Raw genomic sequence first — 115,343 nt, 5'->3', positions numbered from 1 at the left:
ATCGACATCCAGGGCTATGGCGAAGCGCACCCGCTGGTCCCGACCGGACCCGACACGCGTGAGCCCCAGAACCGTCGCGTCGAAATCATCCTGCACTGATATCGCGACGATTATTGATAAAGGGGGAAAGGGGCGCTTCGGCGCCCCTTTTTCATGGCGATACCGATTCCTGCCGCCGCAATAGATAACCGGCGGTAAAATAAGGCAGAAACATCACATACTGTTCCTCATACATTCCCATCCAGGATCAGGATGAAATTTATAAGATTTCAGAGACATTTCGCGATATCTCCTTTTTAACAAAAGAAAAAATAAAATCATACCTCACAGTATCTTTAGGATTTTGTGCTTTTTTTGCCACACTCATCCCGATACGGTGAAACGTCCCTTCTCATCCCCCCCGAGAAAGGCTATCTCACACTCAGAAAAGATTAACGGATGATGTGTCTGTGCATCCTGCTCAGTTGGGACGCGCCTCATCCCTTTGAGACTCCATGAAGTTCTGACACTTCATTTTTTAAGGACGAGAATATGCGTCTTCGCACGGCGTTACTGGCAACGACCCTGATGGCTGCTGCTCCGGCGGCTTCGATGGCCACGACGATCACCGGTCCGTATGTTGATATCGGGGGTGGCTACAACCTCACCCAGACCCAGCACGGCCACTTTGCCGATACTGATGGCGGCACGGAACCGGGCCGTGAAAAGGTCGGGCACCGTCACGGCTGGACCGGCTTCGGCGCGGTTGGCTGGGGCTTCGGTAACGGCCTGCGCGCCGAGGTCGAGGGCGATTACAACTGGTCCGAAATCTACAGCAAGAGCCGTGGCGACAAGGGCTCCGACCGCTCCTATGGCGGTTTCGTCAACGTGCTGTATGACATCGACCTGAAGCGTCTGTTCAGCATCGACGTCCCCGTCACGCCGTTCGTCGGTGTCGGCGCGGGCTATCTGTGGCAGGGCGTGCATGACGCCACCATCGGCGGCAACAACCCCGGCGGCGCACGCAGCATGAGCGGCACCAAGGGCGGCTTCGCCTACCAGGGTATCGTCGGTGCGGCCTATGACATCCCCGGCGTCCCGGGCCTGCAGATGACCACCGAATACCGCATGATCGGTCAGCCGCAGTCCTTCACCATGGGCAACTTCACGGCGGGTGACGGTCACGCAAGCTTCGACCATCGCTTCAACCACCAGTTCATCGTCGGTGTCCGCTACGCGTTCAACAACGCGCCGCCGCCGCCGCCGCCGGCCCCCACCGTGGCCCCGCCCGCACCGACCGCGGCACGCACCTACCTCGTCTTCTTTGACTGGGATGGCGCAGCCCTTACCGGTCGTGCGCGTGAAATCGTGGCCGAAGCCGCACAGGCATCCACCCACGTCCAGACCACCCGCATCGAGGTCAATGGCTATACCGATAACTCGGCAGCCCATCCCGGCCCGCGCGGCGAGAAGTACAACATGGGCCTGTCCATGCGTCGCGCAGACAGCGTGAAGGCTGAACTGATCCGTGACGGCGTGCCCGCAAACGCCATCGACATCCACGGCTATGGCGAAGCGCACCCGCTGGTCCCGACCGGACCCGACACGCGTGAGCCCCAGAACCGTCGCGTCGAAATCATCCTGCACTGATCCTCAGATCAGACAGACTGATTCCATGCGAAAGGGAGTGCCTCGGCACTCCCTTTTTGCTTGTACAGGCATCATGATGACCCACCAAGTTGCGTAGGCATGCGGAAAAGAACGGATTGCGCTGCGACACATGAGAGCGGTCGCGCGCCCATTTTTCAATTCCTGCGTTTCGGGATTGTCGGGGCGCTGGGCCTTGGATGGGATACAGCCGCCGTCTACGCGCTGCGTCCGCTTGTGGGGCTGGGCTGTGCCGCCATCATTGCGTATTTTGTCGCTGCATCGTCAAACTGGTGGTGTAACCGGCTGTGGACTTTTCGCAACCGGGGTAACAGGCACCATTTCCTGCATCAGTGGGCACGATTCATGGCGGGAAACACGGTGGGGTTCTGCCTGAACCGGGGCTGTGTCTTCGTGCTGTTCCACCTGTCGGCAACCTGTCGACTCTATCCCGTGCTTGCGCTGGCCGCAGGGGCGCTCAGCGGCATGACCGCCAATTTTCACATCAGCCGCAAACATGTCTTCCAACATGCCCGCCCAGACATGACGCCACCTGTGGCAAGCGGGACATCATCGGGTGACAGGCCCGCCACCATGGAGCCAAATGGAGTCCCTCATCTCCTTGGTGAAAAAGACAAGTCGCCATAGAATCCGGTGCCAGCCATTGTGTTATTATGGCCACGCACGAAGAAAACCCATCCGTCATCCCGTGCAACATTCGGGAAACAAAGCAAAAATTCTTTAAATTATCCTTTATTATCAATTCATTATAATATAGTATGTATACACATTATAAGTGTAATATCAGCCCTGCCAAACTGATGGGTTTCTAAAACGAAACCGATAGCGGTATAGGATGTTACGCAAGAAGCTGATTAGCGACCGCACGCATCCCGGCGGCACGATTATAAAGAACGAGTCTTAAGGAAGGACGAAAATATGCGTCTTCGCACGGCGTTACTGGCAACGACCCTGATGGCTGCTGCTCCGGCGGCTTCGATGGCCACGACGATCACCGGTCCGTATGTTGATATCGGGGGTGGCTACAACCTCACCCAGACCCAGCACGGCCACTTTGCCGATACTGATGGCGGCACGGAACCGGGCCGTGAAAAGGTCGGGCACCGTCACGGCTGGACCGGCTTCGGCGCGGTTGGCTGGGGCTTCGGTAACGGCCTGCGCGCCGAGGTCGAGGGCGATTACAACTGGTCCGAAATCTACAGCAAGAGCCGTGGCGACAAGGGCTCCGACCGCTCCTATGGCGGTTTCGTCAACGTGCTGTATGACATCGACCTGAAGCGTCTGTTCAGCATCGACGTCCCCGTCACGCCGTTCGTCGGTGTCGGCGCGGGCTATCTGTGGCAGGGCGTGCATGACGCCACCATCGGCGGCAACAACCCCGGCGGCGCACGCAGCATGAGCGGCACCAAGGGCGGCTTCGCCTACCAGGGTATCGTCGGTGCGGCCTATGACATCCCCGGCGTCCCGGGCCTGCAGATGACCACCGAATACCGCATGATCGGTCAGCCGCAGTCCTTCACCATGGGCAACTTCACGGCGGGTGACGGTCACGCAAGCTTCGACCATCGCTTCAACCACCAGTTCATCGTCGGTGTCCGCTACGCGTTCAACAACGCGCCGCCGCCGCCGCCGCCGGCCCCCACCGTGGCCCCGCCCGCACCGACCGCGGCACGCACCTACCTCGTCTTCTTTGACTGGGATGGCGCAGCCCTTACCGGTCGTGCGCGTGAAATCGTGGCCGAAGCCGCACAGGCATCCACCCACGTCCAGACCACCCGCATCGAGGTCAATGGCTATACCGATAACTCGGCAGCCCATCCCGGCCCGCGCGGCGAGAAGTACAACATGGGCCTGTCCATGCGTCGCGCAGACAGCGTGAAGGCTGAACTGATCCGTGACGGCGTGCCCGCAAACGCCATCGACATCCACGGCTATGGCGAAGCGCACCCGCTGGTCCCGACCGGACCCGACACGCGTGAGCCCCAGAACCGCCGCGTCGAAATCATCCTGCACTGATCCTCAGATCAGACAGACTGATTCCATGCGAAAGGGAGTGCCTCGGCACTCCCTTTTTGCTTGTACAAGGACCTGGCAAAGATCAAAAAGCAAAGAATACGAAGCCATCTGGGTCCTTTAGAAAACTTAATTCCAAACAGGCCCTGAAAAGCTTCGAAAGACGCTGCCTTTTTAAAAAAAAGGCAGCACCCAAAAAACTTTTCTTGTTTTTTATCAACGTCTTGTTTTCAGGCAGTCTCTCAGATGCCTCACAACCGCAGGATGGATCAGACAAGATCGCGCAGCAGCGGGACCAGCGGCTTGTCCGCATCGGGCATGGCATATTCATGCAGGCGGTTGGCCGCAACCCATTCCAGGGTCTGCCCCTCCCGCGGGGTAGGGGTGTTTTTCCACCGGTGACAGACATAAAGCGGCATCAGAAGGTGGAAATGCCCGTAATCGTGGGAAACAAAGGTAAATGGCGCCAGGCAGGAGCGGGCGACATCGATGCCCAGCTCCTCGTCAAGTTCGCGGATCAACGCGACCTCTGGTGTTTCACCCGGCTCTACCTTGCCGCCGGGAAATTCCCACAGGCCAGCCATGGATTTCCCCTCTGGCCGTCGCGCCAGCAGGATACGCCCGTCCGTATCGACCAGGGCGACAGCCGCGACCAGTACGCTTTTCTTCCGTCGCGTCTGGTTGTCCTCCCCGGTGTCGGGCGACGTGCCGGTGCCCGACAGGTCGGCATGGCGTGCCTCAAAGCACAGGACGGGATATTCCCCCCCGCGGGAGACGAATTCCTGATGGCCTGTCCCGATTTCGCGAAAGCCGATGCGACGCAGCACGGCGATGGAGGGATGGTTGTCATATGCCACCGCCGCCGTCAGCCGTTCAACCGGCAGGTTGGCCATGGCCCACCGTGCCAGCCGTCCTGCCGTGGTGGACGCCACCTTGCGGTTCCAGTGCGTGCGCGCCACCCAATAGCCCAGGGTGCCCGAACGGTTGGCATGGTCGATCCTGAGCCCGAGACAGCCGATCAGTTCGTCCGGGTTTGCCGCCTGCGGGCAGGTGATGGCGAAGTGATAGGCCGTGCCGTCGCGTGACTGTGCGATAGTGGAGGCGATCCATTCATCCGTCAGTTCCCGTGAATAGGGAAACGGCACGCGGCTGAGCATGCGCACCACGCTCCAGTCATTGATCAGGCGATGCATGACCGGTGCATCGGCGGCCCTGACCTCACGCAGCAGGTAGTCCCCCGCCTCCAGCGCCGTGCCTGCAAATCGTGACTGTTCGCCGGCTGTCATCTGCTGGCCTGTGGCGCGGCGGGCGCGGGGGTGTCATCCTCGGCCGGCAGCCCGCATTCAGCCAGAAGCGCGCGCAGGTTGCAGATCACGGGAAAGATTTCCTGATTGCGATCGCCGCCCTGTTCGTTCCATGCCTCCTGCTCCATCTCCACGATTTCGCGGTCCTCGCGGAAGATCCGTTCGGTAAAGGCGGTCAGGAACGGCCATGCAAGGTCAAGCAGCCCCGGTATGCCCGGACGCTTGATCGACAACAGGCCAAAGACGCGGTTGGTCAACTGTTGCGCATCCTGCGGGACATAGGAAATCCACAGGTCCATGACCGGGTCGTTGTCGCCCGTGCGAATCGACAGCGTCTGGTGGGGATAGACGGTGCGGATCGTCATGACGTCGCGATGTGCGTACTTGTCGCTGTTGTCACGCTTCTGCCCGAAAATCAGTGCCTCGCCAATCGGCTGCTTGCCGCCCGTGCGCGCAAAGCTGTAACGCGCCTCCACCATGTTCGCGGTGCGTTCCTGCCCAAGGAAGCGGGGCTTCATCTCGCCCATCTGCTTCATGTGCATGAACTGGTGGTTCATATCCATCAGGTTTTCATGCATGAAGCTGTAGTGGCATTTGATGGTACGGCCAAAGCGGCGTGTCTTGTAGGCCGGGTTCGCGACCTGCGCCAGTTGCGGCAGGGCCTGGTCCTGCGCTTTTTCCGGGTCGCCGGGGAAGATGAAGATCAGCCCGTCCTGTTCACGGCACGGATAGGTGCGCACCCCGTTCGGCAGCTTGCCCTTGCCGAGATAGGGAACGTCGATGCAGCGTCCCGACCGGCCATAGGCCCAGCCGTGATAGCAGCATTGCACCGAGTCTCCCTTGACGGTGCCCTTGCTCAGGGGCACCTGACGGTGGGCGCAGCGATCCTCCAGCGCAAAGACGCTCCCCCCCTCGCGTGGGCGCACCAGCGCGATGGGCAGGCCCGCGTAACGTGTTCCGATTGTCTTGCCCGGACGCAGTTCGCGTGACCATGCAACGGGGTACCAGTTGTCAGGATGCGCATGGATGCGACGCAGGTCGCGTCGGCCTGTGGTCAGGGGCGGCATGCTGTCTGACGATAGCAATTTGTCCATTGTCTCTCTTGATTTTGAAGATGGCCGTGGCAATCGGACATGCCAGGAATCCCAGGTGGCGTTGCTCTGTCAACCGATACGGTCAGGTATATCCATCACGGTATATAAGGATGTTTTTCACGGGAAGCATAAATGGTTCCGCACACTCATACTTTGTCACATATCCTCCTGTCCCGTGATGGGGGTGCGGCCTTGTGTTGGTATGGGGCGGTGGGGACCGTCCCGGCGCACCATCATGGCGCGTGGTCGCGGGGCGGTCCATGTGCTGGATCATTCTTGGGCGGAAAGTTCCGCCGTCAGGTCCTCGATGAACTGGAACGCGACACGGCCCGACCGGCCACCGCGCGACAGTGACCATGCATTGGCGCGACGCACCAGATCGGCATCGTCGATCGGCAGGTGACGTTCGCGCGCATATCCACGCACCATGTCCATGAACGTGTCCTGCGCGCAGTTGTGAAAACCGATCCACAGCCCGAACCGGTCGGAAAGGGAGACCTTCTCCTCTGTCGCTTCAGCGGTGTTGATGGCGGTTGAACTTTCGTTCTCGATCATCTCGCGCGGCATCAGGTGGCGGCGGTTCGATGTGGCATAGAACAGGACGTTGGCCGGACGTCCCGCGATACCACCGTCCAGCACGGATTTCAGCGCCTTGTAATCCGCATCCTCGCGTTCGAATGACAGGTCATCGCAAAAGACGATGAACCGCCGCGAACTCTCCCGCAGCAGGGCAAGCAGTTCGGGCAGGGTGGACAGGTCCTCGCGCTGGATTTCCACCAGCGCCACGCGACCCGCGCCCCGGGCGGCGGGTTTTCCATCCACCATGTTGGCCTGTGCGTGCGCCGCCTTGACCAGTGATGATTTGCCCATGCCGCGCGCGCCCCACAGCATGGCGTTGTTGGCGGGCAGTCCCTGCGCGAAATGCCGCGTATTTTCCAGCAGCATGTTGCGCTGGCGTTCCACCCCGCGCAGCAGGCCGATATCGACATGCGCCACATGCGCCACGGGAGACAGGCGCCCCAGCGCGGGATGCCAGATGAAAGCATCGGCAGTTTCGAGGCCGCCAAGGCTGGGCGCCGGTGGCGAGAGGCGCTCCAGCGCGGAGGCGATCCGTTCAAGGAGGGGAAGCAGGTTGGAATCCATCGTCGATCCTGGGTCTTGGACAAGGGGCGACAGCATATGCTGACTGGTATCCGGAGCGCGTCGGACCATATGCAATGGCGAAGTGACGCCTTGACGGGAAACAGGCGAAAACTATGGTCCGCATCGCAACCCTGCAACCCGTTCCAACCTGTATCATGCCGGAAAGCTGCCCATGCGCTCTCTTTTTGACAATTTCCTGACGACCCCAGCCTATGCCCAATCGGCCGGAGGCGGTGGATTCAGCGCCGAAGGGCTGATGTCCATCCTGCCTTATGTCGCGATGTTCGGTATTTTCTATTTTCTGCTGATCCGCCCGCAGCAGGTCAAGCAGAAGCAGTTGCGCAGCCAGCTTTCCGCCCTGCGTCGGGGCGACCGGGTGCTGACGGCAGGCGGGATCATCGCCGTTGTCCAGAAAGTGAGCGAGGGTTCGAACGAGGTCGAGGTCGAACTTGCCCCCAACGTGCGTGTGACGGTCCTGCGCGATACCATCAGCACCGTCATCACCAGTGTCGCAACCCCAGCCAACGACGCGACCCCGGCCAAGAAGGATTGAGGGGAGGAGTAAGACCCCCCCTTGATGCACTGTAAAAAGTTCTGATGTTGCCGTTTGCGGAAAGGCAACATCCTGGTGAGGACTGGTCTGAAACAGATCCTCACCAGAAAAATGTCATTCCAGCCGATCATGCTGTGTGCAGCAGGCCTGTTGCGGTCAATCTCGCTGTGGGCCGACCGGGAGCAATCAGGCGCGGGCGCGCAGCAGGATCGCGCCAAAACCGATGAAAATGCCCCCGGTGATCCGGTTGAATGCCCGCTTCAGTGTCGGGCGCTCCAGATAGGCCGCCATCTTGCGGCCCCCCAGTGCATAGATCATGTACCATGCCGTCTCGATCGTGGCGAATGTCGCGACAAGGATGGAAAACTGGCCCAGGCGCGGGGCGGCGGGATTGATGAACTGTGGGAAGAATGCAGCCGCGAACAGCAACAGCTTGGGATTGCTGATCGCCACAAGGAACCCGCCGCGAAACAGGGCGAACGTGGTTGTGCCCGCAGGGTCGGGTGTTGCGGCGGATATGGCGTCCGATGTCATGTCCGCCATGGCCTGCCCGTCTCCTTGCCCGTCCCCTTGTGGCGGCGGTGTGCCCGCATCCGCCCGCCATGCCTTGAGCCCGAGGAAAACAAGGTAACATGCCCCGGCCACACGCAGGACGCCAAACAGCTTGGGCGATGCGGCGAGTGCCGCGCTGAGGCCCGCGGCGGAGGCGCCAAGTGCCACAAGCAGCGCAAGCAGGCACCCCGCCATGGCGGCAGTGGTGCGCCGAACCCCGAAATGGACGCTGCGTGTCAGCACATGCAGCATGTTGGGGCCGGGAATGGCGCACAGGAGGAAGACGGCGACGGAAAACAGCCACCATGAATGAAGGGTCATCTCGCGGTCCTGCGGCTCGTGCCATGGAGAAGGCACGTCAGTGGGTCAAAGGTCGTCGGAAAACAAGCCATTGCTAAAAAACAGAAGGTTCCGGCCATCACTTTTTTCAAAAGGTGATGTCTTCTGTAAAGCCCTTTGGCAATGTCTTGGCATAAACCTTTATGGAAGCGGCGGGATGGCGGGCCATAGGGGGCACATGCCATCTGGCAAGACGAAAAAACCCGGCCGCATGCACGACCGGGTTTCCTGGGGATGGCCCGGGGGCCATCCCGGCAATTGGCGTGATGCCTTACGCGGCCTTGAGCTGCGCTTCGGCGAATTCATAATTCGCCAGCTTGTCGAGGTAGTTGACGATATAGTCAGGGCGACGGTTGCGGAAGTCGAGGTAGTAGGAGTGTTCCCACACGTCGAGGCCAAGCAGCACCTTGCCCTGGCCTTCGGCCAGCGGGTTGGAGCCATTGGCCGTCTTCGTCACCGCAAGCTTGCCGTCGGGGCCAAGCACCAGCCAGGCCCAGCCCGACCCGAACTGTGACGCGGCGGCGGCCTTGAAATCGGCCTTGAACTTTTCGATGCTGCCGAAATCCTCAACCAGCTTCTTGGATACGGAATCGGGAATCGCGCCACCCGTGGGCGACAGGTTCTGCCAGAACAGGATGTGGTTCCAATGCTGTCCCGCATTGTTGAACACGGGGGCCTGTGCCGGATCATCCTTTACCGCCAAGATGATTTCCTCCAGCGACTTGCCCTGCAGCGCGGGCTTGGATTCGACAAAGCCGTTCAGCGCCGTCACATAGGCCTGATGATGCTTGTCATGGTGCAGTTCAAGCGTTTCCTGGCACATGCCGCGCGCGGCAAGGGCATTGTAAGCGAAGGGGAGGGAGGGCAATTCGAAAGCCATGAACATTCTCCTGGCGATTGCAAAAGGCGGTATCGCACCGCTACCCCTAAACAGCTATGGGCGCGCGGCGGGTGCGTCAAGTCACACGCCTCGGCGCGGGCGTATCGTAACGCATGGACCCCTAACGTCATGACCCCGACCCGGGATGCAGAACATTCCACCGATGGCCTGTCTGAATGTGGCGCGATTGCGCGACGTTTCGACCCGGACCGTTTCCTGTGCGCGCTGTTTGTGCCCGCCCCCGCGCGGGAGGCGGCGATGACGCTGGTTGCCTTTAATCACGAGTGTGTTCGCGCGCTTTCGACTCCTGCCTCCTGGGCGGTGGCGGGGCCGATCGCGGGGATGATCCGCCTGCAATGGTGGCGTGACGTCATTGACGGGGGCGACCCGCAACGCCACCCGGTGGCCATTGCCCTGGTGGACCTGCTGGCATGTGGCGCGGTGCGGGCGGATACCGTGCGTGGCATTGTCGATGCGCGTGAATGTGAACTCGACGGGTTGCCTGACTGGCCCGCGTGGCGCGCCAATATGCGCGCGGGGGCCGGTGGGGTGCAGCGTGCAATGGCGGAGGTGCTGGACCCTCGCGACGATGTGGCGTGCGATGCGGTGGCGGAACTGGGTGCGGTTTATGGCGCGGGCGCACTGGCGCGGCATCTGGGGGCGGTGCTGCGTTCGGGACGGTGCCCGCTGCCGGATGTGGCGCTTGACGCCGTGGGGCTGGAACGTGATGGCCTGCGCGATGGGGCGGCCACCGCCGGACAGAGGGCGGCGCTGCATGCCCTGCTGCGTGCCGAAGGGGCGGCATTCCATGCCCGCGCCATGACGATTACGCCATGCCTGCCGCGCACGGTCCTGCCTGCCGCCCTGCCGGCCGTGCTGGGGCGGCGTGACCTGCGGGCGGATGGAGGAGATGACGGTGGTGCGCGCGGCATTGGCGACCGGCTGGCGGTCATGGTCGCGATGGCGCGCGGGCGGGTGTGAGCGTGCAGAAGGTTTGGGGTGGACGCTGCATAAGGGGCCACCTCATTTTAGTTTGAAAACACATCCTTGATAGAAAACGGGAACAGTTTTCGGACGCCGCCTTTCTTCAGAAAGGCGGCGTCTTCTGAAGCTTTTTGGAAAAAGCTTCACCAAAAACCTTTATGGTTTCAGGATGTTATCAAGCCTGACTTTTAAAGCAGCTTCTGGCTGGTGCTAAAGATGTTTACGGTGTTGCGTCGTTGGCGACCATGGTTTCCATGATGGCGAACAGGGCGGAATAATCCTTGTCCGCATACCGGCGCCGCGTCAGGCTCAGCGATTGTGTCGCCGCCGCCGTCGCGGGCATCGGGGCCATCTGACGCGCCGCATCCGTCAGCAGCAGGCGCATGTCCTTCTGCATCAGGCGCGTGGGAAACTGCGGGCTGAAATCCCCCGCTTTCGCGGCTTTCAGCTTGCGCTTGTGATGTGGGGAGATGACCGGCACGGCATCAAGCGCGTCAAACAGCATGTCGCGTTCCAGGCCGCTGGCCAGCCCATAGGCCACGCCTTCGGCCACGACTGACAGGGTCGCCCCCATGATGCCGTTGATGACCAGTTTCAGCTTTGACCCGCTGCCTGATGGCCCGGCATGGATCGTCAGCCGCCCGATGGCGTCAAAGATGGGCTGCGCCCGCGCGACGTCAGCCGCATCCCCCCCGACAAGGATGACAAGGTTGGCGGATTCGGCCTCTGGCGTACTGCCTGCCACGGGCGCGTCGAGTACGGTAATCCCGCCTGCCGCCGCCTGCGCTGCCAGCGCGATGGAGGTTTCTGGGGCGACCGAACTGGTATTGATCAGCAGGCCGCCAGCCTTCATGCCCGCAAGCACGCCGTCGGGGCCGGACATGGATTGTTCCAGCGCTTCGTCATCGGGAACGCAGGCGATGACGATGTCGGCATCGGCGGCCAGTGCGCGTGGGGTGGGCAGGAATGTCACGTCGCCATCGCCGCCCCTGCCCGAGGGGGTATAGGCCACGATGCGGTATCCCGCCTTGCGCAGGTTCGCGCCCATGCGGCTGGCCATGGCGCCAAAGCCGATAAAGCCGATCAGAAGGGACATGGAAAGAACTCCTGACTTGTTCATCCAGGATAGGGAAGCCCGCGATGCGGGCCGTGTTGGCGGCAGCTTGCCCAATGGGCGCGGGGATGTCACGCGGCGGGCGATGACCTGGCCCCCGCGGTCGCGCAAAGATGATGCGCAGGCCCCCCCTGTGTCTGTGGCAAGGAGGGGAGGTTACTGAAGTGTCCGACCTGCTGGGAAAATCCATGACGACGTCCGCCACGACGCCTGCCCCCATATCTGCCGCCATATCTGCTTCTGTGCCAGCATCCTCTGGGTCTGCATCCGCGTCCGGCCTGCATTTCTTTGACCGCCTGGCCGCCACGTTGCGCGGTGTGGCGCCAATGCCGGTGGGAATTGTCTATCCCTGCAGTGCCATCGCGCTGCGTGCCGCGTGCGAACTGTTGCGGCGTGATCTTGCGAAACCTGTCCTGATCGGGCCTGTCGGGCGGATTCGCGCCATCGCACGCGAAGAATCCCTCGATATTTCGGCCTGCCGCCTTGTCGATGCCGCCGATGATACGCAGGCCGCGCAGGCTGGCGTCCGCATGGCCCGTGAGGGGGAGGTTGCGATCCTGATGAAGGGGGCGCTGCATTCACGTGTTTACCTGCATGAAATCGGTCACCATGATAGCGGCCTGCGTACCGAACGGTGGATGAGCCATGCCTACATCCTCGACCTGCCGGGTGTGGGGCGGCCGCTGTTCGTCAGCGATGGCGCGGTCAACATTGCGCCTGACCTCGACGTGCGGCGCGATATCGTGCGCAATGCGATCGACCTTGCGCACATACTGGGCATTGCCTGCCCGCGCGTGGCGCTGCTGTCGGCGGTGGAGACGGTCAATCCCGGCCTGCAATCCACGCTGGATGCGGCCATCATCTGTAAAATGGCGGACAGGGGACAGATCACCGGCGGCATCGTGGACGGGCCGCTTGCACTCGATAACGCCCTGAGTGCCGAGGCCGCGCGGTGCAAGGGCGTGCGTTCGCCCATCGGGGGGCAGGCCGACATCCTGATCGTGCCGGATCTGGAGGCAGGCAATATCCTTGCAAAGCAGATGACCTTCCTCGGTGGTGCGCAGGCGGCGGGTATCGTGATCGGCGCGCGTGTGCCCGTGGTCCTGACCAGCCGGGCGGATTCCCTGTCCACGCGCCTGCTGTCATGCATGGTGGCCGTGGCGATGGTGCGCGCGGGGTACCGCATTGCACGCCCCGGTGCGGACGGTGCATGAATGCGATGGGTGGAATGCAGATATGCGCCGCGATCCTTTTCCCTCGCACAAAGATGATGCGCCACAATGACGTCGCCAATGGCATGAGGAATGACAGTCGCTGTCAGGCCTGCCCCTGCCCGGCGCGCCTGTCCCATGTCATCATGGGGCGGGGGCGGATATGGGTGGGGCGGGACGGACGGTATTTTCCGCGCGCCGGACATGGCGGGACGCGGGAACACGAAATCCGGCGTGGCATGGCCGTCAGGGATGCCCCCTGCGGGCCGGTCCCACGCCCCCGGTCGGCTGCCCGGGGCGCACGATCGCAGCCACGACACCACTGTCCGACGCCGAAGCGGAGAATATCATGACCTCTCAGCCTACTCCTGCCGATTCCACCTATGATGTCGTCCTTGTCGGCGGCGGTATCATGAGCGCGACGCTCGGCGTGATGCTCAAGCAACTGGAACCAAACCTGTCGATCGCTCTGTTCGGGCGCCTTGATGATGTCGCGCTGGAAAGCTCCAACGGCTGGAACAATGCCGGCACCGGCCATTCCGCGCTGTGCGAACTCAACTACACCCCGATGGGTGCGGGGGGTGAGGTCGATATTTCCAAGGCCGTCAACGTCAACGAGGCCTTTCAGGTTTCACGGCAATTCTGGTCCTATCTGGCCGAATCCGGGCTGATCGCCTCGCCACGCGACTTTCTCAACCCCATTGCGCATATGAGCTTCGTCTGGGGGGCGGAAAATGTTGATTTCCTCCAGCGGCGTTATAACGCGCTGAAGGATCATCCGCTGTTCGCCGGCATGTCCTATTCCACCGACACGGCACAACTGTCGCAGTGGATGCCGCTGGTCATGGACGGGCGGGCAGGGGGCACGCCGCTTGCGGCCACGCATCACCCGGCGGGAACGGATGTCAATTTCGGGGCGCTGACGCACCGGCTGGTGGATATCCTGTCAGGTGGCCCGGGCTTTGACCTCAATCTGGGGCATGAGGTCACGGGCCTGCGTCAGTCCGGGTCGGGATGGACCGTTTCCGTGCGGGGCATGCATGATGGTACGTCACGCGATGTCGCCGCGCGGTTCGTGTTCGTCGGTGCGGGCGGTGGCGCGCTGCCGCTGTTGCAGAAAAGCGGCATCCCCGAGGCGCGTGGCATCGGTGGCTTCCCGGTCAGCGGACAGTTCCTGCGTTGCACCAACCCCGAAATCATCGCCCGTCACCATGCCAAGGTCTATGGCAAGGCATCGGTCGGCGCGCCGCCGATGTCGGTCCCCCACCTCGATACCCGCGTGATCGACGGGCAGGAAGGGCTGCTGTTCGGTCCGTATGCCGGATTCTCCACCAAGTTCCTCAAGCAGGGGTCATGGCTGGATCTGCCGCGTTCGATCCGTATGGATAATATCGGTGCGATGATGGCGGTGGCCCGCGACAACATGCCGCTGACGAAATACCTGATCCAGCAGGTGATGCAGTCGAACGAGGACCGGATGAAGGCCCTGCGTGATTTCGTGCCTGGCGCACGCAGCAGCGACTGGGAACTGATTACCGCAGGCCAGCGCGTGCAGGTCATCAAGAAGGACGCGGCCAAGGGCGGCGTGCTGCAGTTCGGGACAGAGGTTGTGACCGGGGCGAATGGCACGATTGCGGGGCTGCTTGGTGCATCACCGGGGGCATCGACGGCGGCACCGATCATGCTGGCGGTTATCCAGCGCTGCTTTGCCGATCGCCTGCCGCAGTGGGAAGAGCGCCTGCGCAAGATGATCCCATCCTATGGCAGGCGCCTGTCCGATGATGCCGCGCTGTGTGCGCGCACACGTGACTGGACACGCCAGACGCTGCAACTCGACGGCTGACCATATGGGATGGCATTTCCTGTGCCCGTCTGGCACCAGCGGGCGGGCGCAAGGATGTGTCAGGCAGGCGTGACACGCATGGGCGTGATATACGGGGGGCAGGAAAGGCGGGGCACGAAAGGCCGCCGGTAAAAAAATCTGGCACAGCTTTTCACACCGCGCCCAAGGACGCCACCGCTGTGAAAGCGGGGCGTCCTGATTAATGTCATCGCTTTTATCGGACCATTTCAGGTGGTCCCTCATTCGTCTTCAGGCAGGTCGCTCAGATGATCGGCCGGATGACGCACCGGTGGCACCGGGTTCGGACGGCTGGTGCGGTTTTCGATCTGCCGGCGGGTGAAGTGCGATGCGATATCGGCCAGTTCGATGAACTGGTCCGCCTGGCGGCGCAGTTCATCGCCAATCAGCGGCGGCGACGTCTTTATGGATGCGATGACGGTCGTGCGTACGCCCTGACGCTGCACCGCTTCGAGCAGGCGGCGGAAATCGGCATCCCCGCTGAACAGGACGGCATGGTCGATCCTGGGCGCCATTTCGAGCATGTCCACCGCAAGTTCGATGTCCATGTTGCCCTTTACGCGGCGGCGGCCCGTATGGTCGGTATATTCGCGCGCCGTCTTCGTTACCAGGAAATAGCCGTTATAGACAAGCCAGTCAGTCAGCGGCTTGAGCGGGGAATATTCCTCCGTCTCCAGGACGGCGGAATAGTAGTACGCCCGCAAGACGTTGGATTTCGACCGGAAAAATGACAGCAGCTTGCGGTAATCCACCTCAAAGCCGAGATTGCGTGACGCTGAATACAGGCTGGTTCCATCAATAAAAAGACAAAGCCGTTCCTGAGGCTGAAAGAACATTAGTGAGTGTCCCTGAAAGAGGTAGCTTCATATGCCCGGCTGACGATTGAAATACCATTGGCTGTGCGCGTGGTGTGTCCGTCAGGAGGGAAGGGTAGGTTGCGGGTAATGCCCGGCATGACATTGTCCATACCGATGTAGTCATAAAGTTTGAGATAACAAATCATCCACTCATGTTATTATTCATGCATGGATACGCACGATACGGTGCCGGGTTCCGGCGGGCATTCAGCAGACATCCTCGTGGCGGTAGGGGCGAACCTGCCCCGCCACACGGGGGAAGGGCCATTACAGACATGCCACTGGGCTGTGGCGGAAATAGGGCGCATTGATACAATTCGTGTCGAGGCGGTTTCCCATTGGTATGAAAGCGCGCCGGTCCCGCCATCGGGGCAGCCCCCCTATTTCAACGGAATGGTGCGACTGGGTGGCGATATCACGCCCCAGGCCCTCTTGTCTGCCCTGCAGGCGATCGAGGCGCGGGCGGGACGGGTGCGCACCATCGCCAACGCCGCGCGGCCGCTTGACCTTGACATCATCGCGATGGGGGATCTTGTGCGTGCCGCCCCCGATCCCATCGTGCCGCATCCGCGTGCCTGCCTGCGCGCCTTTGTGCTGCGCCCCCTGCGTGATGTGGCCCCCCACTGGCGCGATCCCGTCAGCGGGGAAGGGATAGAGGCCCTGCTGGCCCGCGTGGCGGACCAGGCGATCACCCGCCTGCCGGGCTGAGTGCGCAACGGCGTACTTGCGTTGTGGGGCGGGGGGGAGTATTCCATCTTGTTCCACCGATATATTTTTCATAGAGAAACCGGAGTCTGGCCTGATGGCACGCGTCACTGTCGAGGACTGCGTTGAGCGGGTTCCCAACCGTTTTGAACTGGTGTTGCTGGCGGCCCAACGTGCCCGCGCCCTGTCCCGCGGCGAAGAACTGACGATTGATCGCGACAACGACAAGAATCCCGTCGTCGCCCTGCGCGAGATTGCGGACCAGACAATCAGTCTGGACCAGGTCAAGAGCGACCTGCTGCGTTCGCTGGCCCGCGCGCCCGAGCCCGAGCCCGCAGATGAGGAAGTCGTCGATCTGATCCCGACCGAACAGAACATCTTCGGCCTGCAGGATGTCTCTGCGGAGGAAGAATCACGCCATACGGCTGGCATGACGGCAGAAGAGCTCGAAGCCACCATCGAGGCCGAACTTGGCGGCCGGGGTTCGCGATAGCATTTTTGACGAGAGGGGACGGATGTGACGGATCGGGTCGGCTCTGAAACGACAGCTTCCCTCACGTCCCCTGCCGTGCCCACCTTGCCGCAGGCCCCGGCCATCGGGGATGGTGGGCATGTTCCCGCCAGCGTGGCGGATGCCGACATCGCCGCCGCAACGCCGCGGGTCCCGGCGCGGGTCATTTCCTGCGACGGGCTGATCCGGCGCATCCAGTCCTATGATCCCGGTGCCGACCTCGACCTGATCCGCCGCGCCTTCGACGTGGCATACAAGGCGCATGAGGGGCAGGACCGCGATAACGGCGATCCCTATATCACCCATCCGCTTGCGGTGGCGAACATCCTTGCCGGGTTCCGCCTTGATACGGCATCCATCGCAACCGCGCTGTTGCATGACACCATCGAGGATACGGGCGTCACCCAGGCGCAGTTGCGCACGCAGTTCGGTGCGACCATCGCGGAACTTGTCGATGGCGTGACCAAGCTGACGCGGCTGGAGCTTCAGTCCGACCGTACCAAGCAGGCTGAGAATTTCCGCAAGCTGGTCCTTGCGATGTCCAAGGACATCCGCGTCCTGATCGTCAAGCTTGCGGACCGTCTGCACAATATGCGCACGTTGCATTACGTGCAGCGCCTTGACCGTCGCCAGCGCATCGCGCGTGAAACGATGGAGATCTATGCACCGCTTGCCGATCGTATCGGCATGGAAAAGGTGAAGGTCGAACTGCAGAACCTTTCCTTTGCGGAGCTTGAGCCAGAGGCGATGGCCACGATCCGCGCGCGCCTGAACTATCTGCGCGGGCAGGGTGCGGACGTGATCGAGGAAATCCGCCACGAACTCCAGAACCTGTGCGCCGAGGCCGGGTTGAAGGGGGTGGAGGTCACGGGGCGTGAAAAGACGCCCTATTCCATCTGGGAAAAGATGCAGCGCCGCAACGTCGCGTTCGAGCAGCTGTCGGACATCATGGCGTTTCGCATCATCGTCCCCTCGCGTGAGGGGTGCTACGTCACGCTTGGCGCGGTGCATGCGGCCTATCCCGTCATTTCGGGGCGGTTCAAGGATTACATCTCCACCCCCAAGGTCAACGGTTATCAGAGCCTGCATACCGGGGTGACGCTGCGCCATCCGCGCAACCAGAAGATCGAGGTGCAGATCCGTACGGCCGAAATGCACGACGTCGCCGAAAATGGTGTCGCCTCGCACTGGCTGTACAAGCAGGGGGGCGACGGGAAGGTCGATGACGCAGCGCACGTTGTCTCCGGCCTGCGCTGGGTGCAGGATCTGCTTGATATCCTTGAGGATTCGGCCGCGCCGGATGAATTCCTCGAAAATACCAAGCTCGAACTCTATCAGGATCAGGTCTTCTGCTTCACGCCGAAGGGACGGCTGATTTCCCTGCCGCGTGGCGCAACCCCGATCGACTTCGCCTATGCCGTGCACAGCCAGGTGGGGGACAGTTGTGTCGGCGCGCGCATCAATGGCCGCCTGATGCCCCTGCGCCATGAATTGCAAAATGGCGATCAGGTGGAAATCATGACAGCGCGCGGCGGTACGCCCTCGCCGTCGTGGGAACGCTTTGTCGTCACGGGCAAGGCCCGCGCGCGCATCCGCCGCCATGTCGCGCTGCAACAGCGCGAATCGCACCTCGACAGCGGGCGGGTGGCGCTGGCGAAATCCTTCCGGCAGGAAGGGGTGGACGGGTCCGAAAAAGTATTGGAATCACTGCTCAAGGATCTGCGCCTGTCTTCTGTGGCGGACCTGTTCGTGGCGGTGGGAAATGGCAACCTTTCCGCGCGTGAGGTCGTGCAGGCGGCGTATCCCGACCTGCGTCGCGCACCGCGCGCGCCGCGTATGGTGCCCGGCCTGTCGATGCGCGCCGCCGAAAGCACGACCGCATTTTCGGCGGCCCGGCGCAAGAATGCGGCCGGCATGGCGCTGGCGGGCGTGGGGGCAGGGATGGCGGTGCATTTCGCCGGCTGCTGCCATCCGCTGCCGGGTGATCGCATCGTGGGCATCGTTTCCACCGGCAAGGGGATCACGGTCCATGCACAGGGATGCCAGACGCTGGAGACGTTCGCGGCCACGCCCGAACGCTTCATGGACCTGAACTGGGATTATGACCTGATCGCGCGCAACGCGGCGGGCACGCATGTCGGGCGGCTCAGCGTGGTAACGGCCAATGAACCTTCGGTCCTGGCGACGCTGACGAATATCGCAACCAAGCATGATGGCGTGATGGTCAACCTGCGCATCGTCAACCGGCAGCTTGAATTCATGGAAATCCTTGCGGATATCGAGGTACGCGACCTGCGGCACCTGTCTGCCATCATGGCGGCCCTGCGGGCGGAAACCGGCGTGGTTCAGGTGGAACGCGCCAAGGGATGAGGCGCATGACGCCATGATGATCGGGATCGGGTCGGACCTGTGTGACATCCGCCGCATTGAAAATGTGCTGGCGCGCCATGGCGCACGGTTCGAGGAACGGGTTTTTACCCCCCGTGAACGTGCGGCGGCGAACCGCCGTTCGGGGGCGGCCCGGCTTGGCACCTTTGCCAAGCGTTGGGCGGCGAAGGAAGCATGCGCCAAGGCGCTGGGTACCGGATTCGCCCGTGGCGTGTTCCATCGTGACCTGGGTGTCGAAAACCTGGTCGGCGGGCAGCCGGTCATGGTGCTGTCGGGTGGGGCGTGTGTGCGACTTGATGAAATTGTGCCGGCCGGGTGTACGCCACGCATCATGGTGACGATGACGGATGAATACCCCTATGCCTTTGCCCAGGTCATCATCGTGGCGGATGGCGTGGCGCATCCCTGATCGGTTCACGCATGGCCGCCCGTGCTTGACACGGCATGGCCCCGTGGGCTTGATCGCCAGAATTATGCGACCGTGCCTTTCGCCCGGCCGGTCGCGCACGAAGCCGGATTTATGAAGATCATGTCGAGCGATGACCCCCAGACGCCAACTGTCCTGACGACCTCCCCTTCCACGGGGGCGCGCGGCATGCTGGAACTCCTGCGTACTGTCGTGGTCGCGGGTGCGATTGCGATTTTTGTCCGCACCGCACTGTTCGAACCCTTCAACATTCCGTCCGGTTCGATGATCCCGACATTGCAGGTGGGGGATTATGTGTGGGTCGCCAAATACAGCTATGGCTATTCGCACTTCTCCCTGCCGCTGTCGCCCAACCTGTTCAGCGGACGCATATTCGGCAGCGAACCGCATCGCGGGGATGTGGCGGTCTTCCGCTTCACCAAGGATACGTCCATCGACTATATCAAGCGTGTGGTCGGTCTGCCTGGCGATCGCATCCAGATGCGCGAGGGACAGCTTTACCTGAACGGTGAACTCGTGCCCCGTACGTCGGAAGGCGAGTATGTCGCGGTGGACGAACATCACACCCGTATGGAGGGCGAACGCTATCGCGAGGACCTGCCCGGCAGCGGTGGCCGTCCCGCCGTGTCGCATGACATCCTCAAGCTGACGGATGAGGGGGACAAGAACGACACCCCGGAATATGTCGTGCCGCCGGGTTATTTCTTTGTCATGGGTGACAACCGCGACGACAGCGCCGACAGCCGTTTCATGGGGGACGCGCCGCAGGATCTTGGCTTTGTGCCGATGGAAAACCTGGTGGGGCAGGCCAAGTGGATATTCCTGTCGGTGGATGCGCAGTACCCGACATGGGAATTCTGGAAATGGCCCACGGAAATTCGTTGGGGACGCCTGTTTTCGGGGGTTCACTGATCATGGATGCGCCCGCGACCCCCACGGCCGAGTTCGAACGGATCGAGGCGTATGTCGGTTATTGCTTTCGCAACGCCGCCCTTCTGCATGAGGCGCTGACCCATCGGTCCGCAGCACATCAGCGCAGCAGCGCGATCGGGCGACGCACACGCCAGTCGGTGGCGCGGCGCGGCGCAGGGTCCAATGAACGGCTGGAATTCATTGGCGACCGCGTGCTTGGCCTATTGATGGCGGAATGGCTGCTGGAGCGTTTTCCAGATGAGCAGGAAGGCGCGCTTGGCCCCCGGCATGCGCACCTTGTCTCGCGCGCGGTGCTGGCGCATATCGCAGAGGACATGGCCCTGCCATCCGCCCTTGACGTGGCGGAGCACGAGGCCCGCGCCGGGGTGCGTCAGATGGCCAACGTGCTCGCCGATGCGGTGGAGGCGATTCTGGGCGCGATCTATCTTGATGGTGGGCTGGAACCTGCCCGCGCCTTTGTGCGTCGGGCATGGAACAATGCCATCGTGGCGCAGGCCCGCCCCCCCAAGGACCCCAAGACCGCATTGCAGGAATGGGTGCTGGCGCGGGGATTGCCGCTGCCGGTGTATAAGGTGGTGTCCACCGATGGTCCGTCGCATGCGCCCCGGTTCGTGATTTCGGTGGAGGCATCGGGACGGCGGGGCGAAGGTATCGCAGGCAGCAAGCGTGCCGCCGAAAGCGAGGCCGCGGCCCGGCTGCTCAGTCAGTTTGACTGACGCGGGCGCGTGCCCTGCGCGGGGCGGACACGAATATGGAACACTCGGGACGGCTGTTACAGCCGTGGGAATGATAAATGCCGGAACATGAAGACATGACGACCCGCTGTGGTTTCGTCGCCATCGTGGGCGCGCCCAATGCGGGCAAGTCCACGTTGCTGAACCGCATGGCGGGGACCAAGCTGTCGATCGTCAGCCCAAAGGCGCAGACGACGCGTTTCCGGGTTCTGGGTATCCTGATGCGCAACCATGCGCAGATGCTGCTGGTGGATACGCCGGGTATTTTCCGTCCGCGCCGCATGCTGGACCGTGCGATGGTCGCCGCCGCCTGGACCGGGGCGGAGGATGCGGACATCACGCTGCTGATCATTGATGCGCGTGCCGGCCTGACGGAGGCGGTGCGCGAAATCGTCAGCCAACTGGCGCAGCGCAACCGCCGGGTGTGGCTGGTGCTGAACAAGACCGACCTGATGCGGCGTGATGCGCTGCTGCCGCTGACGGCGGAGCTGTCGGGCCTGCTGACGGTGGAACATGTGTTCATGATCAGCGCGCGTTCGGGGCAGGGGGTCGATGACCTGATGGACCGGATGGCGGCCGAGCTGCCGGTGGGGCCATACCTGTATCCGGAAGATGACCTGACCGATCTGCCCGACCGCCTGCTGGCCGCCGAGCTGGTGCGCGAGCAGATCTTCTTGCAAACGCATGAGGAGGTTCCCTATGCCGCCACGGCGGAGACGGAAAGCTTTCAGGAGCGCCCGGACGGTTCGGTGCGGATCGAGGTGACGATCTATGTGGCCCGCGCCTCGCACAAGGCGATCCTGATCGGGGAGGGCGGGTCGCGGATTCGCAATATCGGCGAACGTGCGCGCAAGGAGCTTTCGCGCCTGCTGGAACGGCCGTGCCATTTGTTCCTGAACGTGAAAGAACGTTCAGGATGGGATGAGGAGCGCGCCCGCCTGCGCGCCATCGGTCTGGACGACGCCTGACATCTGATATCTGACATCTGACCCCTGCGGGTGCCGTGGGCCGGTCCACCATCGCAGGTTGGTGATGGGGGGCACACGAAACGCAGGGCGCGCGCCCTGATTGGCGCATTATCGGCATCGTGTGCTTGTGAGGGGGGCGAACCCCCTATATGACATGTGCGGCGTGGGCGCTGCCGTCACTGGCGGGCGGTTGCCTGCGGCCTGTGTCTTATTTTCTGTTGTGTTCGAGGGCCAATGACCAATCCGCTAACAGATCATGCCCCAGACAATGCCCCCGGTTACAGCCGGGTCCTGCTGAAGGTTTCGGGCGAGGCCCTGATGGGTAACGGATCCTATGGGATCGACCCCGCAACCGTTGATGGTATCGCCGCCGATATCGCGGCAGTCGCGCGCACTGGCGTGGAGGTGTGTCTGGTTATCGGGGGTGGCAACATCTTTCGCGGCGTCGCCGCCGCCGCGCGGGGCATGGACCGCGCGCAGGGCGATTACGCGGGTATGCTGGCCACCGTCATCAATGCGCTGCTGATGCAGAATTCGCTGGAACGCCAGGGGATCGCAACCCGCGTCATGAGTGCGATCCAGATGTCCTCCATCGCGGAACCCTATATTCGGCGTCGCGCGGTGCGCCATATGGAAAAGGGGCGCGTGGTGATCTTTGCCGCCGGGACGGGCAACCCGTTCTTCACCACCGATACGGGGGCTGCCCTGCGTGCGGCGGAAATGGAATGCAGTGCGCTGTTCAAGGGCACGCAGGTCGATGGCGTATATTCCGCCGACCCGCGCAAGGTGGCCGATGCGCGGCGTTATGATACGCTGACCTATCGCGATGTGCTGGCCAATGACCTCAATGTCATGGATGCTGCCGCCATCAGCCTTGCGCGTGAAAACAAGCTGCCGATCGTGGTGTTCAATATCCATGAAAAGGATGCGTTTTCGCGCGTTATGCGGGGCGAGGGACGCTTTACCACGATCGTGGCCTCGGACTGAGGCGCACACCCCGCACAAGAGAAGTCGCATGGCGGTCGAACGCGACCGTTAGAGGAATGTTGGGAGGGCCAAGGTGTCTGTCGATCAGAAAAGTTTGCTGGCGGATGTAACCCGCCGCATGGATGGGGCGATTGAAAGCCTGCGTCGCGATTTTGCCGGTCTGCGTTCAGGCCGTGCAAGTCCGGCGCTGCTGGAGCCCGTGCGTGTGGAAGCCTATGGCGGCGAAGTGCCGCTGACGCAGGTTGGCTCCATCGCCGTGCCCGAAGCGCGGATGCTGACGGTGCAGGTTTGGGACCGTTCGCTTGTCGGTGCGGTGGAACGGGCGATCCGTGACAGCGGGCTGGGCCTGAACCCCGCCGCCGATGGGCAGACCGTGCGTGTGCCCATTCCCCAGTTGACCGAGGAACGGCGCAACGAACTGGCGCGCGCGGCAGGCAAATATGCCGAAAACGCAAAGATCGCGGTGCGTGGTGTGCGTCGTGATGGCATGGAACAGACGCGCGGACAGGAAAAGAAGGGCGAAATCAGCCAGGATGACGTCAAGGTCTGGTCCGATGCGATCCAGAAGCTGACGGACCAGTATGTGAAGCGTGTTGACGAACTGCTCGCGGAAAAAGAACGCGAGATCAAGCAGGTCTGACTTCCGTATGTACCCAGTTGCCGGGGAACGGCGCGCAGGAAGTGTGCCTGTCCATGTGGCGATCATCATGGATGGCAACGGGCGGTGGGCGGCCTCGCGCGGGTTGCCGCTGCTTGCCGGCCACCGGGCCGGGGCGGAGGCGGTGCAGCGTTGTATCCGCGCCGCCGTCGCGTCTGGCGTGAAATGGCTGACGCTTTATGCATTTTCCTCGGAAAACTGGCGGCGCACCCCGCAGGAGGTGGCCGACCTGACCAGCCTCTTGCGGTATTACCTGCGTTACAAGGTGGCGGAGCTTGCGGCGAAGGGTGTGCGCATCCGCATTATCGGCGACCTGTCGCGCTTTGCCCCCGATGTGCGGGCCGAGGCAAGGCGCGCCGAACTGGAAACCGCCTCCAACACGGTCCTGACGGTCGTGCTTGCGCTGTCCTATGGCGGGCGTGCCGACATCATGCAGGCTGCGCTGCGGATGGCAAAGGCCGTGCAGGACGGCACGCTGGCGCCGGGACAGATTGACGAGGATGTCTTTGGCGGCTTCCTGATGACGGCGGACATGCCCGATCCCGACATCGTGGTGCGCACCAGTGGTGAAAGCCGCCTGTCCAATTTCCTGTTATGGCAGTCGGCCTATGCCGAACTGATATTCATAGAGACGCTGTGGCCAGATTTTGATGCCGGGCATTTTGATGCCGTGCTCCAGATCTATTCCCGGCGCGAAAGGCGCTTCGGTGCAAGACCGGTCTGATCCCCCCAATCCCACCGTGATCCCGTTTCCTTCGGCCCCGACGCCGCCGGGTGGTGGGTCCGGGCGCGGGTGGAAGGATCTGCGCGCGCGCGTCCTGTCCGCGCTGGTGATCGTGCCGCTTGCCGCGCTGTGTGTGTGGGCGGGGGGTGTCGCCTATGCCGTGATGATCGTGCTTGCGATGGTGGGCATGGCGTCGGAATGGGGGCGGATGTTCGTCCTGTCCGCACGCAGTTGGCGTGGCGTGCTCTATCTCATCTGGCCTCTGGCCTGCGCTGCGGCGGCGCTGGGGGGGCAGTGGGGGGGGGCGTTCATGGTCATGGGCGCGGCCTTTGTCTTTGGCCCGGCCCTGTGGGCGGGGCAGGTGGCGATTGGCTGCGCGGGGGCGTCCCTTTTGTGGCTGCGTTTCATGACCCATCCGGGCGCGGGTGTCGTCCTGTTCGTCGTTGCCTGCGTCGCGCTGAGTGATACGGGGGCTTACCTGACGGGACGGGCCATTGGCGGGCCGAAGCTCGCGCCGCGTATTTCCCCGGCCAAGACATGGTCGGGGTCGTGTGGCGGGCTGCTGGCCGCGGTTGCCGGCGGGGCCGTGATTGCCTCCGTGCTGCCTGATGCGCTGGCGGGGGCGGGTGTGCGTGGCGCCATGATGGGGGCTGTCATGGCGGTTGCGGCACAGGCGGGCGACCTTGGGGAAAGCGCGCTTAAGCGTGCGCGCGGCGTCAAGGATTCCGGGGCGATCATCCCGGGGCATGGCGGGTTGCTGGATCGTTTTGATGGATTGCTGGTGGCCGCACCACTGGCTGCATTGATTTCGCTGGGGGCAGCGGCAGGCGCTGCTTTCTGGTATGTCGGCCTGCGCTGAGGGCGCGCGGTCACGATGAAAAAAATTGGGGAAATCGGTAGGATGAAGACAGTTTCCGTTCTGGGCAGTACCGGCAGCATTGGCTGCTCCACTGTGGATCTGCTGTTGCAGGCGCCGGAGCGGTTCCGCGTCGTGGCCCTTGTCGGGGGGCGCAATGTCACGTTGCTGGCTGAACAGGCGCGTGCGCTTGGTGCCGAATATGCCGTGATCGCCGATGAAACCCTGGTTGGGGAACTGGAAACCCTGCTGTCGGGGACGTCCACACAGGTATCGGGTGGGCGCGAGGCGGTGATCCGTGCGGCAGGCGTGCCGGTGGACTGGACCATGGCGGCGATCACCGGTGCCATTGGGCTGGAACCCGCGCTGGCGGCGGTGCGCAATGGCGGATGTGTCGCGCTGGCGAACAAGGAAGCGCTGGTCTGCGCGGGCGACGTCATGCTGCGTGCGGTGCATCAGGCGGGGGCGACGCTGCTTCCGGTCGATTCGGAGCATAATGCGATTTTCCAGTCCATGGCCGACCGGCAGGTGGATCAGGTGGAAAAGATCGTGCTGACGGCATCGGGCGGCCCGTTCCGCCGCGCCAGTATCGAGGAGATGGAGAAGGCCCCGCTGGAAGCCGCGCTGAAGCATCCGACATGGAGCATGGGGGCCAAGATCACCATCGATTCCGCGACGATGTTCAACAAGGGGCTTGAACTGATCGAGGCGGCGCGCCTGTTCGACATGACGGAGGACCGGATCGGCGTTATCGTCCACCCGCAATCCGTGGTTCACAGCATGGTCCAGTACACCGATGGCAGTATCATCGCGCAGCTTGGTTCCGCCGACATGCGCATCCCCATTGCGCATACGCTGGCCTGGCCAAAGCGTATGGCGACGAATTCGCCGCGCCTTGACCTTGCCGCGATGTCACGTCTGGATTTCGAGGAACCTGACGAAGTGCGTTTTCCCGCATTGCGTCTGGCGCGGGAATCGCTCCGGGCGGGGGGGGCGGCCTCTGCGATCCTGTCTGGCGCCAATGAAATTGCCGTGGAGGCCTTTCTTAATCGTAAAATCGGCTTCCGGGATATTGCGCGGGTTGTCGAGGATGTGATGCAATCACTTGGGAACCAGAGCGCGGACACGCTGGAGCAGGTCCTGCACTGGGATGAAGAGGCGCGACGCCTCGCCCGCGCCCGCATAACGGCACGGGCCGCATAAGACGACAGGGTTAAGGGGGACGGCCGCGCGTGATCATCAGGGGAACTCATAATCATCATGCATGATCTGTTGCGGACCGTCCTTGCATTCGCCCTGGTTCTGGGTGTGCTGGTTTTCATCCACGAACTTGGCCATTACCTTGCCGCGCGCTGGCGTGGGGTGCATGTGGAGGTTTTCTCCATCGGTTTTGGCAAGCCGCTGCTGCGCTGGCACGACAGTGTCGGCACGGAATGGCGGCTGTGTCCCGTCCCGCTGGGCGGATATGTCAAGCCGCACGGGTTCGAGGGACCGGAAGACGCCACCCCTGAACAGATCGCGGCATGGCAGCCGGGCCGTACGTTCCATGACAAGCCCGTGCTGTCGCGGGCGATTGTCATCATTGCGGGGCCTGTTTTCAATTTCCTGCTGGCGATCATTCTCTTTACCGGCCTGTTCGCCTTTGCAGGGCAGCCGCATATCCGCAATGTCGTTGCCGATGTGATGCCCGGCAGTGCTGCGGCAAGCGCGGGGATCGCGCCGCATGATGTCATTGTGCGGCTGGGGGATCACCCGATTTCCGACGTGGCCGACCTGCAGGCCCGCGTCGCGGCCGAACCGGGCGCACAGACCGATGTGGTCGTGCAGCGCGACGGGCATGACGTGACGATCCCGCTGACGGTGGGCAGTGTTGCCGATGCAAAGGGGCAGCCCCCCCACGGGCAGCTTGGTGTTTCCTTTCTGGCGGAAGTGGGCGCGCCGCAGTCCTTGCCGCGCGCCTTCGTCTCCGCCGTGAAGGAGACGTGGAATGTGTCTGTCCAGACCCTTGCCGGGCTGTGGCAGATGTTGACGGGACAGCACAGCACCAAGGATCTGGGCGGACCGTTACGGATTGCGCAGATGTCGGGGCAGGTGGCGCAGTACGGACTGTCAAGCCTTGTGTCATTCATGGCGCTGCTGTCGATCAATCTTGGCCTGATCAATCTGTTCCCCATACCGATTCTCGATGGTGGGCGGCTGATGTTCTATATTCTTGAGGGGATAATGGGCCGTCCCGTTTCGCGCCGGGTGCAGCAGATCAGTTTCCAGGCGGGGTTCGCCCTGATCGCCAGCCTGTTTTTATTTTCTACATTTAACGATCTTTCGCATTTCGGCTTGTTTCAATGGCTGGCATCGCATGTCGGATAACGTAAGAATGACGGCATGAGACAAGTGCTTGCGCGAGAGGGGCTATATCGGATACGTCCGCCCATGCGGATAATGCATGACAGCACGGAGATGACATCTCCGCATGGCTGGCAGTGTGGTCAATCCGCCTACCGAATGGTGAGGAATGCCGATTTTGTCGAGTAAACGTTCAGCGCTGCTTGCATCCGTTTGTGTTGTGCCGCTGTTCTGGACGGCAGGCGCCCACGCGCAGGACGCTGGACAGGAAGGCGGTGCGCCGTCCGATGCCCCCCCGTCAGGTGGCATGGCCCCGACGCCGGGCATGACCCCGGAACAGCCGCAGGTGGAGGCCATCAAGCCGCCGCCCCTGGCCGATCCGATCGAGGCCGTGGACATCAAGGGCAATGACCGGATCGAAACGAACACCATCCTGTCCTATATGGTGGTGCAGCCCGGCGACCGGTTTGATCAGGATCTGCTCGACCGTTCGCTCAAGACGCTTTATGCCACCGGCCTGTTCAAGGACGTGACCATGCAGCGTTCGGGCAACATGCTGGTGGTGCATGTCGTTGAAAACCCGATCGTCAACCGCATCATTTTCGAAGGCAACCACAGCGCCAAGGACGAAGACCTGACAAAGGTCATCTCCCTGCGGCCGCGCGCGGTGTTTTCCACCAAGACGATCGCTGCCGACCGGCAGAAGATCCTTGGTGTCTATGCGGAAAAGGCGCGCTATGCCGCGACCGTCACGCCACAGGTCATCCGCCTTGCACATAACCGCGTCGATGTGATCTTTCGCATCAACGAGGCGCAGAAGACACTTATCCGCAAGGTGACGTTCGTGGGGAACCGTACCTTCAGCAGCACGCGCCTTGCCGGTGTCGTGTCGTCGAAGGAAACGGCGTGGTATCGCTTTTTCTCATCAAGTGACCAGTACAATCCCGAACGTATCAAGTATGACGCGGAACTGCTGCACCGGTTTTATCTGAAAAACGGGTTTGTCGATTTTCAGATCAAGAACGCGACGGGCGAACTCTCCCCCGATCACAAGGCGTTCTATATCACCTATACGATGGAAGAAGGGCCGCGTTACCGCCTGAACAAGATGGATATCCGCTCTTCCCTGCGTCATGTCAGTGCGGAGTCCCTGCATAAATACATCTCCCTGTTCCACAACCAGTGGTATGACGGCAGCGCCATCCAGCATAATGCGACATCCATGCAGGAAATCCTGCAGGCGAAGGGATATCCCTTTGCGATGGTGCATCCCGAAATTGCGCGTAACCCGGAAAAACGCACGGTCAACCTGCTGTTCGATGTGAGCGAGGGGCCACGTATGTATGTCGAGCGCATCGACATCAACGGCAACACCATCACGCAGGACAAGGTTATCCGCCGCCAGCTGCCGATGTCCGAAGGCGATCCGTACACCCCCATGGACCGCAAATATTCCAAGGCGGTGCTGGAGGATCTTGGCTTCTTCAAGACCGTGTCGATCGACCAGACGCCCGGGTCTTCACCTGACAAGGTCAATATCTCGGCCGATGTGGTGGAAAAGCCGACGGGCGAATTCTCGCTCGGTGGCGGGTATTCGTCGGATGCGGGCGTGCTGGGTAATCTCGGCCTGAAGCAGCATAACCTGCTTGGCACAGGTATCGACGCCGGTTTCTCCGGCACGGCGGCCTATTACGAAGATCAGGCCGACATTTCTGTGACGGACCCGTATTTCCTCAATCGCAACCTGGTGGCCGGTATCGACATCTTCGGTATCCAGAACCGTTACATGACGTACCAGAACTACTCCGAAGGCCGGTACGGCATGACGCTGCGTATGGGGTATTCCTATAATAACCACCTGTCGCAGTCGTGGAGCTATACGCTTACCGATCGAAATGTTGGCGATACATGGTCGGATTCGTCTTGGTACGTGCTGGATCAGTCCGGCTGGTCGCTCCTGTCACAGTTGAGCACCACGCTGACCTATGACACCCGTGACCGCCGTTCGCAGCCCCATAGCGGCTATGTCATCCGTGTTGGTGGCGATTTCGCGGGTATTGGCGGCAATGAACGCTATGTCCGTGGCAAGATCGACGCCGCCTATTATATTCCCCTCGACAGCCTGATGGGGAACCATGACTGGACGGTGGACCTGCGCGCTGGCGCGGGCGACATCGCCAACTGGGGTGGCGGACGCAGTGATATCATCGATAACTTCTATCTTGGTGGTAACACGCTGCGCGGCTTCCTTGACGGTGGTGCGGGGCCGCGTTCGATGGGGATTTCGGCGCGGACCATCGACGGTGTGAAATACCCGATGCATTCGCAAGAAGATTTCCTTGGCGGGCGTTTCATGTACACCGCTTCGGCCACGATCCATTTCCCTATGCCATTTGCGGCGGATATGGGGATCAAGGGACGGTATTTCGTCGATGCCGGTGGGCTTGATGGCCTGCGTGTGCGTGAACGCTATACCTCGCCCAGTGATGGTTACAAATATACCCCGGTATATGGCGATACATTGACGCCGCGCGTCAGTACCGGCGTGGGCTTTTCATGGAAAAGTCCGTTTGGTCTGATTAACATTGATCTTGGTGTGCCGATCATCAAGCAGAAGCATGACCGAACACAGTTGCTCCGCTTTGGCTTCGGCCAACAATTCTGAGGTGATAATGTTGCGTAATTCCGGCGTTCGTTTATTTGCCGCGGCTGTCGCACTGGGATGTGGCAGCCTGGTCGGATCTGTTGCCCATGCGCAGAACAATTCCGGCTGGTTCGTCCCCAAGGCATCCCAGCAGCAGCCGGAGCATGCCGCAGCGCATGCGGCCCAGCCCGCGCCGCAGCCCGTCCCCCTGCCGGCCCCCCCGGCCGATAGCGAGGAAGCCCAGTCCCAGACGCCGCCGGTCCTGCCGTTGCCGCAGATCCCCAACTCGCCGGACCTGCCCAAGGGGGCGCCGCCGCCCGCACCGATCATCGGTGTCATCAGCGTGCCTGACGTGATGCGCCTGTCCACTGCGGCGCAGCAGGCGGAACGCGTATTGGGCGCGCGGCGTGACGAACTTGCCCGTGATGCGCAAAAGGAACAGGCGTCGTGGCGTGATGAGCAGCAGAAGCTGCAGGGTCAGGCGCGGACCATGTCATCCGACCAGATCCAGGCGAGCGAACGCAAGTTGCAGGAGCGCGTGATCGCGGCGCAGAAGAACTTCCGCAACCGCAACCGCATCATCCAGGAAGCCGCCCAGGTCTCCCTTGGGCAGATTGAACGCGAATTGGTGCAGATCATCCGCCAGGTTGCCGCCAGCCGCAGCATGAACCTTGTCCTGCACCGTGAACAGGTGGCGTTGAGTCAGGATAACCTTGACATCACCCAGCAGGTCGCGACGCAGTTGAACTCGATCCTGCCGAGCGTCTTTATCCCGGCGGCGAATGTCGATCCTGAAGTGCTGGCGAAATCGGGCACGATGCCGACAACCGCCGATGCGGAACAGGGTGGCGCCTCCGCCCCGGCAGCAGCGGCAACCGCCGTCGCACCCAAGGCGAAGCACTAAGGGCTTGGTCGGGTCCATGTACGTGCGGGAGGAAAGCGGGCCGGGCGATACGCGGTTTTTTGTATCGGATGGCCCGTTTGACGCCACGGAACTTGCGCGCTGCGCCGGTGCGGAGCTTCAGGGGGCGGGGGCAGCGATTGCCGACGCACCACACTTCACCGGCATAGCCCCCCTGCAGTCGGCAGGGCCGACGCAGGTCAGCTTTCTGGACAACCGGCGCTATCTCCCCCTGCTGGAGCAGACGGGCGCGGGTGCGGTGATCGTGGCGCCTGCCTTTGTTGACAAGGTGCCGTCCCATGCCGTGGCGCTGGTGTCGCGTACGCCCTATCTTGCATGGGCGCGTGTGGCCTCGCGTTTCTATCCCGCGCCACCGGTTGATCCGGGGATTCATCCCACCGCGGTCATCGGCGAGGGCGCGCAGGTCGATCCATCAGCGTCGATCGGGGCATTTTCAGTCATCGGTGCGCGCGCACGTATTGGCGCGGGTGTGACGCTTGGCACGCATGTCATGGTCGGCGATGGCGTGGAAATCGGTGCACGCAGCCGCATCGGCAGCCATGTTTGCCTGTCGCATGCGCTGCTTGGGGAACGTGTCACCTTGCTGCCGGGTGTCCGCATCGGTCAGGAAGGCTTCGGCTTTGCCACCGGTCCTGACGGGTTTGAGACCGTGCCCCAGCTTGGTCGGGTGATCCTTGAGGACGGGGTCGAGGTCGGTGCGAACTCCACCATCGACCGTGGGTCGATTCGCGATACCCTGATCGGGGCGGGGTCGCGCCTCGACAATCTGGTGCAGATCGGCCATAATGCGCGTCTGGGACGGTGCTGTATCGTTGTGTCCCAGGCCGGTATTTCGGGTTCGACGGAACTTGGCGATTTTGTCACGGTCGCGGCGCAGGCCGGGCTGATCGGGCATATCAAGATTGGCACGAAGGCACGGATCGGCGCACAATGTGGCGTCATGTCCGATGTCGAGGCCGGGGCCGATGTCATCGGAAGCCCGGCGATGCCGTTCAGGGAGTTTTTCCGAAACGTGGCGTTCCTGCGTCGTCTGGCGAAAAAACCGACGCAGGATGGGGGCAGCGACAAGGCCGGCTAGGCGACGGTGCCGAAGGCTGTAAAAACATTCAACCGGCATGGGGCGGCCTGTCCAGTCAGATCGCAGGCGTTCCCGTACCGCAGAGATGGTTGGACGACGTGGATAAAGAAGTAGAGGCATTACCGACAGAGCAGGCGCCGCAGAGTGTCGAGGCAATCGACATCATGCGCATCATGGAGGCGATTCCCCATCGTTATCCTTTCCTGCTGATTGACAGGATGGTTGATATCGTCCGCGGTCAGTCGGCGGTCGGCATCAAGAACGTGTCCGTGAACGAACCGCATTTCCAGGGGCATTTCCCTGCGCGGCCGGTCATGCCGGGCGTCCTCATCATCGAGGCGATGGCGCAGACGGCGGCGACGCTTGTCGTGCTGACGCTGGGTGAGGCGTTCGAGGGGAAGCTGGTCTATTTCATGACCATAGACGGCGCGAAATTCCGTCGCCCCGTTGGCCCTGGCGATCAGTTGCGGATTTCCGTTGAAAAAGAGCGCAGCCGCGCGAATGTCTGGAAATTCAAGGGGATTGCGCGCGTAGACGGTGTCTCGGTGGCCGAGGCGACGTTCAGCGCGATGATCATGGGCTAGGCCAGGCCCGGCGAACGGAAAACGATCGGCCCGTAACGGCAGGCACCGTAACCGGGAACCGGTATCTGGATCATGGCTTTTTTTTCCGGTGGCTGAGCGCCGGAAAGCCGTCGAAATGGAGGCTGTTCTGGCACACAGCGCATCTACCGGCACGACAACGGATGTGGAACCTCTGGGGGCTGCTGTTATCCATCCCTCATCCATCGTTGCCGCTGGCGCCCGAATTGGTCGCGGCGTGTCAATTGGCCCATGGTGCACGGTCGGTCCCGATGTGGTGATTGATGACGGTGCCCGGCTGATTTCCCATGTGGTGATTGACGGCCATACGCATATCGGCGCGAATGTCGTCTGCTATCCCTTCACCACAGTGGGTATGGAACCGCAGGACCTGAAATATCGCGGTGAACCCACACGCTGTGTCGTGGGGGCGGGCACCATCATCCGTGAAAATGTCACCATTCACCGGGGGACGGCCACGGGTGTGGGTGTCACCACCATCGGGGGAGGGTGCCTTATCATGGCGAACTCCCACGTGGCGCATGACTGCACGTTGGGACGGGGTGTCATTATCGTCAATAACGTGGTGATGGGGGGGCATGTCGTCATTGGCGACAATGCCCGCATCATGGGGTCGGCCGCCCTGCATCAGTTCGTGCGTATCGGGCACGCCGCCCTTGTCGGTGGTGTGTGCGGGGTGGAGGCGGACGTCATTCCGTATGGCAGCGTGCTGGGCAACCGGGCGCGGCTTGTGGGGCTGCACTGGATATGGCTGCGGCGCAATGGTGTCGCGCCCGATGATATCCGGCGTATGCGTCAGGCGTTCCGCGCGCTGTATCCCAAGGCCGCACATGCCAGTGGCGCTGTGTTCCAGACGCGTCTGGAACAGGTGCGTGGACAGTATGGCGATGATGCCCGCGTGTCCGAAATTCTGGATTTCATTGCGGCCCCCAGCCATCGCGGACTGGTGCGCGTGCAGAGAAGTCCGGGCGAAATGATCGAGACCGATGGCGCCTGATCCCCTGATGGATCAGGTTACGTCTGCTTCTGCGTCTTCCCCCGCCTGTGTCGGCATCCTTGCCGGGGGCGGCCCACTGCCGGCGCAGGTTGCGCGTTCTGTTGTTGCGGCGGGCGGCAGCGTCTTTATCATCGGGTTCGAGGGGTTTGCCGACCCCGATGTCATCGCCCCATGGCCGCACCGGTTCATCCGGCTTGCCGCGGCGGGCGAAATCCTTTCCACCCTGCGTCTGCATGGATGTCGTGAACTGGTCCTGATCGGGCCGGTGCGGCGTCCTTCCTTTGCGACATTGCGTCCTGATGCGGTGGGCGCACGTATACTGGCGCGGATCGGTCGTGCCCTGTTTTCTGGTGATGACGGGTTGCTTGGCGCGATTGTCCGGGTGCTGGGGGAGGAAGGATTCGTTATCCGGGGCGCGCATGAATATCTGCATGCATCCATCGGGCGGCGTGGCGTGATGGGGATGGTGCGCCCCGATCACGTCGCAATGTCCGATATCGGGCGTGGGCGGCGCGTGGTGCAGGCCATGGGCGCGCTGGATATTGGACAGGGCTGTGTGGTGCAGGACGGGCTTGTCCTTGCGGTCGAGGCGATCGAGGGTACGGACGAGATGCTTGAACGTGTCGGACGATACCATCAGGATGGTCGTCCCGGCGGGGTGTTGATCAAGATGGTCAAACCAGGACAGGAACGGCGTGCCGACCTGCCCACCATCGGCCCCGAAACGGTGCGCCGCGCGGCAGGTGCGGGATTGCGTGGCATCGCGTTCGAGGCCGGGGCCACACTGCTGACGGACCCGCTTGAATGTGTGACGCGGGCGGATGCGGCTGGTCTTTTCCTTGTCGGAATTACGGCCGAGGGGACGATGGAATCCGTTTTGTAAAAGACCGCCCTGAACATGACATCCTGATAAGAACTTTTATAATTTCAGTATGTTGTTGGGTGCGGTTTGTTAGCGGTCGATAAAATAAGGAGTGCAAACATCATGGGCAGTTACCTGCATACAATGGTTCGCGTCCGTAATCTGGAGGCCAGCCTTGATTTCTACGGGTTGCTTGGGATGCGTGAATTGCGTCGGCGTGAGGTGCCCGAAGGGAAATACACGCTTGTTTTCATCGGGTATGCTGACAATGCGGCAGGGCAGGCGGAAATCGAACTGACCTATAACTGGGGTCAGGACGATGGATATGACGTCGGCACCGGATTCGGCCATTTCGCCGTGGGTGTGGCGGATGTCGCCGCCATGGTTGAAAAAGTCCGCGCAGGTGGTGGCAAGGTCACGCGTGAGGCGGGGCCGGTGAAATTCGGCACCACCGTCATCGCCTTTGTCGAAGACCCTGATGGCTATAAGATCGAGCTGATCCAGCGCCCTTGATCCTTCACCCGGGGGGATGTGCATCCCTTCGGCCTTTTTATCATCAGCCCGTACCATCGGTCATTCCCGGGCGGGCAGGCAGGTGCGCCGCATGAGGTCGAGCCTGCCGACCGTGGCTTCTATCGCCTGTATGATGACCTCAGCGCCCGCGCGCACCTGTGCGTCGGGATGGGCCGACAGCAGGTCAGCCTTGATCAGGGCAGGCGACAGGATGCCCCTGATGTCATGCAGGTGCGTGCATATGCCGGCCACGTCCGTAACGTCGGGAGAAGGGGCGGGAGTATGGGGCATGGGGGCTCCGTAATTCTGGGGCGGTGGTCGGGGTGTCTCATGCGCGGCATGTAACGCGGGTTGCGCATTGACGCTGGGAATAACGGGCAGTATAAGGCCCGCCTTGGGGATGTGCAGGAAAATTGCCTGCGCCCCGATATTCATCCGTAACCTGTTACAGTCAATCTGGGAGTGCTGTCGTGAAGCGCACGTATCAACCCTCGAAGCTGGTCCGCAAGCGCCGTCACGGCTTTCGTTCCCGCATGGAAACCGTCGGTGGCCGCAAGGTGATTGCGAACCGTCGCACCAAGGGCCGTAAGCGTCTTTCCGCTTAATTGCCCTGGTTTTACGTTCCGGGACACTTTGTCCCGGAATGACACTTTGCATTAACAGGGGCTGCTGAACGTGGCCGACCGGTCGATCCGTCTCAAGAAACGTGCTGAATTCCTGAAGGTCGCGGCAAAAGGCCGCAAGGCCCCGGTGTCTGGCATGGTTTTGCAGGCGTTGCATCGCGATGATGCCGATTCGGCCCGTCATGGGTTCACCGTGACGAAAAAGGTCGGGAATTCGGTGGTCCGCAGTCGTGTGCGCAGGCGCCTGCGCGAGGTTGTCCGCCAGGTCGGGCGGGAACTGCCGCTTTGTGGCGTGGATCTTGTGGTTATTGGCCGTAGCGCCACAATCAATCGTAAATTTTCCTCGCTGCTGGCTGATTATCGCAAGGCATTGAAGAAAGCCGGGGTCATGGGGGACGCGTGAACATTCCTTCCCCCGTCCCGGTTTCACGGGGGCCGGTCGTGACGGTAATGCGCGCGATGATCCGTGCCTACCAACTGGTGATCCGGCCCGTGATCGGCGCGAACTGCCGCTTTACCCCATCATGCAGCCATTATGCCCGTGATGCCCTTGCACGCCATGGTGCGTGGCGTGGTGGTCTCATGTCGCTGTGGCGTATCATGCGCTGCAATCCCTGGAATGCGGGGGGATATGACCCGGTGCCCACCACGCACCATGATGGTCGCTCCTGCTGCTGCATCCATAAACCTGAATAACGAGAGTCTGGCTGGTCGCTGATGGATATCAAGCGTTTAATGGTTGCAGTGGCGATGTCTGCCATGGTTCTGCTCGGTTTCCAGTATCTGGTGCCGCACCCGGATCATAAGGCGGCCACGCAGCCTGCACTTGGTGCCGGGCAGGATACACCTGCCGCGGCGCCGGGGGCGGATGCGGGCAATGGCGCGACGGATGCAAAAGATGATCCGCGCCTTGCGATCAATACCGGTCGTGTCGGTGGGTCGATCAACCTGCGGGGCGCGCGCCTGGATGACCTCGTGCTCAAGGATTATCACGAGACCGTCAAACCCGGCAGCCCGCTGGTGCGTATCCTTGATCCCCGCCAGGACCCGCAGTCGAACCTTGTGGAGGTCGGCTGGCTCAATATCGCAGGTGGGCAGGTGCGCGTGCCCGACGCCACCACGGTATGGAGCGCGGATCAGGCCAGCCTGACGCAGGACCAGCCTGTTACCCTGCGCTGGGACAATGGGCAGGGACAGGTGTTCGAACTCGTGGTCGCGATTGACCAGAACTACATGTTCTCCGTCACGCAGAAGGTCCACAATCAGGCGGCAGGGCCTGTGTCGCTATATCCCTATTCGCGTGTTGATCGTGCCTATACCCCGGTGGAGACCGGCGGATACCTGGTGCATGAAGGCCCGATTTCCGTCATTGACGGGCGTCTGGACGAAAGCTCCTATAAATCGGTGCGTAATGGCACGATACCGCCGGGCAATACGTCGTGGAACAAGCCGGGTACGGGCGGCTGGAGCGGGATTACCGACAAATACTGGCTGACCGCCGTCATTCCGCAGCAGGATTCGTTAGTGACCGGCAGCTATGGCTATGTGCCGGAAGCCGGGCATGAAGGTGTCTATCAGGTCGGCTTTACCGCCCGGACGCCCGAAGTCATTGCGCCGGGTGGCGATGGTGTGACCGAAACCCATGTCTTTGCCGGTGCCAAGGAAGTGCCGCTACTGGAGAAGTATGAAGCCAGCCTGCATATTCCGTCCTTCTGGAAGGCCGTGGATTTTGGCTGGTTCGCGTTCCTGACGCATCCGATCTTCACTGTGCTGGACTGGTTGAATACGCTGCTGGGCAATTTCGGCCTTGCGCTGATGGCCTTCACGCTGGTGGTCAAGGGACTGTTCTTCCCGCTGGCGACCAAGCAGTTCCGGTCGATGGGCAAGATGCGCCAGCTCCAGCCCAAGATCAAAGCCCTGCGGGAGCGGTATAAAGACGACCAGATGGCGCTTAATCAGCATATGATTGCGCTGTATAAGGAAGAAAAGGTCAATCCCGCCAGCGGCTGCCTGCCGATGCTGTTGCAGATCCCGGTGTTCTGGTGCCTGTACAAGGTGCTGTTTGTCACGATCGAGATGCGGCATGCCCCGTTCTTTGGCTGGATCCATGACCTTTCGGCGGCGGACCCGACCAATATCTTCACCCTGTTCGGGCTGATCCCATGGGATCCGACGCATATATCCACCTTCTTCCAGCTTGGGCTGTGGCCGATTGCCTTTGGCCTGACCATGTTCGCGCAACAGAAGATCAATCCCGCACCCGCGGCTGATCCGGCGCAGCAGAAGATGTTCCAACTGATGCCGATCCTGTTCACCTTCTTCATGGCGCGGCAGCCGTCGGGACTTGTGATCTATTACTGCTGGAACAACCTGCTGACGATGGCGCAGCAGGCCGTGATCCAGCGTCGTGTGAATGCAGAGGCCAAGGCCCCTGTGGTGATCCGGCCGGAGAAGGAGAAGCCTTCGCTGTTCGCAAAGCTTCTGCAGTCGATCCTTGAGCGTCAGGCCAAGGCGGTGGACAGCGCGGGCAAGGCCAGCCCGGCCAAAGCCGGCAATGCGAAGACCGCGACCGCCAAGAGCCAGTCCGGTGGCAAGGGCCAGCAGATTGAGGGCACCGTGATCCGGGAGGTCCCGAATACGTCCGATGCAGGTGCCGATGCGCCCACAAAGGGACCGGGGCAGGACACGCCGCACGATGACGCCGACGTGCCGGGCCAGGGGGAAGACACGGCTGGCAGGGCCAAGGGCCGGCGCGGGAACAAAAACCATAACAGCAAGAAGCGCCGCGACGAGCAGAAGGCTGCCCGGCGTAATCCTTCGCCGAATGCATCCGGTGGGAATGACAAAAGCGGGGGCGATACAGGCGGCAATGGTTGATTTCACCCCCAAGACCCCCACCCCAGAGGAAATCGAGCGCGCCCGCGAGGCCGGGCGTCTGCTGTTCGCAGGCGAATGCCAGTTCGTGTTTGGTGCGCAAAAGCTTGGGCAACTGCCCGACCCGTTATTGCCGGAAATCGCGTTTGCCGGGCGTTCCAATGTTGGAAAGTCCAGTCTGGTCAACGCCCTGACGGGGCGGCGGACACTGGCCCGTGCCTCGTCAGAGCCGGGGCGGACCAAGCAGCTCAATTTCTTCGAACTTGCCGGGCGGCTGACGCTGGTGGACATGCCCGGTTATGGTTTTGCCAAGGCGGCGAAGGCGGTCAAGGAAGACTGGCAGGGGATGATGTTCTCGTTCCTGCGCGGGCGCCCGACCCTCAAGCGTGTTGTGCTGCTGCTGGATTCGCGGGTGGAGATCAAGGAAAGTGACCGCGAGATCATGAAGCTGCTGGATCGTGCGGCGGTCACGTTCCAGATCGTGCTGACCAAGTGCGACATTCCCAAGCCCCCCGTACTGGCGGCGAAGCTGCGTGAGACGCGCGAAATCGCAGCCAGCCATGCCGCAGCCTATCCGCTTGTCCTTGTGACGAGCAGCGCGAATGGCGAGGGTATCGTGGAACTGCGCGCGGAACTTGCACAGCTTGCATACCCGCCCCCCGCGCGGGCATGAAGGGCTTGGCTGTGATAAGGGTCATGGCCACACAGTGTTTGATGGATTGAGGCACGATCGGATGACGTTAACAGGACCGGGCAGTCAGGATGCCCGCGAACGGGCAGATGTTCTGGCGCGGGCGTTGCCGTACCTGCGACGCTATGCCGGGGATACGCTTGTCGTGAAATATGGCGGCAGCGCGATGGTCGATACCTCGTTGTCGGACGCGTTCGGTCATGATGTCGCCCTGCTCAAGCAGGTGGGGATCAATCCGGTCATTGTCCATGGCGGTGGTCCGCAGATCAGTGCAATGCTCAAGCGGTTGCAGATTGAATCGACCTTCATCGACGGGCTGCGCGTGACCGACGCCGCGATGATCGACGTGATCGAAATGGTGCTGGCGGGCAAGGTGAACAAGCAGGTCGCCGGCCTGATCAACCGTGCCGGTGCGCTGGCGGTCGGGATTTCGGGCATGGATGGCGGGTTGATTTCCGCGCGTCGCCTGGAACGTCGCGCGCGTGAAAACGGGGTGGAGACGGATCGCCTGCTCGATCTTGGCTTTGTGGGGGAACCCACACGCATTGACTCGCGTGTCATCTATGCCCTGTCCGGCTCTGGCCTGATACCCGTCATCGCCCCTGTGGGCAGTGGCGAGAACGGGGAGACCTATAACATCAACGCCGACACGGCCGCAGGCGCCATTGCGGGCGCGGTCAATGCCAGCCGCCTGCTGATGTTGACGGATGTGCCGGGTGTGCTTGATGAAAATGGCAACCTCATCCCCGAACTGACGGCAGAAGATGCGCGTCGCGGTATCGCCAGCGGCATGATTTCAGGCGGAATGATCCCGAAGGTCGAAACCTGCCTTGCCGCTGTGAAGGCCGGGGCAAAGGCTGCCGTGATCCTTGATGGTCGCGTGCCGCATGCCTGCCTGCTCGAACTGTTTACCGAAGCGGGACTGGGGACGCTGATACGCGGTGAATAAGGCGGCGGGCGTGCCGTCCTGATGGTGTGGGGGATGCGTTGACGGGGATGCGTTGACATGGGCGTCCATCCCCCGCATGGTCCGCGATCACCTCATTTCATGCCGTCGCCCCCAGATAAAACCGCGATGGCGATGTTGTCCGGAACAGGATTTGGAATTCATGACTGATACGACCCTCCAGAGCCAGATCGAGGCCCTGTGGGAACGGCGCGATACGCTGTCCCCGCGTTCCGGCGAGGCGGATCGCGCGCCCGTCGAGGCCGCGTTGTCCGAACTTGATGCCGGTCGCCTGCGGGTCGCGACACCGGGTGCTGAGGGGTGGGTGGTCAATGAATGGCTGAAGAAGGCGGTCCTGCTGTCTTTCCGCCTTAATGACAATCGCCTTGCCCCCAATGGCTGTGCCGGTGCGCCTGCCTTCGACAAGGTGCCGCTGAAGTTCGCGGGCTGGGACGAGGGGGCCTTCACGCAGGCCGGGTTCCGCGCCGTGCCGGGTGCGATCGTGCGTCGTTCGGCCTTTGTCGCGCCGGGCGTGGTCCTGATGCCCAGCTTCGTCAATGCAGGCGCCTATGTAGACAGCGGCACGATGGTCGATACGTGGGTCACGATCGGCAGTTGCGCGCAGATTGGCAAGAACTGCCACATCAGCGGCGGCGTGGGGATCGGTGGCGTGCTTGAACCGTTGCAGGCCGCACCGGTCATCATCGAGGACGGCTGCTTCATCGGTGCGCGTTCCGAGGTGGCCGAAGGCGTGGTGGTCGAACGTGGCAGCGTGCTGTCGATGGGTGTCTTCCTTGGCGCCTCCACCAAGATCGTGGACCGCACGACGGGTGAGGTCTTCATGGGCCGTGTCCCGGCCTATTCCGTTGTGGTGCCCGGCACACTGCCGCCGCGTCAGGCGACTACGGCCGATGGAAAGCCGCTGCCGTCGCTTGATTGCGCCGTGATCGTCAAGCGGGTGGATGAACGCACCCGTTCGAAGACATCCATCAACGACCTGCTGCGCGGCTGAGGGCATGACCGGGGCACCCAGCGGCAGGGCAACCCAAGGGACGCAGGATCGTCATGGGGCGCAGGAGGATGTCGGGGGTGTCGTCACGCTTGCACGCGCACTGCTCCGCTGTCCGTCGGTTACGCCTGATGACGGGTGTGCGATCGATGTCCTGGCCACGGTATTGCGGGATATGGGCTTTGCGGTTACGTCGCTGCCGTTCGGGGAAGGGGATGCATATACCCCCAACCTGTTCGCCCGGTTGGGCACGGGGCATCCGCATGTCTGTTTCGCGGGGCATACCGATGTCGTCCCGGTGGGCGATGCGGCATGGCGCAGCGACCCGTTCGGTGCGCAGATTCATGACGGCCTTCTGTATGGGCGTGGGGCATGTGACATGAAGGGCGGGATCGCCGCCTTTGTCGCCGCCATACGCTGCTACCTTGCACGGCATGGTGGCACGATACCCGGTTCAGTCAGCCTGCTGATTACGGGGGACGAGGAAGGCCCCGCCACCAATGGCACCGTGCGTGTGCTGGAATGGATGGCGGCGAACGGACAGATCCCCGATTTCTGTCTGGTGGGGGAACCGACGAACCCGCAGCAGATGGGCGAGGTGATCAAGATCGGGCGTCGTGGCAGCCTGAACGCCACGATTACGGTTACGGGTGTACAGGGGCATGTCGCCTATCCCCACCGTGCGGACAATCCGGTTCACCGGCTGCTGGCGCTGCTGCATGAACTGACTGTGGCGCCGCTGGATACCGGCAGCGAATGGTTCGAGCCCTCCAGCCTGCAGGTCACCAGTGTCGATGTGGGCAATACCGCAACGAACGTCATTCCCGCGACGGCGTGTGCGCGGTTCAATATCCGTTTCAACGACCTTCATACGGGGGCGGACCTGTCGGGATGGATACGTACCGTGTGCGCGCGCCATGCGCCGGGGGCGGATGTGCAGATACGCATCAGTGGCGAATCGTTCCTGACGCAGCCGACAGCCGGGGTGGATGCCCTGCGTGATGCGGTGACGGCAGTGACAGGTCAGATGCCCCGCCTGGATACCGGGGGCGGCACGTCCGATGCCCGGTTCATCAGCCAATATTGCCCGGTTGCGGAATTCGGCCTGGTGGGGGCCAGCATGCACAAGGTGGACGAACATGTGCCGGTCGCGGACCTGACGCAACTGGCACGGATTTATGACAGGTTTGTGGAAAGGCTGATGGCCTGATGGCGGATGACGGCATGACCCCCAGGTCCGGGCCGACCGGGTTTGGCAATATCCTGCGTGGGATGCTGCTGCTGGGACGCGGGCGGGTCGCAGGGCTCGCATATTTTGGCAATACGCGTGATGCGGTCCTGACGGCGCTTGCACCACGTATTGCATTGTGGCTGGTGGGGGGGCTGTTGACGATGCTGCATGCCCCCGACGCCACGAGTGTCACGCGCTGGCTGTTTTCATTGTGCATGATCCTGTTGCCTGCGGTGCTGACCCATGCGCTGGCGCAACGTTGGCAACGCGGCGGGCTGTGGTACCGCTATATTGCGGCGGCATGGTGGACCGACTGGTTGTCACCGTTTGTCATGCTTGCGGTGGCGTTGCTGATTGCGCTTGGTTCCCCGGCATTGCTGGAGACGTTTTATGGGGGCCTGATTATCAATGGTGTCGGGTTTGCCTACAGCCTGTGGATGACCTGGTTCATCGCACGCATCGGGCTGGGACTGGGGGGGGGACGTGCGATGCTGCTGCTCGGCGCTGTCCTGCTCAGCCTGGCGGTGATGGCGGAAATCACGGCATTGCTGCCCCCGCATTACGTGCCCTGGCATGATTTCATGGCGCTTCCCGGTGCCACCTCCACCGCCAAACACTGATTAAGGTATAAGGCGACGCCCTTTGGGGAAATGCGTCGCCCAAAACTTTCATGCATTCTGGAGGCTTACAGCGTGGCGTCAGTTATCTGCTCCTACTGGTCGTCACGTAAGCCACAGCGCCGCATCGATTGTTCTCCTCCAAAGCCGGAAAAACAGTCAGTACAGAGTGACCGAAATTACAGCTCCTGGCTCAGAGACTGTTTAAAAAGTCAGGCGCGATAACCTACTGGAATGATAAAGGTTTTTGGTGAAGCTTTTTCCAAAAAGCTTCGAAAGACGCCGCCTTTTTTCAAAAAGGCGGCACCCAAAAACTTTTCTTTTTTATCAATGATTTGTTTTTAAACGGTCTCTCAGGGCTTAACTGACGACACGCTGTCGCCCTCTGGGGCCTTGTCATCGGGTGTGCGGCGTTATTTCGCGAACGGGTCCTCGGGGTAGGCCACGCCGGTCAGGTACAGCCCTTCCGCCGGGGCCGTTGGGCCACCGGCGCGGCGATCACACGCCGCTAGCGCCTGTCCCACCCGTTCGACCGACCAGCTTCCTTCGCCCACCATCTTGAGGGTTCCGGTCATGTTGCGCACCTGATGATGCAGGAAGGCGCGGGCTTCTGTCACAATGATGATCTCCTCCCCCTCCCGATGGATATCCAGCCTGTCGAGTGTGCGGACCGGGCTTTTCGCCTGACAGGCAGAGGCACGGAACGTGGTGAAATCATGCCGTCCAATCAGGAATTGCGCGGCCTGGCGCATCAGGTCCACATCCAGCGGCTGGCGTACGTGCCACACACGTCCTTCGTCCAGTGTGGGGCGGGCGCTGCGGTTGATGATGCGATAGCGGTAGGATCGCAGGATGGCGGAGAAACGGGCGCTCCAGTTCGGCAGGACGGGACGCGCGATCAGGATGGCCACACGGTGCGGCTTCATGTGGTAATTCAGTGCGTCGCGCACTGCGGTGCTGCTTAATGGAATGTCATCGGGGAAATCCAGATGCGCGACCTGCCCGGTGGCATGTACGCCGGAATCGGTGCGTCCGGCGGTGATGCTGATGACGGGACGGCCACCGGTCAGGCGCGTGGCGGCTGCCTCCAGCACGCCCTGGACCGAGGTCAGGCCCGACGCCTGGCGTTGCCAGCCAACAAAGTCACGCCCGTCATATTCGATCCTGACCGCCCAGCGACGTATGTTTTTCGGTGCTTTGGCACGGGGGGGGACAAATCCGGGTGGCAGTGCCCCCCATGCGGGGGGTGTGGTTTCATCGTTCATGGCTGGGGCGGGTCGAAACGGGTGCCTGCAGGCACAGCCTGTCCACGCAGGAAGGCATCGGCCTCCATCATGCCGCGTCCGGGGCGTTGCAGGCGTGTGATCCGCAGGGTCGTGCCATTCCCGCAGGCAACCAGCAGGCGGTCGTCCACGATCGTGCCCGGCGCCGCTGTGGTGGGGGTGGGGTCCATCGCAACGGCCCCGACCTTGATCGTCTCCCCCGCCAGCAGGGTGAAGGTACCGGGCCATGGCGTCATGGCGCGCACCTGCCGGTCCAGCATATCAGCAGGTCTGTCCCACCGCAGGCGCCCGTCCTCGCGCGTCAGGCGCGCGGCATAGGTCACGCCATCTTCCGGCTGCGGACGGGGGGGCGGGATAGTACGCAGGGTCTCGACCACAAGGCGTGCGCCCATGGCGGCAAGGTCGTCATGCAGGCTGGTTGCCGTGGTGCGCGGGGTAAGGGCGACGCGGCCTTCGCACAGCATCGCACCGGTATCCAGCCCCGCATCCATCTGCATGATGGTCACGCCACTTTCACGGTCTCCCGCCAGGATCGCCGCCTGTATCGGGGCCGCCCCGCGCCAGCGTGGCAGCAGGCTGGCATGGATGTTGAGGCATCCATGCACGGGCGCATCAAGCATGGCGACCGGCAGGATCAGCCCATAGGCCGCGACCACTGCCGCATCGAGTCGCAGTGCGGTGAAATGATCGTGTTCCGCCGTATCGCGACGCAGCGACAGGGGCGTGCGCACTGCGATCCCCAATTCCTGCGCCGCGACATGCACGGGCGACGGGCGTTCCTTCTTGCCCCGGCCGGCGGGGCGGGGGGGCTGTGTATAGACCACGACAATTTCATGTCCGGCGGCGTGCAGGGCCTGCAGGGCCGGTACGGCAAAGTCGGGGGTTCCCATGAAGGCAAGGCGCATGATGTCGTTCCATCGGGGGAAAGCGCGCCGGGTGATGCCGCGGGGGCAGGCCCATGGGCGCGGGAAGGTCGCACGGCGGGCGCGCCACGCGCCACGTCACCGGGCGTGTGGCCGTCGCAGGGGCAAGTCGCAGGGGCAATCAGTGCCTGAGCCGCTGTTCCTTGGCCAGGCGGCGCATGATCATGTTGCGTTTGAGCGCGGAGAGGTGATCGACGAACAGGATCCCCTCCAGATGGTCGATCTCGTGCTGGATGCAGGTGGCAAGCAGGCCGTCCACCTCGATCTCGTGGCGTTTGCCCTCCAGATCCTGATACCGCACGCGCACGCTTTCGGGGCGGGCCACCTCGGCATACTGGTTGGGAAGCGACAGGCACCCCTCTTCACGCACGGACATGGTTTCGGTTTCGGCGATGATGTCGGGATTAATCAGCACCATCGGGTTGCGTGCCTCGTCCTTGTCGGCAACATCCACAAGGGCAAAGCGCAGGCCAAGGCCAACCTGCGGCGCGGCAAGGCCGATGCCGGGGGCCTTGTACATCGCGGCGAACATGCGCGGTATGGCTTCGCGCAGTTGTGCGGTGTCCTCAGGACGGACAAGGCGCGTTTTCTGACGGAGGATCGCCTGCGGGGCGACAAGGATCGGCATCGGCGTGGCCGCTGCAATGACATCTTGATCTATCATGTTCGCGATTTAGCGATCCTGCGCCCCGGATGCCAGAGGTTCCATGCGCCATGGGGCGTGTTTTTACCATGTATGCCCATTTTCATGCCCGTGCTTTTGTTCCCGGCTGTGGCGCCCGGGGGACAGTTCCCTTGCACGCCGGCGCGGATGTCCCATATCGTGGGACAGGGTGGATGCCGTGACGGGTCCATCCCTTGTTATCGTCTCGCTCTGGAATTGAGGAGGCCTGAGTGTCGGGAAGAGTGTTCGGATCCCCCATGTTTCTTGGTTTTGATCATCTGGAACAGATGCTGGAACGTGCATCCAAGAATGCGTCGGACGGGTATCCGCCATACAACATAGAACAGGTCAGCCCCACGACCCTGCGTATTACGCTGGCGGTGGCGGGGTTCATGATGGATGATCTGCATATCACCCAGGAAGACAACCAGCTGGTGATCCGCGGACGCCAGGGGGATGACGGGCAGGGGCGCGTGTTCCTGCACCGTGGCATTGCCGCACGGCAGTTCCAGAAGGCCTTTGTCATGGCCGAGGGGATCGAGATCGGCGGCGCATGGATGGATAATGGCCTGTTGCACATAGAACTGCACCGGCCCCAACCCGAAGTGCGGGTGCGCAAGATCGAGATCGCGAAAGGTCCGTCAATCCGTGATCGCGGTGCGCCGGTCGTTGATGTCCCCGGCATGCGCAAGCAGCATGTCGTGCGGGTGATTGATGATGAATGAGGGGGGAAGGCCGTCCACCCATGTTATCATGTAAATGCGAATGGCGTCCCCAGGGGCGTTTTCGCGGCTGCTGGAGGGCATGCAATTGAGGACAACACTCCGTAACGGTCGGATCGTGCCATGCGAAACGGGCAACAGCCTGCCGATGGATGTGCATACGCTGAGCGATAGCCAGATGCGTGCGCTGGGAATGGAATATGTGGCGTACATAAAGGAAGTCGTCGTGGATGGGGAGGAAGCGTTCGCCATCCATGCCGCGGACGGTACGCCCATGGCCCTGACGCCGGATCGCGACATGGCGATTACCGCCGTGCTGGAACATGAAATGGTGCCCGCACTGGTTCACTGAACCTGTCGCCCGCATCGCCTGATGGCCGCCCCGTTTTTCGATGGGGCGGCCTTTTTCATGGCTATGCGCGGCCCGAAGGGTCAAGCCAGCCGATATTGCCGTCGTCGCGGCGGTAAATGATATTGATCTCGTCGCTGCTGCTATTGCGGAACATCATCAGTTTCACATCCGCAAGGTCGAGTCGCATGACCGCTTCACTGACACTCAGCGTTGCGATGTCGGTCGGGCGCTCGGCGATGATGGTGGCATACGGACCTGCCCCACCCAACGCAGGGTCCGTATCCTCGTCCACGCCATCGGTGGATGCTGCCTGACGCCCATCCTCACGCGCGGGGATGTCCCCCCCCGGACGCAGGACATAGCTGCGCCCCATTTCCGTCGGGACGGTGCGCGACCGCAGGTGCCCGTGGTTGGTTGCCTTGCGGTGATAGCGGCGCAGGCGCTTGGCGATATGTTCGGCGGCGTCATCAAACGCGCCATGGGCGTCCGCGGCCTCGCCCTCGCCACGCAGTGTCAGTCCACGCGATGCATGGAGGTTGATGTCGCAGGTAAAGAATGAACGCGCACGGCTGAAGGTGACGCGGGCTTCCATCGCCTGTCCAAAGTATTTTTCCGAAATGCGGTCCAGATGATCGGTTACGCGGTATTTCAGGGCGTCAGACAGGTCGATCTGCTTGCCAGCAACGCTGATGTGCATAAGGGACCACTCCTTGTTATTGCCAAGGAAGCCACGTGCAGAGACGGAAACAGGCGATGGGCCATTATCGTATCAGGTCTGGAAATCCCCGCTCCGTATGCACGGCCTGCCCTGGCGTCAGGTTCACTCTGTTGCACCAGTTCCGACCCTCGCTGTGGTGAAGGCCGGAAACTCCATTGGACATATTTGGGGTGGCGCTGTCCATTCCTTCTTTGCATGCAAGGCGGCATGTTTTTCGATGCAACCTGTGTCCTGTGCTCAGATGGCTGGAATCAGAGGGTAAATTTTTCCCCAAGATAAACACGGCGGACGTCCTCGTTGGCGACGATTTCCTCTGGCCTGCCCTCGGTCAGGACCTGTCCGCTATGCATGATATAGGCACGGTCGATCACTTCGAGCGTCTCGCGCACGTTATGGTCGGTAATCAGCACGCCGATGCCCCGATCCTTGAGATGGGCGACAAGGTCGCGGATCTCGCCCACTGCGATGGGGTCGATCCCCGCAAGCGGTTCGTCAAGGAGGATGTAATGCGGCTGGCTGGCGAGTGCGCGCGCGATCTCCAGACGTCGGCGTTCCCCGCCCGACAGCGCAAGCGAGGGAGAGTGGCGCAGTCGTGTGATCCCGAATTCACCAAGCAGCCCGTCCAGCATCGTCTGCCGCCGGTCCGCGTCGGGTTCGACGATTTCCAGCGCGGCCATGATGTTCTGTTCCACATTCAGGCCGCGAAAAATGCTCGATTCCTGCGGCAGGTAGCCAATCCCCATGCGTGCGCGGCGATACATCGGAAGCTGCGTGATATCCGCGCCATCAAGTGTGATGGTGCCGATATCGGGACGCACCAGCCCCACAATCATGTAAAAGCTGGTGGTCTTGCCCGCGCCATTGGGGCCGAGCAGGCCCACCGCCTCGCCCCGCTGCACCTGAAGCGAGACGTCACGCACGACCGAACGCTTGCGATAGCTCTTGCCGATGCCACTGGCGATCAGGCCCCCGCCCGGTATCGTGTCGGGTGCGCCGGATGCGCCGGGGGCCGGGACGGGGGTGGCGGATGCGGACAGGGCAGCGTCGGACATATTCATTTCGTGGTTCCCTTGTTGCCGGTTCCGGCCTGGTTGGGCACGACAAGCCCGCTTACGCGCGATCCCGGCGTGTCCGTCAGGGTGGCGATACCCGTGCGCATGTTCACGATCGCGGCGGCGCCGCTGATCTGGTTCAACCCGCGAGAGATGTGGACATTGCCCACGATCCGCGCGATTGCGCTGTCGGGGACATAAACGCCCCGATCGCCGGTGACGGCCTCGCTTTGTGTGCGGATCAGGATATGGCCAAAGGCATCAACACGGTCGATTGCGCCCGCGCCGCCTGCGTCATGTCCGGCCTGCGTGTGCGGTGGGCGGGCCGTTTTTGGCCGGTCATAGCCCACCAGAATATCGGCGCGCATCTGCCTGCCGTCATTGGTGGTCAATGTGGCGTCGCCCCGGCTGACGGACATATGGTCGCGTGAATGGTATTCCACCGTGTCACGCGCCGTCAGGATATCCTGCGGGGTGGTCATCTTCATGTTCTTGCCGGTCATGACCAGTACGGCCTGGTCCATGTCATACACCGCCCTGTCGCCCCATGCCTGGTCGGTGTTGGTAAAGATATGGACATGTCCCACCGCTTCAAGGCGATAGACCTCGCTTCCGCCATTGCCGGGGGAGGAGTCGCCGGGGGCAGGGCCATTGTCATGACCCATGGCATGGGATGCAGGCCGGTCAGGGGGCGGCAGATCCTCTGGCAGCGTATCGGAATGGGTCACAAGGCTGGTATCGACATCAGGGTCGCCCCCCGCCGCCTTTGGTGTTCCTGATGTCGCGGGTGTCACTGCCGGGGGCGTGGTGACAGGTGCGCCGCCCGGCTGCGTGGCAGGTGCGGGAACGGCTGATGGGCTGTTCACGGGGGGGGCAGCGGAAACCGCCGTCGCCTGCCGGGGCTGCGCCGGGGCAGGGGCCTTGCCCGGTGATGTCGGATGCGCCCTGTCTGCCGGGTGCGTCGCCCGGATTGAGGCATCGGGGGGCGGGGCATCGGTGGCGGGGTCCTGCACCGCAGAAGATGACGGGTCGGCCTGCTGCGTGATCGGGGGCGATGATTGCGGGGATGCCGCGGATATGGCGGCGGGGCTGGCCCCGGGTGGCGTAACCCCGGATGCATTTCCAGAGGCATTGGCATTCCCGGACGCATTCCCTGATACATGTCCGGGCGCAGTCGCCGATATGGGGGCGGGCGTGGGGGCCTGTGCCGTGTGCGCGCCGGGCATTTTCTTGCGATAATAGGCGATCAGGCGATCCGCGCGCACCGTGACATTGCCGCGCACGGCCTGTGCCCGGTCATAGGCCGTGACGGTCTGGGTATTCTGGTCCCAGTCGAACCCGCCCGCCGCCGTGATGCTGACCTGTCCGCCCTGCGACATATCCAGCCCCTGTGCAAGGGCCGGGGTGGTGCAGGCCGTGGCGAATGTCGCACCAGCAAGCAGCACGGAGGCGAGGGCATGCCCGCGCATCAGTGTTTTCCTCCGGCCGGTGACATGACGGGGGTTTTGACGGTGGTTTTGATTGGGGGGGTGATGGGGGTTCCGGTGGAATCCTGTGTGCCGGGGCCGTCTGCCGGGCCGCCATGCGTGGTGTTAAGAAGCAGGCGCCCCGGGCCACGGAACTGCATGATGCCATCGCGGATCAGCAGCATCGCCCCTTGCGTGTCAAGGACGCCGAACGGGCCTTCGGAATGGATCCAGCTATCGGACACGATGACGCCGTGTTTCATGTCAATATCCGCAGTAGGGCTGTACATGGTGGTTCCATCGCTACGATAAAGCATTACGTCCTGTGTCAGGTCCAGAAGCTGGCTATGCTGGATATAGACGCCATTGCGCGCCGTGACATAGACCCAGTTATTCGGTCCCAGCAGGGTATCGGCCTGCGGGGTGGTCAGGTCGATGCGTTCGGGGGAGATCTGGCGCGCCTCGCTTGCCGTCACCATGAAGGGATGGCCATGGTCGTCCACCCCGCGATAGGTGGCATTGAGCATGCTGCCACTCTTGACGCGTACATGCGACATCTGCGCCATCGTGCCACGATGCATGATGACCGCGCGTTCCACGGCGGGCCACGCCGCGATCGACCCCAGCAGCACCAGTGCGGTCAGCGGCAGCGCCCATTTGGCCGAACGCATGATCGCACGCCGCCGTGCAAGGTCGTTTGCGTTGGGCAAAAGCCGCTGCCGGATGGAGCGGGTATCGAAAATGCTGCGCTGCCGGGCGATATCTTCCGCCGAACGGGCGTAATCCTCGCGCTGTATGCCGCCCCCGGACGTGTCCCCGTCGCGCGCAGCCGTGTCATCGGACGGCCGTGCCGACAGATCGTGGGCTGGATCGTGGGGGGGATCTTCGGGCGGCCTGTCGTTCATGCCACCCCGGCACGCAGCAGGTCATGGATATGCAGGATGCCGATCGGGTGGCGTTCAGCGTCCAGCACGAACAGGCTGGTGATCGGCCGTGGGCGGTCGTTCATGATCCGCAGCGCATCCACCGCCAGTACATCGGGGCGGATCGTCTGTGGGTTCGTGTTCATGATGTCTGCGGCGCGGGTGCCGTCAATGTCCTGTTCCAGCGCGCGGCGCAGGTCGCCATCGGTAATCAGCCCCACCAGCGTGCCGTCATCGCGGACCACACCCATGCAGCCAAAGGCCTTGTGCGTCATTTCCATGATGACCTGACGCAGCGGCAGATCGGCGGAGCCGAGCGGCATGCTCGGCCCGACATGCATCAGCGCGCGCACGTCACGCAACTGCGCCCCCAGGCGGCCGCCGGGATGGAAGATCCCGAAATCATCCGCGCCAAAGCCGCGCTGTGTCAGCAGTACGATCGCCAGTGCATCGCCCAGCGCGAGCTGCATGGTCGAACTGGTGGTGGGCGCCAGACCCATGGGGCAGGCCTCGGGCGTCTGGGGCAGGACCAGTGCGATGTCCGCCGCCCGCGCCAGGGTCGAATCGGCACGCGCGGTCATCGCGATCAGCAGCAGCCCGAACCGCCGCGCGTGCGAGACGATATCCGCCAGTTCCGATGTCTCCCCCGAATTGGACAGTGCAAGGATCGCATCCCCCGGCTGGAGCATGCCCAGGTCCCCGTGCGAGGCCTCGGCAGGGTGGACGAAAATCGACGGTGTCCCGGTGGAGGCCAGGGTGGACTGGATCTTGCGCCCGATATGCCCCGATTTGCCAATGCCCGTCACCACGACCCGCCGCGCGGGCATCGACAGGGCCTTTACCGTGCGGATGAACGCCAGCCCGAGGTCGGATGCCCCCATGCCCTCATGCGCCGGGCCAAGCGCCTGGCGCAGCGCATCCATCATGCGCGCCAGACCGTCGCACTCGGTCTGCAGGACCTTGCATGCCGATTCGATCATATCGGTCTGGTCCGTGCTGACGGGACCATGGTTCGGATGGGGCTGGAGGCTGTCGGTCATGCCTGTTGTTTTCTGTATTGCCGTCAATGGCGCCCCGCGCGCATCGGGGCTGGTGGGGGAATGGTGCGGGTTTCAGGCCGCCCGGTGGGCGAACAGGTCCGGGTCCTCGTAACCAAGGATGTCGAGCCGTGCGCGCGTGGGCATGAAGTCATAGCACGCCTGTGCCAGTTCGCGCCGCCCCTCACGCACCAGCAGCGCCTCCAGCCGTGCCCACAGCGCATGGAGGTACAGCACGTCCGATGCGGCATAGGTCATCTGTTCAGGGGTCAGGTCCGGTGCGCCCCAATCGGAACTCTGCTGCTGCTTGCTGAGTTCCACCCCAAGCAGTTCGCGGCACAGGTGGGCCAGCCCATGACGTTCGGTATAGGTCCGCACAAGCTTTGACGCGATCTTGGTACAGATGCACGGCGCGACCGTGATGCCGAAAGTATATTGCAAGATGGCAACGTCAAACCGCGCGAAATGCATCAGCTTCGTCACGGACGGGTCCGTCAGCACCGCGACCAGGTTCGGGAAATCCGCTGCCGTGGCCCCCGCCGGAACCTGTACCAGGTGGGCATGCCCGTCACCATCCGACAGTTGTACAAGGCACAGCCGGTCGCGGTGGGGATTGAGGCCCATCGTTTCCGTATCGACGGCAACCGCACCCGAAAAAACCACATCATGGGGCAGGTCGCCACGATGGAAATGGATGGTGTCGGGAACGGTGGTCTGTGGCATCGGGGGTCGTGCTCCGTAACGGTGTCTGTCCGTGGCATGCAGCGTGGAGCGGCAGGCGGTATTTCCGGCGGTGCGGGACAGCAAGGCCCGGACCCAGGGCACGCCGCGCCACCGTTGGCCTCCAGCCGGCATGATGCCGACAGGGTTAACATTGTCGCGGTTTACACGAAATTTGTATCGGGAACAGGGGGGATTGATGCGAACGTCCAACTATTTGGAACTTTGGACGGCCTATGGCCATCCGATTGCATCGGGGGGGAAATCCCTACCGGGTATGTCCCGGTAGGATTTGTCCTGATTTTTCTTTGGAAAAATCCTGGTGCCCAGAAGAAGACTCGAACTTCCACGACCTTGCGGCCACAGGTACCTGAAACCTGCGCGTCTACCAATTCCGCCATCTGGGCTCAGAGGCTCCCCGTTGCCGGGGTGGTGTGAGGCGGTTTCTAGTCCGGGTTGTCGCGGTGGTCAACAGGGGTTTGCGTATTTTTTTGAATTTGATGGTGTTTTTTGAAACAGGGCGCGGAAAACCGCCCTTTTTCCCATGTGGGCATGGACATGTGGGAATGACGTGCATGCGTGGCGACGCTGGCCCATGATGGTGGTTCCACCATCGCTGCATCGGGGGGATGGGCGTTCAGGTCAGGAAGGGGTGTCGGATGGATATTCGCAAGGTCGCAACGGTATTTGGCGGGACAGGCTTCGTGGGGCGGTATGTGGTCGCGCGGCTGGCGCGGGATGGCTATGTCGTGCGCGTCGCCTCCCGCCGTCCGGACCGGGCGGCGGGGATGCGCCTGTTTGGCGATGTGGGGCAGGTCGTCCCGCTCTATGCTTCCGTGCTTGAGGAACGTTCCAGCGTTGCTGCAATCGAAGGCAGCGACCTTGTCGTCAATCTTGTCGGGATACTGGCGCCTGGGCGGCATGCCGGTTTCACGGCAGTGCATGTTGATGCGGCCGCCCGTGTGGCGCGGCTGTGTGCATCGGCCGGTGTGGGGGCGCTAGTGCATATGTCGGCCATCGGCGCGGACCCCGATGGCGTCTCTGACTATAGCCGCAGCAAGGGGCGGGGCGAGGTCGAGGTACAGCGCCACATGGCGGAGGCGGTGATCGTACGCCCGTCCATCATTTTCGGGGCGGAGGATCATTTTACCAACATGTTCGCCGCCATGGCGCGCTACCTGCCGGTCATGCCGGTCTATGGCGGGATGACGCGATTCCAGCCCGTCCATGTGGCAGACGTGGCAGAGGCGATCCGCCGCATCGCGCGTGGCCTTGGCCGGGGTGCGGGCGTGGTGGAGGGAAGTTCCGCAGAAGATATTTTTGCAGGGAGTATTTTCGAACTTGGTGGTCCGCGTGTGTGGCGCATGCAGGACATGGTGCGCTGGATCATGCGCGCGGCAGGACATCCCCGTCGTGTCTTCGCCGTGCCGCCCTGGCTGGCGCGGATACAGGCCTCATGCCTTGAACACCTGCCGGGCAGGATGCTGACACGCGATCAGTTGTCCATGCTCTATGTCGATAATGTGGTGGCGCCGGGGATGCGTGGCCTTGCGCATCTGGGGATTTCGCCGCTTTCGCTCGAAATTGCCGCACCACAATATCTTGCCCGTTTTCGTTCGGCCTGACCCTGGGGTGGCTTTTGCGGCCCATGCGGCGAGATTTTGCCGATTTTTCGCAAAAAGGTCAGTAATGCTGTCTTTTATTTGCGCCGTGGCTTGCGTAGGTGTGGCTCAACCCGGGCGCGCAGGGGTGCGCCCGCATGTTTTCAGACCCAAGGGGCAGGCCAATGGCAGAGCGCATGCTGAAATTCGTCTCCGTGGCGCAGGAGCAGCCTGAAAAGCGGCCTGCGGACTCACGGCGTAAGGATTTCAATGAAATCTATGACGAACTGCCGCGCCAGCAGGCCGAAACACAGGCGTCACGCTGTTCACAGTGCGGGGTGCCGTTTTGTTCCGTACACTGTCCCCTGGGCAATAATATTCCCGACTGGCTGATGATGACGGCGGCCGGACGGCTGGAGGAAGCCTATGAAGTCTCCTCCGCCACCAACAACTTCCCCGAGATCTGTGGCCGCATCTGCCCGCAGGACCGCCTGTGCGAAGGTAACTGCGTGATCGAGCCGGGATTCGAAAGTGTTACCATCGGCGCGGTGGAACGCTTTATCACCGATACCGCGTTCGAACAGGGATGGGTCCAGCCCGTGCGTCCCGTGACCGAACGCACGCAGACGGTGGGCATTGTCGGGGCCGGTCCGGGTGGCCTTGCCGCGGCCGTGCAGCTGCGTGAACTCGGCTTTCAGGTCCATGTCTATGACCGTTACGACCGTATCGGCGGGCTGATGATGTATGGCATCCCCGGTTTCAAGCTGGAGAAGGACATTGTCCTGCGCCGCCATCGCCTGCTTGAGGATTCTGGCGTCACCTTCCACCTTGGCGTGGGCATTGGCGATGTGGACGGGGATGGCACGATCGCATTTTCCACCCTGCGTGACCGCCATGACGCGGTGCTGATCGCCACGGGCGTGTACAAGTCACGTGATATCGGTGGCCCCGGCGCGGGGCTTGGTGGGATCGTGCGCGCGCTTGATTACCTCACGGCGTCGAACCGTGTCTCCCTTGGTGACAGCGTGGCGGATTATGACAGTGGTGCGCTGAACGCCGCGGGCAAATCGGTGGTTGTGATCGGGGGTGGCGACACGGCGATGGATTGCGTGCGCACCGCCATCCGCCAGGGCGCGCGTTCGGTCAAATGCCTGTATCGCCGCGATCGCGCCAATATGCCCGGCTCCGTGCGGGAGGTGAAGAACGCGGAGGAAGAAGGGGTGGAGTTCGTCTGGCTCGCAGGGCCGGAGGCCTTCCTTGGCGATGCGCATGTGACCGGCGTGCGCGCCGTGCGCATGAAGCTTGGCCTGCCCGATGCCAGCGGCCGACAGTCGGTGGAACCGGTGGAAGGCAGCGCCTTTACGCTGGAGGCCGATCTTGTGGTCAAGGCGCTTGGCTTTGACCCCGAACCGCTGCCGACCCTGTGGGGGCAGCCCGACCTTGAGGTTTCGCGCTGGGGCACACTTATGGTGGACCGCCACAGCTTTATGACCAGCCTGCCCGGCGTGTTCGCCGCCGGTGATATCGTGCGCGGGGCCAGCCTTGTGGTGTGGGCCATCCGCGATGGACGCGACGCGGCGGCGCAGATGCACCGCTGGCTTGAGACCGCAGCGGCCGTGCGCGCCGAAGCGGCGGAGTGATGACAATGGACCAGCACACAGCACAGAACACGGCCCAGACCGAGGATTTCGTGCGCGAATGGCGCGACAATGCCGAGGCGATTTCCGGCCTGTATGACCCGGCGCAGGAACATGATGCCTGTGGTGTCGGCATGGTTGCCGCCCTTGATGGCAAACCGCGGCGCGACGTGGTGGAGGCCGGGATCGCGGCGCTTAAGGCGGTATGGCACCGTGGCGCGGTCGATGCCGATGGCAAGACCGGTGACGGGGCGGGTATCCATGTGGAAATTCCGCAGGATTTCTTTGCCGATGCCATCCATATCGGCGGCGACGCCAGCGTGGACAGCCAGATCGCGGTGGGCATGATCTTCCTGCCCAAGACGGACATCGCGGCCCAGGAACGCTGCCGCCAGATCATCGAGAGCGAGATCCTTGCCTTCGGATATGCGATCTATGGCTGGCGTCAGGTGCCGATCAATACCGATTGCATCGGGGACAAGGCGAACGCCACCCGCCCCGAAATCGAACAGATCCTGATCCGCAATACGCCCGGCACGCAGGAGGATGCGTTCGAGCGTGACCTGTATGTCATCCGTCGCCGGATCGAAAAAAGCGCAATCGCCAATCAGGTGGACCTGTATGTGTGTTCCCTGTCGTGCCGGTCGCTGATCTACAAGGGCATGTTCCTTGCCGAGCACCTGACGGAGTTCTATCCCGACCTGCTCGACCCGCGTTTCGTCAGCCGCTTTGCGATCTATCACCAGCGTTATTCCACCAATACCTTCCCGACATGGAAGCTGGCGCAGCCGTTCCGCCGCCTGGCCCATAATGGGGAGATCAATACGATTTCCGGCAACGTCAACTGGATGAAAAGCCACGAGACGCGGTTGGCCGATCCTGTGCTTGACCCGTATATGGACGATCTCAAGCCCGTGGTGCAGGCGCAGGGGTCGGATACGGCGTGCCTTGATAACGTCTTTGAACTGCTGACCTTTGCCGGGCGCGATGCGCCGATGGCGCGCTGCCTGATGGTGCCTGCCAGCGTTGGCGGCAATTCCGCCATGCCACAGCGGCACAAGGACATGTATTCCTACTGCAATGCGGTGATGGAGCCGTGGGACGGGCCGGCGGCGCTGTGTGCGACCGACGGGCGGTGGATGCTCGCCGGGCTTGACCGCAGTGGCCTGCGCCCCCTTCGCTATACCGTCACGTCAGGTGGTCTGCTGATCGTGGGGTCCGAAACCGGGATGGTCAAGGTGCCCGAGGCCGACATCGTCAGCCGTGGCCGCCTTGGGCCGGGGCAGTCGCTGGCCCTCGACCTTAAGGAAGCGAAGCTTTACAATAACGACCAACTGCTCGACCTGCTGTCCGCACGGCAGGATTTTGCCGGGTGGGTAAAGCGCACGCGCGACATTTCGTGCCTTGTGCGCACCAATAGCGGGGAAATCAGCCTCTATCAGGGCGAAAACCTGCGCCGTCGCCAGCTTGCGGTCGGCACCACACTTGAAGAGCTGGAGGTGATCCTCCAGCCGATGGTTGAAAACGCGGGCGAGGCCATCGGCTCGATGGGCGATGACACGCCACTTGCGGTGCTGTCCACGCGCTATCGCGGGTTGGCGCATTATTTCCGCCAGGCCTTCAGCCAGGTCACGAACCCGCCCATCGACAGCCTGCGTGAAACACGGGTGATGAGCCTTGCGACGCGTCTGGGCAACCTTGGCAACATTCTTGAGGAAAGCGAGACGCAGTGCGACCTGCTCCAGCTTCCCAGTCCGGTCCTGACCACGGGTGAGTTCAAGGCGCTGCGGGAGTTCTGTGGCGAAAATGCCTGCGTCATCGACTGCACCTTTCCCGCGGCCGATGGGGAATCCGGCCTGCGTGAGGCCATCGCACGCATCCGCACGGAGGCCGAGGACCATGTCCGCCGTGGCTGCACCCATGTCTTCCTGACGGACGAACACCAGTCGGCCGAACGCGCCTATATCCCCATGATCCTTGCGACGGCGGCGGTGCATACGCACCTTGTGCGGCAGTCGCTGCGGACGTTCACCTCGCTTAACGTGCGTTCGGCGGGGGCGCTGGATGTCCATGCCATCGCGGTGACGATCGGGGTGGGGGCAACCACCGTCAATCCCTATCTGGCGCAGGAAAGCATCGCCGACCGCCACCGGCGCGGCCTGTTTGGCGACCTGTCCTTTGGGGACGCGGTGGAGCGTTACCGCAAGGCCGTCAATAAGGGCCTGCTGAAAATCATGTCCAAGATGGGCATTTCCGTCGTCTCTGCCTATCGCGGCGGTTATAATTTCGAGGCGATCGGGCTGTCACGCGCGCTGACGGCGGAATTCTTCCCCGGCATGCCCTCGCGCATCTCAGGCATCGGCCTGCTGGGCATTGCCCGCAATGTGCTGAGTTTCCATGAAAAGGCATGGGATCGCCAGATCGAATCCCTGCCGGTTGGTGGCCGCTACAAGCTGCGTCGCACTGGCGAGGTACATGCCTTTGACGGCACGTTGATCCACATGCTGCAAACGGCGGTGGCAACCGACAGCTTCACCATCTATCAGCGTTATGCCGATGCGGTGCGTCGCCAGCCGCCGGTTGCGCTGCGTGATCTGCTGGATTTCCGTGGGGGGCGTACGCCCATCGCGGTGGAATCGGTCGAAAGCATCACCGAACTGCGCAAGCGCCTGATCGCGCCGGGTATCTCGCTTGGCGCACTCAGCCCCGAAGCGCACGAAACCCTGTCGATCGCGATGAACCGCATCGGCGCGAAATCGGATTCGGGTGAAGGCGGCGAAGACCCCGCCCGTGCAAAACCGCGCGCCAATGGGGACAACGCGTCCTCCGCGATCAAGCAGATCGCCTCGGGTCGTTTTGGTGTGACCGCGCAGTACCTCAATGACTGCCGCGAAATCGAGATCAAGATGGCGCAGGGCGCGAAACCGGGCGAGGGCGGGCAGCTTCCCGGCTTCAAGGTGACGGGCCTGATCGCGAAGCTGCGTCATGCGACGCCGGGGGTGACGCTGATTTCCCCCCCGCCGCACCATGACATCTATTCCATCGAGGATCTGGCGCAGCTCATATACGATCTCAAGCAGATCAACCCCGAGGCCACGGTGACTGTGAAGCTGGTCGCGCGTTCTGGCATCGGCACGATTGCCGCCGGCGTGGCAAAGGCGAAGGCGGATGCGATCCTGATTTCAGGCCATTCCGGCGGCACGGGCGCCAGCCCGCAATCTTCGGTCAAATATGCCGGCATGCCCTGGGAACTGGGCCTTGCGGAGGCGCATCAGGTGCTGATGCTCAACCGCCTGCGTCACCGGGTAAAGCTGCGCACCGATGGCGGGCTGAAGACCGGGCGTGACGTGGTGATCGCGGCCATGCTGGGGGCGGAGGAATTCGGCATCGGCACCGCAAGCCTTGTCGCCATGGGCTGCATCATGGTGCGCCAGTGCCATTCCAACACCTGTCCCGTGGGCGTGTGTACGCAAGACGATGATCTGCGCAAGAAGTTCGAAGGCACACCGGAGAAGGTCATCAACCTGTTCTCCTTCATTGCCGAGGACGTGCGCAACATCCTTGCCTCGCTGGGCTTTGCGACGCTGAATGAGGTGATCGGCCGCACTGACCTGCTGCATCAGGTGCTGCGTGGCGCGGATTATCTTGATGATCTTGACCTTAATTCCCTGCTTGCGCAGGCGGATCCAGGGCCGCATGCGCGCTATTGCACGCGTGAAGGGCGCAACGAGGTGCCCGAGACGCTGGATGCGCAGATGATTGCGGATGCCCGCCCCCTGTTTGACCATGGGGAGAAGATGCAGCTGCAGTACAACGTGCAGAATACCCATCGTGCGATCGGCACACGCATTTCCTCGTTGATCGTGCGGCAGTTCGGCATGGACAAGCTGGTGCCCGGCCACCTGACGGTGCGCCTGCGTGGTTCGGCGGGGCAGTCGCTGGGGGCGTTCGCGGTGCAGGGGCTGAAGCTTGAGGTGCTGGGTGATGCCAACGATTATGTTGGCAAGGGCCTGTCGGGGGCGACGATCATCGTGCGGCAGTCACCTTCGTCGAACCTTGTGTCCAACGAAAACGCCATTATCGGCAATACCGTGCTGTATGGCGCCACGGCGGGTGCGCTATATGCGGCGGGACAGGCGGGCGAACGCTTTGCCGTGCGTAATTCCGGTGCGATCGGCGTGGTGGAGGGCTGTGGCTCCAACGGGTGTGAATACATGACCGGTGGCCTCGTGGTGATCCTGGGCGAGATCGGGGACAATTTCGGCGCGGGCTTTACCGGCGGCATGGCCTTTATCTATGACGCAAGCGGCACGTTCGAGGAACGGGTGAACCCCGATACCCTGACATGGACGCGGGTGAATGACCCGAAATGGGAAGCCACCCTGCGTGAGCAGGTGGAAACCCATGCACGTGAAACCAGCAGCCGCTATGCCGAACTTCTGTTGCATAACTGGGACAAGGTTCTGCCGCGTTTCTGGCATGTCGTACCGCGCGAATATGCCAAGGTGATTGGCTTTGCCCCTGCCGAACTGCCGCGCAGCGCCTGATACGCGCGTTACGCGACATTGGGAAACATGATGACAGGGCCGGGGATTTTCTTCCCGGCCCTGTCTGTTTTTGCGGCCTGCTTTTGCGACCTGTTTTCGCGGAATGTGGCATCAGGGGGTCGCACTGGCGGGGCAGAGGGACTAGATTCCCCGGTACTGGAACTCAGGGTCTGCGTGACGGTGTTGCGCGGGCCTGTTGCGATGACGGGTAATGGTCCGATGTCCGATCTGTATTTTCCCCATGCCTTCCCGCGCGGCGTGCGTGTGTCCTCCCCTGCCGAAGGGGGCGGGAGTGTCGCGTCCCCACATGACGGGGCCCTGCCGCGATGGGACCTGCGCGACCTGTATGACAGCCCCGAATCGCCACGTCTGCAGACGGACCTTGAACAGGCGGAAGAAGACGCCCGCGCATTCGCCGATGCGTGGCGTGGGCGTCTGGCGCAGGCCGACGGCGCGGCGGTGGCGTCGGCCATCGTTGAATATCAGCGGATTGACGAGGTGCTGGGCCGGGCCGCGTCCTATGCGCAGTTGCTGTTCGCCGCCAATTCTGCGGATGCGAAGATCGCGCGCTTCAGCCAGTCGGTGAATGAACGGCTGACGGCCATTTCCACGCACCTGCTGTTCTTTACGCTGGAAATGAACCGCATCCCCGATGATGTGATGGCGCGGCAGATGGCCGATCCCGCGCTGGCGCACTGGGCGCCGTTCATCCGCGACCTGCGCGTGTTCCGCCCGTATCAGCTCTCCGACGAGGTTGAATCCGTCCTGCATGAGAAATCCGTCACCGGGGCCGCCGCGTGGAACCGCCTGTTTGACGAGACGATGGCCAGTCTGCGTGTGCCGCTGGCGGGGGAGGAACTGACCCTTGGCGCGGCGCTTGATCGCATGTCCTCGCCCGATCGCATGGCGCGTGCGGATGCGGCCAGGGCGGTGGGGGCGACGTTGCAGGAACGTATCCGCCTGTTTTCGCTGGTGACGAACACGCTGGCGAAGGACAAGGCCATTACCGATACGCTGCGCCATTATCCGCGCCCGACCTCGGCGCGTAACTGTGCGAACATGGTGGAGGACGGTGTCGTCGATGCGCTGGTACAGGCCGTGACCGCGTCCTATCCACGCCTGTCGCACCGCTATTATGCGCTCAAGGCGAAATGGCTGGGGGTGGAAAAGCTTCAGTACTGGGATCGTAACGCCCCGCTGACGACGCAGGATGAACCGCTGATCCCATGGGCGGATGCGACCGCGCAGGTGCTTGGCGCGTATGAAGGGTTCGACCCGCGCATGGGGGAAATCGGCCGCCGGTTCTTTGACAATGCATGGATCGACGCGCCGCCGGTGCCGGGCAAGGCATCCGGCGCGTTCGCGCACCCGACCGTGCCGTCAGCGCATCCCTATCTCCTGCTGAATTATCGCGGGCGCACGCGTGATGTGATGACGCTGGCGCATGAACTGGGTCATGGGGTGCATCAGGTGCTGGCTGGCGCGCAGGGATACCTGATGTCGGGCACGCCGCTGACGCTGGCGGAAACGGCCAGCGTGTTTGGCGAAATGCTGACCTTCCGCGCGCTGCTGGATGCGCAGGCCGATCCCGCGCGCCGTCGCCTGATGCTTGCGGCGAAGGTGGAGGACATGCTCAACACCGTCGTGCGCCATGTTGCGTTCTACCGCTTTGAAACGCTGGTGCATGAGGAGCGGCGCTCAGGCGAACTGCTGCCTGAACGCATTGGCGAAATCTGGCGCGAGACGCAGGCCGAAAGCCTTGGCCCGGCCTTTGAATTCGCGCCCGATTACGATGTTTACTGGACATATGTGCCGCATTTCATCCATTCGCCATTCTATGTCTATGCCTATGCGTTTGGTGACTGTCTTGTGAACGCGCTGTATGATGTCTTTCAGTCCGGGCATCCGGGTTTTCAGGACAAGTATCTGGATATGTTGCGCGCGGGCGGGACAAAACGGCATCGCGAATTGCTGGCGCCGTTCGGGCTGGATGCGGCGGACCCCGGTTTCTGGAACCGGGGGCTGGATGTGATCGCCGGATTTATTGATGAACTGGAGCGTATCTGACGTGGCGGAAGAACGGGATCTCGATAACAGCGGGCTGTTTGGCGAATTTCGCCGCATGGTCCGTACCTCCGGCACGATGGGGGGAATCGCGGCCCGGATTGCCGGGCACAAGATGGGCTTCCGCTCTGACAAGGTGATGCATGCGGGGGATCTGAAGACCGCGCTTGGCGGTCTGAAGGGGCCGCTGATGAAGGGCGCGCAGCTTTTGTCCACCATCCCCGGCGCCCTGCCGGAGGAATATGCAACCGAACTGGCGCAGTTGCAGGCCAATGCCCCGGCGATGGGGTGGAATTTCGTGCGCCGGCGTATGGCCAGTGAACTTGGCCCCAACTGGGAGCGTAATTTCCGCACCTTCGGGCGCGAGGCGTCCGCCGCCGCCAGCCTGGGGCAGGTGCATCACGCGGTGCTGCCCGATGGTCGCGTCGTGGCGTGCAAGCTGCAATATCCTGACATGAAGGCCACGGTCGAATCCGACCTGCGGCAGTTCCGCATGGCGGTTGGCCTGTTTTATCGCATCGACAGCACCATCCAGCAGGATGACGTGCTGGAGGAGCTTGAGGCGCGGCTTTACGAAGAGCTTGATTACACGCGTGAGGCGGCGAACATGCGGCTGTATCGCCTCATGCTGGCGGGATCACCCGATGTGACGGTTCCCGCCCCGATCGAGCCATTATGCACCCAGCGGCTGCTGACGATGCAATGGGTGGACGGGCGCGGCATTCAAAAGGTGCTCGATACCAATCCCGACCAGGAACAGCGCAACATGATGGCGCGTTCGCTGTTTCATGCATGGTATATCCCACTCTATCGTTATGGTGTCATCCATGGCGATCCGCACATGGGCAATTTCACCGTGCGCGACGATTATGGCATCAACCTGCTGGATTTCGGGGCGATCCGCATCTTCCCGCCTTCTTTTGTGCAGGGGATCATCGACCTGTACCGTGCGCTGGAAACCAATGACGAGGAACTGGCCTATCATGCCTATCAGGGCTGGGGCTTTGCCAACATGTCGCGTGAGACGATGCGTGTACTCAATGAATGGGCACGCTTCATCTATGAACCGCTGATGCAGGACCGTGTCCGCGCCATTCAGGAGGATAACGACCCGCAATATGGTCGTGCCGTGGCGGAAAAGGTCTATGCCGGCCTGAAACGCACCGGCGGCGTGCGCCCGCCACGTCCGTTCGTGCTGGTGGACCGTTCGGCCATCGGGCTGGGCAGTGTGTTCCTGCGGCTTCGGGCGCGGCTGAACTGGTATCGCCTGTTCCAGGAAATGATCGAGGATTTCGACAGCGCGAAGCTGGCGCAGCGACAGGCCGCCGTCGTGGCCGAGGCGCGTGTGCCCCCGCCGCTGGGTGATTGAGATGCCGCGTGATTGATGGTGGCCGACTTTAAGGGCGGCTGTCCGATGGCGGCTGTCCGATGGCGATCGTTCGATGGTGATCGTTTGGGGGCGACTGTCCGGGGGCGCGGGTTGAGGGCGGTCGGTTGATGGTGGCGCGGGCGCCGCGATGGGGTGGGGGGCAATATTTTGGCGCCCGCCCTTGCGTCGGGCGTCATTGCCCCCCACTGTCATCACATCATGGCAGCAGCACCGCGCAAGAAAAAACGCATAACCGACCGGGTTGAACCCCCGGTCACGTTCCAGCCCGAACAGCAACCCGCCAAGCCCAAGACCCGGCTGTTCAAGATCAACTCCCCTTATGAACCGGCGGGCGACCAGCCCACGGCGATCAGCGAACTTGTCGCCGGGATCGAGGGGGGGGAGCGCGATCAGGTCCTGCTTGGCGTTACGGGATCTGGCAAGACCTTCACCATGGCCAAGGTGATCGAGGCAACGCAGAAGCCCACCCTTGTCCTTGCGCCGAACAAGACGCTGGCGGCCCAGCTTTATGCGGAGATGAAGGAATTCTTCCCCGATAACGCGGTCGAATATTTCGTCAGCTACTACGATTATTACCAGCCCGAAGCGTATGTCCCACGCTCCGACACCTATATTGAAAAAGACAGCCAGATCAACGAACAGATCGACCGCATGCGCCATGCCGCGACGCAGGCACTGCTGGAACGTAATGACGTCATCATCGTGGCCTCGGTTTCGTGCATTTATGGTATCGGCTCGGTCGAGACCTATTCGCGTATGGTCGTGCGGTTGGAAAGCGGGGGGTCGATTGATCGCGACCAGCTTGTCAAGGCGCTGGTGGAACTGCAGTACCGTCGCAATGATGCGGGGTTCCAGCGAGGCACCTTTCGCGTGCGCGGCGAAAGCGTGGACATCTTTCCCGTCCAGAACGAGGACCGGGCCTGGCGTGTCACCCTGTTTGGCGACGAGATTGACGAGATCATTGAGTTCGATCCCCTGACAGGGGACAAGACCGCCGATCTGCAGGAAATCAGCATCTATGCCAACAGCCATTACGTTACGCCGCGCCCGACGCTCAATCAGGCGGTGACGGGGATCAAGGCGGAACTGCGCACGCAGCTTGAACACCTGACGAAGGAAGGCAAGCTGCTGGAGGCGGAACGGTTGCAGCAGCGCACGACCTTCGATCTGGAAATGATCGAGACGACCGGCGTGTGCAAGGGGATCGAGAATTATTCACGCTACCTGTCAGGTCGCAAGCCGGGGGAGCCGCCACCAACCCTGTTCGAATACCTGCCTGAGGATGCGTTGCTGATCGTGGATGAAAGCCACGTGACCGTGCCGCAGATTGGTGGGATGGAGCGTGGGGACTATGCGCGCAAATCCGTGCTGGCGGAGTTCGGTTTCCGCCTGCCGTCATGCCTTGATAACCGTCCGTTGAAATTCGGGGAATGGGATGCCTTCCGCCCGCAGAGCATCTTCGTCAGCGCGACGCCGGGTCCGTGGGAGATGCAGCGAACGGGCGGGGTGTTCGCCGAACAGGTGATCCGCCCGACGGGCCTGATCGACCCGGTGACGGACATGCGTCCCGTTACCCATCAGGTGGATGACCTGCTGGCGGAATGTCGCAAGGCCATTGGCGAGGGTGGCCGCGTGCTGGTGACGACCCTGACAAAACGCATGGCCGAAGACCTGACCGAATATATGAACGAGGCCGGGATCAAGGTGCGTTACCTGCATTCCGACGTTGATACGCTGGAACGGATCGAGATCATCCGCGACCTGCGCCTTGGGGCGTTTGACGTGCTGATCGGCATCAACCTGCTGCGTGAAGGGCTGGATATCCCCGAATGTTCGCTTGTCGCCATTCTTGATGCGGATAAGGAAGGGTTCCTGCGTTCGCGTACCTCGCTGATCCAGACGATCGGTCGTGCGGCGCGTAACGTGGACGGGCGCGTGCTGCTATATGCGGACAAGATGACCGACAGCCTTGCCTACGCCATCGAGGAAACGGCACGGCGGCGTGAAAAGCAGAGCCTGTGGAACGAGGAACGCGGCATTACACCGCGTTCGGTGCGCAAGCATATCGGCGAGGTCCTGTCCTCTGTCTTCGAGCAGGATTACGTGACCGTGTCCCCCACGCCCGAAGGGGATATCAAGGACATGGTGGGCAAGGACCTGAAAGGGGCGATTGCCGACCTTGAAAAACGCATGCGCACGGCGTCCGCCGATCTGGAATTCGAGACCGCGGCGCGACTGCGTGACGAGATCCGCAGGCTTGAGGCGCTGGAACTGGGGCTTGAGCCCCCACCCGTCGCACAGTCGATGGCCGGGCGCGCGGGCAGCAATGCGCGTGCCGATGCACGACGCAGCCGCACGCCCCAACCGCTGGGGCCGGGTGGGGGTGGGTACGATCCCGACGCCCGGCGTGGCGGTGGGGGACGGCGTAAGGGACGCTGATCCGGGCTGCCTGATCGCGGGCATGGCTTTGCTTATGCGATAAAAACGGGCAGGATCGTTCCGCATGGCAGCATGAGGGGAACGGGGATGATCGAACTGAAGGCGGGCGAGGCGCGTCTGGGTCTCCTGCCCGATGTGGGTGGGGCGATCGCCTATTGGCGGCGCGGCGCCATGTCGTTCCTGCATCCCGTGGCGGACCCGCACCTTGTGGCGCAGCGTGGGCGGGCGGTGGGGGGATATCCCCTCGTGCCATTTTCAAACCGCATCGCCCATGGGCATTTCAGTTTCGAAGGGCAGGAGTACCAGCTTGCGCCTAATTTCATGGGCGAGGACAATGTCCTGCATGGCAATGGCTGGGAACGGCGCTGGCGGCTCGACCTGCTGGCCGATGACAGCGCGACGCTCGAACTCGATCATGAACCACCCGGCGATCCGGTCACGCAATGGCCGTTCGCCTATCGCGCGCTGCTGCGTTTTGACCTGCGTGAAGGTGGCCTGTCGATCGGCATGATGATCGAAAACACCGATACGCGCGACCAGCCGGTGGGCCTTGGCTTTCATCCTTATTTCCCACGCCATAACGGGGTGCGGCTGGGTTTTTCGGCGCAGTCCGTGTGGACCAGCGACGACCGCAACCTGCCTTCTTTGCGTGTTCCGGCGCAGGGCGACTGGTCGTTTGAGAAGATGCGTGACGTGGGGGATTGCGCGATCGACAACTGCTATGCCGGATGGACGCGCAGCGCGTTCCTGCGCTGGCCCTGGCTGGGCCTGTCCCTGACGCTGGAGGCAAGCGACATCTTCGGCCACCTTGTCCTTTTTACCCCGCCGGGTCAGCCCTTCATCGCGGTTGAACCTGCCTCCAACATGAATGATGCCTTCAACCGCCATGGCGTTGCCGATTGCGGGATGCATGTCCTGCGCCCCGGGGAGAAGCTGGAAGGGCATGTCCGCATGACCGTTGCTACATGCTGACGCGTGCATCGGCTGACGCGGCGCGTGGGGGGGAGCTTGCGCGCTATATCTCGCCTAAGGGGATGGAGGTGCTGCGCCATGAACTCAATACCCTTTTGCGTGACGAACGGCCCCGTATCGTGGAAATCGTGTCGTGGGCGGCGGGCAATGGCGACCGGTCCGAAAATGGGGATTACCTGTATGGCAAGAAGCGCCTGAGGGAGATCGACCGCCGGGTGCGTTTCCTGACGAAGCGTATTGAAAAGGCGATCATCGTGGACCCCGCGCAGCAGCCGCGGCGTGGGCAGGTCTTTTTCGGTGCGACCGTCACCTATGCCACCGAACGTGACGAAACGCGTGTCGTCACCATCATGGGGGTGGACGAAGCCGATACGGTGCGCGGTGAAATCAGCCTGATTTCCCCCGTTGCGCGGGCGTTGATGCGTGCGCGGGTGGGGGATGAGGTACGGTTGATGACGCCGCGTGGCGATGAAATGCTGGAGGTCATGGCCATTTCCTATCCGCCCGCCACGGGGATGGGGGCATGAAAAAAGGGCCGCTGGCGCTGGTTGTGCCGCTGCTTACACATTATGACGTTTTTCAAGAACGTTGTTTCGTATTATTACACGGCCGGAGTATCCGCCCCGTGTCCCGTCCGGAGGTCCAGCAATGTCGCGCCCATTGAAGATAGGGGTCCAGATGGACCCGCTTGGTGCCATCGATATCAAGGGTGATTCGACCTTCGCGCTGATGCTGGAGGCCGAGGCCCGGGGTTATGAGCTTTATGTCTATCAGGTCGAGACCATGACCCTGAGCGAGGGGCGCATCTCCCCGCGGGGCGCGCGTCTCGAACGTCTTGCCGCACGGGCACGGCGCGTGCATGTGCAGCGCGTCGCGGGCGCGCATGCCACCTATGGCGAGGAACATGTCCTCGACCTTGGGGGGATGGATGTGATCCTGATGCGTCAGGACCCGCCCTTTGACATGGCCTATATCACCGCCACCCATATGCTTGAACATATCCATGGTGTCGGGCCGGGGCGCGCGCTGGTGGTCAATGATCCCGCATCGGTGCGCAACGCCCCGGAAAAACTGCTGGTCACGCATTATCCCGACCTGATGCCCCCCACTCTGGTGACATGGGATGTGCGCGCCATCCGCGATTTCCGTGCGCGGTGGCGCGATATCATCGTAAAGCCGCTGTTCGGGAATGGTGGCGCCGGGGTGTTTCGCATCCGCGAGGACGACCCCAACCTCAATTCCCTGCTGGAGATGCATTTCGCCCGCTCGCGCGAACCGCTGATGATCCAGCGTTATGAACCGGCGGTAAGGCAGGGCGACAAGCGTATCATCCTGGCGGACGGACAGCCGATCGGCGCGATTGACCGTGTTCCCGCCGAAGGGGAGGCGCGTTCGAACATGCATGTCGGCGGCAGGGCGGTGAAAGCCACCCTGACACCACGCGACCATGAGATCTGCGCGGCGATTGGTCCGCTGTTGCGTGAACAGGGACTGATTTTCGTCGGGATTGATGTGATTGGCGAATGGTTGACGGAAATCAATGTGACCTCGCCCACGGGATTGCAGGAAATCGACCGTTTTGATGGCGTCAATACGGCGTCCATGCTGTGGGACTGCATTCTTGCCCGTCTTGACGGTCAGGGCTGACGGGCTGACGGGACAGGGGGAATGCGGATGGGGCCGTATCGGCTGGCGTATGAAAATGCTATGCCGTTGCGCGCCATCGCCGTGACGTATGCCATCTGGCGTAATTGCACAGGGAATATTCCGGGCGGTGTCCCGGAATACATAATGGGAATCTAATGCAGCAGAACGGGACAGGTTTGATTATGCCAGACGCGCAACGGCAGGGCCGGACCCTGAAGACGGTTTGCATCAAAGGGGCAGGTACCATCTGATGAGTGACGTTCTGCGTGATGCCACCACCGAAAAGGTGGTCGAGATTCCCTCTCCGCGTTCCGCCCTTGATGCCGATGCGGTCAAGGTGGCCTATCGCCGGTGGGCTGCGGTGTATGATGCCCTGTTCGGTGGTGTGTCGGCCCTGGCGCGCAAGCGTGCGGTGGAGGCGGTGAACGCCCTGCCCGGTCAGAAGGTGCTGGAGGTCGGGGTCGGCACCGGCCTTGCGCTGCCATATTACCGCCGGGACAAGCAGATAACCGGCATCGACCTGTCGGAGGATATGCTTGAACGTGCGCGTGGGCGTGTGAGCAAGCTGCACCTGTCGAATGTCAATGCGCTGCTGGAAATGGATGCGGAGGAGACGAAATTCCCCGATGCATCGTTCGATATCGCTGTGGCGATGTTCGTTGCCTCTGTCGTGCCGCATCCGCGTCGCCTGCTGAGTGAGCTCAAGCGCGTCGTCAAGCCGGGTGGGCATATCCTGTTCGTCAACCATTTCCTGGCCACCGGTGGCGTCCGCCTTGCGGTGGAACGTGGGATGGCGCGGGCTTCGCGTTCGCTGGGGTGGCACCCGGACTTTGCGATTGAAGGACTGCTTCCCCCTGAGGATCTGGCGCGTGCGGTCATCCGGCCGGTTCCGCCTGCGGGGCTGTTCACGCTTGTCACGCTCGACCGTCTGGATGACGCCAGCGAATCCCTGGTGGCCTGATGCCGCCAATCCGGGCATGTCCATGCGCAGCCCTGTCCTGACGACAGGGCTGTAATGACATTCTCGCGACTGACATGGCCCCTCACGGGGTCGTTTTTACAGATATGTCGGGATATATTGCCGCCAGCAATGCTATGTCAGGACTGTGGCGCAATCCCCGCGTCACAAGGGGAGTAGATACATATGCCGACAATCGGTCAGGATCGGATCGATGGCGCAGGCGCCGGTTTGCCCATGGGGGACGCCGGGTCGCGGGCGGGTTCGGGCGGTCATCGCAATGTCGGAACCCTGTATCTGTCCCTGGCGGTTGTGGCGGGGATCGTGGGTGGCATGCTTGCCGTCGCGTTGCAGGCCGGATTGCTGCCGCATGGCGTGCTGGCGCGCTGGGGTGGTGGTGACGCTGCGGGGATGTGGGAACGCATTGCCACGCGCCATGGCATGATGATGGTCTTTTTCTGCGCCCTGCCTGCCCTGTTCGGTGGATTTGGCAATTGGTTCGTGCCCTTGCTGACCGGGGCGCGGGACATGGCGTTTCCCCGCCTCAATACCCTTTGCTGGCTTGCCGTTGCGGGCAGTTTTGTCCTGGCGCTGCTTGGCCTGTCCGTCGTGACTGCGCCCGCCATGTCCATCGCAGCGCTGCTGTTGTGGTGCGTGGGCATGCTGGGGGCTGCCATCAATATGGTTGCCTCCGTCCTGAACATGCGCGCGCCGGACATGCGATTGCGTGACATGCCGGTATTCGTGTGGGCGCAGGTGCTGACGGCGATGATGCTGGTGATGGTGGTGCCGGTACTGGCGGGTGCGCTGACGCGCATTGTGCTGGATGGTGGCGACGTGTTCGCGCATCTGGATACCGTGCTGCGTGCCTTTGCCGGACCGGAAATGGCGCTGCTCCTGCTGCCGTCCATCGGGATCGTCAGTCAGGTGATGGAAACATTCTGTGGTGTGCCCCTGCTTGGGCGCATGCAGGTCATCGCAGCCCTGGTGGTCATGTCCGTGGGTGGGGGCGCCGTCTGGACGCATGATCTGTTCAACGGGGGGCTGGGCACATCGGATGGCTATCATGCCGCCGCGGAACTTCTGGTGATCCTTGCACCGGTTGTGATGGTCCTTGGGGCATGGGGGGCAACCGCGTTGACGGGGCATGTACGTCCCAGCCTGCCGATGGGGTGGGCCGTAGGCTGCGCTGTGCTGCTGGTTGCGGGGGGCGTGATGTCGCTGCTGCCCGGTGGTATGGGTGATGTGCATGCGGCCACCGTATTCGCCGCCGTGTTCGCAACCTTTGCCGGTTTCTATTACTGGGTGGGCAAGATGAGTGGCCGTGTCGTCCCGCGCATGGCCGGGCTGGTGCATCTTGTCCTGACGGTGACGGGCACCGCCATGTCGTTGTCTGTGCATCAGGGTGCGCCCGCCATTGCCGGGGCGGTTCTGATGGGGGCGTCCATCCTTGTCTTCGCCGGGGTGGTCGTTGTGACCTGCATGCGCGGACGTGGGCATATCGCCGCCAATTACTGGGGCATGGGCGCGCGGACGCTGGAATGGACGCTGCCGTCGCCTGTGGGCATGGATCGGGGGAACCGGGCATGAGTGGCTCTGTCGCATCGGCGGAAGGAAATGCCGCCTATCCGGTTGCGGTCGTGGGGACGCAGGCACGTGACTGGTTCGTATTGCTCAAACCCCGTGTCATTTCCCTGGTGGTCTTTACCGGGGCTGCGGGGCTGGCCATGGCGCCGGGGCACCTGAACCCCATTATCTCAGCCATCAGCATCCTGTGCATCTGCATGGCATCCGGGGCGGCCGGTGCGATTAATATGTGGTACGATCGCGATATCGACGCGGTCATGAAACGCACGGCCACACGGCCCATTCCCGATGGCCGCATGCGCCCGGACGAGGTCCTTGGCTTTGGCATTGGCCTGTCGGTGGCGTCGGTCATCCTGATGTGGCTGGCGACGAATGCACTGGCTGCTGGTATCCTTGCGTTCTCGATCTTCTTTTATGCCGTCGTCTATACGATGTGGCTGAAACGTTCCACGCCACAGAATATCGTCATTGGTGGCGCGGCCGGGGCATTCCCGCCCATGATCGGCTGGGCCGCTGCGACGGGGTCGCTGACGGTGCTGCCGATTGTCATGTTCGGCATCATCTTCTTGTGGACGCCGCCGCATTTCTGGTCGCTGTCGCTATATGCATGCAAGGATTACGGGCGGGCCGGCATTCCGATGCTGCCGGTTGTAAAGGGCGCGCGGCATACGCGCTGGCAGATCCTGTGGTACACGATCATCCTTATGGCGGTGACGCTTGTGCCATCGGCGATGCATCTTGCGGGATGGCTTTATACCGTTACGGCCACTGTTCTTGGGGCGGGGTTCATCTATCGCGCCATTGGCGTCCTGCGTGATCGGCAGGATGCACAGGGGGTAAGCGAGAGCGGTGATCTGCCCGCGCGTAAGGCATTCCGGTATTCGCTGGCTTATCTGTTCCTGCTGTTTTGCGGTATGCTGGCGGATCATTTCCTCATCATGCACTGATGCCGGTCATGCGGTTGTCGTGCCGCCTGCTCTCTGACAAGGGATATTGCAATGTCATCGGATAATGCCCCAGTGGTACGGACCCCGGCCGAGGAATATGCCCGTCGGCATAAGGGCCGTATCTATGGCGTAGCCCTGACGCTTGGGGCGCTGGCCATGATCCTGTATGTCCTGAGCATCGTCAGGATCTGAGAAGCTGTTTGAAAAGTCAGACTCAATAACATCCTGAAATCATAAAGGTTTTTGGTGAAGCTTTTTCCAGAAGGCTTCAGAAGACGCTACCTTTTTCGATCAAAAGGCGGCACCCGAAAACTTTTCCTGTTTTTTATCAATGATTTGTTTTCAAACACTCTCTGAACGGATCAGGGATTGTCCACTGAAGAATAAAAGTTTTTTGTGAGGCGTTTTTGAACGCCTCCCGCCGGCATGATATTCTCAAAAAACAAGATAACGCCTGCAACCTTTTCCCATTTATTATCAATGGGTGGCTTTCAGGCAGGGTCTGTCTTTGGGAAGCTGTTGCATCAGGCTCATCAAAGATTTTTATACTTCAATATGTGCTGGTCCCGCTTGTCCAAAGACGCGCTGGCAGCCTTTGGTGAGATGTTTTTCCCAGTTGGCCAGTGGGTGGGAATGACACCTGTTTCTTCTGGCGATGTGTGGACCCTGCTCCGCCGTTCATATCTGTCCCTTCGCAGGGCATGACATAAAAAAGGGTGACCCGGACCATCTGTCCCGGACCACCCTTCTGTCATGTTGCGTGGGAACGTAAGGTTAACGGGCCACCTGCTGGATGGCGGAGACAAGCCACGTCCCGCCACGCGAACTCCGTTCGAATGTCCACAGTTCGGTCACGACGGTGCGTTCGGTCGAACTGCCGTCAATGACGTGGCCCGTCATGTCGGTGGTCATGTCAATCAGGGAATACCGCATGGCCACAGTGGCGTAATCCATGCCATTTTCCTGCCAGCTTTCCGTCAGGTCGCCATTTTCAAAGCGGACGTCCGACACAACATTGCGCGCGCCACGGCTGGCGAGGTCGGTAAGCTGGTGGCTGAAGTAACTGACCATCTCTGGCGTGGCCATGTGTTGCAGGGCGCCAAGATTCTGCTGGCTCCATGCGGTCTGCACATTGACCAACGCCTGCTGGAAGGCCTGGTAATCCGCGGCTGTCAGCGCGACCTGTGGTGCAGGTGCATTGTTCATCGGTTGCGCGGCGGATGACACGTTGCCCCCTCTCAGCCCCGGCAGGCCGGAGGGCATGCCCCCCTGTCCCGTAAAGCGGCGGATCAGCCACCGTACCACGAAGAAGACAAGCAGGAGCTGGATCAGCAGGCCAAGGATGCCGCTGCCGCCCATGCCACCGCCGCCGAACATACCATGCCCGAAGACCATGCCGAACAGGCCCGCGCCAAGCAGCCCCCCGGCAAAGCCGCTGAGGAAGGGGTGGCGGGGACGTCCCATCATGGCGGCCGCACCTGCGCCATACGGCATGCGTGTCGCCATCCCATAGGGAGCCGACGGGCTGCTGCGTGGCGTCATGGTCTGCTGGAACGGGGTTGCGCCATAGGGCGCCGTGGCCGTGCGGGGCGGCGCGCTATAGGTACGCGACCCCCGGCTGCCCATCGACATGCCACCCCCGGCACGCGCATCGGCGGCCACCGGGTGAACAATCAGGGGCAGGGCTGCAAGGGCGGCGCTCAGGCTCAGGATGATGCGTTTACGTGGCATCTGTCGCGAAAGGGTCTGTTTCATCTGCGTCAGGGTATCTTGTATCCTGCGTTAAGGCGATCCCGACGACTGCCGACAGGATCGTTGCCTCTTACGATATGGGTATTTATCCGTCGATAAACAGGGGGCGACGGGCATTGGACATTGTTTGATAAAATGACTTTTATAATGCCCTGATTTTCAAAGGTTTTTTAAACCCTCAAGGGAAAGCCCGACAAGACGCTGTCCTGCCGGGTAAAAGGCAACGCCCGAAAACCTTTGCGATGTCTTATGAGAGTGTTTGAAAACAACTCATTGATAAAAAATAAGAAAAGTTTTTGGGTGCTGCCTTTCGATCGAAAAAGGCGGCGTCTTTCGAAGCTTTTTAGAAAAAGCTTCACCAAAAACCTTTATAATTTCAGTCTTTTATCAACAGGGTGTTTCAAACAGTTTTATGCCGTGGCGCCTGTCGTCGAATTCATGCCCCTGCAATCATCATGTCATCAATCCGCACGGTTGGCGCATTGGTGGTGCGGCGGAAATCAAGGTCATTGGCAACCTGCATGCGGGCAAACATGTCCACAAGGTTGCCCGCAACCGTCAGTTCCGCCACAGGTTCAGCAAGTTGCCCGTTGCGGATCATGAAGCCCGAGGCCCCACGGCTGTAATCACCGGTAATGCCATTGATGGCAGAACCCATCAGTTCGGTGATGTAGATACCTTCGCCGATGTCCGCCATCAGATCATGTGGCGTGACCCGTCCGGGCTGTATATGCATGTTCCCCAGCGAGGGGGAAGGCGGTGAGGATGCCCCCCGGCCCGCACAGCCGTTGGAGGTCAGCCCCAGTTGCCGCGCACTGCGGGCGTCAAGTGCCCATGTCTGCAAGACACCATTTTCGACGATCGTCAGGGGCTTTGTCCTGACGCCTTCTCCGTCGAACGGATGTGCGCCCAGCCCCCGGATACGCAGGGGATCGTCGATAATGGTGATGTCTGTCCCCATGATCTGCTGTCCCATCCGGTCCTTCAGGAACGAAGTGCCGCGCGCGATGGCGATACCATTCACCGCGCCCGACAGATGGCCCAGCAGGCTGGTGGAGATGCGCGGGTCCAGCACGATGGGCATCCGCCCGGTGCGCGGTCGTACGGGGTTGAGGCGGGCGACCGCGCGTTCACCCGCATGCCGCCCGATTGTGGCCGCATCCTCAAGGTCCGACAGGTGTACCGCCGAATGATAGTCATAATCACGCTGCATCCCCGTTCCCTGTCCCGCCACCACACTGGCGGAGATGGAATGGCTGCTGCGTGAGTATCCGCCCGAAAACCCGGCCGAGGTCATCATGACGATGTCCATACGGCCCGCGCTGGCGGAGGCGCCGTTGGTGTTGCTGACACCCGTAATGGCAAGGGCTGCGGCCTCGGCCGTGCGGGCGCGTTCGATCAGGGCGGTGGTGGGTGGTTCCGTCATGTCCAGAAGGTCAAGGCCCGCCGCATCGACATGGCCATGCACCGCCTGGTCGCACAACCCGGCAAAGCGATCTTCCGGCACGACGCGTGCCATCGCCAGCGCCTGTGCCACCAGGGGGTCGAAACGGGCGGGATCAAGGCTGGTGGCCGACACGATGGCCGATCGCTGCCCTACGAATACGCGCAGGCCGAGGTCACATGTCTCGGAGCGTTCAAGGTCTTCCGCCTTGCCGTTACGCACCTGCGCCCCGTGGGCGATCCGGGTCATGTAAACCGCGTCGGCCGCATCGGCGCCAGCGGCGCGCGCCGTGTCAAGCAGGGTTGCAATCAGGTCAAGCGGTTCCGGTGTCATCGTGCAAGGATCTCCGCAACAGTGGCGACAGGGGGCATGTGCCTGACCGGGCCAAGTGATGTCAGCGTGGGCGTACCGTGAAAGACCCGGGCCGCCACGCGCTGGACATCGGCGATGGTGACGGCGTCGATACGCTGCACCGTTTCATGGATCGGCACCAGACGGTCAAAGATCTGCAACTGCCGTGCAAGCTGTTCGCAGCGGCTGCCGGTGCTTTCCAGTGACATCAGCAATGATGATTTCAGTTGCGCGCGGGCACGGTCAAGTTCGTTCTGCGCGACCTGTCCCTGTACCTTGCGCAGTTCCTCCAGCGTGACGGGAATCAGGTCCGCCACCTGGGATTCGCCGGTGCCTGCGTAAATCCCGAACAGCCCACCCTGACGGAAGGGGGCGTTGAAGGAATAGACCGAATAGACCAGGCCACGCTTTTCACGGATTTCCTGGAACAGGCGCGATGACATGCCCCCACCAAGCAGCGTGGACAGCAGCAGGGTCGGGTAATAATCCGGATCGCCATAGCCGACAGAGGGAAAGCCGAGCACGATATGTGCCTGGTCCAGTTCACGCCGCTGTGCGAATTCGCCACCGACATAGGTCACGCCCGGACATGGCGGGATGTCTGTCTGCGGCAGGTCGCGGAAATGCTTTTCCACCATTTCCACAACGGCATCGTGATGCAGGTTGCCCGCCGCCGCGATGATGGTGTTGCGTGCGGTATAGTGCGTGCGCATATAGGTCATCAGCGTTTCGCGCGTCATTTCGCGAATGCCGCCTTCGGTGCCCAGCGTGGGACGGCCCATGGGCTGGTTGGGGAAGGCGGTTTCCTGGAAATGGTCGAACACGATGTCATCGGGCGTGTCGTTGGCCTGCCCGATTTCCTGCAAGATCACGCCACGTTCGCGTTCCAGTTCGTCAGGGGCAAAGCTGCTGTGTGTCAGGATGTCGCCGATGATGTCCACACCAAGCGGCAGGTCTTCCTTCAGCAGCTTGACGTAATAGGCGGTGTGTTCGCGCGCGGTATAGGCGTTGATATGGCCGCCGACATTCTCGATCTCTTCCGCGATGCCTGCCGCCGTGCGTGTCGCCGTGCCTTTGAACGCCATATGTTCGAGGAAGTGGGACACCCCGTTCTCGCGCGCGTCCTCGTGACAGGTGCCAGCGGCGACATACGCCCCGAAGGAGGCGGTTTCAACACGCTCCATCCGTTCGGTGACAACGGTCAGCCCGGAAGGCAGGCGGGTAACATTGATGAGGTCAGTCATTCGGATCCTGAAGGCCCGGCCGGGATCACTGAGCGGCAGGGCCATAGTTTGAGAAATCAGGGAAGAGGCAGGAGGCGCCAGCCGCGTCAGCTATTTTTCAGGACTGCGGCGCGGACCTTGTCCTCAATGGTTACAAGGTCCGCAGGCACCACCTCGTAACGCTCCGGCCGGTCGAACAGGTCCGCCAACGCATCCGGCAGGGCCGGGCGGATGCCGATCGCCTTTTCCATTGCGTCGGGGAATTTGGCGGGATGGGCGGTCGCCATCGCCACCATGGGGATTCCCGGTTCGCGAAAGGCGCGTCCGGCGGCAATGCCGATGGCGGTGTGCGGGTCGGCCATATACTGGCTTTGCGCATACAGGCGGCGGATTTCGGCCACCGTCGCATCGTCATCAAGCGCCATGCCATGGAACAGCGCATTGGCCTTGTCCCATACCGGCGTGGGCACATGCATGCGCCCGGTCTTGCGGAATTCCGTCACGATGCGCGCGCATGTGCTGGCGTCGCGGTCGAGCAGTTCGAACAGGAGGCGTTCGAAATTCGACGAGACCTGGATATCCATCGACGGTGACAGGCTGGGTACCACGCCATGGATGGACATGTCGTTTTCGTTGAGGAAGCGCGACAGGATGTCGTTGCGGTTCGAGCCCACACACAGCGCGCGGATGGGAAGGCCCATCTGGCGCGCGACCCACGCGGCCAGCACGTTGCCGAAATTGCCGGTGGGCACGGCGAACGCCACCTCCCGGTCCGGTGCGCCAAGTGCAAGCGCGGAATAGACGTAATAGGGCACCTGGGCGGCGATTCGTGCCCAGTTGATGGAATTGACCGCCGACAGGTGCATGTCGGTGCGGAACGTGGTGTCGGCGAACATCGCCTTGACCATGTCCTGGCAATCGTCAAACGTGCCCTGTACCGCAAGGTTGGTGACGTTGGGCTCCAGCACCGTTGTCATCTGGCGGCGCTGCACGTCGGATGTGCGCCCTTCGGGGTGCAGGATCACCACACGCAGGCGTTCGCGCCCGCGACATGCCGCAATCGCGGCAGACCCTGTATCGCCCGACGTGGCCCCCACGATCGTCACATGTTCATTGCGCTGCGTCAGGACATGGTCGAACAGGCGGCCCAGCAACTGCATCGCCATGTCCTTGAACGCCAGCGTCGGGCCATGGAACAGTTCCTGCACGAACAGCCCGTCTTCCACCTGCGTCAACGGCACGATGGCGGCATGGTCGAAATGGGCATAGGCATCGCGGCACAGTTGCCCCAGCACGTCCGGCGGGATCGACCCGGCGGTGAATGGCGCCATCACGCGCGCGGCAAGTTCGGGGTAGGGCAGGCCACGCAGGTCCCGCCATTGCCGGGGGGAGAATTCCGGCCAGCTTTCCGGCAGGTAAAGTCCACCGTCTTCGGCCAGACCAGCCAGGAGCACGGACGAGAAATCGCGGACAGGGGCTTGTCCCCGGGTAGAAATATAGCGCATGGGTCCGATCATAATGCCATCTCCCCACCGCGCGAAGGGGCGCAGTGGGACTCGATGATCCTATCCTGAACGATTTTGGGAAAGGTGTGTCAGAATTTCGCCTCGGGCAGGGCCGCGACATTGATGCGATAGACATGGACCGGCCATGACACCTGCATCTGCCCGCCATTCAGTGCGGGTGTGCGGTCAAGCTGCGCCGCAGGGACATACATCATCCCGTCGGGCGTGACATACGATCCTGCGGGCCAGTGCAGGCGCGGGTCGGTCACGATGCGTTGATAGATACGCTTGGGCGTCAGGCGGAAGATGCTGCTGGTGGAGACATCATTCAGATACAGTGTCCCGTCCGCACCCACGGCGATCCCGCCATAGGGGGGGGATTTGTACCACAGGGTGGGGCTGTCTTCCAATTCGATGGGCGTGACCTTCGGATCAATCAGCACATCCGTGCCCAGCTTGTAGATCGGGCCGCTGAGCGGTTCGAAATACAGCCATTTCCCATCCGGGCTGATGGCCATCTGGCTGATATTGATGATGGCGGTATGGCCGGATGCGTTCTTCATCACACGCGCGTCGGGGCCGAGGATCGGCCGTCCCGCCGTCAGGGCGGGGTTATGTTCCATCAGCCGACGCTGCCCATGGCCATCAAGGTCGGCCACGATCAGTGCGGGCACCCCTTCATCCCCGATATAGGCATGGCCATTGCCCACCCGCATCGTGGACAGGTGGCTGTCCGGGCGCAGGCTGGCCGCGTCCACATCCCATGTCGCCGTAACCTGCGCCGTGCGGGTGTCGATGCGCATGACCTTGGGCTGCGCGCGCGTCCCGTCGGCGGCGATCCCGCTATCGAGTACCCATAACGTCCCGTCCGCCTGTAACTGAAGGTCCGCAGGGGCAATCAGGCGTTGCGCCGCCGGTGTGGCGGGGTCGTTCGATGCCGCGTCGGGATAGGGGACGGGGTGTTGTCCGGGGGCGAAGATGACAAGGCCGCCCTGCTTTATCCCGGTCCATGCCGGGGCCTGTGCGATGAACCGGCCATCGGGCAGGACGACGACCCGGTCCCACGTTGCGGTGGCGGAGGTCGCGACATCATCCATCGGTGCGGACGGGTTCAGCGGCGGCGCAGGTTTGGCCGCATGCGCCTGGCGTGCGTCAAACGGGGCGTTCATCAGGGCCAGCGCCCCGACAAGGGCGCAGGCGACACCCGCATGGCGGGTGCGATGCGGGCGGGACGGGGCGGAATCGTGACTGGACATTGTCCGCATGTCGCCATGAACCGCCCACGAAGGCAAGGGGCCGTGGGGGATGGCGGGTATCCGCGCGCCTATTGCCCGCAATACCGGTGCCGAAGATGCCGCAGATACGCATCAGGCCCCGGCGGCGCCCCCGTGGCGTCGCGCACGATGTCGCGCATCGCGGCACTGCTGGCGCGATGATGGACATGGGTGCGCAGCCATGTCAGCAGCGTGGAGAAATCACCCCGCGCGATATCTTCCATCAATGTCGGGCACGCCTTCTGTGCCGCCTCGCGCAATTGGGCGGCGATCATCGCGCCAAGCGTGTAGGTGGGGAAATATCCCCACGATCCCGATGGCCAGTGGATGTCCTGCAGGCAGCCCAGCCGGTCTTCGGTCACGCGCAGGCCCAACAGGTCGTAAAGACGTGCGTTAAAGGCCCCCGGAAGGTCACGCAGCGTCATCTGCCCGTTGATGAGTGCGGTTTCCATCTCATAACGCACAAGGATATGGGCGGGATAGGTGACCTCGTCCGCATCCACGCGGATGAACCCCGGACGCACGCGCGTAACCTGCCGGTGCAGCGTATCTGCGGACCATTCGGGCGACTGTATGTCCCCGCCAAGCGCGGTTGCAATGACGGGGGCTGCCCATGTCATGAACTCGGCCGAGCGGCAGACCTGCATTTCCATCAGCAGCGACTGGCTTTCATGCAGGCTCATCCCGCGTGCCGCGCCGACGGGTTGTGAATGCCATGCACGTGGCAGGCCCTGTTCATACAGCGCGTGACCGCTTTCATGTACGACGCCCATCAGGGCATTGAGGAAATCGCCTTCCTCGTAACGTGTGGTGATGCGCACGTCGTCTTCCGCCCCGCCGCAGAAGGGATGCAGGCTGACATCCAGCCGCCCGCGTGCCATGTCGAACCCCACGGTCCGCATGATCTCCTGCCCCAGTGCGGCCTGCGCTGCGGTTGCGAATGGCCCGCGCGGCAGGGCCGGCGCGGGGTGCGCGCGCTGATGGTCAAGCGCATCGGCGATCAGGGCCGGAAGCTGTGTGGACAGGCGGCGGAACACAGGATCGATATCCGCCTGCCGTGTGCCGGGGTCATATTGGTCCAGCAGCGCGTCATAGGGCGAAAGCCCAAGGGCCTCTGCCTTGGCATGGGCGATTTCGCGCGTGCGCGCCAATACGTCCTCCAGATAGGGCAGAAGGCTGGCGAAATCGCTGTCGCGGCGTGCCGTGCGCCACGCCATCTCGCACCGGGATGCCGCGCGGGACGCGGCCTCCACCAGGTCCGGGGGCACGGCCATGGCGTGGGCGTGCAGCCTGCGCATCTCCTGCAGGTTCGCCGCCTGCCACGCATCCCCCGGTTCTGGCGCCGCCGCCAGCAGGTCCGCCATGTCCGGGGTGGTCATGATGCCATGATGCAGGACCGATAGTGTCGCGATGCTTTCGGCCCGGCTGTCGGCGGCGCCCGATGGCATCATCGTGTCCTTGTCCCACCCGAGGATGCCCAGCGCATTGGCGATATGTCCCATCCGCGCAAAGCGGCGGACCAGCGTGTCATATGCATCATGTGCGGCAGGTGTGGGCGTGTCGGCCACGGGGTCGTGCATGGAGGAATTCCCGGCGTAAAGGAGTCGTTATCAATTGCGCCCTAGCGTGGCGGCCTTGGGCGCAACACGCAAGCAGGGACGGTGCCACCCATGCCGGAAAAGGCAGGCGACGTAATCGAACAGGGGCTGCGCCTGCTGGCGCAGGGGCAGGCGGCGGCGGCAGGCGGGCATTTCCGCCAGATCCTGCGCCGCGATGGCAGCCATGCCGGTGCGTTGCACGGGATGGCCTGTGTCGTGCGTGCCTGCGGGCGTGACGACCTTGCCATCGGGTTGGCCGGGCGCGCGATCGAGATCGAGGGAGCGTCCCATTATTATGTGACACTGGCGCAGGCATTGATGGCGCGTGGGCATGTGGTGCAGGCCCGCGCGGCGGTAAATGTCGCCATCCTGAAATCCCCGCGCGATCCTGTGGCGCGCGCGGCGCAGGCCCGCATTGCCGAGGAATCTCACGATTTCACCACGGCGGAGACGGCATATGCGCAGGCCATCGCCTGTGGTGGCGTTGACGCATGGCGGCCCCGGGCGGACATGGCGCGCTTCTTGTGGCGTCGGAACCGTCGTGCCGATGCGCTGTCCTGGATGCGCAAGGCCTTTTGCCTTGCCCCGGAGGGGGACAGGCAGCTTTTTCACGAACTGGTGGAAATGCTGCTGGGCTGCGGCCACCTGCCAGAAGCACGGGCCAGTCTGGAGGCATGGTTGCAACATCTGCCCGATGACGCGATGGCGGCGGGCAACCTTGGCGCGGTCCTGTTCGCGCAGCGCGAGTTCGCGGCCGCCCTGCCATGGCTGCGGCAATGTGTGCAGGTCCTGCCCCATGCGGATGTATGGAACAATCTGGGCCTGACCTTCATGGCGCTAGGCGACGTTGCGCGGGCGCGTCGCGCGCTGGAACAGGCGCATGACCTGCGTCGTGACGACGGCCGGATTGCCGCCAACCTTGCCACCGTCCTGGCGGAGCAGGGGGAAGACGCCCCCGCCGCCGCCCTGTGCCGTGCGGTGATGGCAGATAAGCACGCCGATGCGCAGACCCGGGCACAGGCGCGCTTCAACCTTGGCACACTCATGCTGGGGCAGGGGCGGATGGCCGAAGGCTGGGCATTGTGGGAGGCGCGGCATGCGCTCCTGCCCGCCGATACGACGCATTATCCCGTCCTGCCCCGCTGCACGCGCGCGATGCTGGCTGATGGCGCGGGGACAACAGGGGACAGGATCGTTGTCCATGCCATGCAGGGAATGGGCGATACGATCCAGTTCCTGCGGTATGTCCCCATGCTGGCGCGGCGGCGGCGTGTGGTGCTGGTGCTGCCCCCCGCGCTGCATCGGCTGGCGGCCAGCCTGCGTGACAGGACAGGGGCTTCTGTTGCGCGGCGCATGGAAATTATCGCGCCAAATGATGAATATCCACGCGGTGTCGTGGCGCGATGCGACCTGTTCAGCCTGCCGTACCTGTTGGGGCTGGATGCGCTTCCGCGTCCGATGGGGGCATATGTCGGCCCGGTGGCCATGCCTCGCGCGATGGGGGGGATACGGGTTGGCCTGTGCTGGGCAGGGAATGCGCAGTACCGTTTCGACCGGCTCCGTTCCGTCGGGGCGCAGCGGATGGCGATGCTGGCGGGGGTGCGGGACGTGACGTTCGTCAGCCTTCAGCAGGGGGCAGGGGATGCCGACCTGCCATTCCCGATGGAGGTGCCGTCACTGGGCGATGTGATGGATACGGCGTGGGTGATCGCCACGCTGGATCTGGTGATCTGCGTGGATACGATGGTGGCGCACCTTGCCGGGGCGATGGGGCGCCCGGTCTGGCTGCTTAACCGTCATGGGGGGGACTGGCGCTGGTCCGCCGCCCTTGGTGGGGGGGATGGTGACGCATCGTCACGGCCGCACGGAAGCTGCTGGTATCCGCACCTTCGGCAGTTTCGTCCCGCACATGCGCTACCGCCGCCCCATGCGTGGGACGGGGTCATCGAACAGGTGCGCGATGCGCTGCATGACTGGCGCGCGGCGCGGCGGGATGTCAGGGGCTGTCTGGACTGATCGTGAGGTTCCCTGACCTTCCGTCAGATCGTGACGGTATCCAGGGCGGAGGTCAGGCGGGTGGCGTTGGCCTCTGCCTTTTGCAGTCCGGCCAACAGGGTCTGGCGAATGGTCTCCAGACGCGCCTTGTCCGTGATCTTCAGGCCGAACAGGTCCTTGACATAAAACACGTCAACCGCCCGCACGCCATAGGTCGTGATATGGGCCGACGCGATCTGCAGCTTCTGGTCGCTGATGGTTGCCGTAATGTCATGCAGCAGGCCGGGCCGGTCGCGCCCGTTGATTTCGACCACCGTGCAGGCATTGGACGCGCGGTTGTCGATCACGACGCGCGGCGGCACATGGATGGCGCGCATGCGCCGCCCGCTGCCGCGCCGCCCGCAGCTTGCGATTTCCTTGCTGATATTGAGCTGTCCTGACAGGGCCTGCTCCACCAGCATCGACAGGCGCGCCAACTGCTGCGGTTCCTCAAAGGCCGCGCCATCGGCGTCCTGAACCCATAATGTATCGAGCGCCATGCCGTTGGTCATCGTATGGATGCGCGCATCGACAATGGATGCGCCCGCAATGGCGACAGCCCCGGCGATGCGTGAAAACAGGCCCGGATGGTCGGCGGCATAAATCGTCACCTCGGTCACGCCACGCGCCGGAATCGGTTGGGATTCAACCGTCAGCGGGGAATGCCTGGCCTCGGATTCGGTAATCAGGCGGATATGGCGGCGATGGGTGTCACGGTCGAATGACAGCCAGTAACTGCCGTAACCCAGCCCCATGAAATGGGCGATCTCCCCTTCGGGCAGGCCATCTTCGGCCAGCCACTGCGCCGTTGCGGCCTTGGCGCGGGCGACGCGGACATCGCGTTCCGTCGTGGCCATGCTCCCTTCAAGGACTTCGGCCACGCGCATGTAAAGTTCATTCAGCAGCGTCGCCTTCCACGCGTTCCATACACGCGGCCCGACCGCGCGCATGTCCACGATCGTCAGCAGCAGCAAAAGGCGCAGGCGTTCGGGCGACTGGATGATGTCGGCAAGGTCGAGGATCGTCTTGGGATCGTCAATGTCGCGCTGGAACGCCGTATGGCTGAGCAGCAGGTGATGCAGCACCAGCCACGACACGGTCTCCGTCTCTTCGCTGTCCATGCCCAGTTCGGGGCAGACATGCAGCGCGATTTCCGATCCGATTTCCGAATGGTCCCCGCCCCGTCCCTTTGCGATGTCATGCAGCAGGACCGCGACATACAGCGCCCGGCGCGAATGCAGGTTGCGCGCCAGTTCATAGGCCAGCGGGATTTCGTCCGCCATCGACCCGTGTTCCACGCGCTCCAGGATACGCAGCGCGTCGATGATGTGCTCATCCACGGTAAAGACATGATAGGTGTCGAACTGCATCTGCCCCACGACCCGCGACCAGTCGGGCAGCAGCCGCCCCATCAGGCCAGTTTCGTTGAGGATATGCAGCCAGTAGGCATTCCCCTTGCGCCGTCCCTCGTCCATCTGGTGAAAACTGGGGGCGTCATCGCCCTGTACAGCCGCAGGCGGGGTGCCGGCGGCGCCATGGCGGGCGCGCTCTGGCGGGGTGCCGCACATCAGGTCGAGGAAGATGGAAGACGCCTCCGCATTGCCACGCAGGGTGGCGGCATGGCGTTCCCAGCGGATCATCTGCTGCATCGCCAGGGGATGGATCGGCAGCTTGCGCTTTTTCGCCCATGCCAGCAGGCGCATCATCTGGATTGGTTCATGTTCGAACGATGTGCCGCGTTCAGGCAGGATGCGTCCGTCCATCACGGTAAACCCGGCATCACGCATCTGCGTATCGGCCTGTGGTGCATTGGCGATGGGGCCAAGCGCCTGGCGCAGGACGGCAGGTTCAAGCACAAGCGTCAGGCGCATGACCTCGCGCACCGTCAGGAAGTAGTGGCGCATGAAACGCTCCACCCCCACCTGTCGGCCATGACGGGTATAACCCATGCGCCCGCCGACCACCGGTTGCACGTCAAAGGTCAGGCGTTCTTCCGCCCGGCCGGAGACATAGTGCAGGTGAAAGCGCACGCGCCACAGGAAATCCCATGACCGGCGGGCGCGCTTGGCCTCTTGTTCCGTCAGCAGGCCGAGTGCGCTGAAACCGGGGGCCAGCAGGTCGGAGACATGGCGCGTGCCGAAAGTATAGCGGCACATCCAGTACAGCGTCTGCAGGTCACGCAGGCCGCCGCGCCCTTCCTTGACATTGGGTTCGACAAGATAGGGGCTGTCGCCGAAACGGTGGTGGCGGGCGGCCCGTTCACGCCGCTTGTCGGTGATGAAACATGCGGCCCCCGCCGTGACGCAGGCGACGATGTAGCGTGCCTCGAACATTGCGAACAGGGTGGCGTCCCCCGCCAGAAGCCGTGCGTCGAGTAAGGTGGTGCGCACGGTGGTATCGGCCTCGGCCTCCGTGATGCACTCATCAATCGTGCGCGTCGCATGCCCGACCTTCAGCCCAAGATCCCACAGGAAATACAGGATGTATTCGACAACGCCGCGCACCTCGTCCGACGGTTCGTCCGGGGTCAGGAACAGCAGGTCGATATCACTGAACGGCGCCAGCAGCCCACGCCCGTAACCGCCCGTTGCGGTAATGGCGAAGCTGACGTCGCCCGCCACCTGCGACTCGGCACGGATGCTGTGGGTCGCGAATTCGCACAACGTGCGGATCATGCCATCGGTATAGCTGGCCAGCAGCTTGCCCGCGTCCGCGCCGCCCAGGCGATGCGCCTCGAATTCCTCGCGCACATGGGACTGAAAGCGCGCAAGGTGCCTGCGGAACAGGCTGATCGCCTCCTCCCGCGGGAGTTCCGGGGCATAGGGTGCGTTCAGTCCCAGCGCGTCGCGCAGGGCAATGGTCATGTCCTCGACAGTGGAGGCGGCGTGGGCAGGGCTCGGCATCGCGGTCTGGTCGGCGTCCTTTGGGGCGAATGGGCCGGACAAGTGTGCCGGTCTTTGCAGTTACGGGTCCAGATGTTCCTTACTGGAATGTAGGAGTTTTTTTAACCGGTAAAGGGCGTCGAGCGCCGCGCGCGGGGTCAGTTCGTCGGGATCGAGGCCGATGACCATCTCGATCACTTTTTCCGGCAGTGCGGGTGTGGCCTCCGCAACCGGGGGCGGCGTGTCGATCCGTTCGAACAGGGGCAGGGCCGGGGCGGCGGCATGGCGTTCCTTCTCCAGCCCCGCCAGCAGCCGTCCGGCGCGGCGCACCACGGGTTCGGGCACCCCGGCAAGGCGCGCGACATGCACGCCCCAACTGCGCCGGGCGGTGCCGGGGACGACCTCGTGCTGGAAAATCACCTCGCCCTTCCATTCACGCACGCTCATGGTGTGTGGCGACAGGCGCGGCAGGCTTTCGGCAAGTTCGGACAGTTCGTGGAAGTGGGTTGCGAATATGGCCCGGCACCGCAGCGTCGAATGCATGGCTTCGAGCACGGCCCACGCGATCGCCAGACCGTCAAGCGTTGCCGTCCCGCGTCCGATTTCGTCCACCACCACCATGGATCGTGGTCCCGCCTGGTTGAGGATGGCCGCCGTTTCCGTCATTTCCACCATGAAGGTGGACCGCCCGCGCGCAAGGTCGTCCGCCGCCCCCACGCGGGAAAACAGGCGGTCCACGATGCCGATGCGCGCGGCCTTTGCACAGACCGGCAGTCCCGCCTGCGCCACGATCACCGCCAGTGCCGTCTGCCGCAGGAAGGTGGACTTGCCCGCCATGTTCGGGCCCGTCAGCAGCATGACGCGCCGGTCGGGCGACAGGTCGCACGAATTGGGGGTGAAGCGCGCATCACGCGGCAATGCCGCCTCCACAACCGGGTGGCGGCAGTCGGTCAGGTCGAACGTGGTGTCATCGCTGATGGCGGCGCGGCACCATGTCCCCCCACCGGCCAGTTCGGCGCACGACTGTATGATGTCCAGCACCGCAAGGGCGGAGGCGATGTCAGGAAGGGCAGGTTCGTCGAGGATGGTGCGTACCAGTTCGGCAAACAGCGTGCGTTCGCGTGCCGCCGCGCGTTCCGCGGCCTCGATGATGCGTTGGTCGAGGCTGACGAGGCGGTCGGTTGAAAACCGCGCGGCGCTTGCCGTGCCCTGCCTCAGGATCAGGTCCTCGCGGTCCTTCAGCCGTGCAGAGGCGGCGGAGGGAACCTCGATCACATAGCCAAGCTGCGCATGGTGACGGATCTTGAGGTTGGAGATGCCAAAGGCGTCGGCATATTCCTGCTGAAGTGCGGCAATGATCCGGCGGCTGCCATCGCGCAGTTCACGTTCGCCATCAAGTTCGCCATCATATCCCGTGGCGATGACGCCCCCATCCTCCAGCCGTGCGGGCAGGGTATCGGACAGGGCGCGCGCCAGCAGGGCCTCAAGCTCCGTCGCCTTGTCAAGATGTGCCGTGGCGCGTGTGACAAGCGATGGGGCCTGCGGGCTTTCGCGCACGATGCGCGCGACGTGGCGCGCCGTGGACAGGGCGGCGCGGATGGCGGCGGCATCGCGCGGCTGTCCCCGGCCCAGCGACAGGCGGCCCAGCGCCCGCGCCACGTCCGGCGCGGGGCGCAGCGCATCGCGCAGGGACTGGCGCACCTGTGGCTTGTCCAGCAGCCATGCCCATGCGTCCTGCCGGGTCGTGATGCGCCGCGCATCCGTCAGCGGGGCCGCGATCCATTCCCCCAGCAGCCGGCTTCCCGCCGCCGTGACCGTGCGATCGACCGCAGCGAACAGGGTGTGCGTGTTGTCCCCATCGCGGGTGCGCAGAAGGTCAAGGCTGGCGCGTGTCGCGGGATCAAGGCCGAGGACTTCGCTGCTGTCATGGGGGTGCGGGCGCGACAGGCGCGGCAGTTGCCCTGCCTGGCTGCGGCGGATGTAGTCGATGGCGGTCGCGCCGGCCATCGCTTCGCCATCGGAAAATGTGCCGAATGCGTCAAGGCTTGCCGCGCCAAAGGTCTCGGCCATGCGGCGGCGGGCGGCGGCGGCATTCACGGGGATGACAGGGGGCGCGCGGCGGGCGGCGAAATCGCCAAGCGCGATGTCGTCGGCGCACAGGATTTCCGCCGGGTCAAGGCGTCCAAGCAGGTCCTGCAACCCGTCCGCTGGCAGGTTCGCCGTTTCAAACAGGCCGGTGGAAATGTCGATCCATGCGACCCCCAGCCGCCCGGTGCCGCGTTCCGCCACGATACAGGCCAGCAGATTCTGCTGTCCCGCCTCCAGCAGTTCGTCTTCCGTCAGGGTGCCCGGTGTCACCAGTCGCACGACCTCGCGACGCAGGGGGCCTTTTGCCGCGGCGCGTCCCTTGCGTGGGGCCTCTGTCTGTTCGGCGACCGACACGCGAAATCCCCGGCGGATCAACCGCGCAAGATAGGCGGGGGCGGCATGTACCGGCACGCCGCACATCGCGATGGGCATGCCCGCATGCGTGCCGCGCGCCGTCAGGGAGATGTCGAGCGCCGCCGCCGCCGCCTCGGCATCGGCGAAGAACAGTTCATAAAAATCGCCCATCCTGAAGAAGAGCAGGGCTTCGGGATGCTCCGCCTTCAGGGCGAACCATTGCGCCATGGCGGGGGTGGCGCCTTCGGGGGTGGGGATGGTCATGTCATGGATGTGTAAAGAGGACATCCCCGATTTTCCAGACCCCGAATCCCGACAGATGTGAAAGAGGGGGGTGAAAGGCGGCGCGGCGTCAGTCCGCGCGCGCTCTGGCACGCAGGCCCATCCTGCGCAGGACGGCCGATGTGATGCGCCCGCCATCCATGATGCCCGTCAGGTGCAGCCCGATGCCATAGGTCGCGCCCGCCACCATCATCACCGCGCCCAGCATCAGGGTCCGCCCGGTGCGGGTCATGTCCATCATGTGTCCCGCGGGCGTACACTGGCACAGGAACATCACCACCACCCCCATCAGGGCGGTGCATGCGGTCATGCGCGACAGGCGTGACACCAGGCTTTCCGTCAGCAGCATCGCCCCGTTACGCAGCAGGACACCCCCCAGTACGACCACGTTGACGATGGCGGCGATGCTGCTGGCAAGGGGTGGGCCGACATGGGCCAGCGGATGCATGAAGGCCAGGTTCAGCACGAGGTTGAGCGCAAGCGTGCCCATCCCGATGATAACCGGGGTGCGGGTGTCGCCACGGGCGAAAAATCCGGGAGAAAGCACCTTGACCATCACGAAGGCAGGCAGCCCCAGCGCATAGGCGCGCAGCGACTGTGCCGACATCATGGCGTCATGGGCGGAAAATGACCCATGACCGAACAGCGTCATCATCACAGGTTCCGCAACCAGGATCAGCCCCAGCGTCGCAGGCAGCGTCAGGACAAGCGCATATTCGATCGCGCGGTTATGGATGGCGTGCGCGTCCTGTATTTCGCCACGGGCAAGGTGGCGCGTCAGAACCGGCAGCAGTGTCGTGCCTGCCGCCGCCCCAAGCACACCAAGGGGAAGCTGGTTCACGCGGTCGGCGAAATACATCAGCGACACGCTGCCCGCAGGCAGCAATGTGGCGATGATGGTGTCGATCATCAGGTTGATCTGTGTGATGCCACTGCCCACCAGGCCCACGGCCATGCGTCCCAGAAGCTGTCGGATGCGCGGTGTGACGCACGGCACGACCGGGTGCAGCGTCATGCCCGCGCGGTGAAGTGCGAACAGCAGGATCGCGAACTGGATCACACCTGACGCCGTCACCCCCCATGCGGCGGCGTTCGCAACACTCCCGACATAAGGCGGCAGCAGCAATATGGCGGCGATTCCCACGACGTTGAAGCTGACATACGCCGCCGCCGCCACACCGAAATGGTGCATGCCGTTCAGCACGCCCGACACCAGCGCCGCCCCGCAGATCAGCACGAGGTAGGGAAATGTGATGCGGCTTAACGATATGGCCAGTGTGTCACGCACCCCGTCATGGGCAAAGCCCGGTGCAAGCAGCCGCAGCACGCCGGGCATGAAAATCTCGCCCACAACCGTCAGCAGCGTCAGCCACGCGATAAGCACACTCAACGTTTCGTTGGCGAAGCGGCGCGCGGGCCCTGTCCCTTCCTGTGCCAGAAGGGAGGAGAAAAGGGGCACGAAAGCAGCGTTCAGCGCGCCTTCGCCAAACAGGCGGCGGAACATGTTGGGCAGGCGGAAGGCGATCTGATAGGCATCCTGAACCGGCCCGACCCCCATCAGCGCCGCAAGAAGCTGGTCACGCACAAGGCCGAGCACGCGGCTGAGCATGGTCCAGCCGCCAACCGTCAGAAACCCCCTGAGCACGCGTCCCCCGTCGGTGGCCGCATTGCGATGGTCGCGTGCGATGGTGGCATCAGTGGTCCATGACCGCGCGTTCGACCGCCATGCGTACACGACGGGATTCGGGGGGGGTAATGGACATGAACCAGTTGACCAGCGTGCCATCGCGGCCAATCAGGTATTTATAGAAATTCCACCGTGGCCGCGCCAGGAACCCGCCCTGCTGCGCCAGCCAGCGGAACAGCGGGGTCGCCTGTGGGCCGCGTACATGGCATTTCGCCGCAAGCGGAAAGGTAACGTGATAATTGCGTTCGCAAAATGCGCCGATTTCCTGCGCGTTGCCGGGTTCCTGTGCGCCGAAATCATTGGACGGCACACCCAGCACCGTCAGGTCATGGCTGCGCCATGTCGTCCACAATCCCTGCAATCCCTCGTATTGGGGGGTAAAGCCGCATTTGGATGCCGTGTTGACAATCAGGATCGGCTTGCCGCGCAGGGAGGAAAGGTCGATCGGCTCTCCGCTCAGGGCGGGTAACGTGAAGTCATACGCACAGGTCATGGGAATTGCTCGGGCTTGGGATAGGGTGGCGGTGTCGCCAGCGGTCTTGGGGGATAGGCGAATATTCGCCCGGTGCAGTCAAGACCCCCACCGCGTCAAGGGCGGGGGTTTTGTGTAAAACCCCGGTAACATTGCCACTGATATTGTCACGCATCGCGCGCGGCAGATCGCGCGCGGCAGCCTGCCGGGGCGTCATGTGGGGATGCCGAACTCCTGCCCCACCGGGCGGTTCATCAGCCGGGTGCGCGCGGCATGCAGGTCGATCGCCCCTGATAGGACAAGGGCCACGGTTTCGATGACCGGGACGGACACGCCCCGCCCCCGCGCAAGGTCAAGCAGTGCGGGCGCCGTGGTCACGCCTTCCACGACTCCACCCCCCTGTGCCAGGGCCTGTTCCAGCGTTTCCCCCCGCCCCAGTGCCAGCCCAAGCGTGTAATTGCGTGATGCCGCCCCCGTGCAGGTCAGGAGAAGGTCGCCGATTCCCGCCAGCCCCGACAGGGTTTCCGCCTGTCCACCCAGCGCATGCGACAGGCGGCCAAGTTCGGCGAGGCTGCGGGTAATCAGGGCGGCGCGTGCATTTTCGCCAAGGCCCGCGCCGATCGTCGCGCCCGCCGCGATGGCGATGACGTTCTTGGCGGCGCCACCAACCTGCACCCCGGTGGGATCGTTGCTGGCATACAGGCGGAAGGATGGGGTCGTCAGCAGGTCGGCAAGCGTGCGGGCCTGTGTTGCACTGGCGCAGGCCAGGACGGCGGCAGCGGGCAGGCCATGGGCGATTTCATGGGCAAAATTCGGGCCGGACAGTACGCCATGTGCGACCGTGGGGTGGATCTGGGCCATGATTGCACATGGCAGCATGTCGGTCGAAAGCTCGACGCCCTTGCAACATGCGATCATCGGCGCGATCGGGGGCACGCGCGTGCAGACCGCGCGCAGATGTTGCGTCGGCACGGCAAGGAGGATCGCATCGGCATGTGTCGGCATGTCCGCCGACAGGGTGATGCGTTCGGGCAGCACGGCGTCAGGCAGGCGCGGCAGGGTGCGTCGTGGCGACAATGTTTCGGGCTGGCGCGCCCACAGATGCACATGCGCCCCGGCCCGTGCCGCCTGTATCGCAAGGGCGATGCCCCATGCCCCCGCGCCGATGACGGCGATATGCGCGCTGTTCATGTCCATCCGCTTCTCTCCTGCCTGTCACTGGTGCCTGCCATCTGGCATGCGCCTGAACGGGCGGCCCGTGCAAGGGGAAGGATACAGGGGGACAGGCAGGCACGCGACAGCATGCACGGAAGGCAAGCCCCGGCGAAGAGGTCGGGCGATGTGGGGGATCAGGCGATGCGGGTTATGGCGCCCGTCATCTTATGGGGCGCCATGATGCCCGCGATGATCGGGGCACTGGGGCACTGGGGCACTGGGGCATTGGGGCACGTGGGCACCGGGGCGGCGTGTCGTGCAATCAGACCGCCGCCGCAGGTGCGAAACGCGCCGCCATGTCCGACAGGGGCCAGCGCGGGCGCGGGCGCAGGGCGATGTCATCGGGAATGGGCATGCCGCCTGCTGTGGCCGTGCGCATGGTCTCGATCGCGGCCCATGCCACCATGACCGCGTTATCCGTGCATAACCGCAGCGGCGGGGCGGTGAACGGCAGGCCCCGTGCCTGCGCGATGGTGGTCAGGCGCGCGCGCAGGACGGTGTTGGCCGCCACCCCGCCCGCCGCCACCAGCCCGCGCGCGTCAGGCATCATGTCCAGCGCATGCCCGATTCGGTCGGCCACGATATCGCTGACCGCATGCTGGAAACTCGCCGCGAGGCCCGCTGCCACCTCATGCGGTAATGCCGCGCGGTCATAGGGGGCAAGTTTCTGCGCCACTGCTGTCTTCAGGCCGGAAAATGAAAAATCGCATCCCGCCCGTCCCATCAACGGGCGCGGCAGGGCAAAGGCGGATGGATCACCCTGTTGTGCCAGGGCCTCGACCGCCGGGCCGCCGGGCCAGCCAAGGCCGAGCATCTTCGCCACCTTGTCAAACGCCTCGCCCGCCGCATCGTCGATCGTGCCGCCAAGCCTGCGGTAATGGCCTACACCCTCCACCGCGATGCACTGGCAATGCCCGCCGGATACCAGCAGCAGGAGGAAGGGGAACGGCGCGCCACCGGGCGTGATCCCCGGCAGGCGGGCCGTAAGGGCGTGGGCCTCGATATGGTTGACGGCGATGAATGGCCGCCCCAGCGCGAGGGCGAGGCCCTTGGCGAAGTTGGCGCCCACGATCAGCCCCCCGATCAGGCCGGGGCCACAGCTTGCGGCGACCGCGCCGACATCTCCCGGCTGCATCCCCGCATCGTGCAGCACCCCGCGCACCAGCGCAGGCAGCGCGCCCAGGTGCGCGCGCGCCGCGATTTCGGGCACGACCCCGCCGAATGGCACATGTCCGGATTGCGTTAATGTCGCCTCTGCCATGACGCGACCGTCGGCCGATACGATGGCGCAGGCCGTGTCATCACAGGAAGATTCAATCCCCAGCACGGGTGATGGCAGGTCGGGTGCGGGTACGGGGCGCAGGCTCATCGTGCAAAATACAGTCCGTTTGGGGCGAATGTCATCTTTCCTTTATCGTGAGGGGGTAATAGACACGCGATATGGATTTCGCAAAGTCTTCCGCCCCTGTTCCATCGTCCGCGTTGCAGAAAGTCGCGGCCGAGGCCGCTGCACGACAGCGAAAGGACACTCTCCGCGCCGAACCGCACCGGCGGCAACTGCCGCTGAAGGTGGGAACGCGTGCGTCCCCGCTCGCGCTTGTGCAGACGCGCGCCTTCCTGACGGTGCTGACGCGTTTCTGTCCGGTCCTGCGTGACATGGGCGCGTTCCAGGAACACCAGATCAGCACCACGGGTGACCAGGTGCTGAACCGCAAGCTGGCGGAAATCGGTGGCAAGGGCCTGTTTGCCAAGGAAATCCACGAAGCGTTGCTGGACGGGCGGATTGATTTCGCGGTCCACAGCCTCAAGGATCTGGAGACGGCGTTGCCGCCGGGGCTGGTCCTGGCCTGCACCCTGCGGCGCGAGGATGCGCGCGATGTCCTGATCCTTGGTCCTGATTGTCCCACGCCGGACCCGATGGACCCGTATTCCGCCCTGGCGCCGGGTGCGTTGGTGGGATGTGCGTCCGTGCGGCGGCAGGCGCAGATGCTGCATGTCCGCCCCGACCTGCGCTTTGGCCTGCTGCGTGGCAATGTGCAGACGCGCCTTGACAAGCTGGCGGCCCGGCAGTGCGAGGCGACGTTGCTGGCGCTGGCGGGATTGCGCCGTCTGGGGATGGAGGATCGTGCGGACGTCATCCTTGACCCCACGGTCATGGTGCCTGCCGCTGGGCAGGGGATCGTGGGCGTCACGGTGCGCGAAAGTGATGTCGAACTGCGCGAACTCCTCGCCGCGATCGAGGATTACGAGGCCCGCGCCGTCGCCACCGCCGAACGTGCCCTGCTGGCTGAACTTGACGGGTCGTGTCGCACCCCCATTGGTGGGTATGCCCGCCTGATCCCGGTGGTGGCCGGTGGCGCGCCCGAACTGCACCTGACCGGACTGGTCGCGCGGGAAGATGGATCTTTCCTGCTCAAGCGTTCCATCAGCGGCGCGCCGTCCGACGCCGCGCGCCTTGGCCATGCGCTGGGACGCAGCCTGCGGGCCGACAGCCCGTCGGATATCTTTGCCGAATAACGGCAGTATCTCACAGGGCGGGCGGGCGGGCGTGCTGGTGACACGGCCGCCCCCGGGCCTTGCGGAAACCATTGCTACACTTGCCGCGCGGGGCTGGCGACCGGTCGCGGCCCCGATGCTGGATATCGTCACCTGTCCGCTGGCGTCATATGGCGCGTCGCCGCCACAGGCGGTGGTCGTAACCAGCAGCCAGGCGGTGGCCGCCATCGCGCGGCCCGACCTTGTGGGCATTCCCTGTTATGCCGTCGGTGCCGCGACGGCCCGTCGCGCGCGTGCCGCCGGTTTTGCCCATGTGCGGATTGCGCCCGAAGGCACGGCGCAGGGGCTGGGCCGGATGCTGTCGGCCCAGATCATGCCATTGGCGGGGGCGCTCCTGCTTGCGGTGGGGCAGGGATATGCCATGGACCTTGCGCGTGACCTGCGTGACGTGGGCTTTCGGGTGCGGCGGCGTACGGTCTATCGCGTGACACGGCGCAGGCAGCTTGACAGGCCGGGACATGAGATGCTGATGGCGGGGCAGGCGGCGGCCGTGCTGTTCTTCTCCCCCCGCACGGCGCAGGCATTCATGGCGGCATTGACGCCCGCGCAGCGTCTGGCGCTTGCGCATGTGCGCGCCATCGTCATTTCCGAACGTACCGCGCGGGTGCTTGATGCGGCGCTGTGGCGATCGGTGGAGGTTGCCCCCACCCCCGACAGTATTGGCATGCTGTCCCGCCTTGGCGCCGGGCCTTTGTCCGTGGGGCCTTTTTCCGACATGCCCTGAGAGGCTGTTTGGGAAGGCTTTTTGGGACAGCCAAAATTTATGGATGCCCCCTGTCGTCGCAGGCAGGCTGTGCCATAAGTCTTTGTAAAACATTGAAGATAATAAGATATCTGGCTGTCTTATCGGCTGCCTCTGTCAAAAAAAAGCCCGATGGACATTGCCACCGGGCCCTTGATTTCCTTCAGTCCCGACCGGGCATGCCGGTGTCAGGCGTGGCCGGCGGCCTGTGCGAAGGAAGAGTTGCGCTTGCGCTGCCACAGTTCCACAAAGTCGATCGGTTGCAGCACGACCGGCGGGAAGCCGCTTTCGCGCGTGACATCGCACAGGATGTTGCGCACGAACGGGAATATCAGGCGCGGCACCTCGATCATCAGGATCTGTTCCAGGATGTTTTCAGGTGCGCCCGTCACCGTTGTCACCGCGCAATATACCAGTTCGCCCACGAAGACCGGACGCTCGGCCGCAGGTGCGTCGGCGGTGGCTACCGGCGGCAGCTTGGCCATGATCTTGGTGGTCATCGACACTTCGTAAACCGGCTGTTCGGGGTGGAGCTGCGCGGTCGTCACGTCGATTTCGATGTTCATGCTGGGGTTTTCAGCCTGCAACTGCTGAAAGATCATGGGGCCACCCGGAACCTCGAACGACAGATCCTTGACGTATTGCAGGTTGATGCTCATCGAAATCTGGGGGGCGGACTGTCCCTCCGGCTGTTCGTTGGTGTCCTGCGGAAGGGTGGAGGGCTTGTCGGTCATGTGGCTGTGTATTCCCTGAAAACGGAAAGGGTGAGGAAATAGGGTGTTCCCAGCCGGTAGCATGCCTCCGCGCGTTCGCCAACTGTATCGCCGCGTCAGGCAATTGCCGCGATATGTGCATTAAACGCCTCTGTCGCATTGTCTTGGCAGCGGGCGTTGCCTATGTTTGGCGAAGGATTTTTTAACGGGTCGGGGTTCTCCCGCTCGCGGGTATGGACAGGCGGCATGGATTTTTTATTTGGGCATTTCCCCCTTGACCTGGTGTTCCTGGGGCTGGTCGCCGTGTTTCTGGTGCTGCGCCTGCGGGGCATCCTGGGCAAGCGTGTCGGCGCCGAACCCGCCGCGCGTACGATGCAGCCCACGCCGACACCGGCCCCTGTGATTGAGGGGAAGCCCGAACCCGTGGCCCCCGCGACGACCTATGACATCCCGACCCCTGACACCCGCGTGGGACAGGTGCTGTCCGCGATCGCCGCGCGCCAGCAGGGCTTTACCCCCGACGGTTTCATCCGCCAGGTGGAGGACGCCTTTCGCCAGATCGTGCAGGCCTATGCCGTGGGGGATATCGAAACCCTGCGCCAGCACCTGACCGAAAGCACCTTCACCGCGTTCGAGGCTGCGATCGTATCGCGCCAGCAGGCCCATGAAACCATGCGCAGCGAAATCCGTGACATCACGGACATGGCGATCATTGATGCGGAACTGTCGCCCGATGTCAGCGTGCCTTATGCCCGGATCGAGGTGCGCATCGTGTCCGATCAGGTCAGCGTCACGCTGGACCAGAACGGACAGCCCGTATCGGGCGTGGACGCCGTGACCGAGTTTTCGGACCTGTGGACGTTCGAACGGATTCTTGGCGCGGCGACCCCGGGCGCGCAATGGCGTCTTGGCGCCAGCCGCAGCGCCTGATCCCGATCCCTTTTTCCAACTATCAGCCTGAGACTGTGCCTGAGTGATCATGAAGCGTGTACCTGTCCTTGCGTCGGCACTGCTGCTGTGCGCGTGCCATAACCTTGCCCCGCAGGTGGGGCCTCAGACAGCGGCCCGGCATGCGGATGACAGATACCCTTCCAAGACACGGGCCATTTCCTTTTCAAAGGTCGCGGGCTGGGACAGCGACGATACGGCGCAGGCGCTTTCGGTCTTTGTGGCGGAATGCCACAAGCTTGGTTCCCTGCCCGCCGAAAGCGCCCTTGGCGATGGCGCGGGCGGGGCGGGGACCCGCGTGGGGGACTGGCTTGCGGCCTGTGACGCCGCACGCCGGGTCGCGCCGGACAATGCCGCCGCCGCGCGGGATTTCTTCCAGGCATGGTTCCAGCCCTATCGTATCGGGACGCCTGACCGGCAGGGAACGCTGTTCACCGGGTATTATGAACCTGAAATCCGTGGGTCGCTGAAACGTGGCGGGATCTACCAGACCCCGGTCTATCGCCGTCCGCCCGACCTGCAGCGCACGCGTGATGCGCAGGGCCACATGCACACAGGCCGCAAGGAGGGGACTAAATTCGTGCCCTATGCCACCCGTGCGCAGATTGATGGCGGCGCGCTTGCACATCACAAGCTGGAACTGCTCTGGGTGGCAGATCCGGTTGACCTGTTTTTCATGCAGGTTCAGGGCGCGGGTCGCGTGCGCCTGCCCAACGAACAGGTCGTGCGCCTGAGTTTCGACGGCCATAACGGGCAGCCTTATGTCCCATTGGGCCAGGTAATGGTGCAAAAAGGATATCTTGAGGCAGGCCATGTGAGCCTGACGGCGATTCGCGACTGGCTGGAGACACATCCCGCGCAGGCCCGCAGCGTGATGGAGGCGAACCCCAATTATGTCTTCTTCACCGAACTGCCTTCCGACAGTACTGATGTCGGCACGCCCGGCGCATTGGGCGTGCCGCTGACGCCGGGACGTTCCCTGGCGGTGGACCGCCATGCCATCCCGCTTGGCGCGCCGGTTTGGATCAATACGGCCGTCAATGCCGCGGGACATGTGGAAACGTGGAAACGGCTGGGCTTTGCGCAGGATCTGAGCCGTGATGTCAAGGGAACGGGGCGTGTGGACCTGTATCTTGGCTGGGGGCCAGAGGCGGCGCAGGATGCCGCGGCCCAGCATTCCGTCGGTCAGCTGATCGTGCTGTTGCCCCGCAAGGCCGCAAAAGAGGCCGTAAGGGACGCCGCATCCGGGGACGGTGCGTCCTGAACGGTGGTTGCCTGGTGTGCGAACGCCACGGGATGACCTGAAACAGATTATTGATAAATAACGCTAAAAGTTCCTGTTGGCTGCCTTCCTGGAAAAGCGGCGTCGTTTGAAATCCTAATAAGGTTTCGGCAATAAGATTTCGACAGGGACTTTCACGATTCCAGGATGTTGCGGTTGCCTTTTCAAACAGTCTCCAGGGGGTAGAGAGCCATGGCCGGGCGGTCCACCACCACGGCGGCGGGTCCGCAGGGGCCAGTGTCGCCCCGTACCGTACGTTATCGCGAGGGGCCGCATCAACTGGTGCGTGGCGACTGCCTGAAGGTCCTGCGCCGGATGCCTGCGGACAGTGTCGATGTCGTGGTGACATCGCCGCCGTACAATATCGGCCTGCGTTACAGCACCTATAACGATACCTTGGACGAGCAGGGCTATCTTGACTGGATGGTGGCCATTTCGCGCCAGGTCCGGCGCGTGATGAAGCCCGACGGGTCGTTCTTCCTCAACATTGCCGGGTCTTCGGCGCAACCATGGCTGCCGTTCGAACTGATGGTACGGCTGCGCGCGTTGTTTGCGTTGCAGAACCACATAAGCTGGGTGAAGTCGATTTCAATCGGGGCGGAGACGTTCGGCCATTTCAAGCCGGTCAACAGCCATCGCTATCTTCACCGTAACCACGAACACCTGTTTCACCTGACCCGTTCGGGGCATGTGAACCTGCAACGGCTGGATGTTGGTGTCCCGTATATGGACAAATCGAACATTGTGCGGCGCGGGCATCGGCAGGACCGGCGCTGTCGGGGGGATACATGGTTCGTCCCGTATGAAACGGTACAGGGCAAGGCGCAGAAATATAACCATCCCGGCACGTTCCCCGTCAGCCTGCCGCAGATGTGCATCCGCCTGCATGGTCGGCCGGATGCGGTCGTGCTTGATCCGTTCATGGGCACCGGCACCACCATTGTCGCCGCCCTGCGTGAAGGGGCGCGGGGAATCGGGATCGACCTCGACAGCGGATATGTCGAGATCGCGCGCGAACGCGTGCGCGCGGCCCTGAAGGAAAGCGGAGCGGGAGAGTGATGCCCCGTTATTGATTTTTTCACTTGTTTTCATTGAAACGATTATTTTGACAAATGCTCCACCGATACGTCAGAACACGCCTGAACACAGACGGGGGAATAAAGGGACATGTCGGTAAGGAAGGCGATTCTGGGGATCGTGGCCGTCGGGGGCATCGCATATGGTGGTACTGTCGCCTATCTGACCCATTTCGATCATGAAACGGCGCCCGCGCCCGCCGGGGCCAATGTCGATGCGGTTTCGGCCACGGCGCTGAATGTCCTGCGCGAGGCACGGTGTGATTACTGCCATGCGGCCAAGGTGGAACTGCCGTTCTATTTCAAGGTGCCGGTGGCCAACCAGTTGATGAACCGTGATCGTGATCAGGGGCTGCGCCATTTCCGCGTCGAACCCGTGATCGAGGCGTTGCAGACCGGCAAGGTGCCAGGTGAGGAAGCCATGGCCCGCATCGAGGAAGTGGTGCGCCAGAACCGCATGCCGCCCTCGCTTTACCTGCTGATGCACTGGCATGCCCATATGTCCACCGAACAGCGTGATGCCGTACTGGCATGGATTGCGCAGGAACGGCGCGAACATTATGCGACATCGGGGGTTGCCGCGCGCTTTGCCGCCGAACCGGTGCAGCCTGTGCCTGCCGCCCTGCCGGTGGATGCGAACAAGGTGGCGTTGGGGCAACGGCTGTTCTTTGAAAAGAAGCTGTCGGAAAATGGCGAACTGAACTGCGCCAGTTGCCACAGCCTGCAACATGCGGGCATGGATGGCCTTGTGACCGCGACGGGCATCTTTGGCCAGAAGGGGCCGATCAATGATCCGACGGTGTTCAATGCAGCATTGAACCAGAGCCAGTTCTGGAATGGGCGGGCCGCGACGTTGGCGGATCAGGCGGCCGGACCTGTGATGAACCCGTTGGAAATGGGATCACATGACTGGGGTGCCGTGGCCGATCGCCTGCGGGCCGATCCGACTTATGTTGCGGATTTCCAGACCGCATTTGGCAGCGCGGACATCAACCAGGATACGATTACCGCTGCCATTGCTGAATTCGAAAAGACACTGCTGACACCCGACAGCCGCTTTGACCAGTATCTGAAGGGGGATGACACTGCGCTGAATACGCAGGAAAAGCATGGCTACGAACTGTTCAAGACTGTTGGCTGCTCTGGCTGTCATACCGGTGCGTCCATGGGTGGGCAGGCGTTCGAGGTCATGGGGCTGGAAGGTGATTACTTCGCCGCGCGTGGCGGGGCCGTGACCGATGCGGACAAGGGGCGCTTTACCGTGACGCACCAGCCGCAGGATATGGAACGTTTCAAGGTGCCGAACCTGCGCAATGTGGCCCTGACGGCACCATATTTCCATGATGGCAGCATCAAGACGCTTGATGGCGCGGTGCGCGAAATGGCGCGTTACCAGACGCCCGACCATGATATTTCCGATCAGGACGTGACCGATATCGTTGCGTTCCTCAATACCCTGACCGGCAAATACCAGGGGCAGACCCTGACTCTGGGGCAATAAGAGACACGCCCTTGCGGGCATTGTTCACAGTGTTTTTGGACCCCGCCGCATCATGTGGCGGGGTTTTTTGATGCCGGTATGACAGTATGCCATGATAAGGGAAGGCGACAGAGCGACAGAGCGACAGAGCGATAGAGAGACCGGGCGGCCGGGCGACAGGGTGATGTTTCGTTACGCGTCATCAACTGCCGGGGAAACGGGATCAGCGGGCGCGGGAGGAAGGTCAAGGTGCAGCGGCGTCGGATACTCAATCAGGATGAGCAGGCGCTATGGGCGGCCTTTACGCACGATATCTCCCCCTTGCGCACGGCCCGTGCCTCGGCACGTGTCCTGTCACGCACACCGCAATCGCCCCCATCCGCGCCGGACGGAGGCTTGCCTGCGCCAGAGTCCGCGACGCCAGCGCAGGGCGTACGACGTCTTAATGCCCCTGAACTGCATCATCGGCCCGCCCATGGCCGGGCGGATCATGACCGTATGCTTGAAATCGGGGTCAGGCGTCCCGGTCTGGATGATACAAGCTGGCGTGGGCTGGTCAGTGGACGGTTGCGGCCGCAACGGCGGCTGGACCTGCATGGACAGATCGCACAGACGGCGTTCTATCGGCTGCATACCTTCTTGTTGCAGGCGCGTGCTGACAACGTACGGTGCGTTGAAATCATTACCGGGTTAGGCAGTGGCGCCAATGGCGGCATCCTGCGGCGCGAACTGCCATTATGGCTGGGGCGGGCCGACCTGCGGCGTTTCATCCTTGCGGTGGTGCATCCACATGCGGCCAATCAGGGGGCGGTGCGCATCCTGCTGCGCCGACAGCAACGTCCCTAGGGCAGGGCGCGATTGTGGGAATGATGCGGGTTTTTGGCGGAATTTTTTAAAAAGCGCCGAAAATATCCTGTCGTTTTAAAGGCAGGGCAACACGCATGAACTTCTGTCGCCCCTTGGGAAGACTGTTTGGGAACAACCTATGGAATAATAAAAATTCCGGGGCGGTATCTTGCTGCCAAAAAACGACGCCTTGCAAAGTGTATCGGGAAAAGCTTGGCCAGAAAATTTTAGGCTTCCAGTCGGTTGCTGGACCTCCCGTCTTCAACCGTCCGTTAAAGAACGTCGCCCGGATTTGTATGTCTGCGGATGGTTTCTATCCCATCCGCCAGTCTGGCAGGTGGGTCGAAAGCCACCGGCGCAGCGCCATGATGGAGGTCACGTCCCCCGCCATCTGCCGCAATGGGCCGGTGCAGGCCGTCGCATCAAGCAGTTTGCGTCCCGTGCCGCTGGCCATTGTGCGGATGTCCGTGCTGTCGATGGCGAGGTCGCAGGCATGGCGCCATTCCGCGACCAGCGTCGGGGGCGTCAGCATTGGCAGGACAAGCCCGATATCAAGTGCCGCCGCCGCGGACAGCGCCGTCCATGCCCCATATAACAGTGATGACAGCGCCGAATGGTTTTCACGCAGCAGTACGTCATGCATGAAGGGCACGCGCTGCCCCCCGATTTCCAGCGGGACGCTGTCGGTCAGGGAAAACAGCGCAGGATAACCGTCATGCGACAGCGCCTCGATCGCCGTGCGTGTTTCGGCAGAACCCTGCGGGTCGAGGATCTGTATCACATCGACCTGGTTGTCACGCAATGCTGCGATCGCGTCTGTCACACTGGCCAGGCCGGGCACGGGAATGGGGCGCAGGCCGAACATCGTCATGCCCAGAACGGTCGGCAGTTCAATGCCCGTCAGGGTGGAAACCGCGATGCGCACCGGGCGGTCGCGCATGAAATTTTCGATGTTGCGGTGAAGCTGCGCATGCCCGATCACCACAGGTGACAGCAGGCTGAAGAACAGGGGCAGCCAGCGCGAATAATCGAAATGGATGCGCGCCTCGCCCGATAATGCGGCGACAAGTGCCGCCCCTGGCACCGCAAGCGCCGTGGTCCCGTCGGGGGTGGTCTGGGTATCGAACAGGTTGGCGGCCGTGACGCCGTCCTGACCCACGGTCATGCGCGTTGAAATCACCTGACCATGACCAAAACCGCGTTCGAGTTCCGGGGCAAGAAGCCCCCCCCACCGTCCGGCCGTGCTGCCCTTGTCCCCCCCGATCAGTAATTGGGGATTGGTGACGGATTGCGCCTGCACCGGCAGGCGCTTGGGGGGGAGTTCCGAAGCCCCCGCCCGTCCCGCCAGCACCGCCGCCCCAAGGGGCAGGGCCGCCAGCAGGAGATCCCGGCGCCGCATCACATGCCCGCCCGGCGGTCTGCGCCGGGCGGGGCATGGGGAGGATGGGTCATCAGGGGGGGCTGGGGACAAGTTGTGGCTACTCCGCATGTCGGGATGGTGGAACCGGGATGCTGGCCGCGGATTGCGGCAGTCGTGCGGCCAATTTAGGGCCAGCGTACCTCCGGGGGAAGGCTCATCAGGATGGCTTCGGTATTCCCGCCGGTTTTCAGGCCGAACAGGGTGCCGCGGTCATGCAGCAGGTTGAACTCCACATAACGGCCGCGCCGGACAAGCTGTGCCTCACGCTGATCGGGGGTCCAGGGTTCCATCATGCGGCCACGCACGATGTCGGGATAGGTTTCAAGGAAGCCAAGCCCCACGTCGCGGGTAAAGGCGAAATCGGCATTGGCATCGCCACTGTGCAGGCGGTCATAGAATATTCCGCCAAGCCCGCGTGCCTCGTCCCGATGGGGCAGGTAGAAGTATTTGTCGCACCAGTCACGAAAGCGCGGGTAATATTCCGGGTCATGGCGTTCGCATGCCGTGCGGAACCCGTCATGGAAACGCGCGGCGTCGGCAATGGCCTCGGCGCTTTTGGGGAACATCGGCGTGATGTCGCCACCGCCGCCGAACCACCCTTCGGTGGTGACGATCATGCGGGTGTTGAAATGCGCGGCGGGGACCAGCGGGCTGCACATATGCGCAACAAGGCTGATGCCGGTCGCAAAGAAGCGCGGATCTTCGGCGGCGCCGGGAATGGTGTGGCGGAATTCGGGGCTGAAGGTGCCCGACACGGTGGAAACATTGACCCCCACCTTTTCAAACACCCGCCCGCGCATCAGGCTGATGACGCCACCACCACCGGGGGAACCATCCTCGTTCGCGCCACGGTTCCATGACGTGCGTTCGAAACGTCCCGGTGCGGTCCGCGCGCCCAGGGTGGGGGCGTTGTCGCGGGCGGCGTCATCCTCGATCTGTTCAAAGGCGGCGCAGATACGGTCGCGCAGGTTTTCGAACCATGTGCGGGCCGCCTCTTTCATGGCGTCGTGGGCAAGGGGCGGGCGGGCATTGGTCATTTGTATCATTCTTCAGGTCTGGTCCGTGATTGGGTATGGGTGCCTGTTTGTCCTTTCGATTGCAAGACAGGTCGTGCCGCCGCTAGGAAAAGGCAACAATGGCGGCTATGTTCGGCACCGGATGCACGCACGGGGCCTTGCCCGGTGCCGCCATGGATATGACCGGACCAAGATGCTGCCTTTTCCCGCCTGTGACGAAGCCTGACGCCAGATGATACGTGCCGCGCCATTCCCGCCACGCATCGTGCCGCGCGCGATGCGGCGTGCCGCGATCTGTCTTTCCCTGCTGTCTGTTGCTGCCGGGGCCGCCGGAGCCATCGGGCCAGCCAGTCAGGCACATGCGCAGTCCGCAAATCCTGTCCCCTCCCATGCGTGGAGCTTCAGCGGCCCGCTGGGCACTTTCGACATGGCGGCGGTGCAGCGTGGATATGCGGTGTATGACCATGTCTGTTCCGCATGCCACGGCATGACGGCGCTGACCTATGGCGATCTTGGCGGCATGGGCCTGACGGAGGAGCAGGTCGCCCGCATCGCCCATGCCCACCGCGTGCCCACGGGGGGGGATGCGGCGGGCAAGCCGGTGACACGCCCCGCGACCGCCGATGACCATCTGCGCTCGCCCTATGCCACGCCCGCGCTTGCGGCGGCGGCCAACCATGGTGCCCGCCCCCCCGATCAGTCACGGCTGGAGGTTGTCTATCCCGGTGGGGCCAGCCGCATCCGCGCGTTGCTGCTGGGGTATGGGCAGGCGCCCCCCGCCGGGATGCAGGTCCCGGCCGGAAGTTTTTACAACCCCTATGCCGCCAATGGCATGATCGCCATGCCGCCGCCCCTGCATGATGGCGGCGTGACCTATGCCGACGGCACGGCCCCCACCACGGCGCAGCAGGCCGATGATGTCGTCACCTTTCTGACATGGGCGGCCCGTCCCCATCTGGAGGAACGTCACCGCACGGGTGTGCGTGTCGTCGTATTCCTGCTGGTCCTGCTTGTGCTTACCTTTTGCCTGAAACGGAGAATATGGTCCGATGTCCACTGAACCCGCCCACCCGTCTGATGTGATCGAGCCTGTCATCGGCCTGATCGGAGGCTCCGGCCTGTATGACATCGAAGGGCTTGAAGACAAGGAATGGCGTACGGTCGAAACACCGTGGGGCAAGCCGTCGGACCAGTTGCTGTTCGGCAGGCTTGATGGCGTGCGCTGCGTGTTCCTGCCGCGCCATGGTCGTGGTCACCCGTTGCCGCCGACGCGCCTGAATTACCGTGCCAATATCGACGCGCTGAAGCGTTCGGGGGTGACGGATATCGTGTCGCTGTCCGCCGTGGGGTCACTGAAGGAAGAGCTGCCGCCGGGGCATTTCGTGGTCATTGACCAGTTCATCGACCGCTCTTTTGCGCGTGAAAAGACGTTTTTCGACACAGGCTGCGTTGCCCATGTCGGTATGGCCGACCCGCTATGTCCGCGTATCGGTGACGTGCTGGAGGGGCAATGCCGGGCGCTGGGTCTGGATGTCACGCGCGGTGGCACATATCTGGTGATGGAGGGGCCGCAGTTTTCCACCCGTGCCGAAAGCAACCTGTACCGGTCCTGGGGATGCTCGGTCGTGGGCATGACCAACATGCCCGAAGCCAAGCTCGCCCGTGAAGCGGAGATCTGTTACGCCACCGTTGCCATGGTAACGGATTACGACTGCTGGCATGACGACCATGACAGTGTGACCGTCGATGCGGTGGTCAAGGTGATGCAGGAAAACTCCAGCCGGGCGCGTGCGCTGGTGCGTGCGGTCATCCCGCAGTTGGGCAAGCCGCGTGGCCCGTGCCATGCCGGGTGCGACCGTGCACTGGAACATGCCATCATCACCGCACCCGACCGTCGCGATCCCGCCCTGCTGGCAAAGCTTGATGCGGTTGCGGGACGCGTGCTCGCACGGGGCTGAGGCAGGTCCTGCCCGTCCCGTGCGGTCTATTGCCGCAGGGGACGGGACTTTTGGACGTCTTGGACGTGATGTGGGCAGAGTATTGCGACAGGGGCAACCGGAAGGCGGGCAACAGGAAGTTTCGGGAGAGCACCTGAAAAAGCCGTCCCGGAGTTCCTGGCGGTCTGTTTGCAAGGCGTCGCCTGCTTAACAACAAGGCAACGACTCAAGAGATTGTCTGAAAACACATCATTGATAAAAAAACAGGAAAAGTTTTTGGGTGCCGCCTTTTTTTAAAAAGGCGGCGTCTTCTGAAGCTTTTTAGAAAAGGCTTCACAAAAAACATTTATAATTTCAGTAGGTTATCAAGTATAACTTTCAAACAGTCTCTCAAAAAATCTTTTCCACTTCCTTAAATCAAGGGGGCTGCCAAGCCGCAGTCGCGGCATCCCGGTCGCATGCCCCCCGCAGGGTATTGCGCCTACAGCCAGTGTTCAAAGAAGCTGAGGGTGCGTTGCATCGCCAGCGTGGCCGCCGTTTCGTTGTAGCTGCTGCGGTCGGTGCAGCCGAACCCGTGGTCCGCACCTTCATAGACAAAAATCTCGATATCTTCGTGCGCTGCGCGGATGGCGTCGATGTCCCCGGCAGGGATATGGGCATCATCGGCCCCGAAATGCAGTTGCACGGGACAGTTTGGAACCCGTGCGCGTTCCGCCGCGATACCGCCTCCATACCATCCCACCGCCGCGGCGAATGTGGTGGTGCGGCATGCCGCCTCCCATGCCAGTGTGCCGCCCCAGCAGAACCCCATGACGCCCTTCTTTTCCGTTGTCAGCACATCGGCGGCGGCGGCAAGGTCAAGCAGCGTGCCCGCAAGTGGTACCCGCGCCCGCAGCGCCAGCCCTTCCTTCATCCCCTCGGCGGAATAGGGCAGGATGGCGTCGCGCTGCGCACGATCGAAGATCGCAGGGGCGATGACCTGATATCCTTTGGTCGCCAGTTCATCGCAGACCGCGCGGATATACGGGGTAATGCCAAAGATCTCCTGCACCACGACGACGGCGCGCGCCGCATCTGGCCGCCCCGCGCGATAGGCGGACAGTGTGTGCCCGTCCGTGGCGGTAAGGGTGATGATCGATCCCATATATGTCTCCCCCATAATTGATTGGTCATGCGCGATGGAACGGCCCCATGCGACCGTTGGTGAATGCAGGACCTATATCACATCCATGCCTTTGCCTGACACCGGCAGTGCCGGGGGTGTGATGGCGGTGTATCCGGGACTCGGGCCGGGGCGCGGTGGCGCAGGGGACGCATGCAGTCCGTGCGGGCCAGAGACAACGATGTGCAGGAGGATGGGTATTTTCGTAATTCATTGATATATAATGATATATTTGTGGATTTCCTGCCTTTTTCTGGTAATCCCCGCAGGCGTTGGGGAAAGTTGGCCAGGAATCTTGGTGCTTCCCTTGACACCTAAAAGAGGTCTTCCTATCTGCTCTTTAGCACTCTCATGAGGGGAGTGCTAACGCGATGCGGCCTGGCGCGCGCGCCAAACCGGTGGCGTTGCTTAATTCAAGGGCGTTACCTTTTTTAGATTATGGAGCGATCCATCCAATGACGAAATTTCGTCCCCTGCATGACCGCGTGGTTGTCCGTCGCCTCAAGGGTGAGGAAAAGACAGCCGGTGGGATCATCATCCCCGAGACCGCCAAGGAAAAGCCGATGGAAGGCGAGGTTATCTCGGTCGGAGCGGGCGCCCGCAACGAACAGGGCCAGATTGTCGCCCTGGACGTCAAGGCTGGTGACCGCGTGCTGTTCGGCAAATGGTCCGGCACCGAAGTCACGATCGACGGCGAAGAGCTGCTGATCATGAAGGAAAGCGACATCATGGGCGTTGTTGCCTGAGCGTCGTACGCCTGAACCTGATCCGATTACATAACCTTTCCTGACTGGAGAAACTGAAATGGCTGCCAAGGACGTAAAGTTCGGCGATGAAGCACGTCGGCGCATGCTGCGTGGCGTGGATATCCTGGCCGATGCGGTCAAGGTAACACTGGGTCCGAAGGGACGTAACGTCGTCCTCGACAAGAGCTTTGGCGCACCGCGCATCACCAAGGACGGTGTTTCGGTCGCCAAGGAAATCGAACTGGCTGACAAGTTCGAGAACATGGGCGCGCAGATGGTGCGCGAAGTCGCCAGCAAGACCAACGACATTGCCGGTGACGGCACGACCACCGCGACCGTCCTGGCGCAGGCGATCGTGCGCGAAGGCGCCAAGGCTGTTGCCGCCGGCATGAACCCGATGGACCTCAAGCGCGGTATCGACAAGGCCGTCGGCGCGGTTGTCGAGGAACTGAAGAAGAACACCAAGAAGATCACGACGCCTGCCGAAACGGCGCAGGTCGGCACGATTTCCGCCAATGGCGAAAAGGAAATCGGCGAAATGATCTCGCAGGCCATGCAGAAGGTCGGCAGCGAGGGCGTGATCACCGTCGAGGAAGCGAAGGGCCTGCACACCGAACTCGACGTTGTCGAGGGCATGCAGTTCGATCGCGGCTACATCTCCCCGTATTTCGTGACGAACGCGGAGAAGATGACCGTCGATCTGGACAGCCCCTATATCCTGATCCACGAAAAGAAGCTGTCGTCGCTGCAGCCGATGCTGCCGCTGCTTGAGGCCGTGGTGCAGTCGGGCCGTCCGCTGCTGATCATCGCCGAAGACGTCGATGGCGAGGCGCTGGCGACCCTGGTGGTCAACAAGCTGCGTGGCGGCCTGAAGATTGCTGCGGTGAAGGCACCGGGCTTTGGTGATCGCCGCAAGGCGATGCTTGAGGATATCGCGATCCTGACCGGTGGCCAGGTCATCAGCGAAGACCTGGGCATCAAGCTCGAAAGCGTCACGCTGAACATGCTGGGCACCGCCAAGAAGGTGCATATCGACAAGGAAAACACCACGATCGTCGAGGGTGCGGGCGAAGGCGAGGCCATCAAGGGCCGTTGCAGCCAGATCCGTGCGCAGATCGAGGAAACCACGTCCGATTACGACCGTGAAAAGCTGCAGGAACGCCTGGCGAAGCTGGCCGGTGGTGTTGCCGTGATCCGCGTCGGTGGTTCGACCGAGGTCGAGGTGAAGGAACGTAAGGATCGCGTCGATGACGCGCTGCATGCGACCCGCGCCGCGGTTGAAGAAGGCATCGTTCCCGGTGGTGGCACGGCGCTGGCGCGTGCGTCCACGACGCTGGCTCACCTGCATTTCCACAACGAGGACCAGCGCGTCGGTGCGGACATCATCCGCAAGGCCCTGCAGGCCCCGCTGCGCCAGATCGCCCACAATGCAGGCGAAGACGGTGCGGTCATCGCTGGCAAGGTGCTGGAAAACGAAACCTATGCATATGGTTTCGATGCGCAGGAAGGTACCTACAAGGACCTCGTCGCGGCTGGCATCATCGACCCGATGAAGGTCGTTCGTACCGCCCTGCAGGATGCAGCGTCGGTTGCAGGCCTGCTGATCACCACCGAAGCGATGGTGGCGGAGCGTCCGGAAAAGAAGGCCCCCGCGATGCCGGAAGGCGGAATGGGCGGCATGGGTGGCATGGGCGGCATGGATTTCTGATCCATTCCACCCCGGAAAGGGGGCAGGGCGGTTTCCGGCCGGGATCGCCCGCCCCGTTTCCCAGACCCTGCGGAAACGCGAAAGAGGGGGAAGGCGGCATGTCCGCCTTCCCCCTTTTTTTATGTCCGGGGGCATTTTTTTTAGAGATGCGATTTGACAAGGGGCAGCTATTCATGCTGCCCCTATAGACAGCACGAACGACGTGAAATCCGACTGGGTGTTTTTTCCGGATGCCCTGTTTTTTTCATGACCGTAAAGGCGAGAGCCCGAATTCCCGGTATTGGGACCGGCAAAGAGGCGCAGGAGAGTATATCGGCTATGGCAACCGGAAAAGTTAAGTGGTTCAACGCGACCAAGGGTTTTGGATTCATTATGCCTGACGATGGTGGCAAGGACGTGTTCGTGCACATCACCGCAGTGCAGGCGGCAGGCCTGCGTGGCCTCGATGAGAATCAGGCTGTCAGCTACGACATCACGATGGAACGCGGCAAGGCAGCGGCAAGCAACCTTAAGCCGCTGTAAGCCTTCGCGGGCTTGCCGAAGGATCACGGCGCTGGCGGGGTGTCTGACGTCCCGTCACCGGTTTGAAGGAACCGTGTGATCTCTCGCGCCGCATGGGCCAGTCCCATGCGGTGGACCGCGACCCCTGGCGGGAACGCGGAAAGAAGGCGCGACGGGGTGCGCCGGTCCAGCAGGACAAAGACCCCACGGTCCGTTTCGCTACGGATCAGGCGACCAAAGGCCTGGCGCAGGCGCAGGCGCGCGATGCGGTCATCATATCGCGATGGCGCCCCACCCGACAGATGGATGCGTCGTTCACGATGCAGGATATCGGGACGCGGCCATGGCACGCGTTCAAAGACAACCAGACGCAGGGCCTGTCCGGGCACATCCACGCCGTCACGCATGGCGTCGGTCCCCAGCAGGCATGAATTGTGTTCGCTGCGGAAAATATCCACCAGCGTCGCGTTATCCATCGGGTCCACATGTTGCGCATAAAGCGGCAACCCCGCCATTTCCAGCGGCCCAGCCAGGCGCGCATGAACGTCGCGCAATCGTGATATCGCCGTGAATAGCCCCAGCCCCCCACCCCCCGAAGCCTCGAACAGGGTGCGGTATGCCCCCGCCAGCGAGGCCGGATCGTCATGGGCCACATCGGTGATGATGAAGGCGCGGCTCTGTGCCCGGTAATCGAACGGACTGGCCAGTGAGGCGCGCAGCGCGGGCATGGGCAGGTGTGCCGCCCCCGAACGCGCTTCCGCCGCCTCCCACGCGCGTTCGGCCTCTTCGTGGTTCGTGGTGTCGTTTTCATCACGCAGGGTGGCCGATGTCACCAGCAGCCCATGCGCCGGGGCGGCCAGCACGGCGGAAAAGGGAATGGTGGGGTCCAGCCAGTGGCGATAAAGCCCCACGTCACGCTCGCCAGGTTTTTGGCCTTCACGTCGGTCAAGGCGGATGAAGTCGATATATTGCGGCACCTGTCCCGGTTCGGTGGCATGTTCCGTGCCCACCGCCCCCAGCATCGCGGCCCAGCCATCAAGCCGTGCCAGCGCGCGTTTGCGGATGGCGCGGATTGCGGCCTCGATCCGTTCACGTGACCCGCTGTCCAGCGTATCCGAATCATCCTCCAGCCGCTCCCCAAGTCGGCTGACCAGCGTGCGCAGGGGGGTAATCAGCCGTTCAAGCGCCCGTGCCAGCGTGCGCGCGGCCTCGACAAGGGGTTCGGGCACGGGATGAAGGTCACATTCCACCGCGCCACGCCGGGGGGAGGCTGGGCCACCATGCGTGCGTGCCAGCGCCTGCCTGCGCAATAGCAGCAGCAGGGCTTCGGTCGGGTTCGACAGGACCGGTTCTTCAATCCTTTCGGGCATGGCGGCCTGCGGTGGCAGGGCCGGTGATTCGGGCTGGGGATCGTCGTCAGGCGGCTGCGTATCGGACTCGGCCAGGCGGGCGGACCAGCCGGGGGCGGGCAGGGCATGGGCGGCCATCAGGGCGGCATCAAGCGGGGTCTCAAGCTGCGGCATGCCGACCACGAGGTCATCGAGCCGCCGCTTCAGCCCGCGCGCACGTGATCGCGCCCCTTCGGCGCCCAGCAGCCAACGGCGCAGTTCGGCGGCCTCCAGCCCCGACAGTTCGGTGGAAAACGCGCTGTCGGCGGCATCCATCAGGTGGTGCCCCTCGTCAAAGACATAACGCGTGGGGATATTGTCCTCGTTGCTGGTGCCGGCCCCGTCGAGGGCATGCCATGCCGCCTGTGACATGACGAGGGCATGGTTTGCGATCACCAGGTCGGCCGTGCGGGCGCGGCGGATGGAATGTTCGACAAAGCAGCGCTGGTAATGCGGGCATGCGCCGTGGATGCACTCCCCCCGCCGGTCCGCGATCCCCGCCAGCAGGCCACGCCCGAACAGGTCGCCAAACCATCCGGGCAGGTCGCCACCCGCGATGTCGCCATCCGCGCTTTGCATTGCCCAGCGCGCGATCAGGCACAGTCCGATCATCGCCCCTGCCGCCTTGGGGCCGCGCGACAGGGCGATATTGACCGATTCTTCCATGTTGAGGAGGCACAGGTAATTTTCCCGTCCCTTGCGGATCACCACATGTTCGCGGCGCACGGCGGGTTCGGGATACAGCCGCGCCAGTTCCGATTCGATCTGGCGTTGCAGGTGGCGCGTATAGGTGCTGATCCACACCGCCGCGTCGTTACGCCTGGCCCATACGCTTGATGGCGCGATATAGCCCAGCGTCTTGCCCGTGCCGGTCCCTGCCTCTGCCAGGACCATGTGCGGTGCGCCGCGCTGCGCACGCGGGGCAAAGGCAGCGGTGGCGACATCGGCGAAATCGGCCTGTCCCGCACGGGTTCGCGCGTTGGGGCCGAGGATTTCGCCCAGTCGTGCGCGGGCCTCCGCCGGGGTGACGGGATGCGGGCCGGGTGGCGGCCGTGGGGCTGTATCCTCCCACTTTGGCAGGGTGCGCCATACCCGGATGGCGTCATTGGGCTGGAGCGGTTCGGGGGGAAAGGTCGCGCCGACATGCAGGGCGTGGCACACGCTGTCGCCCCAGGCCCATCCCATCTGGCGCATCTTGAACGCCAGTGCGGCCATCATCGGGCCATGGGGACCATCATGTTGGCGTGCGATGCGTTCGAGCAGTTCGGCCGCCATGTCCATCAGCAGGTCTGCTTCTGCCCCCTCGACCTGGGCGCGCGGGAAATCGAGGGCACGTGCCAGCCCGCGCACCGTGGGCGGGACCGTTCGTGCAGGCATGGCGAAGGCGAACAGTTCCAGCAGGTCCAGCCATGGTGTGGGCTGTCCCGGGGGCGGCAGGTCGAGCCTGCGCGCGGTGGCGGGGGCGTGGATGACCACCGGGGCGGGCCAATGCCGGAGTTCGCGCCGCACGTCCTCATGCGACAGCGACAAGATCTCGCCGTCGGGTGTCAGGACGGAACAGGTGTCGTGTCGGACAATCAGGGCAGGCGCGGTATCCGGCAGGGACGGGATGGCTGTCATGATCGTGAACATATAGGGCACATGCGTGCGGATGTCGCCTGTTGCGTGTAACGGAAGTTATCTTTGGCGCGGATTATGGTGTAAGGTGACGATTGACCCGCCCTTCCGCAATTCATAGCTTTCGGCCCCATGTCAGAACAGTATCGCATTCCCTCCTCTCCGCTGCCCAAGGCATGGCCTTTCGAGGAAGCCGCAAAACTTGCGTCCCATGTCGGTGACAGGCCCGTCAGCGCCGATCGCCCCGTCCTGCTGGAAACGGGCTACGGGCCGTCGGGGCTGCCGCATATCGGCACGTTTGGCGAGGTCGCGCGCACATCGTGGGTTCGCCAGGCCTTTACCGCCATCACCGGAAAGCCGACGCGCCTGCTGGCGTTTTCCGATGATATGGACGCCCTGCGCAAGGTGCCCGACAACGTCCCCAATCAGGACATGCTGCGTCAGTTCATCGGCAAGCCGCTGTCGCGTGTGCCCGATCCGTTCGGGACGCATGAATCCTTTGCGGCCCATAATAATGCACGGCTTCAGGCCTTCCTCGACAGTTTTGGTTTCGATTACGAATTCGCCTCTTCCACCACCTATTACGAAGGCGGGCGTTTCGATGCCGCGCTGAAGCGTGTGCTGGAGGTGCATGACGAGATCGTGGCCGTCATCGCCCCCACGCTGGGTGCGGAACGGCGCGCCACCTATTCCCCCGTCCTGCCGATCCATCCGCGCACCGGGCAGGTGATGCAGGTGCGCATGGATGCGATCGACCCGGTCGCAGGCACCGTGCGCTGGACCGATGAGGAAGGGGAGACGTTCGAGACCCCCGTCACGGGTGGCCATGCCAAGATGCAGTGGAAGGCCGACTGGGCCATGCGGTGGTATGCGCTGGGTGTTGATTACGAAATGTCAGGCAAGGACCTGATCGACAGTGTGCGCCTGTCGGGCAGGATCTGCCGCATCCTTGGCGGTCGCGCGCCGGCGGGCCTGACCTATGAACTGTTCCTCGATGAAA

The 115,343-nt window shown here is 62.8% G+C and carries 98 protein-coding genes, 1 tRNA gene and 1 pseudogene (2 of these 100 only partly in view); 65 read left to right on the top strand and 35 right to left on the bottom strand.

All coding sequences use genetic code 11. The annotated features are described in order from the left end of the window. The 4 genes from IFJ82_RS12675 to IFJ82_RS12660 form a co-directional block, all read left to right on the top strand. Positions 1 to 99: the end of an OmpA family protein gene (locus tag IFJ82_RS12675; protein ID WP_192264821.1), read on the top strand. The gene continues 1,080 nt to the left of window position 1, outside the view; the window shows 99 of its 1,179 coding nt (coding positions 1,081-1,179); its start codon lies off the left edge, out of view; the stop codon is at positions 97 to 99. 432 nt (positions 100 to 531) lie between these two features. Beyond that, positions 532 to 1,629, top strand: coding sequence for an OmpA family protein (locus tag IFJ82_RS12670; RefSeq protein WP_062808662.1), 1,098 nt, complete (start codon positions 532 to 534; stop codon positions 1,627 to 1,629). A 99-nt stretch (positions 1,630 to 1,728) separates the two neighbouring features. Further along, positions 1,729 to 2,274: a GtrA family protein gene (locus IFJ82_RS12665; protein WP_192264819.1), complete on the top strand. Its 546-nt coding sequence runs from the start codon at positions 1,729 to 1,731 to the stop codon at positions 2,272 to 2,274. 291 nt (positions 2,275 to 2,565) lie between these two features. Further along, positions 2,566 to 3,663, top strand: coding sequence for an OmpA family protein (locus IFJ82_RS12660; protein ID WP_062808662.1), 1,098 nt, complete (start codon positions 2,566 to 2,568; stop codon positions 3,661 to 3,663). A gap of 266 nt (positions 3,664 to 3,929) precedes the next feature. On the opposite strand, the gene mutT is transcribed toward IFJ82_RS12660, so the two are convergent. The 3 genes from mutT to IFJ82_RS12645 all read right to left on the bottom strand — a co-directional run bounded on the left by mutT (position 3,930) and on the right by IFJ82_RS12645 (position 7,201). Further along, on the bottom strand, positions 3,930 to 4,946 hold the full coding sequence (mutT, locus tag IFJ82_RS15915) for an 8-oxo-dGTP diphosphatase MutT (protein WP_003618043.1): 1,017 nt from the start codon (positions 4,944 to 4,946) through the stop codon (positions 3,930 to 3,932). After that, positions 4,943 to 6,058: an aromatic ring-hydroxylating oxygenase subunit alpha gene (locus IFJ82_RS12650; RefSeq protein WP_003618045.1), complete on the bottom strand. Its 1,116-nt coding sequence runs from the start codon at positions 6,056 to 6,058 to the stop codon at positions 4,943 to 4,945. The genes mutT and IFJ82_RS12650 overlap by 4 nt, the downstream gene beginning before the upstream one ends. Positions 6,059 to 6,328: 270 nt before the next feature. Further along, positions 6,329 to 7,201, bottom strand: a complete 873-nt coding sequence (locus IFJ82_RS12645) for an ATP-binding protein (RefSeq protein WP_062808664.1) — start codon at positions 7,199 to 7,201, stop codon at positions 6,329 to 6,331. 172 nt (positions 7,202 to 7,373) lie between these two features. Between IFJ82_RS12645 and yajC the strand changes: the two genes are divergently transcribed. Then, complete coding sequence (yajC, locus tag IFJ82_RS12640) at positions 7,374 to 7,754, top strand: preprotein translocase subunit YajC (RefSeq protein ID WP_003618048.1); 381 nt, start codon at positions 7,374 to 7,376, stop codon at positions 7,752 to 7,754. Between the two features lie 186 nt (positions 7,755 to 7,940). Here yajC and IFJ82_RS12635 read toward each other — a convergent pair whose 3' ends face one another. Beyond that, a complete protein-coding gene (locus IFJ82_RS12635; protein ID WP_192264817.1) occupies positions 7,941 to 8,627 on the bottom strand; it encodes a LysE family translocator in 687 nt (228 codons plus the stop codon). A 289-nt stretch (positions 8,628 to 8,916) separates the two neighbouring features. Continuing rightward, positions 8,917 to 9,525 carry a superoxide dismutase gene (locus IFJ82_RS12630; RefSeq protein ID WP_192264815.1) on the bottom strand — a complete coding sequence of 203 codons (609 nt, stop codon included), beginning with the start codon at positions 9,523 to 9,525 and terminating at the stop codon, positions 8,917 to 8,919. A 129-nt stretch (positions 9,526 to 9,654) separates the two neighbouring features. On the opposite strand from IFJ82_RS12630, the gene IFJ82_RS12625 reads away from it, so the two are divergent. Then, on the top strand, positions 9,655 to 10,506 hold the full coding sequence (locus IFJ82_RS12625) for a phytoene/squalene synthase family protein (protein WP_192264813.1): 852 nt from the start codon (positions 9,655 to 9,657) through the stop codon (positions 10,504 to 10,506). A gap of 223 nt (positions 10,507 to 10,729) precedes the next feature. Here IFJ82_RS12625 and IFJ82_RS12620 read toward each other — a convergent pair whose 3' ends face one another. After that, a complete protein-coding gene (locus IFJ82_RS12620) occupies positions 10,730 to 11,605 on the bottom strand; it encodes an NAD(P)-dependent oxidoreductase (protein WP_192264811.1) in 876 nt (291 codons plus the stop codon). A gap of 206 nt (positions 11,606 to 11,811) precedes the next feature. Here IFJ82_RS12620 and IFJ82_RS12615 point away from each other — a divergent pair, with 206 nt between their 5' ends. Continuing rightward, positions 11,812 to 12,837, top strand: a complete 1,026-nt coding sequence (locus IFJ82_RS12615; protein ID WP_225578664.1) for a bifunctional enoyl-CoA hydratase/phosphate acetyltransferase — start codon at positions 11,812 to 11,814, stop codon at positions 12,835 to 12,837. 346 nt (positions 12,838 to 13,183) lie between these two features. Next, a complete protein-coding gene (locus IFJ82_RS12610; RefSeq protein ID WP_192264809.1) occupies positions 13,184 to 14,677 on the top strand; it encodes a malate:quinone oxidoreductase in 1,494 nt (497 codons plus the stop codon). Positions 14,678 to 14,916: 239 nt separating this feature from the next. On the opposite strand, the gene IFJ82_RS12605 is transcribed toward IFJ82_RS12610, so the two are convergent. Further along, complete coding sequence (locus IFJ82_RS12605; protein WP_048859344.1) at positions 14,917 to 15,531, bottom strand: LabA-like NYN domain-containing protein; 615 nt, start codon at positions 15,529 to 15,531, stop codon at positions 14,917 to 14,919. A 189-nt stretch (positions 15,532 to 15,720) separates the two neighbouring features. Here IFJ82_RS12605 and folK point away from each other — a divergent pair, with 189 nt between their 5' ends. The 20 genes from folK (at position 15,721) to gloA (ending at position 35,404) form a co-directional block, all read left to right on the top strand. Beyond that, positions 15,721 to 16,260: a 2-amino-4-hydroxy-6-hydroxymethyldihydropteridine diphosphokinase gene (gene folK, locus IFJ82_RS12600; RefSeq protein ID WP_192264808.1), complete on the top strand. Its 540-nt coding sequence runs from the start codon at positions 15,721 to 15,723 to the stop codon at positions 16,258 to 16,260. 94 nt (positions 16,261 to 16,354) lie between these two features. After that, positions 16,355 to 16,750 carry a DNA-directed RNA polymerase subunit omega gene (gene rpoZ, locus IFJ82_RS12595; protein WP_003618062.1) on the top strand — a complete coding sequence of 132 codons (396 nt, stop codon included), beginning with the start codon at positions 16,355 to 16,357 and terminating at the stop codon, positions 16,748 to 16,750. Positions 16,751 to 16,882: 132 nt separating this feature from the next. Further along, the gene (locus IFJ82_RS12590) at positions 16,883 to 19,138 is read left to right on the top strand and encodes a RelA/SpoT family protein (RefSeq protein WP_408901716.1); all 2,256 of its coding nucleotides are present in this window, start codon (positions 16,883 to 16,885) and stop codon (positions 19,136 to 19,138) included. Between the two features lie 13 nt (positions 19,139 to 19,151). Next, the gene (acpS, locus tag IFJ82_RS12585; protein ID WP_003618064.1) at positions 19,152 to 19,565 is read left to right on the top strand and encodes a holo-ACP synthase; all 414 of its coding nucleotides are present in this window, start codon (positions 19,152 to 19,154) and stop codon (positions 19,563 to 19,565) included. 186 nt (positions 19,566 to 19,751) lie between these two features. Next, the gene (lepB, locus tag IFJ82_RS12580; protein ID WP_048859349.1) at positions 19,752 to 20,495 is read left to right on the top strand and encodes a signal peptidase I; all 744 of its coding nucleotides are present in this window, start codon (positions 19,752 to 19,754) and stop codon (positions 20,493 to 20,495) included. A gap of 2 nt (positions 20,496 to 20,497) precedes the next feature. Further along, complete coding sequence (rnc, locus tag IFJ82_RS12575) at positions 20,498 to 21,232, top strand: ribonuclease III (RefSeq protein ID WP_062808667.1); 735 nt, start codon at positions 20,498 to 20,500, stop codon at positions 21,230 to 21,232. Between the two features lie 77 nt (positions 21,233 to 21,309). Continuing rightward, positions 21,310 to 22,218, top strand: a complete 909-nt coding sequence (gene era / locus IFJ82_RS12570; protein WP_003618069.1) for a GTPase Era — start codon at positions 21,310 to 21,312, stop codon at positions 22,216 to 22,218. Positions 22,219 to 22,452: 234 nt separating this feature from the next. Beyond that, the gene (gene pyrH, locus IFJ82_RS12565) at positions 22,453 to 23,205 is read left to right on the top strand and encodes a UMP kinase (RefSeq protein WP_003618070.1); all 753 of its coding nucleotides are present in this window, start codon (positions 22,453 to 22,455) and stop codon (positions 23,203 to 23,205) included. Positions 23,206 to 23,278: 73 nt separating this feature from the next. Then, entirely contained in the window at positions 23,279 to 23,845 is a 567-nt protein-coding gene (gene frr, locus IFJ82_RS12560) for a ribosome recycling factor (protein WP_003618071.1), read from the top strand. 7 nt (positions 23,846 to 23,852) lie between these two features. Continuing rightward, positions 23,853 to 24,587 carry a polyprenyl diphosphate synthase gene (gene uppS / locus IFJ82_RS12555; protein WP_003618072.1) on the top strand — a complete coding sequence of 245 codons (735 nt, stop codon included), beginning with the start codon at positions 23,853 to 23,855 and terminating at the stop codon, positions 24,585 to 24,587. Further along, on the top strand, positions 24,571 to 25,446 hold the full coding sequence (locus IFJ82_RS12550) for a phosphatidate cytidylyltransferase (RefSeq protein WP_408901686.1): 876 nt from the start codon (positions 24,571 to 24,573) through the stop codon (positions 25,444 to 25,446). Before uppS ends, IFJ82_RS12550 begins: the two co-directional genes overlap by 17 nt. A 42-nt stretch (positions 25,447 to 25,488) precedes the next feature. Further along, positions 25,489 to 26,646, top strand: a complete 1,158-nt coding sequence (dxr, locus tag IFJ82_RS12545; RefSeq protein WP_003618073.1) for a 1-deoxy-D-xylulose-5-phosphate reductoisomerase — start codon at positions 25,489 to 25,491, stop codon at positions 26,644 to 26,646. Between the two features lie 57 nt (positions 26,647 to 26,703). After that, positions 26,704 to 27,810, top strand: a complete 1,107-nt coding sequence (gene rseP, locus IFJ82_RS12540) for an RIP metalloprotease RseP (RefSeq protein WP_192264804.1) — start codon at positions 26,704 to 26,706, stop codon at positions 27,808 to 27,810. Positions 27,811 to 27,955: 145 nt separating this feature from the next. Then, positions 27,956 to 30,451, top strand: coding sequence for an outer membrane protein assembly factor BamA (gene bamA / locus IFJ82_RS12535; protein ID WP_062808670.1), 2,496 nt, complete (start codon positions 27,956 to 27,958; stop codon positions 30,449 to 30,451). 7 nt (positions 30,452 to 30,458) lie between these two features. Continuing rightward, entirely contained in the window at positions 30,459 to 31,334 is an 876-nt protein-coding gene (locus tag IFJ82_RS12530; protein WP_040511591.1) for an OmpH family outer membrane protein, read from the top strand. A 16-nt stretch (positions 31,335 to 31,350) separates the two neighbouring features. Beyond that, positions 31,351 to 32,430 (top strand): UDP-3-O-(3-hydroxymyristoyl)glucosamine N-acyltransferase, encoded by a 1,080-nt coding sequence (gene lpxD / locus IFJ82_RS12525; RefSeq protein WP_003618078.1) that lies wholly within the window; start codon positions 31,351 to 31,353, stop codon positions 32,428 to 32,430. Between the two features lie 98 nt (positions 32,431 to 32,528). Next, positions 32,529 to 33,014, top strand: a complete 486-nt coding sequence (fabZ, locus tag IFJ82_RS12520) for a 3-hydroxyacyl-ACP dehydratase FabZ (RefSeq protein ID WP_040510475.1) — start codon at positions 32,529 to 32,531, stop codon at positions 33,012 to 33,014. Positions 33,015 to 33,129: 115 nt separating this feature from the next. Beyond that, complete coding sequence (lpxA, locus tag IFJ82_RS12515; protein WP_080545402.1) at positions 33,130 to 34,029, top strand: acyl-ACP--UDP-N-acetylglucosamine O-acyltransferase; 900 nt, start codon at positions 33,130 to 33,132, stop codon at positions 34,027 to 34,029. Beyond that, complete coding sequence (locus tag IFJ82_RS12510) at positions 34,019 to 34,912, top strand: LpxI family protein (protein ID WP_003618083.1); 894 nt, start codon at positions 34,019 to 34,021, stop codon at positions 34,910 to 34,912. The genes lpxA and IFJ82_RS12510 overlap by 11 nt, the downstream gene beginning before the upstream one ends. A 102-nt stretch (positions 34,913 to 35,014) precedes the next feature. Beyond that, the gene (gene gloA / locus IFJ82_RS12505) at positions 35,015 to 35,404 is read left to right on the top strand and encodes a lactoylglutathione lyase (RefSeq protein WP_003618084.1); all 390 of its coding nucleotides are present in this window, start codon (positions 35,015 to 35,017) and stop codon (positions 35,402 to 35,404) included. 60 nt (positions 35,405 to 35,464) lie between these two features. On the opposite strand, the gene IFJ82_RS12500 is transcribed toward gloA, so the two are convergent. Beyond that, positions 35,465 to 35,695 (bottom strand): hypothetical protein, encoded by a 231-nt coding sequence (locus IFJ82_RS12500; RefSeq protein ID WP_048859347.1) that lies wholly within the window; start codon positions 35,693 to 35,695, stop codon positions 35,465 to 35,467. Between the two features lie 179 nt (positions 35,696 to 35,874). On the opposite strand from IFJ82_RS12500, the gene rpmH reads away from it, so the two are divergent. The 9 genes and pseudogenes from rpmH to IFJ82_RS12455 all read left to right on the top strand — a co-directional run bounded on the left by rpmH (position 35,875) and on the right by IFJ82_RS12455 (position 43,398). Beyond that, positions 35,875 to 36,009 (top strand): 50S ribosomal protein L34, encoded by a 135-nt coding sequence (gene rpmH, locus IFJ82_RS12495; RefSeq protein ID WP_003618086.1) that lies wholly within the window; start codon positions 35,875 to 35,877, stop codon positions 36,007 to 36,009. A gap of 70 nt (positions 36,010 to 36,079) precedes the next feature. Continuing rightward, a complete protein-coding gene (gene rnpA / locus IFJ82_RS12490; protein WP_192264802.1) occupies positions 36,080 to 36,430 on the top strand; it encodes a ribonuclease P protein component in 351 nt (116 codons plus the stop codon). 47 nt (positions 36,431 to 36,477) lie between these two features. Further along, positions 36,478 to 36,723, top strand: coding sequence for a membrane protein insertion efficiency factor YidD (yidD, locus tag IFJ82_RS12485; RefSeq protein ID WP_003618088.1), 246 nt, complete (start codon positions 36,478 to 36,480; stop codon positions 36,721 to 36,723). A 21-nt stretch (positions 36,724 to 36,744) separates the two neighbouring features. Continuing rightward, positions 36,745 to 38,487: pseudogene (gene yidC / locus IFJ82_RS12480) on the top strand (membrane protein insertase YidC); the annotation flags it as partial. 409 nt (positions 38,488 to 38,896) lie between these two features. Further along, on the top strand, positions 38,897 to 39,574 hold the full coding sequence (gene yihA, locus IFJ82_RS12475; protein ID WP_040510476.1) for a ribosome biogenesis GTP-binding protein YihA/YsxC: 678 nt from the start codon (positions 38,897 to 38,899) through the stop codon (positions 39,572 to 39,574). A 61-nt stretch (positions 39,575 to 39,635) separates the two neighbouring features. Then, entirely contained in the window at positions 39,636 to 40,541 is a 906-nt protein-coding gene (argB, locus tag IFJ82_RS12470; protein WP_075631601.1) for an acetylglutamate kinase, read from the top strand. A gap of 160 nt (positions 40,542 to 40,701) precedes the next feature. Continuing rightward, positions 40,702 to 41,550, top strand: coding sequence for a 2,3,4,5-tetrahydropyridine-2,6-dicarboxylate N-succinyltransferase (gene dapD / locus IFJ82_RS12465; protein ID WP_192264800.1), 849 nt, complete (start codon positions 40,702 to 40,704; stop codon positions 41,548 to 41,550). 4 nt (positions 41,551 to 41,554) lie between these two features. Continuing rightward, complete coding sequence (gene dapE / locus IFJ82_RS12460) at positions 41,555 to 42,757, top strand: succinyl-diaminopimelate desuccinylase (RefSeq protein WP_081254501.1); 1,203 nt, start codon at positions 41,555 to 41,557, stop codon at positions 42,755 to 42,757. Positions 42,758 to 42,771: 14 nt separating this feature from the next. After that, a complete protein-coding gene (locus IFJ82_RS12455) occupies positions 42,772 to 43,398 on the top strand; it encodes a hypothetical protein (RefSeq protein WP_040511600.1) in 627 nt (208 codons plus the stop codon). A gap of 410 nt (positions 43,399 to 43,808) precedes the next feature. Here IFJ82_RS12455 and truA read toward each other — a convergent pair whose 3' ends face one another. The 3 genes from truA to def form a co-directional block, all read right to left on the bottom strand. Continuing rightward, positions 43,809 to 44,660: a tRNA pseudouridine(38-40) synthase TruA gene (truA, locus tag IFJ82_RS12450; protein WP_225578662.1), complete on the bottom strand. Its 852-nt coding sequence runs from the start codon at positions 44,658 to 44,660 to the stop codon at positions 43,809 to 43,811. Further along, positions 44,657 to 45,583 (bottom strand): methionyl-tRNA formyltransferase, encoded by a 927-nt coding sequence (gene fmt / locus IFJ82_RS12445; RefSeq protein ID WP_192264798.1) that lies wholly within the window; start codon positions 45,581 to 45,583, stop codon positions 44,657 to 44,659. The genes truA and fmt overlap by 4 nt, the downstream gene beginning before the upstream one ends. Positions 45,584 to 45,722: 139 nt before the next feature. Next, entirely contained in the window at positions 45,723 to 46,265 is a 543-nt protein-coding gene (def, locus tag IFJ82_RS12440; protein WP_003618107.1) for a peptide deformylase, read from the bottom strand. A gap of 257 nt (positions 46,266 to 46,522) precedes the next feature. Here def and IFJ82_RS12435 point away from each other — a divergent pair, with 257 nt between their 5' ends. Next, positions 46,523 to 46,990 (top strand): Hsp20 family protein, encoded by a 468-nt coding sequence (locus IFJ82_RS12435; RefSeq protein WP_175575082.1) that lies wholly within the window; start codon positions 46,523 to 46,525, stop codon positions 46,988 to 46,990. Positions 46,991 to 47,030: 40 nt separating this feature from the next. After that, complete coding sequence (locus tag IFJ82_RS12430) at positions 47,031 to 47,339, top strand: DUF1150 family protein (protein ID WP_003618111.1); 309 nt, start codon at positions 47,031 to 47,033, stop codon at positions 47,337 to 47,339. A gap of 61 nt (positions 47,340 to 47,400) precedes the next feature. On the opposite strand, the gene hpf is transcribed toward IFJ82_RS12430, so the two are convergent. The 7 genes from hpf to IFJ82_RS12395 form a co-directional block, all read right to left on the bottom strand. Further along, a complete protein-coding gene (gene hpf / locus IFJ82_RS12425) occupies positions 47,401 to 48,036 on the bottom strand; it encodes a ribosome hibernation-promoting factor, HPF/YfiA family (protein ID WP_075595010.1) in 636 nt (211 codons plus the stop codon). Positions 48,037 to 48,308: 272 nt separating this feature from the next. Continuing rightward, entirely contained in the window at positions 48,309 to 49,109 is an 801-nt protein-coding gene (gene lptB / locus IFJ82_RS12420; protein WP_408887660.1) for an LPS export ABC transporter ATP-binding protein, read from the bottom strand. Between the two features lie 2 nt (positions 49,110 to 49,111). Next, positions 49,112 to 50,122 carry a hypothetical protein gene (locus IFJ82_RS12415; RefSeq protein WP_456306891.1) on the bottom strand — a complete coding sequence of 337 codons (1,011 nt, stop codon included), beginning with the start codon at positions 50,120 to 50,122 and terminating at the stop codon, positions 49,112 to 49,114. Positions 50,123 to 50,577: 455 nt separating this feature from the next. Beyond that, positions 50,578 to 51,480, bottom strand: a complete 903-nt coding sequence (gene lptC, locus IFJ82_RS12410) for an LPS export ABC transporter periplasmic protein LptC (protein ID WP_192264794.1) — start codon at positions 51,478 to 51,480, stop codon at positions 50,578 to 50,580. Further along, the gene (locus IFJ82_RS12405; protein WP_225578852.1) at positions 51,477 to 52,478 is read right to left on the bottom strand and encodes a KpsF/GutQ family sugar-phosphate isomerase; all 1,002 of its coding nucleotides are present in this window, start codon (positions 52,476 to 52,478) and stop codon (positions 51,477 to 51,479) included. The genes lptC and IFJ82_RS12405 overlap by 4 nt, the downstream gene beginning before the upstream one ends. A gap of 132 nt (positions 52,479 to 52,610) precedes the next feature. Beyond that, the gene (locus tag IFJ82_RS12400; RefSeq protein WP_075631606.1) at positions 52,611 to 53,258 is read right to left on the bottom strand and encodes a ribonuclease D; all 648 of its coding nucleotides are present in this window, start codon (positions 53,256 to 53,258) and stop codon (positions 52,611 to 52,613) included. A gap of 317 nt (positions 53,259 to 53,575) precedes the next feature. After that, positions 53,576 to 53,662 (bottom strand) — tRNA-Leu (locus tag IFJ82_RS12395). Between the two features lie 252 nt (positions 53,663 to 53,914). Here IFJ82_RS12395 and IFJ82_RS12390 point away from each other — a divergent pair. From IFJ82_RS12390 to cyoE, 12 genes are all read left to right on the top strand, one after another. Beyond that, entirely contained in the window at positions 53,915 to 54,880 is a 966-nt protein-coding gene (locus tag IFJ82_RS12390) for a complex I NDUFA9 subunit family protein (RefSeq protein WP_192264792.1), read from the top strand. A gap of 161 nt (positions 54,881 to 55,041) precedes the next feature. Then, on the top strand, positions 55,042 to 56,496 hold the full coding sequence (locus IFJ82_RS12385) for an NAD(P)-dependent oxidoreductase (protein WP_003618130.1): 1,455 nt from the start codon (positions 55,042 to 55,044) through the stop codon (positions 56,494 to 56,496). Positions 56,497 to 56,501: 5 nt separating this feature from the next. Next, positions 56,502 to 61,040: a glutamate synthase large subunit gene (gene gltB, locus IFJ82_RS12380; RefSeq protein WP_139312921.1), complete on the top strand. Its 4,539-nt coding sequence runs from the start codon at positions 56,502 to 56,504 to the stop codon at positions 61,038 to 61,040. A 219-nt stretch (positions 61,041 to 61,259) separates the two neighbouring features. Next, positions 61,260 to 63,107: a M3 family oligoendopeptidase gene (locus tag IFJ82_RS12375; protein ID WP_192266531.1), complete on the top strand. Its 1,848-nt coding sequence runs from the start codon at positions 61,260 to 61,262 to the stop codon at positions 63,105 to 63,107. Next, entirely contained in the window at positions 63,088 to 64,473 is a 1,386-nt protein-coding gene (locus tag IFJ82_RS12370) for an ABC1 kinase family protein (protein WP_040510482.1), read from the top strand. Before IFJ82_RS12375 ends, IFJ82_RS12370 begins: the two co-directional genes overlap by 20 nt. A 219-nt stretch (positions 64,474 to 64,692) precedes the next feature. Further along, on the top strand, positions 64,693 to 66,933 hold the full coding sequence (gene uvrB / locus IFJ82_RS12365) for an excinuclease ABC subunit UvrB (protein WP_040510484.1): 2,241 nt from the start codon (positions 64,693 to 64,695) through the stop codon (positions 66,931 to 66,933). Between the two features lie 87 nt (positions 66,934 to 67,020). Beyond that, positions 67,021 to 67,905 (top strand): aldose 1-epimerase, encoded by an 885-nt coding sequence (locus IFJ82_RS12360; RefSeq protein ID WP_192264790.1) that lies wholly within the window; start codon positions 67,021 to 67,023, stop codon positions 67,903 to 67,905. Beyond that, positions 67,899 to 68,432, top strand: a complete 534-nt coding sequence (greB, locus tag IFJ82_RS12355; RefSeq protein ID WP_003618139.1) for a transcription elongation factor GreB — start codon at positions 67,899 to 67,901, stop codon at positions 68,430 to 68,432. Before IFJ82_RS12360 ends, greB begins: the two co-directional genes overlap by 7 nt. A 121-nt stretch (positions 68,433 to 68,553) precedes the next feature. Next, complete coding sequence (gene gshB / locus IFJ82_RS12350) at positions 68,554 to 69,552, top strand: glutathione synthase (protein WP_192264788.1); 999 nt, start codon at positions 68,554 to 68,556, stop codon at positions 69,550 to 69,552. 250 nt (positions 69,553 to 69,802) lie between these two features. Beyond that, on the top strand, positions 69,803 to 70,513 hold the full coding sequence (locus IFJ82_RS12345; RefSeq protein WP_003618143.1) for a class I SAM-dependent methyltransferase: 711 nt from the start codon (positions 69,803 to 69,805) through the stop codon (positions 70,511 to 70,513). A 183-nt stretch (positions 70,514 to 70,696) separates the two neighbouring features. Next, a complete protein-coding gene (locus tag IFJ82_RS12340) occupies positions 70,697 to 72,100 on the top strand; it encodes a cbb3-type cytochrome c oxidase subunit I (protein ID WP_175575081.1) in 1,404 nt (467 codons plus the stop codon). Beyond that, on the top strand, positions 72,097 to 73,044 hold the full coding sequence (gene cyoE / locus IFJ82_RS12335) for a heme o synthase (RefSeq protein WP_075595044.1): 948 nt from the start codon (positions 72,097 to 72,099) through the stop codon (positions 73,042 to 73,044). The genes IFJ82_RS12340 and cyoE overlap by 4 nt, the downstream gene beginning before the upstream one ends. 774 nt (positions 73,045 to 73,818) lie before the next feature. On the opposite strand, the gene IFJ82_RS12330 is transcribed toward cyoE, so the two are convergent. From IFJ82_RS12330 to IFJ82_RS12305, 6 genes are all read right to left on the bottom strand, one after another. Next, entirely contained in the window at positions 73,819 to 74,799 is a 981-nt protein-coding gene (locus IFJ82_RS12330; RefSeq protein ID WP_192264786.1) for a Tim44 domain-containing protein, read from the bottom strand. A 433-nt stretch (positions 74,800 to 75,232) separates the two neighbouring features. Further along, entirely contained in the window at positions 75,233 to 76,573 is a 1,341-nt protein-coding gene (locus IFJ82_RS12325; protein ID WP_192264784.1) for a TldD/PmbA family protein, read from the bottom strand. Next, the gene (locus IFJ82_RS12320) at positions 76,570 to 77,835 is read right to left on the bottom strand and encodes a M16 family metallopeptidase (RefSeq protein WP_062809822.1); all 1,266 of its coding nucleotides are present in this window, start codon (positions 77,833 to 77,835) and stop codon (positions 76,570 to 76,572) included. Before IFJ82_RS12320 ends, IFJ82_RS12325 begins: the two co-directional genes overlap by 4 nt. An 86-nt stretch (positions 77,836 to 77,921) precedes the next feature. Next, the gene (thrC, locus tag IFJ82_RS12315; protein ID WP_192266530.1) at positions 77,922 to 79,319 is read right to left on the bottom strand and encodes a threonine synthase; all 1,398 of its coding nucleotides are present in this window, start codon (positions 79,317 to 79,319) and stop codon (positions 77,922 to 77,924) included. An 89-nt stretch (positions 79,320 to 79,408) separates the two neighbouring features. Next, complete coding sequence (locus tag IFJ82_RS12310) at positions 79,409 to 80,575, bottom strand: L-dopachrome tautomerase-related protein (protein WP_192264782.1); 1,167 nt, start codon at positions 80,573 to 80,575, stop codon at positions 79,409 to 79,411. Between the two features lie 68 nt (positions 80,576 to 80,643). Next, the gene (locus IFJ82_RS12305; RefSeq protein ID WP_192264780.1) at positions 80,644 to 82,173 is read right to left on the bottom strand and encodes a carboxypeptidase M32; all 1,530 of its coding nucleotides are present in this window, start codon (positions 82,171 to 82,173) and stop codon (positions 80,644 to 80,646) included. Positions 82,174 to 82,263: 90 nt separating this feature from the next. On the opposite strand from IFJ82_RS12305, the gene IFJ82_RS12300 reads away from it, so the two are divergent. After that, positions 82,264 to 84,207 (top strand): tetratricopeptide repeat protein, encoded by a 1,944-nt coding sequence (locus IFJ82_RS12300; RefSeq protein WP_192264778.1) that lies wholly within the window; start codon positions 82,264 to 82,266, stop codon positions 84,205 to 84,207. 23 nt (positions 84,208 to 84,230) lie between these two features. On the opposite strand, the gene IFJ82_RS12295 is transcribed toward IFJ82_RS12300, so the two are convergent. The 6 genes from IFJ82_RS12295 to tsaD all read right to left on the bottom strand — a co-directional run bounded on the left by IFJ82_RS12295 (position 84,231) and on the right by tsaD (position 94,574). Beyond that, on the bottom strand, positions 84,231 to 87,128 hold the full coding sequence (locus IFJ82_RS12295; protein WP_192264777.1) for a [protein-PII] uridylyltransferase: 2,898 nt from the start codon (positions 87,126 to 87,128) through the stop codon (positions 84,231 to 84,233). 60 nt (positions 87,129 to 87,188) lie between these two features. Continuing rightward, entirely contained in the window at positions 87,189 to 89,813 is a 2,625-nt protein-coding gene (mutS, locus tag IFJ82_RS12290; protein WP_192266528.1) for a DNA mismatch repair protein MutS, read from the bottom strand. An 88-nt stretch (positions 89,814 to 89,901) separates the two neighbouring features. Further along, positions 89,902 to 91,476 (bottom strand): murein biosynthesis integral membrane protein MurJ, encoded by a 1,575-nt coding sequence (gene murJ / locus IFJ82_RS12285; protein ID WP_075632141.1) that lies wholly within the window; start codon positions 91,474 to 91,476, stop codon positions 89,902 to 89,904. A 49-nt stretch (positions 91,477 to 91,525) separates the two neighbouring features. Beyond that, the gene (locus tag IFJ82_RS12280; RefSeq protein WP_003618167.1) at positions 91,526 to 92,011 is read right to left on the bottom strand and encodes a glutathione peroxidase; all 486 of its coding nucleotides are present in this window, start codon (positions 92,009 to 92,011) and stop codon (positions 91,526 to 91,528) included. Between the two features lie 192 nt (positions 92,012 to 92,203). After that, positions 92,204 to 93,187 (bottom strand): NAD(P)H-dependent glycerol-3-phosphate dehydrogenase, encoded by a 984-nt coding sequence (locus tag IFJ82_RS12275; protein ID WP_175575080.1) that lies wholly within the window; start codon positions 93,185 to 93,187, stop codon positions 92,204 to 92,206. Between the two features lie 280 nt (positions 93,188 to 93,467). Then, positions 93,468 to 94,574 (bottom strand): tRNA (adenosine(37)-N6)-threonylcarbamoyltransferase complex transferase subunit TsaD, encoded by a 1,107-nt coding sequence (gene tsaD, locus IFJ82_RS12270; RefSeq protein WP_192264775.1) that lies wholly within the window; start codon positions 94,572 to 94,574, stop codon positions 93,468 to 93,470. 71 nt (positions 94,575 to 94,645) lie between these two features. Here tsaD and hemC point away from each other — a divergent pair, with 71 nt between their 5' ends. Both hemC and IFJ82_RS12260 read left to right on the top strand, forming a co-directional pair. Further along, positions 94,646 to 95,722: a hydroxymethylbilane synthase gene (gene hemC, locus IFJ82_RS12265; RefSeq protein ID WP_192264774.1), complete on the top strand. Its 1,077-nt coding sequence runs from the start codon at positions 94,646 to 94,648 to the stop codon at positions 95,720 to 95,722. A 37-nt stretch (positions 95,723 to 95,759) separates the two neighbouring features. Beyond that, complete coding sequence (locus IFJ82_RS12260; RefSeq protein ID WP_225578661.1) at positions 95,760 to 96,485, top strand: uroporphyrinogen-III synthase; 726 nt, start codon at positions 95,760 to 95,762, stop codon at positions 96,483 to 96,485. Positions 96,486 to 96,691: 206 nt separating this feature from the next. Here IFJ82_RS12260 and secB read toward each other — a convergent pair whose 3' ends face one another. Next, a complete protein-coding gene (gene secB, locus IFJ82_RS12255; protein WP_003618177.1) occupies positions 96,692 to 97,237 on the bottom strand; it encodes a protein-export chaperone SecB in 546 nt (181 codons plus the stop codon). A 225-nt stretch (positions 97,238 to 97,462) separates the two neighbouring features. Here secB and IFJ82_RS12250 point away from each other — a divergent pair, with 225 nt between their 5' ends. The 5 genes from IFJ82_RS12250 (at position 97,463) to IFJ82_RS12230 (ending at position 102,848) form a co-directional block, all read left to right on the top strand. After that, positions 97,463 to 98,146, top strand: a complete 684-nt coding sequence (locus IFJ82_RS12250) for a Tim44/TimA family putative adaptor protein (RefSeq protein WP_003618181.1) — start codon at positions 97,463 to 97,465, stop codon at positions 98,144 to 98,146. Positions 98,147 to 98,195: 49 nt separating this feature from the next. Continuing rightward, a complete protein-coding gene (gene mltA, locus IFJ82_RS12245) occupies positions 98,196 to 99,428 on the top strand; it encodes a murein transglycosylase A (RefSeq protein WP_075624014.1) in 1,233 nt (410 codons plus the stop codon). 210 nt (positions 99,429 to 99,638) lie between these two features. Next, on the top strand, positions 99,639 to 100,505 hold the full coding sequence (locus IFJ82_RS12240; protein WP_003618186.1) for a DNA-methyltransferase: 867 nt from the start codon (positions 99,639 to 99,641) through the stop codon (positions 100,503 to 100,505). A 108-nt stretch (positions 100,506 to 100,613) separates the two neighbouring features. Then, complete coding sequence (locus IFJ82_RS12235) at positions 100,614 to 102,023, top strand: cytochrome-c peroxidase (protein WP_192264770.1); 1,410 nt, start codon at positions 100,614 to 100,616, stop codon at positions 102,021 to 102,023. Positions 102,024 to 102,251: 228 nt separating this feature from the next. Then, the gene (locus tag IFJ82_RS12230; RefSeq protein WP_192264768.1) at positions 102,252 to 102,848 is read left to right on the top strand and encodes a Smr/MutS family protein; all 597 of its coding nucleotides are present in this window, start codon (positions 102,252 to 102,254) and stop codon (positions 102,846 to 102,848) included. A gap of 313 nt (positions 102,849 to 103,161) precedes the next feature. Here the strand turns inward: IFJ82_RS12230 and IFJ82_RS12225 are convergent, their stop codons facing one another. Then, positions 103,162 to 104,247: a hypothetical protein gene (locus IFJ82_RS12225; RefSeq protein WP_062808693.1), complete on the bottom strand. Its 1,086-nt coding sequence runs from the start codon at positions 104,245 to 104,247 to the stop codon at positions 103,162 to 103,164. A 146-nt stretch (positions 104,248 to 104,393) separates the two neighbouring features. Continuing rightward, complete coding sequence (hemF, locus tag IFJ82_RS12220; protein ID WP_062808694.1) at positions 104,394 to 105,305, bottom strand: oxygen-dependent coproporphyrinogen oxidase; 912 nt, start codon at positions 105,303 to 105,305, stop codon at positions 104,394 to 104,396. Between the two features lie 211 nt (positions 105,306 to 105,516). Between hemF and IFJ82_RS12215 the strand changes: the two genes are divergently transcribed. Continuing rightward, on the top strand, positions 105,517 to 106,344 hold the full coding sequence (locus IFJ82_RS12215) for a cytochrome c1 (protein ID WP_062808695.1): 828 nt from the start codon (positions 105,517 to 105,519) through the stop codon (positions 106,342 to 106,344). Next, complete coding sequence (locus IFJ82_RS12210) at positions 106,334 to 107,242, top strand: S-methyl-5'-thioadenosine phosphorylase (protein ID WP_003618197.1); 909 nt, start codon at positions 106,334 to 106,336, stop codon at positions 107,240 to 107,242. The genes IFJ82_RS12215 and IFJ82_RS12210 overlap by 11 nt, the downstream gene beginning before the upstream one ends. Positions 107,243 to 107,702: 460 nt before the next feature. Here the strand turns inward: IFJ82_RS12210 and IFJ82_RS12205 are convergent, their stop codons facing one another. Beyond that, positions 107,703 to 108,365, bottom strand: coding sequence for a dienelactone hydrolase family protein (locus IFJ82_RS12205; RefSeq protein WP_192264766.1), 663 nt, complete (start codon positions 108,363 to 108,365; stop codon positions 107,703 to 107,705). Positions 108,366 to 108,838: 473 nt separating this feature from the next. On the opposite strand from IFJ82_RS12205, the gene IFJ82_RS12200 reads away from it, so the two are divergent. The 3 genes from IFJ82_RS12200 to IFJ82_RS12190 all read left to right on the top strand — a co-directional run bounded on the left by IFJ82_RS12200 (position 108,839) and on the right by IFJ82_RS12190 (position 111,359). Further along, complete coding sequence (locus IFJ82_RS12200; protein WP_003618201.1) at positions 108,839 to 109,129, top strand: co-chaperone GroES; 291 nt, start codon at positions 108,839 to 108,841, stop codon at positions 109,127 to 109,129. A 58-nt stretch (positions 109,130 to 109,187) separates the two neighbouring features. Beyond that, complete coding sequence (gene groL, locus IFJ82_RS12195) at positions 109,188 to 110,837, top strand: chaperonin GroEL (protein ID WP_003618202.1); 1,650 nt, start codon at positions 109,188 to 109,190, stop codon at positions 110,835 to 110,837. A 318-nt stretch (positions 110,838 to 111,155) separates the two neighbouring features. Beyond that, positions 111,156 to 111,359 (top strand): cold-shock protein, encoded by a 204-nt coding sequence (locus tag IFJ82_RS12190; protein WP_003618203.1) that lies wholly within the window; start codon positions 111,156 to 111,158, stop codon positions 111,357 to 111,359. 23 nt (positions 111,360 to 111,382) lie between these two features. On the opposite strand, the gene IFJ82_RS12185 is transcribed toward IFJ82_RS12190, so the two are convergent. Next, positions 111,383 to 114,346, bottom strand: a complete 2,964-nt coding sequence (locus IFJ82_RS12185; protein ID WP_040511634.1) for an ATP-dependent DNA helicase — start codon at positions 114,344 to 114,346, stop codon at positions 111,383 to 111,385. Between the two features lie 129 nt (positions 114,347 to 114,475). Here IFJ82_RS12185 and IFJ82_RS12180 point away from each other — a divergent pair, with 129 nt between their 5' ends. Then, positions 114,476 to 115,343, top strand: the 5' portion of a protein-coding gene (locus tag IFJ82_RS12180) for a lysine--tRNA ligase (RefSeq protein WP_003618205.1). Its footprint extends 749 nt past the window's final position; 868 of the gene's 1,617 nt are visible here — the first part of the coding sequence; its start codon is at positions 114,476 to 114,478; its stop codon lies off the right edge, out of view.

Origin of the sequence: Novacetimonas hansenii (assembly GCF_014843995.1) — a bacterium.
Classification (GTDB): Bacteria; Pseudomonadota; Alphaproteobacteria; order Acetobacterales; family Acetobacteraceae; genus Novacetimonas; species Novacetimonas hansenii.
This window is presented reverse-complemented; position numbering and strand designations above follow the sequence as displayed.

Bases quoted from the DNA above. Each gene is read 5' to 3' on its own strand.
- IFJ82_RS12670 (WP_062808662.1), top strand. From the start codon at position 532: ATGCGTCTTCGCACGGCGTTACTGGCAACGACCCTGATGGCTGCTGCT.
- IFJ82_RS12665 (WP_192264819.1), top strand. From the start codon at position 1,729: ATGCGGAAAAGAACGGATTGCGCTGCGACACATGAGAGCGGTCGCGCG.
- IFJ82_RS12660 (WP_062808662.1), top strand. From the start codon at position 2,566: ATGCGTCTTCGCACGGCGTTACTGGCAACGACCCTGATGGCTGCTGCT.
- mutT (WP_003618043.1), bottom strand. From the start codon at position 4,946: ATGACAGCCGGCGAACAGTCACGATTTGCAGGCACGGCGCTGGAGGCG.
- IFJ82_RS12650 (WP_003618045.1), bottom strand. From the start codon at position 6,058: ATGGACAAATTGCTATCGTCAGACAGCATGCCGCCCCTGACCACAGGC.
- IFJ82_RS12645 (WP_062808664.1), bottom strand. From the start codon at position 7,201: ATGGATTCCAACCTGCTTCCCCTCCTTGAACGGATCGCCTCCGCGCTG.
- yajC (WP_003618048.1), top strand. From the start codon at position 7,374: ATGCGCTCTCTTTTTGACAATTTCCTGACGACCCCAGCCTATGCCCAA.
- IFJ82_RS12635 (WP_192264817.1), bottom strand. From the start codon at position 8,627: ATGACCCTTCATTCATGGTGGCTGTTTTCCGTCGCCGTCTTCCTCCTG.
- IFJ82_RS12630 (WP_192264815.1), bottom strand. From the start codon at position 9,525: ATGGCTTTCGAATTGCCCTCCCTCCCCTTCGCTTACAATGCCCTTGCC.
- IFJ82_RS12625 (WP_192264813.1), top strand. From the start codon at position 9,655: ATGACCCCGACCCGGGATGCAGAACATTCCACCGATGGCCTGTCTGAA.
- IFJ82_RS12620 (WP_192264811.1), bottom strand. From the start codon at position 11,605: ATGTCCCTTCTGATCGGCTTTATCGGCTTTGGCGCCATGGCCAGCCGC.
- IFJ82_RS12615 (WP_225578664.1), top strand. From the start codon at position 11,812: ATGACGACGTCCGCCACGACGCCTGCCCCCATATCTGCCGCCATATCT.
- IFJ82_RS12610 (WP_192264809.1), top strand. From the start codon at position 13,184: ATGACCTCTCAGCCTACTCCTGCCGATTCCACCTATGATGTCGTCCTT.
- IFJ82_RS12605 (WP_048859344.1), bottom strand. From the start codon at position 15,531: ATGTTCTTTCAGCCTCAGGAACGGCTTTGTCTTTTTATTGATGGAACC.
- folK (WP_192264808.1), top strand. From the start codon at position 15,721: ATGGATACGCACGATACGGTGCCGGGTTCCGGCGGGCATTCAGCAGAC.
- rpoZ (WP_003618062.1), top strand. From the start codon at position 16,355: ATGGCACGCGTCACTGTCGAGGACTGCGTTGAGCGGGTTCCCAACCGT.
- acpS (WP_003618064.1), top strand. From the start codon at position 19,152: ATGATGATCGGGATCGGGTCGGACCTGTGTGACATCCGCCGCATTGAA.
- lepB (WP_048859349.1), top strand. From the start codon at position 19,752: ATGCTGGAACTCCTGCGTACTGTCGTGGTCGCGGGTGCGATTGCGATT.
- rnc (WP_062808667.1), top strand. From the start codon at position 20,498: ATGGATGCGCCCGCGACCCCCACGGCCGAGTTCGAACGGATCGAGGCG.
- era (WP_003618069.1), top strand. From the start codon at position 21,310: ATGCCGGAACATGAAGACATGACGACCCGCTGTGGTTTCGTCGCCATC.
- pyrH (WP_003618070.1), top strand. From the start codon at position 22,453: ATGACCAATCCGCTAACAGATCATGCCCCAGACAATGCCCCCGGTTAC.
- uppS (WP_003618072.1), top strand. From the start codon at position 23,853: ATGTACCCAGTTGCCGGGGAACGGCGCGCAGGAAGTGTGCCTGTCCAT.
- dxr (WP_003618073.1), top strand. From the start codon at position 25,489: ATGAAGACAGTTTCCGTTCTGGGCAGTACCGGCAGCATTGGCTGCTCC.
- rseP (WP_192264804.1), top strand. From the start codon at position 26,704: ATGCATGATCTGTTGCGGACCGTCCTTGCATTCGCCCTGGTTCTGGGT.
- bamA (WP_062808670.1), top strand. From the start codon at position 27,956: ATGCCGATTTTGTCGAGTAAACGTTCAGCGCTGCTTGCATCCGTTTGT.
- IFJ82_RS12530 (WP_040511591.1), top strand. From the start codon at position 30,459: ATGTTGCGTAATTCCGGCGTTCGTTTATTTGCCGCGGCTGTCGCACTG.
- lpxD (WP_003618078.1), top strand. From the start codon at position 31,351: ATGTACGTGCGGGAGGAAAGCGGGCCGGGCGATACGCGGTTTTTTGTA.
- lpxA (WP_080545402.1), top strand. From the start codon at position 33,130: ATGGAGGCTGTTCTGGCACACAGCGCATCTACCGGCACGACAACGGAT.
- IFJ82_RS12510 (WP_003618083.1), top strand. From the start codon at position 34,019: ATGGCGCCTGATCCCCTGATGGATCAGGTTACGTCTGCTTCTGCGTCT.
- gloA (WP_003618084.1), top strand. From the start codon at position 35,015: ATGGGCAGTTACCTGCATACAATGGTTCGCGTCCGTAATCTGGAGGCC.
- IFJ82_RS12500 (WP_048859347.1), bottom strand. From the start codon at position 35,695: ATGCCCCATACTCCCGCCCCTTCTCCCGACGTTACGGACGTGGCCGGC.
- yidD (WP_003618088.1), top strand. From the start codon at position 36,478: ATGCGCGCGATGATCCGTGCCTACCAACTGGTGATCCGGCCCGTGATC.
- yihA (WP_040510476.1), top strand. From the start codon at position 38,897: ATGGTTGATTTCACCCCCAAGACCCCCACCCCAGAGGAAATCGAGCGC.
- argB (WP_075631601.1), top strand. From the start codon at position 39,636: ATGACGTTAACAGGACCGGGCAGTCAGGATGCCCGCGAACGGGCAGAT.
- dapD (WP_192264800.1), top strand. From the start codon at position 40,702: ATGACTGATACGACCCTCCAGAGCCAGATCGAGGCCCTGTGGGAACGG.
- dapE (WP_081254501.1), top strand. From the start codon at position 41,555: ATGACCGGGGCACCCAGCGGCAGGGCAACCCAAGGGACGCAGGATCGT.
- IFJ82_RS12455 (WP_040511600.1), top strand. From the start codon at position 42,772: ATGACCCCCAGGTCCGGGCCGACCGGGTTTGGCAATATCCTGCGTGGG.
- truA (WP_225578662.1), bottom strand. From the start codon at position 44,660: ATGAACGATGAAACCACACCCCCCGCATGGGGGGCACTGCCACCCGGA.
- fmt (WP_192264798.1), bottom strand. From the start codon at position 45,583: ATGCGCCTTGCCTTCATGGGAACCCCCGACTTTGCCGTACCGGCCCTG.
- def (WP_003618107.1), bottom strand. From the start codon at position 46,265: ATGATAGATCAAGATGTCATTGCAGCGGCCACGCCGATGCCGATCCTT.
- IFJ82_RS12435 (WP_175575082.1), top strand. From the start codon at position 46,523: ATGTTTCTTGGTTTTGATCATCTGGAACAGATGCTGGAACGTGCATCC.
- IFJ82_RS12430 (WP_003618111.1), top strand. From the start codon at position 47,031: ATGGCGTCCCCAGGGGCGTTTTCGCGGCTGCTGGAGGGCATGCAATTG.
- hpf (WP_075595010.1), bottom strand. From the start codon at position 48,036: ATGCACATCAGCGTTGCTGGCAAGCAGATCGACCTGTCTGACGCCCTG.
- lptB (WP_408887660.1), bottom strand. From the start codon at position 49,109: ATGTCCGACGCTGCCCTGTCCGCATCCGCCACCCCCGTCCCGGCCCCC.
- lptC (WP_192264794.1), bottom strand. From the start codon at position 51,480: ATGAACGACAGGCCGCCCGAAGATCCCCCCCACGATCCAGCCCACGAT.
- IFJ82_RS12405 (WP_225578852.1), bottom strand. From the start codon at position 52,478: ATGATCGAATCGGCATGCAAGGTCCTGCAGACCGAGTGCGACGGTCTG.
- IFJ82_RS12400 (WP_075631606.1), bottom strand. From the start codon at position 53,258: ATGCCACAGACCACCGTTCCCGACACCATCCATTTCCATCGTGGCGAC.
- IFJ82_RS12390 (WP_192264792.1), top strand. From the start codon at position 53,915: ATGGATATTCGCAAGGTCGCAACGGTATTTGGCGGGACAGGCTTCGTG.
- IFJ82_RS12385 (WP_003618130.1), top strand. From the start codon at position 55,042: ATGGCAGAGCGCATGCTGAAATTCGTCTCCGTGGCGCAGGAGCAGCCT.
- gltB (WP_139312921.1), top strand. From the start codon at position 56,502: ATGGACCAGCACACAGCACAGAACACGGCCCAGACCGAGGATTTCGTG.
- IFJ82_RS12375 (WP_192266531.1), top strand. From the start codon at position 61,260: ATGTCCGATCTGTATTTTCCCCATGCCTTCCCGCGCGGCGTGCGTGTG.
- IFJ82_RS12370 (WP_040510482.1), top strand. From the start codon at position 63,088: ATGAACTGGAGCGTATCTGACGTGGCGGAAGAACGGGATCTCGATAAC.
- uvrB (WP_040510484.1), top strand. From the start codon at position 64,693: ATGGCAGCAGCACCGCGCAAGAAAAAACGCATAACCGACCGGGTTGAA.
- IFJ82_RS12360 (WP_192264790.1), top strand. From the start codon at position 67,021: ATGATCGAACTGAAGGCGGGCGAGGCGCGTCTGGGTCTCCTGCCCGAT.
- greB (WP_003618139.1), top strand. From the start codon at position 67,899: ATGCTGACGCGTGCATCGGCTGACGCGGCGCGTGGGGGGGAGCTTGCG.
- gshB (WP_192264788.1), top strand. From the start codon at position 68,554: ATGTCGCGCCCATTGAAGATAGGGGTCCAGATGGACCCGCTTGGTGCC.
- IFJ82_RS12345 (WP_003618143.1), top strand. From the start codon at position 69,803: ATGAGTGACGTTCTGCGTGATGCCACCACCGAAAAGGTGGTCGAGATT.
- IFJ82_RS12340 (WP_175575081.1), top strand. From the start codon at position 70,697: ATGCCGACAATCGGTCAGGATCGGATCGATGGCGCAGGCGCCGGTTTG.
- cyoE (WP_075595044.1), top strand. From the start codon at position 72,097: ATGAGTGGCTCTGTCGCATCGGCGGAAGGAAATGCCGCCTATCCGGTT.
- IFJ82_RS12330 (WP_192264786.1), bottom strand. From the start codon at position 74,799: ATGAAACAGACCCTTTCGCGACAGATGCCACGTAAACGCATCATCCTG.
- IFJ82_RS12325 (WP_192264784.1), bottom strand. From the start codon at position 76,573: ATGACACCGGAACCGCTTGACCTGATTGCAACCCTGCTTGACACGGCG.
- IFJ82_RS12320 (WP_062809822.1), bottom strand. From the start codon at position 77,835: ATGACTGACCTCATCAATGTTACCCGCCTGCCTTCCGGGCTGACCGTT.
- thrC (WP_192266530.1), bottom strand. From the start codon at position 79,319: ATGCGCTATATTTCTACCCGGGGACAAGCCCCTGTCCGCGATTTCTCG.
- IFJ82_RS12310 (WP_192264782.1), bottom strand. From the start codon at position 80,575: ATGTCCAGTCACGATTCCGCCCCGTCCCGCCCGCATCGCACCCGCCAT.
- IFJ82_RS12305 (WP_192264780.1), bottom strand. From the start codon at position 82,173: ATGCACGACCCCGTGGCCGACACGCCCACACCTGCCGCACATGATGCA.
- IFJ82_RS12300 (WP_192264778.1), top strand. From the start codon at position 82,264: ATGCCGGAAAAGGCAGGCGACGTAATCGAACAGGGGCTGCGCCTGCTG.
- IFJ82_RS12295 (WP_192264777.1), bottom strand. From the start codon at position 87,128: ATGCCGAGCCCTGCCCACGCCGCCTCCACTGTCGAGGACATGACCATT.
- mutS (WP_192266528.1), bottom strand. From the start codon at position 89,813: ATGACCATCCCCACCCCCGAAGGCGCCACCCCCGCCATGGCGCAATGG.
- IFJ82_RS12280 (WP_003618167.1), bottom strand. From the start codon at position 92,011: ATGACCTGTGCGTATGACTTCACGTTACCCGCCCTGAGCGGAGAGCCG.
- IFJ82_RS12275 (WP_175575080.1), bottom strand. From the start codon at position 93,187: ATGGACATGAACAGCGCGCATATCGCCGTCATCGGCGCGGGGGCATGG.
- tsaD (WP_192264775.1), bottom strand. From the start codon at position 94,574: ATGAGCCTGCGCCCCGTACCCGCACCCGACCTGCCATCACCCGTGCTG.
- hemC (WP_192264774.1), top strand. From the start codon at position 94,646: ATGGATTTCGCAAAGTCTTCCGCCCCTGTTCCATCGTCCGCGTTGCAG.
- secB (WP_003618177.1), bottom strand. From the start codon at position 97,237: ATGACCGACAAGCCCTCCACCCTTCCGCAGGACACCAACGAACAGCCG.
- IFJ82_RS12250 (WP_003618181.1), top strand. From the start codon at position 97,463: ATGGATTTTTTATTTGGGCATTTCCCCCTTGACCTGGTGTTCCTGGGG.
- mltA (WP_075624014.1), top strand. From the start codon at position 98,196: ATGAAGCGTGTACCTGTCCTTGCGTCGGCACTGCTGCTGTGCGCGTGC.
- IFJ82_RS12240 (WP_003618186.1), top strand. From the start codon at position 99,639: ATGGCCGGGCGGTCCACCACCACGGCGGCGGGTCCGCAGGGGCCAGTG.
- IFJ82_RS12235 (WP_192264770.1), top strand. From the start codon at position 100,614: ATGTCGGTAAGGAAGGCGATTCTGGGGATCGTGGCCGTCGGGGGCATC.
- IFJ82_RS12225 (WP_062808693.1), bottom strand. From the start codon at position 104,247: ATGCGGCGCCGGGATCTCCTGCTGGCGGCCCTGCCCCTTGGGGCGGCG.
- hemF (WP_062808694.1), bottom strand. From the start codon at position 105,305: ATGACCAATGCCCGCCCGCCCCTTGCCCACGACGCCATGAAAGAGGCG.
- IFJ82_RS12215 (WP_062808695.1), top strand. From the start codon at position 105,517: ATGATACGTGCCGCGCCATTCCCGCCACGCATCGTGCCGCGCGCGATG.
- IFJ82_RS12210 (WP_003618197.1), top strand. From the start codon at position 106,334: ATGTCCACTGAACCCGCCCACCCGTCTGATGTGATCGAGCCTGTCATC.
- IFJ82_RS12205 (WP_192264766.1), bottom strand. From the start codon at position 108,365: ATGGGATCGATCATCACCCTTACCGCCACGGACGGGCACACACTGTCC.
- IFJ82_RS12200 (WP_003618201.1), top strand. From the start codon at position 108,839: ATGACGAAATTTCGTCCCCTGCATGACCGCGTGGTTGTCCGTCGCCTC.
- groL (WP_003618202.1), top strand. From the start codon at position 109,188: ATGGCTGCCAAGGACGTAAAGTTCGGCGATGAAGCACGTCGGCGCATG.
- IFJ82_RS12190 (WP_003618203.1), top strand. From the start codon at position 111,156: ATGGCAACCGGAAAAGTTAAGTGGTTCAACGCGACCAAGGGTTTTGGA.
- IFJ82_RS12185 (WP_040511634.1), bottom strand. From the start codon at position 114,346: ATGACAGCCATCCCGTCCCTGCCGGATACCGCGCCTGCCCTGATTGTC.